This window comes from Pseudomonas sp. GW821-FHT07F01 (genome assembly GCF_059418825.1).
Window position 1 is genome coordinate 55,647 of the sequence record NZ_JBWKQO010000010.1, and the last position, 114,889, is coordinate 170,535.

Annotated in this window: 95 protein-coding genes, 1 tRNA gene, 1 other RNA gene and 1 pseudogene (2 of these 98 only partly in view); 62 read left to right on the top strand and 36 right to left on the bottom strand. The window is 61.5% G+C overall.

Annotated features, from left to right (window positions below):
* The 12 genes from AC07R1_RS30260 to AC07R1_RS30315 form a co-directional block, all read left to right on the top strand.
* On the top strand, positions 1–804 hold the 3' portion of the coding sequence (locus AC07R1_RS30260; protein ID WP_011060142.1) for a substrate-binding periplasmic protein. Its footprint begins 21 nt before the window's first position; the window shows 804 of its 825 coding nt (coding positions 22–825); its start codon lies beyond the left edge, outside the window; the stop codon is at positions 802–804.
* Positions 805–813: 9 nt separating this feature from the next.
* Positions 814–1,170 carry a DUF4398 domain-containing protein gene (locus AC07R1_RS30265; protein ID WP_011060143.1) on the top strand — a complete coding sequence of 119 codons (357 nt, stop codon included), beginning with the start codon at positions 814–816 and terminating at the stop codon, positions 1,168–1,170.
* Entirely contained in the window at positions 1,167–1,979 is an 813-nt protein-coding gene (locus AC07R1_RS30270) for an OmpA family protein (RefSeq protein WP_011060144.1), read from the top strand. The genes AC07R1_RS30265 and AC07R1_RS30270 overlap by 4 nt, the downstream gene beginning before the upstream one ends.
* A gap of 205 nt (positions 1,980–2,184) precedes the next feature.
* A complete protein-coding gene (locus tag AC07R1_RS30275) occupies positions 2,185–3,624 on the top strand; it encodes an aminotransferase-like domain-containing protein (protein WP_011060145.1) in 1,440 nt (479 codons plus the stop codon).
* A 77-nt stretch (positions 3,625–3,701) separates the two neighbouring features.
* Positions 3,702–4,202 (top strand): hypothetical protein, encoded by a 501-nt coding sequence (locus tag AC07R1_RS30280; protein ID WP_026020149.1) that lies wholly within the window; start codon positions 3,702–3,704, stop codon positions 4,200–4,202.
* 170 nt (positions 4,203–4,372) lie between these two features.
* The gene (locus tag AC07R1_RS30285; protein WP_011060147.1) at positions 4,373–4,627 is read left to right on the top strand and encodes a YkgJ family cysteine cluster protein; all 255 of its coding nucleotides are present in this window, start codon (positions 4,373–4,375) and stop codon (positions 4,625–4,627) included.
* A gap of 43 nt (positions 4,628–4,670) precedes the next feature.
* The gene (locus AC07R1_RS30290; protein WP_011060148.1) at positions 4,671–5,279 is read left to right on the top strand and encodes an START domain-containing protein; all 609 of its coding nucleotides are present in this window, start codon (positions 4,671–4,673) and stop codon (positions 5,277–5,279) included.
* Between the two features lie 143 nt (positions 5,280–5,422).
* Positions 5,423–5,656 (top strand): hypothetical protein, encoded by a 234-nt coding sequence (locus tag AC07R1_RS30295; RefSeq protein WP_015634724.1) that lies wholly within the window; start codon positions 5,423–5,425, stop codon positions 5,654–5,656.
* Between the two features lie 212 nt (positions 5,657–5,868).
* Complete coding sequence (locus AC07R1_RS30300) at positions 5,869–6,210, top strand: ribonuclease E inhibitor RraB (protein WP_011060150.1); 342 nt, start codon at positions 5,869–5,871, stop codon at positions 6,208–6,210.
* A 440-nt stretch (positions 6,211–6,650) separates the two neighbouring features.
* Positions 6,651–8,060, top strand: coding sequence for a circularly permuted type 2 ATP-grasp protein (locus AC07R1_RS30305; RefSeq protein WP_065363427.1), 1,410 nt, complete (start codon positions 6,651–6,653; stop codon positions 8,058–8,060).
* A gap of 11 nt (positions 8,061–8,071) precedes the next feature.
* Positions 8,072–9,022 (top strand): alpha-E domain-containing protein, encoded by a 951-nt coding sequence (locus AC07R1_RS30310; protein WP_011060152.1) that lies wholly within the window; start codon positions 8,072–8,074, stop codon positions 9,020–9,022.
* Positions 9,019–9,792 carry a transglutaminase family protein gene (locus AC07R1_RS30315; RefSeq protein ID WP_019093261.1) on the top strand — a complete coding sequence of 258 codons (774 nt, stop codon included), beginning with the start codon at positions 9,019–9,021 and terminating at the stop codon, positions 9,790–9,792. Before AC07R1_RS30310 ends, AC07R1_RS30315 begins: the two co-directional genes overlap by 4 nt.
* 68 nt (positions 9,793–9,860) lie before the next feature.
* Here the strand turns inward: AC07R1_RS30315 and AC07R1_RS30320 are convergent, their stop codons facing one another.
* Together AC07R1_RS30320 and AC07R1_RS30325 are read right to left on the bottom strand one after the other, a co-directional pair.
* A complete protein-coding gene (locus AC07R1_RS30320) occupies positions 9,861–10,667 on the bottom strand; it encodes a c-type cytochrome (protein WP_495111240.1) in 807 nt (268 codons plus the stop codon).
* Positions 10,664–11,113 carry a rhodanese-like domain-containing protein gene (locus AC07R1_RS30325; protein WP_011060155.1) on the bottom strand — a complete coding sequence of 150 codons (450 nt, stop codon included), beginning with the start codon at positions 11,111–11,113 and terminating at the stop codon, positions 10,664–10,666. Before AC07R1_RS30325 ends, AC07R1_RS30320 begins: the two co-directional genes overlap by 4 nt.
* A 609-nt stretch (positions 11,114–11,722) precedes the next feature.
* Between AC07R1_RS30325 and AC07R1_RS30330 the strand changes: the two genes are divergently transcribed.
* From AC07R1_RS30330 to AC07R1_RS30340, 3 genes are all read left to right on the top strand, one after another.
* Positions 11,723–12,928: an acetyl-CoA C-acetyltransferase gene (locus AC07R1_RS30330; protein ID WP_011060156.1), complete on the top strand. Its 1,206-nt coding sequence runs from the start codon at positions 11,723–11,725 to the stop codon at positions 12,926–12,928.
* 25 nt (positions 12,929–12,953) lie between these two features.
* On the top strand, positions 12,954–15,098 hold the full coding sequence (locus AC07R1_RS30335) for a 3-hydroxyacyl-CoA dehydrogenase NAD-binding domain-containing protein (RefSeq protein ID WP_493170766.1): 2,145 nt from the start codon (positions 12,954–12,956) through the stop codon (positions 15,096–15,098).
* 105 nt (positions 15,099–15,203) lie between these two features.
* Complete coding sequence (locus tag AC07R1_RS30340) at positions 15,204–15,926, top strand: amidotransferase (protein WP_015634730.1); 723 nt, start codon at positions 15,204–15,206, stop codon at positions 15,924–15,926.
* 43 nt (positions 15,927–15,969) lie between these two features.
* Here AC07R1_RS30340 and AC07R1_RS30345 read toward each other — a convergent pair whose 3' ends face one another.
* The 3 genes from AC07R1_RS30345 to AC07R1_RS30355 form a co-directional block, all read right to left on the bottom strand.
* Positions 15,970–16,941, bottom strand: coding sequence for a magnesium and cobalt transport protein CorA (locus tag AC07R1_RS30345; protein WP_011060159.1), 972 nt, complete (start codon positions 16,939–16,941; stop codon positions 15,970–15,972).
* Positions 16,942–17,087: 146 nt separating this feature from the next.
* On the bottom strand, positions 17,088–17,810 hold the full coding sequence (locus AC07R1_RS30350) for a lysophospholipid acyltransferase family protein (RefSeq protein WP_011060160.1): 723 nt from the start codon (positions 17,808–17,810) through the stop codon (positions 17,088–17,090).
* A 218-nt stretch (positions 17,811–18,028) separates the two neighbouring features.
* Complete coding sequence (locus tag AC07R1_RS30355) at positions 18,029–18,718, bottom strand: crotonase/enoyl-CoA hydratase family protein (RefSeq protein WP_495111241.1); 690 nt, start codon at positions 18,716–18,718, stop codon at positions 18,029–18,031.
* 318 nt (positions 18,719–19,036) lie between these two features.
* Here AC07R1_RS30355 and AC07R1_RS30360 point away from each other — a divergent pair.
* A tRNA-Ser gene (locus AC07R1_RS30360) sits at positions 19,037–19,126 on the top strand.
* A gap of 438 nt (positions 19,127–19,564) precedes the next feature.
* Positions 19,565–21,127 (top strand): hypothetical protein, encoded by a 1,563-nt coding sequence (locus tag AC07R1_RS30365; RefSeq protein WP_342403347.1) that lies wholly within the window; start codon positions 19,565–19,567, stop codon positions 21,125–21,127.
* A gap of 140 nt (positions 21,128–21,267) precedes the next feature.
* Here the strand turns inward: AC07R1_RS30365 and AC07R1_RS30370 are convergent, their stop codons facing one another.
* Positions 21,268–22,431 (bottom strand): Arm DNA-binding domain-containing protein, encoded by a 1,164-nt coding sequence (locus tag AC07R1_RS30370; protein ID WP_495111242.1) that lies wholly within the window; start codon positions 22,429–22,431, stop codon positions 21,268–21,270.
* Between the two features lie 539 nt (positions 22,432–22,970).
* Between AC07R1_RS30370 and AC07R1_RS30375 the strand changes: the two genes are divergently transcribed.
* Both AC07R1_RS30375 and AC07R1_RS30380 read left to right on the top strand, forming a co-directional pair.
* The gene (locus AC07R1_RS30375; RefSeq protein WP_495111243.1) at positions 22,971–23,954 is read left to right on the top strand and encodes a hypothetical protein; all 984 of its coding nucleotides are present in this window, start codon (positions 22,971–22,973) and stop codon (positions 23,952–23,954) included.
* 684 nt (positions 23,955–24,638) lie between these two features.
* Positions 24,639–25,418: pseudogene (locus AC07R1_RS30380) on the top strand (hypothetical protein); the annotation flags it as partial.
* Between the two features lie 262 nt (positions 25,419–25,680).
* Here the strand turns inward: AC07R1_RS30380 and AC07R1_RS30385 are convergent.
* Positions 25,681–27,483 carry a DEAD/DEAH box helicase gene (locus tag AC07R1_RS30385; RefSeq protein ID WP_495111244.1) on the bottom strand — a complete coding sequence of 601 codons (1,803 nt, stop codon included), beginning with the start codon at positions 27,481–27,483 and terminating at the stop codon, positions 25,681–25,683.
* A 1,269-nt stretch (positions 27,484–28,752) separates the two neighbouring features.
* The gene (locus AC07R1_RS30390; RefSeq protein WP_019093267.1) at positions 28,753–29,022 is read right to left on the bottom strand and encodes a hypothetical protein; all 270 of its coding nucleotides are present in this window, start codon (positions 29,020–29,022) and stop codon (positions 28,753–28,755) included.
* A 917-nt stretch (positions 29,023–29,939) separates the two neighbouring features.
* On the opposite strand from AC07R1_RS30390, the gene AC07R1_RS30395 reads away from it, so the two are divergent.
* The 3 genes from AC07R1_RS30395 (at position 29,940) to AC07R1_RS30405 (ending at position 32,263) form a co-directional block, all read left to right on the top strand.
* The gene (locus tag AC07R1_RS30395) at positions 29,940–30,380 is read left to right on the top strand and encodes a hypothetical protein (protein WP_342403339.1); all 441 of its coding nucleotides are present in this window, start codon (positions 29,940–29,942) and stop codon (positions 30,378–30,380) included.
* A gap of 399 nt (positions 30,381–30,779) precedes the next feature.
* Positions 30,780–31,145, top strand: a complete 366-nt coding sequence (locus AC07R1_RS30400) for a glycine zipper domain-containing protein (protein ID WP_015634733.1) — start codon at positions 30,780–30,782, stop codon at positions 31,143–31,145.
* Positions 31,146–31,567: 422 nt separating this feature from the next.
* Positions 31,568–32,263 (top strand): HAD-IA family hydrolase, encoded by a 696-nt coding sequence (locus AC07R1_RS30405; RefSeq protein ID WP_011060169.1) that lies wholly within the window; start codon positions 31,568–31,570, stop codon positions 32,261–32,263.
* A gap of 83 nt (positions 32,264–32,346) precedes the next feature.
* Here AC07R1_RS30405 and AC07R1_RS30410 read toward each other — a convergent pair whose 3' ends face one another.
* Positions 32,347–33,093 carry a 3-oxoacyl-ACP reductase family protein gene (locus AC07R1_RS30410; protein WP_019093270.1) on the bottom strand — a complete coding sequence of 249 codons (747 nt, stop codon included), beginning with the start codon at positions 33,091–33,093 and terminating at the stop codon, positions 32,347–32,349.
* Positions 33,094–33,216: 123 nt separating this feature from the next.
* Here AC07R1_RS30410 and AC07R1_RS30415 point away from each other — a divergent pair, with 123 nt between their 5' ends.
* Positions 33,217–34,140, top strand: coding sequence for a LysR family transcriptional regulator (locus AC07R1_RS30415; protein WP_495111245.1), 924 nt, complete (start codon positions 33,217–33,219; stop codon positions 34,138–34,140).
* 36 nt (positions 34,141–34,176) lie between these two features.
* Here the strand turns inward: AC07R1_RS30415 and AC07R1_RS30420 are convergent, their stop codons facing one another.
* From AC07R1_RS30420 to AC07R1_RS30430, 3 genes are all read right to left on the bottom strand, one after another.
* Positions 34,177–34,905, bottom strand: coding sequence for an aspartate/glutamate racemase family protein (locus tag AC07R1_RS30420; RefSeq protein WP_015634735.1), 729 nt, complete (start codon positions 34,903–34,905; stop codon positions 34,177–34,179).
* Between the two features lie 54 nt (positions 34,906–34,959).
* A complete protein-coding gene (locus tag AC07R1_RS30425; RefSeq protein WP_019093272.1) occupies positions 34,960–36,501 on the bottom strand; it encodes an NCS1 family nucleobase:cation symporter-1 in 1,542 nt (513 codons plus the stop codon).
* Between the two features lie 488 nt (positions 36,502–36,989).
* Positions 36,990–37,724 (bottom strand): phosphoadenylyl-sulfate reductase, encoded by a 735-nt coding sequence (locus AC07R1_RS30430; RefSeq protein WP_011060174.1) that lies wholly within the window; start codon positions 37,722–37,724, stop codon positions 36,990–36,992.
* Positions 37,725–37,899: 175 nt separating this feature from the next.
* Here AC07R1_RS30430 and thrH point away from each other — a divergent pair, with 175 nt between their 5' ends.
* Complete coding sequence (gene thrH, locus AC07R1_RS30435; protein WP_011060175.1) at positions 37,900–38,517, top strand: bifunctional phosphoserine phosphatase/homoserine phosphotransferase ThrH; 618 nt, start codon at positions 37,900–37,902, stop codon at positions 38,515–38,517.
* A gap of 337 nt (positions 38,518–38,854) precedes the next feature.
* Here the strand turns inward: thrH and pabB are convergent, their stop codons facing one another.
* From pabB to rloA, 4 genes are all read right to left on the bottom strand, one after another.
* Positions 38,855–40,198: an aminodeoxychorismate synthase component I gene (pabB, locus tag AC07R1_RS30440; protein ID WP_262213529.1), complete on the bottom strand. Its 1,344-nt coding sequence runs from the start codon at positions 40,196–40,198 to the stop codon at positions 38,855–38,857.
* A gap of 176 nt (positions 40,199–40,374) precedes the next feature.
* Positions 40,375–41,361, bottom strand: coding sequence for an alpha-L-glutamate ligase-like protein (locus AC07R1_RS30445; protein ID WP_015634740.1), 987 nt, complete (start codon positions 41,359–41,361; stop codon positions 40,375–40,377).
* The gene (rloB, locus tag AC07R1_RS30450; protein WP_495111246.1) at positions 41,361–42,893 is read right to left on the bottom strand and encodes an osmotic stress tolerance membrane protein RloB; all 1,533 of its coding nucleotides are present in this window, start codon (positions 42,891–42,893) and stop codon (positions 41,361–41,363) included. The genes AC07R1_RS30445 and rloB overlap by 1 nt, the downstream gene beginning before the upstream one ends.
* Positions 42,894–42,898: 5 nt before the next feature.
* Entirely contained in the window at positions 42,899–43,435 is a 537-nt protein-coding gene (gene rloA / locus AC07R1_RS30455; protein ID WP_011060179.1) for a retropepsin-like aspartic peptidase RloA, read from the bottom strand.
* 267 nt (positions 43,436–43,702) lie between these two features.
* Between rloA and AC07R1_RS30460 the strand changes: the two genes are divergently transcribed.
* From AC07R1_RS30460 to prpD, 6 genes are all read left to right on the top strand, one after another.
* Entirely contained in the window at positions 43,703–44,425 is a 723-nt protein-coding gene (locus AC07R1_RS30460) for a GntR family transcriptional regulator (protein WP_495111247.1), read from the top strand.
* Entirely contained in the window at positions 44,422–45,315 is an 894-nt protein-coding gene (gene prpB / locus AC07R1_RS30465; RefSeq protein ID WP_011060181.1) for a methylisocitrate lyase, read from the top strand. The genes AC07R1_RS30460 and prpB overlap by 4 nt, the downstream gene beginning before the upstream one ends.
* A 174-nt stretch (positions 45,316–45,489) precedes the next feature.
* Positions 45,490–46,617: a bifunctional 2-methylcitrate synthase/citrate synthase gene (gene prpC / locus AC07R1_RS30470; protein WP_011060182.1), complete on the top strand. Its 1,128-nt coding sequence runs from the start codon at positions 45,490–45,492 to the stop codon at positions 46,615–46,617.
* Between the two features lie 201 nt (positions 46,618–46,818).
* The gene (gene acnD / locus AC07R1_RS30475) at positions 46,819–49,413 is read left to right on the top strand and encodes a Fe/S-dependent 2-methylisocitrate dehydratase AcnD (protein WP_011060183.1); all 2,595 of its coding nucleotides are present in this window, start codon (positions 46,819–46,821) and stop codon (positions 49,411–49,413) included.
* Positions 49,414–49,474: 61 nt separating this feature from the next.
* Complete coding sequence (prpF, locus tag AC07R1_RS30480) at positions 49,475–50,665, top strand: 2-methylaconitate cis-trans isomerase PrpF (RefSeq protein ID WP_015634743.1); 1,191 nt, start codon at positions 49,475–49,477, stop codon at positions 50,663–50,665.
* A 177-nt stretch (positions 50,666–50,842) separates the two neighbouring features.
* A complete protein-coding gene (prpD, locus tag AC07R1_RS30485; protein WP_011060185.1) occupies positions 50,843–52,327 on the top strand; it encodes a 2-methylcitrate dehydratase in 1,485 nt (494 codons plus the stop codon).
* A gap of 118 nt (positions 52,328–52,445) precedes the next feature.
* On the opposite strand, the gene AC07R1_RS30490 is transcribed toward prpD, so the two are convergent.
* Positions 52,446–53,399 carry a DMT family transporter gene (locus tag AC07R1_RS30490; protein WP_011060186.1) on the bottom strand — a complete coding sequence of 318 codons (954 nt, stop codon included), beginning with the start codon at positions 53,397–53,399 and terminating at the stop codon, positions 52,446–52,448.
* A gap of 93 nt (positions 53,400–53,492) precedes the next feature.
* Between AC07R1_RS30490 and AC07R1_RS30495 the strand changes: the two genes are divergently transcribed.
* Positions 53,493–54,917, top strand: coding sequence for an aminotransferase-like domain-containing protein (locus tag AC07R1_RS30495; RefSeq protein ID WP_194237341.1), 1,425 nt, complete (start codon positions 53,493–53,495; stop codon positions 54,915–54,917).
* A 48-nt stretch (positions 54,918–54,965) separates the two neighbouring features.
* Here AC07R1_RS30495 and ppsR read toward each other — a convergent pair whose 3' ends face one another.
* Entirely contained in the window at positions 54,966–55,784 is an 819-nt protein-coding gene (gene ppsR, locus AC07R1_RS30500) for a posphoenolpyruvate synthetase regulatory kinase/phosphorylase PpsR (protein WP_011060188.1), read from the bottom strand.
* 174 nt (positions 55,785–55,958) lie between these two features.
* Between ppsR and ppsA the strand changes: the two genes are divergently transcribed.
* The 9 genes from ppsA to AC07R1_RS30545 all read left to right on the top strand — a co-directional run bounded on the left by ppsA (position 55,959) and on the right by AC07R1_RS30545 (position 65,529).
* Positions 55,959–58,334, top strand: a complete 2,376-nt coding sequence (gene ppsA / locus AC07R1_RS30505; protein WP_041116859.1) for a phosphoenolpyruvate synthase — start codon at positions 55,959–55,961, stop codon at positions 58,332–58,334.
* A 102-nt stretch (positions 58,335–58,436) separates the two neighbouring features.
* Positions 58,437–59,426 (top strand): alpha/beta fold hydrolase, encoded by a 990-nt coding sequence (locus AC07R1_RS30510; protein ID WP_011060190.1) that lies wholly within the window; start codon positions 58,437–58,439, stop codon positions 59,424–59,426.
* Between the two features lie 247 nt (positions 59,427–59,673).
* Positions 59,674–60,165, top strand: a complete 492-nt coding sequence (gene rraA, locus AC07R1_RS30515) for a ribonuclease E activity regulator RraA (RefSeq protein WP_011060191.1) — start codon at positions 59,674–59,676, stop codon at positions 60,163–60,165.
* A gap of 25 nt (positions 60,166–60,190) precedes the next feature.
* The gene (locus AC07R1_RS30520) at positions 60,191–61,186 is read left to right on the top strand and encodes a zinc transporter ZntB (protein WP_015634750.1); all 996 of its coding nucleotides are present in this window, start codon (positions 60,191–60,193) and stop codon (positions 61,184–61,186) included.
* 63 nt (positions 61,187–61,249) lie between these two features.
* Positions 61,250–61,495, top strand: coding sequence for a hypothetical protein (locus AC07R1_RS30525; protein ID WP_011060193.1), 246 nt, complete (start codon positions 61,250–61,252; stop codon positions 61,493–61,495).
* Between the two features lie 2 nt (positions 61,496–61,497).
* The gene (locus AC07R1_RS30530) at positions 61,498–62,322 is read left to right on the top strand and encodes a mechanosensitive ion channel family protein (protein WP_008048604.1); all 825 of its coding nucleotides are present in this window, start codon (positions 61,498–61,500) and stop codon (positions 62,320–62,322) included.
* 88 nt (positions 62,323–62,410) lie between these two features.
* Entirely contained in the window at positions 62,411–63,001 is a 591-nt protein-coding gene (gene sigX, locus AC07R1_RS30535; protein ID WP_011060195.1) for an RNA polymerase sigma factor SigX, read from the top strand.
* Positions 63,002–63,108: 107 nt separating this feature from the next.
* Complete coding sequence (locus AC07R1_RS30540; protein WP_011060196.1) at positions 63,109–64,086, top strand: OmpA family protein; 978 nt, start codon at positions 63,109–63,111, stop codon at positions 64,084–64,086.
* Positions 64,087–64,509: 423 nt separating this feature from the next.
* Positions 64,510–65,529, top strand: coding sequence for a quinone-dependent dihydroorotate dehydrogenase (locus AC07R1_RS30545; RefSeq protein ID WP_011060197.1), 1,020 nt, complete (start codon positions 64,510–64,512; stop codon positions 65,527–65,529).
* Between the two features lie 133 nt (positions 65,530–65,662).
* Here the strand turns inward: AC07R1_RS30545 and rmf are convergent, their stop codons facing one another.
* The gene (gene rmf / locus AC07R1_RS30550; RefSeq protein ID WP_015634760.1) at positions 65,663–65,878 is read right to left on the bottom strand and encodes a ribosome modulation factor; all 216 of its coding nucleotides are present in this window, start codon (positions 65,876–65,878) and stop codon (positions 65,663–65,665) included.
* A 544-nt stretch (positions 65,879–66,422) separates the two neighbouring features.
* Between rmf and rlmKL the strand changes: the two genes are divergently transcribed.
* Together rlmKL and AC07R1_RS30560 are read left to right on the top strand one after the other, a co-directional pair.
* Positions 66,423–68,687 carry a bifunctional 23S rRNA (guanine(2069)-N(7))-methyltransferase RlmK/23S rRNA (guanine(2445)-N(2))-methyltransferase RlmL gene (gene rlmKL, locus AC07R1_RS30555; protein WP_019093276.1) on the top strand — a complete coding sequence of 755 codons (2,265 nt, stop codon included), beginning with the start codon at positions 66,423–66,425 and terminating at the stop codon, positions 68,685–68,687.
* Positions 68,688–68,823: 136 nt separating this feature from the next.
* Positions 68,824–71,223, top strand: a complete 2,400-nt coding sequence (locus AC07R1_RS30560; protein ID WP_495111248.1) for a sensor domain-containing diguanylate cyclase — start codon at positions 68,824–68,826, stop codon at positions 71,221–71,223.
* Positions 71,224–71,265: 42 nt separating this feature from the next.
* Here the strand turns inward: AC07R1_RS30560 and dacB are convergent, their stop codons facing one another.
* The gene (dacB, locus tag AC07R1_RS30565; RefSeq protein ID WP_495111249.1) at positions 71,266–72,726 is read right to left on the bottom strand and encodes a D-alanyl-D-alanine carboxypeptidase/D-alanyl-D-alanine endopeptidase; all 1,461 of its coding nucleotides are present in this window, start codon (positions 72,724–72,726) and stop codon (positions 71,266–71,268) included.
* Positions 72,727–72,960: 234 nt separating this feature from the next.
* Here dacB and AC07R1_RS30570 point away from each other — a divergent pair, with 234 nt between their 5' ends.
* A complete protein-coding gene (locus AC07R1_RS30570; RefSeq protein ID WP_011060201.1) occupies positions 72,961–73,305 on the top strand; it encodes a YggL family protein in 345 nt (114 codons plus the stop codon).
* A gap of 190 nt (positions 73,306–73,495) precedes the next feature.
* On the opposite strand, the gene AC07R1_RS30575 is transcribed toward AC07R1_RS30570, so the two are convergent.
* Positions 73,496–74,686: a benzoate/H(+) symporter BenE family transporter gene (locus AC07R1_RS30575; RefSeq protein ID WP_015634764.1), complete on the bottom strand. Its 1,191-nt coding sequence runs from the start codon at positions 74,684–74,686 to the stop codon at positions 73,496–73,498.
* Positions 74,687–75,005: 319 nt separating this feature from the next.
* Between AC07R1_RS30575 and AC07R1_RS30580 the strand changes: the two genes are divergently transcribed.
* From AC07R1_RS30580 to AC07R1_RS30590, 3 genes are all read left to right on the top strand, one after another.
* The gene (locus AC07R1_RS30580; RefSeq protein ID WP_011060203.1) at positions 75,006–75,770 is read left to right on the top strand and encodes a GntR family transcriptional regulator; all 765 of its coding nucleotides are present in this window, start codon (positions 75,006–75,008) and stop codon (positions 75,768–75,770) included.
* 208 nt (positions 75,771–75,978) lie between these two features.
* Entirely contained in the window at positions 75,979–76,929 is a 951-nt protein-coding gene (locus AC07R1_RS30585) for a LysR family transcriptional regulator (RefSeq protein WP_495111250.1), read from the top strand.
* 148 nt (positions 76,930–77,077) lie between these two features.
* Positions 77,078–77,911 (top strand): hypothetical protein, encoded by an 834-nt coding sequence (locus tag AC07R1_RS30590; RefSeq protein ID WP_015634766.1) that lies wholly within the window; start codon positions 77,078–77,080, stop codon positions 77,909–77,911.
* Between the two features lie 83 nt (positions 77,912–77,994).
* Here AC07R1_RS30590 and guaD read toward each other — a convergent pair whose 3' ends face one another.
* The 4 genes from guaD to xdhA form a co-directional block, all read right to left on the bottom strand.
* The gene (gene guaD, locus AC07R1_RS30595) at positions 77,995–79,299 is read right to left on the bottom strand and encodes a guanine deaminase (RefSeq protein ID WP_041116876.1); all 1,305 of its coding nucleotides are present in this window, start codon (positions 79,297–79,299) and stop codon (positions 77,995–77,997) included.
* 24 nt (positions 79,300–79,323) lie between these two features.
* Positions 79,324–80,166, bottom strand: a complete 843-nt coding sequence (gene xdhC / locus AC07R1_RS30600; RefSeq protein ID WP_011060207.1) for a xanthine dehydrogenase accessory protein XdhC — start codon at positions 80,164–80,166, stop codon at positions 79,324–79,326.
* Between the two features lie 85 nt (positions 80,167–80,251).
* On the bottom strand, positions 80,252–82,651 hold the full coding sequence (xdhB, locus tag AC07R1_RS30605; RefSeq protein ID WP_495111251.1) for a xanthine dehydrogenase molybdopterin binding subunit: 2,400 nt from the start codon (positions 82,649–82,651) through the stop codon (positions 80,252–80,254).
* Positions 82,644–84,098 carry a xanthine dehydrogenase small subunit gene (gene xdhA, locus AC07R1_RS30610; protein WP_015634768.1) on the bottom strand — a complete coding sequence of 485 codons (1,455 nt, stop codon included), beginning with the start codon at positions 84,096–84,098 and terminating at the stop codon, positions 82,644–82,646. The genes xdhB and xdhA overlap by 8 nt, the downstream gene beginning before the upstream one ends.
* A 266-nt stretch (positions 84,099–84,364) precedes the next feature.
* Between xdhA and AC07R1_RS30615 the strand changes: the two genes are divergently transcribed.
* The 7 genes from AC07R1_RS30615 (at position 84,365) to AC07R1_RS30645 (ending at position 94,424) form a co-directional block, all read left to right on the top strand.
* Entirely contained in the window at positions 84,365–85,024 is a 660-nt protein-coding gene (locus AC07R1_RS30615; protein WP_011060210.1) for a GntR family transcriptional regulator, read from the top strand.
* Between the two features lie 2 nt (positions 85,025–85,026).
* The gene (smc, locus tag AC07R1_RS30620) at positions 85,027–88,515 is read left to right on the top strand and encodes a chromosome segregation protein SMC (RefSeq protein WP_053157085.1); all 3,489 of its coding nucleotides are present in this window, start codon (positions 85,027–85,029) and stop codon (positions 88,513–88,515) included.
* A 257-nt stretch (positions 88,516–88,772) separates the two neighbouring features.
* Positions 88,773–89,627 carry a cell division protein ZipA gene (zipA, locus tag AC07R1_RS30625; RefSeq protein WP_047284900.1) on the top strand — a complete coding sequence of 285 codons (855 nt, stop codon included), beginning with the start codon at positions 88,773–88,775 and terminating at the stop codon, positions 89,625–89,627.
* Between the two features lie 125 nt (positions 89,628–89,752).
* Positions 89,753–92,119, top strand: a complete 2,367-nt coding sequence (gene ligA / locus AC07R1_RS30630) for an NAD-dependent DNA ligase LigA (RefSeq protein ID WP_077933648.1) — start codon at positions 89,753–89,755, stop codon at positions 92,117–92,119.
* 120 nt (positions 92,120–92,239) lie between these two features.
* Complete coding sequence (locus AC07R1_RS30635) at positions 92,240–93,406, top strand: zinc-binding metallopeptidase family protein (protein WP_011060214.1); 1,167 nt, start codon at positions 92,240–92,242, stop codon at positions 93,404–93,406.
* Between the two features lie 225 nt (positions 93,407–93,631).
* An RNA gene (gene ffs, locus AC07R1_RS30640) (signal recognition particle sRNA small type) lies at positions 93,632–93,728 on the top strand.
* 192 nt (positions 93,729–93,920) lie between these two features.
* Complete coding sequence (locus tag AC07R1_RS30645; protein ID WP_065363447.1) at positions 93,921–94,424, top strand: GrpB family protein; 504 nt, start codon at positions 93,921–93,923, stop codon at positions 94,422–94,424.
* Between the two features lie 55 nt (positions 94,425–94,479).
* On the opposite strand, the gene AC07R1_RS30650 is transcribed toward AC07R1_RS30645, so the two are convergent.
* Positions 94,480–95,346 carry a LysR family transcriptional regulator gene (locus AC07R1_RS30650; protein WP_011060216.1) on the bottom strand — a complete coding sequence of 289 codons (867 nt, stop codon included), beginning with the start codon at positions 95,344–95,346 and terminating at the stop codon, positions 94,480–94,482.
* 105 nt (positions 95,347–95,451) lie between these two features.
* Between AC07R1_RS30650 and AC07R1_RS30655 the strand changes: the two genes are divergently transcribed.
* A complete protein-coding gene (locus AC07R1_RS30655; protein WP_495111270.1) occupies positions 95,452–96,375 on the top strand; it encodes a DMT family transporter in 924 nt (307 codons plus the stop codon).
* 55 nt (positions 96,376–96,430) lie between these two features.
* Here AC07R1_RS30655 and AC07R1_RS30660 read toward each other — a convergent pair whose 3' ends face one another.
* From AC07R1_RS30660 to AC07R1_RS30670, 3 genes are all read right to left on the bottom strand, one after another.
* Entirely contained in the window at positions 96,431–97,324 is an 894-nt protein-coding gene (locus AC07R1_RS30660) for a DUF2167 domain-containing protein (RefSeq protein WP_065363450.1), read from the bottom strand.
* 131 nt (positions 97,325–97,455) lie between these two features.
* Complete coding sequence (locus AC07R1_RS30665; protein WP_011060219.1) at positions 97,456–97,827, bottom strand: VOC family protein; 372 nt, start codon at positions 97,825–97,827, stop codon at positions 97,456–97,458.
* A 146-nt stretch (positions 97,828–97,973) separates the two neighbouring features.
* The gene (locus AC07R1_RS30670; RefSeq protein ID WP_011060220.1) at positions 97,974–98,288 is read right to left on the bottom strand and encodes a helix-turn-helix domain-containing protein; all 315 of its coding nucleotides are present in this window, start codon (positions 98,286–98,288) and stop codon (positions 97,974–97,976) included.
* A 444-nt stretch (positions 98,289–98,732) separates the two neighbouring features.
* Here AC07R1_RS30670 and AC07R1_RS30675 point away from each other — a divergent pair, with 444 nt between their 5' ends.
* Positions 98,733–100,298, top strand: coding sequence for a methyl-accepting chemotaxis protein (locus AC07R1_RS30675; protein ID WP_011060221.1), 1,566 nt, complete (start codon positions 98,733–98,735; stop codon positions 100,296–100,298).
* An 18-nt stretch (positions 100,299–100,316) separates the two neighbouring features.
* The gene (locus AC07R1_RS30680; protein WP_011060222.1) at positions 100,317–102,035 is read left to right on the top strand and encodes a putative bifunctional diguanylate cyclase/phosphodiesterase; all 1,719 of its coding nucleotides are present in this window, start codon (positions 100,317–100,319) and stop codon (positions 102,033–102,035) included.
* Here AC07R1_RS30680 and AC07R1_RS30685 read toward each other — a convergent pair.
* Positions 102,008–102,778 (bottom strand): substrate-binding periplasmic protein, encoded by a 771-nt coding sequence (locus AC07R1_RS30685; protein WP_011060223.1) that lies wholly within the window; start codon positions 102,776–102,778, stop codon positions 102,008–102,010. The genes AC07R1_RS30680 and AC07R1_RS30685 overlap by 28 nt on opposite strands.
* 139 nt (positions 102,779–102,917) lie before the next feature.
* Between AC07R1_RS30685 and dnaX the strand changes: the two genes are divergently transcribed.
* From dnaX to AC07R1_RS30710, 5 genes are all read left to right on the top strand, one after another.
* The gene (gene dnaX / locus AC07R1_RS30690; RefSeq protein WP_401262229.1) at positions 102,918–104,996 is read left to right on the top strand and encodes a DNA polymerase III subunit gamma/tau; all 2,079 of its coding nucleotides are present in this window, start codon (positions 102,918–102,920) and stop codon (positions 104,994–104,996) included.
* 66 nt (positions 104,997–105,062) lie between these two features.
* Positions 105,063–105,401 carry a YbaB/EbfC family nucleoid-associated protein gene (locus tag AC07R1_RS30695; RefSeq protein WP_015634779.1) on the top strand — a complete coding sequence of 113 codons (339 nt, stop codon included), beginning with the start codon at positions 105,063–105,065 and terminating at the stop codon, positions 105,399–105,401.
* Positions 105,402–105,611: 210 nt separating this feature from the next.
* Positions 105,612–106,655, top strand: a complete 1,044-nt coding sequence (gene curA, locus AC07R1_RS30700) for an NADPH-dependent curcumin/dihydrocurcumin reductase (protein WP_011060226.1) — start codon at positions 105,612–105,614, stop codon at positions 106,653–106,655.
* A 58-nt stretch (positions 106,656–106,713) separates the two neighbouring features.
* Entirely contained in the window at positions 106,714–107,316 is a 603-nt protein-coding gene (gene recR, locus AC07R1_RS30705; RefSeq protein ID WP_011060227.1) for a recombination mediator RecR, read from the top strand.
* Positions 107,317–107,418: 102 nt separating this feature from the next.
* Positions 107,419–108,567 carry an acyl-CoA dehydrogenase family protein gene (locus AC07R1_RS30710; protein WP_495111252.1) on the top strand — a complete coding sequence of 383 codons (1,149 nt, stop codon included), beginning with the start codon at positions 107,419–107,421 and terminating at the stop codon, positions 108,565–108,567.
* A gap of 7 nt (positions 108,568–108,574) precedes the next feature.
* On the opposite strand, the gene AC07R1_RS30715 is transcribed toward AC07R1_RS30710, so the two are convergent.
* Positions 108,575–109,123: an adenine phosphoribosyltransferase gene (locus AC07R1_RS30715; RefSeq protein ID WP_011060229.1), complete on the bottom strand. Its 549-nt coding sequence runs from the start codon at positions 109,121–109,123 to the stop codon at positions 108,575–108,577.
* Positions 109,124–109,204: 81 nt separating this feature from the next.
* Positions 109,205–109,939: a Crp/Fnr family transcriptional regulator FnrA gene (gene fnrA, locus AC07R1_RS30720; protein WP_011060230.1), complete on the bottom strand. Its 735-nt coding sequence runs from the start codon at positions 109,937–109,939 to the stop codon at positions 109,205–109,207.
* Positions 109,940–110,092: 153 nt separating this feature from the next.
* On the opposite strand from fnrA, the gene AC07R1_RS30725 reads away from it, so the two are divergent.
* Positions 110,093–110,572: a hypothetical protein gene (locus AC07R1_RS30725; RefSeq protein WP_194237332.1), complete on the top strand. Its 480-nt coding sequence runs from the start codon at positions 110,093–110,095 to the stop codon at positions 110,570–110,572.
* On the opposite strand, the gene hemN is transcribed toward AC07R1_RS30725, so the two are convergent.
* From hemN to AC07R1_RS30745, 4 genes are all read right to left on the bottom strand, one after another.
* On the bottom strand, positions 110,569–111,951 hold the full coding sequence (hemN, locus tag AC07R1_RS30730) for an oxygen-independent coproporphyrinogen III oxidase (RefSeq protein WP_011060232.1): 1,383 nt from the start codon (positions 111,949–111,951) through the stop codon (positions 110,569–110,571). The two genes, AC07R1_RS30725 and hemN, sit on opposite strands and share 4 nt — an antisense overlap.
* Positions 111,952–112,099: 148 nt before the next feature.
* Positions 112,100–112,783, bottom strand: coding sequence for a sulfite exporter TauE/SafE family protein (locus tag AC07R1_RS30735; protein ID WP_011060233.1), 684 nt, complete (start codon positions 112,781–112,783; stop codon positions 112,100–112,102).
* Entirely contained in the window at positions 112,776–113,006 is a 231-nt protein-coding gene (ccoS, locus tag AC07R1_RS30740) for a cbb3-type cytochrome oxidase assembly protein CcoS (RefSeq protein WP_011060234.1), read from the bottom strand. Before ccoS ends, AC07R1_RS30735 begins: the two co-directional genes overlap by 8 nt.
* 21 nt (positions 113,007–113,027) lie before the next feature.
* On the bottom strand, positions 113,028–114,889 hold the 3' portion of the coding sequence (locus AC07R1_RS30745) for a heavy metal translocating P-type ATPase (RefSeq protein WP_011060235.1). It continues 589 nt past the right edge of the window; the window shows 1,862 of its 2,451 coding nt (coding positions 590–2,451); its start codon lies off the right edge, out of view — the gene reads right to left on this strand; it ends in the stop codon at positions 113,028–113,030.

Consider the following 114,889-nt stretch of genomic DNA (forward strand, 5'->3'; position numbering starts at 1 on the left):
GGCTGGCCAGTGCTGTTGGGCCTGACGTTGTTGCCATCGTTGTCGATGGCGGCGGGCAAGTGCGAGCGTCTGGTGGTCACTGGCAGCCCCGATGCACCGCCTTACCTGTGGCGTGACCCTCAGGACCCCAAGCACCTGATGGGTGCCAGCGCCGACCTGCTGCAGCAGGTGGCCGGGGAACTGGGGCTGAAGGTCGAGGTGCTGTATGCCGGCAAGCGCTCCGAGGCGCTGGACGAGGTACGCACCGGGCGCATGGACCTGCTCGCCGATGCACCGCTGACCCTCAATGAGCTGGAATCGCTGGACTACATCCACCCGGCGCTGGTGCAGAACGACTATCTGGTCTGGACCCGCAAGGATTCGACCCTCAGCTACACCCAGCCGGGAGACCTGGCAGGCCATCCGGGCGCCGTGTCGGAAAAGGCCCGACTGACTCAGCCCTTTGTCGCCATGGCCAAGGAGCATCTGCAACTCAAGCGCCTGCCGAATCTGACCCAGGTCTTCCAGACCTTGCTCCTGGGGGAGGTGGACTATGTGCTGGCGCCTCGCTACGCAGGCATGGCCATGGCCCAGACCCTGGGCATGACGGCGGATCTGGCAGCGTTTCCCCAGCCCATCGACAAACCGGGGCTGTTCCTTGCGCTGTCCCATAACTCCGCCTGCAATGACCCATGGTTGCGCGGACAGTTGGCCAAAAAGATGACAGAATTGCCCGCGTCCGGTCTGACGGAGACCTTGCTGCAGCGCAATCTGGAGCGCTGGAAGGCCCAGTTGCAGCAACCCGTCAGCAGCCCAAAACAGTAGGAATCTTGTGTGACTATTCGACCTCTTTTCGCCGCCATGGCTGTTCTCGCCCTGGCGGGTTGTGCAACCGATCCGGCGCCCATCGAGCAGATGCGCCTCACCGCGCAGACGCTGGAGCAGGCCAAGGCCGTGGGGGCTTCTGCCGAGGACATGCCCGAGTTGAAACTGGCCGAAGACAAGTTCTCCCGGGCACAGGGCAACATGCAGGATGAGTCCTACAAGAAAGCGCGGATGCGCGCCGAACAGGCCGAACTGGATGCGCGCCTGGCCGAAGCCAAGGTCCTGACCCGCAAGAGCCAGGAACAGGTGAATGCACTCAATACCCGCATCACTCGCCTGCGCAAGCAACTGGGAGATGCCCAATGAATCTGTCTACCCGGATCATCGGCAGTGCAGTGCTCCTGGCATGCGCCGGACTCTATGGCTGCGCTGGCCAGCACAGCGAAGAAGCCCTGCAGCAGGCCAGTAACGACTTCCAGAAGGTCAAGGAAGACTCCAACGTGCTGCGTATCGCGCCCAAGGACGTGATCCGTGCCGGGGAGTCCCTGGCACGTGCCGATCGCCTCTCCACCTATTGGGGCAGCGGTGGCGATGTGGAGCATTACGCCTACCTGAGTCGGCGCTACAGCGAAATCGCCCGTGAGCATACCGAACAGGCACTCAACAACGAGCGTGCGGCCAAGCTCGAGCTGGAGCGCCAGCGCCTGCAACTGGCCCTGCGCGAAGCCAAGTTGCTCAGCGTGCAGCAGCAGGGCAAATGGCTGGAAGAACAGATCATCAGCCTGGCCACCACCCAGACCGATCGCGGTCTGGTGATGACTCTGGGGGATGTGCTGTTCGATACCGGCGAAGCGGAACTGAAGAACTCGGCGAACCGCACTGTGCTCAAGGTGGTGCAGTTCCTCCAGTTGAACCCCAAGCGCGTGGTGCGCATCGAGGGTTACACCGACAACACCGGCGAGCGCCAGAGCAATCTGCAGCTGTCCAAGGACCGCGCCCAAGCCGTGGCGGATGTGCTGGTGGACCTGGGTATCGATGAAAAACGCATCCAGGTCGAAGGCTATGGCGACGACTATCCGGTGGAGGCCAATGCTTCCGAGCGGGGAAGGGCGCAGAACCGTCGGGTAGAGATCGTGTTCTCCGACGAAAAAGGCCAGTTGGGCGCTTCTCGCTGAAGCTGCGCCAGTGCCACGGAAAAACCCGACGCCTTGCCCGCGTCGGGTTTTTTTATGCCTGCCAAGAGGTTCACAAAAACCCTACAGTTATGCTTTTCACTGCCCCGTGTCCTCGACTATTGTAGAAACTGTCCCAGTACACTTCTAAACTGTGCCGGTATTGTTTCACACAAGAATAAAACGCCGTGAAATCGAGTGCTGCGCCATGACCAATCTCTTGCTCTATCAACGTATCGCTCAGCAACTGGCTGAGGATATTCGCCGTGGTGTCTACCAGCCGGGGGAGCGCGTACCGTCGGTACGCAAGATGAGCTCGCAGCTCAATGTCAGCCACGCCACGGTACTCCAGGCCTACGCCAACCTCGAAGACCAGGGGCTGATTCGCGCGCGCCCGCAGTCGGGCTACTACGTGCACCAGACGCCGGCGCTGACCGCGCCCACGCCGGATATCGCCCGGGTCGAGCGCCCAGGGCTGGTGACCCGCAGCAGCATCATTCAGCAGGTGCTGGTGGAGTCCCGTCGCGAAGGTGTGTTTCCGTTGGGGGCCGCAGTGCCCAGCGTTGACTATCTGCCAGTGCGGGCGCTGCACCAGCAGTTGGCCAAGGTCACCCGGTTTCACAGCCCCCGGGCATTCAGTTACATGTTCAGCCCGGGCTTCGAGCCACTGCGGCGTCAGGTGGCCATTCGCATGCGCGATGCCGGGGTGGTGGTCGACCCGTCGGAAGTGGTGATCACCCACGGCTGCGTCGATGCCCTGCAGATGTCATTGCGGGTGCTGACCCGGCCCGGGGACCTGATTGCTGCGGAGTCGCCGACCTACTACGGCCTGCTGCAACTGGCGGACTTGCTGGGGCTCAAGGTCATCGAGATTCCCAGTGATCCGTCCACCGGCATGAGCCTGGAAGCCCTGCAACTGGCGGCCAACCAATGGTCGATCAAGGCCCTGGTGCTGACCACACGCCTGAGCAATCCCCTGGGCGGCACCATGCCCGAGGAGCGGCAGAAGCAGTTGCTGCGCCTGGCATCGGATTTCGATATCCAGGTGGTCGAGGACGATATCTATGGCGAGTTGATGTTCGAGGTGGGGCGTACCAAGGCCCTCAAGGCCTATGACCGCCTGGATCGGGTGATCTACTGTTCGAGCTTCTCCAAGACCTTGTCTCCCGGCGTGCGCATCGGCTGGATGATTGCCGGCAAGTACCAGCAGGAGATCCAGCGCCTGCAGACCTTCAGCACCCATTCTGCGTGCAGCGTGACCCAGATGGGGGTTGCGGCCTACCTGGAAAACGGCGGTTATGACCGGCATTTACGGTACATCCGCCAGGAATACCGGAAGAATCTCAGCGCCTTTCAACTGGCGGTGCAGCAGTACTTCCCTGAGGGCACGCAGATCACCCGGCCCAACGGGGGCTTCATTCTCTGGGTCAGCCTGCCGGGGCGGGTCAACACCCAGGAGCTTCATGTGCGAGCCTTGCAGCAGGGCATCAGCATCGCCCCGGGGCTGATCTTCAGCAACACCGAGCAGTTCAACCACTGTGTGCGGCTCAACTGCGGTACGCCCTGGAATCGCGAGGCCGAGCGGGCCCTGATGACTTTGGGAATGCTTGCCAGCCAGTTGTGCCAGGAGGCGGCGGGCGGATTTTAATCAGTGTGGCCCTGTGCTTGTCATGGGGCCTGCAACAAGCGAGCATAGAGGACCTTTTGTCGATCTACCTGTCTTTCATGAAAGCCTTTCTACCTGCCCTCTGGTTAAGTGTCTGTCTGTTGGGAACCACCTTCGTGGCTCCTGCCCAGGCGGCTTCCTCCCAGGACAAGCCGGCTGCGGGGGCGGCCCACGCCACTAAGGCGGCCCCTGCCAAGAAGGCTCCGGCCAGCAAGGCCAAGCCTTCGGCCAGTGCCAGCAAGAGCAAGTCCGCGGCCAAGAAGGCGCCCGCCAAGCCCAAGTCCAAATGGGCCTATCAGGACATCAAGAAGCCGTTGCCCAGCGCCAAGGTGGACTTGAGCCTGCCGCCGGAAATGGTCAAGCACCTGCAGCCGGTGGGCAGTGTGCCGCTACCCAAGCGCGAGCCGCTGCTGCCGCAGATGTTTGGCGAGAAGCCCAAGGAAAGCAGCCCGTTCCAGCTCAACGGCCGCTTGCTCAGCAATGAAATGCAATTGCAGCTGCGCAACGAGGAACGTCGGGATATCGAAGGCGCGGCCCTGGATTTCGAGTTCAAGCAGTAAATTCTTCATCCTCTTCTGTGACGGGTTGGCTCGACACTTTGTCGGAGACTGATCAGTCACGCACGGTTGTGCGTCAAATCCGTTCTTTGAGTAATTTTAAACGGCTGTTTTAGCGGTTACTCTTGGCGGGCGTCATTCAACACTCTGCTTGTCGCAAGGAGCTTTTCCTCATGAACTGCCGTGAAGGTTGTGGCGCCTGCTGCATCGCCCCTTCCATCAGCACCCCGATTCCCGGAATGCCCCAGGGCAAGCCGGCGGGAGAACGTTGCCTGCATCTTTCTGTCGAACACCTGTGCGGGCTGTTCGGCCTGCCGGAGCGGCCGGCGGTGTGTGGGGCGTTCCTGGCGGATCCCGAGGTGTGTGGCGAAAGCCGCGAAGAAGCCATCCGCCTGATTGGCTGGTGGGAACAAGTGACCGCGGCATAGAGTGTTCTCAATGAACGGAACTTCAACAATAAGGAATAAGACAATGGGTTCGCTGCAACGAATGGCTGTGCTCTGTGGTTTAACCGTGCTCTTGTCGGCAACGGCCCACGCCGAAGACTGGCAAACCGCCAAGGATGAAGACGGCATCAAGGTCTCCTTGAGTGAAGTGGCCGGCTCCAAATACAAGGCCTACCGTGGTGTGACCACCATGAAGACCTCCATCGCCAAGCTCCGCGCGCTGCAGGAAGACGTGGCGGGCGCCTGCTCCTGGATCCACGAGTGCAAGACCCAGAAGCTGCTCAAGCACGAGGGCGATCAAAGCTGGACCTACACCCAGTTCAACACCCCGTGGCCAGTCACTGCCCGTGATTCGGTATTGCACATCACTACCAGCGAAGCGGCCGACGGCAGCCTGACCCGCAAACTGGAGGGCGTGCCCACCTACATCCCTGAAGAGAAAGGCTTCGTGCGGGTGGCCCAGGTCGAGGGCTACTGGAAGTTCGTACCCAAAGGCGCCGACCAGGTGGAAGTGACCTACCAGGTGCACACCGAGCCGGGTGGCAGCGTGCCGTCCTGGCTGGCCAACAAGTTCGTGGTGGATGCGCCGTTCAACACCCTGAAGGCACTCAAGGCTCGCGCCGAAAAGCCTTGATCGGCTGAGTTTTGCCAGCATTACCAGGGCCGCCTTCGGGCGGCCTTGTCATTGCTGTGTTCCGGCAGCGCGGTGGAACGATTGCCCGTTGCTCAGGGTCGAGATGTTGTCAGCCCACTCATGGGGCTATCGAGGAGGCACTGATGCAAAAGTGGCAAGTCACTTTCGTTGACGATCATGGTGTCCAGTCCGTCGAGCATTTCGACTGCGACCAGCAACCGACGATGGAACGCGCCGCACAACTGGTGCGGGCCAAGTTGTTGCCAGTGAGTGCCGAACTGGACCTGAACGATCTGGACGGGCGCACCGAGGATCCCACCCTCAAGAGCCTGAAAGAGCAGAACAGCATTCAGATTCTCAGTATCACGCCGATCTAGAGAGGGTAGAGCGCGCTTCGCAGCAATTTCTGGCGACGTCCAGAGCAAGGCGCTAATCTGCAAACGAGATCAGCGAATTCTTCGCTAGGCTCTGATCTTGTCAGCTCCATGCTTGTTTCCTGACGACCCGCCCCGGGTCGTGATGCCGGTCCCTTTGGCCGGTGGTTCGGGAAACACGGAAAGTCTATCCATCGGTTTGAGGAGGACGTTTCATGAGCACAGCCGTTCAAGAAGACATCAGCAGCAGTGTGCTGCGCCGCATGAAAGAAGGCGGTTTCGACTTTTCACGATTCCATCCCATCGAGTTCTACGCCATTTTTCCGGATGAGGAGCGGGCACGCAGGGCGGCAGGACATTTTCGCGGTGAATCCTTGAATGCCCAGGTCAGCGTGCGTGACGACGGCGCCTGGTACCTGGAACTGAGCAAGGTGATGTACGCCACCTATGGCGGCATCGGGGATTTTGAACAGGACTTCGAGGCGGTGGTCGAGCCCCTGGGCGGCATCATTGAGGGCTGGGGAGTGAAACAGGAGATCCGTGGACGGCTGGTATAGCCTGCGCTAGATATATCGAGACAGACAATTGGCTGGCCCCTGGGCCGGCCAATTGTGTTTTCGGGGCCCGCACAAGGTAAAAAAAAGCCACCCGAGAGGGTGGCTAAAAGGGAAGACCGGTCAGGAGAGGGAACCGGTCGGGAGAGCCCGGACCCGGTTGTCATCGGCGTCATCAAGGTTGCAGCAGCGACTTCATCAGGCTTGGCGAAGTGTTTGCTCGATGGACGCGATTATCCCCAGCGGCCAGCGGGCAGTGAAATCAACTCTGACTATGCTGGTGATAGCCAAGACCGATGCCAGCCATGGCCCGGGCAGGGGCGGTCCGCATGCATCGGTTATGCGGGCATCGGCCTTGGGCTGCAACGGACTGATTTTGGGGCGCTTGTGCCGAAGGCACAGGGCTGGCGAAGCCCGGGTGTGCAGGTGACAGGGAGTACGGCATGAACCACAGCGCTGTTGATGAAATGCATGGGGCCGACGGCCAGGTTCGCGAGCATTACCGCGAGTTCGCCCGCTGGTTGGCCAATACCCCCGACGAACTCCTGGCCCGCCGCCGTCGCGAGGCCGACCTGCTGTTCCACCGTGCCGGCATCACCTTCACCCTGTATGGCGACGAGCAGGGCACCGAGCGGCTGATTCCCTTCGACACCATTCCCCGCATCATCCCGGCACGGGAATGGCGGATCATCGAACAAGGGTGCATTCAGCGGGTACGGGCGCTGAACCTGTTTCTGGCCGATCTCTACCACCAGCAACGAATCATCCGCGCCGGGATCATTCCCGCCGAGCAGGTCCTGGCCAATCAGCAGTACCAGCTGGCCATGCAGGGCCTGGACCTGCACGGTGATGTCTATGCCCATGTCTGCGGAGTTGATCTGGTACGCGACGGCGACGGCCGCTACTGCGTGCTCGAGGACAACCTGCGCACCCCCAGCGGCGTCAGCTACATGCTCGAAGACCGCAAGATGATGATGCGCCTGTTTCCCGAGCTGTTCGCCGCCCAGCGCATCGCCCCCATCGACCATTACCCGAACCTGTTGCTCGATACCCTGAAAAGCTCCAGCCCCCTGGACAATCCGACGGTGGTGGTACTGACCCCGGGGCGCTTCAACAGCGCATTTTTCGAGCATGCGTTCCTGGCGCGGGAGATGGGAGTGGAGCTGGTGGAAGGTGCCGACCTGTTCGTGCGTGACGACCGGGTGTTCATGCGCACCACCGCCGGCCCGCAGGCGGTGGATGTGATCTACCGTCGCCTCGACGATGCCTTCCTCGACCCCCTGGCGTTCAACCCCGATTCCCTGCTCGGCGTGCCCGGCCTGTTGGCAGCCTACCGCTCGGGCACTGTGGTACTGGCCAACGCCATCGGCACCGGGGTGGCCGATGACAAGTCGGTGTACCCCTATGTCATCGAGATGATCCGTTTCTACCTGGACGAAGAGCCGATTCTGCAGAACGTGCCGACCTGGCAGTGCCGCCGGCCCGCCGAGCTGTCCCATGTGCTGGCCAACCTGGCGCAACTGGTGGTCAAGGAAACCCAGGGTTCCGGCGGCTACGGCATGCTGGTGGGGCCGGCGGCCACGGCGGCGCAGATCGAGGAGTTCCGCGTACGGATCAAGGCCCGGCCCGAGGCGTACATCGCCCAACCAACCCTGGCGCTGTCCACCTGCCCGACCTTTGTCGAAAGCGGCATCGCCCCGCGGCATATCGATCTGCGGCCCTTTGTCCTTTCTGGTGGTGAAACCCGTGTGGTGCCCGGTGGTCTTACCCGTGTGGCCCTGCGTGAAGGTTCGTTGGTGGTGAATTCCTCACAGGGCGGCGGGACCAAGGACACTTGGGTGGTCGAGGATTAAGGAAGCCTGCCATGTTGAGTCGAACCGCGTCGGACCTGTACTGGATGTCACGCTACCTGGAGCGCGCGGAAAACCTGGCGCGGATGCTCGATGTCAGCTATTCCCTGTCGCTGATGCCCCAGGACGGGCGCGGCGATGGCCTGCACGAGCTGGCCATGCCACTGCTGATCACCGGCACCCTGGAGGATTACCACGCCCGCCACCAGGCCTTGCACGCCGAGCAGCTATTGCAGTTCTTCGCCCTGGACCCGGCCAACCCCGCCAGTATCTACAGTTGCCTGGGATCGGCCCGGGCCTGCGCCCATGCCGTGCGCGGGCGGATCACCGCCGACATGTGGGAAAACGTCAATGCCACCTGGCTGGACATCCACCAGATCGCCAGCCAGGGCCTCAGTGCCTATGGCATGAACCGCTTCTGCGAATGGATCAAGGAGCGCTCCCATCTGTTTCGTGGCGCTTCCTACGGCACCATCATGCGCAACGACGCCTTTCGCTTTATCCGCCTGGGAACCTTCATCGAGCGCGCCGACAACACCCTGCGCCTGCTGGACGCACGCTACGAGATGGCCGGCGACCAGGCCGATGCGGTGTGCGACGGCACCGCCCATGCCTATTACCAGTGGAGTGCGTTGCTGCGGGCCTTGTCTTCCTTCGAGGCCTACACCGAGGTCTATCGCGAGGCACCCGGTGCCCGGCATGTGGCCGAGCTGCTGTTGTTGCGCGCCGACGTGCCGCGCTCGCTGCGGGCCTGTACCGAGGAGATCGACCAGATCCTCGCCAGCCTGCCCGGCGACAACGGGCGCCCGGCCCAGCGTCTGGCGGCGCAGATGGATGCACGCCTGCGCTACATCGGTATCGATCAGATTCTCGACGAAGGCCTGCACGCCTGGCTGACCGACTTCATCCCCCTGGTGCGCCAGTTGGGCAACGCGATTCACCGCTCTTATCTGGAGGCGGCATGAGACTGTCCGTGAGCCATGAAACCACCTATCGCTACGCCGATCCGGTAGGCGCCAGCATCCAGTACCTGCGCCTGACACCCCACGACAGCGAGCGCCAGCAAGTGCTCTGCTGGCAGCTGGATCTGCCACGACCGGTGCGTGCGCAGCGGGACCCCTTCGGCAACATCCTGCACGTACTGACCCTGGACGAGCCCCACGAAGCAGTGATCATCGGCGCCCGTGGCCAAGTGGATATCGATGAGCTGCGCGAGGCCGAGCATGAATGCCAGTCGCCCTTGCCGTTCCTGCGTTTCACCAGCCTGACCGAGGCGGATGCTCAACTGCGCGAGTTCGCCGGCCGGCAATGCGCAAGGCGGCGTGATCGCACAGGGTTGATCGACCTGATGCATGGGCTGCACCAGCTCATGGCCTACACGCCTGGGGCAACGGACGTGGCCACCAGCGCGGCGCAGGCTTTCGCCGGGCGCGCCGGGGTCTGCCAGGACCACACCCACGCCTTCCTTGCCTGTGCCCGTAGCCTTGGCGTTCCGGCACGTTTTGTTTCCGGTTATCTGTACCGCGAGGACAGCGGGCAATTACTTGGCCACGCCTGGGCCGAAGCCTGGCTGGAAGGCGCCTGGTACAGCTTCGATGTGACCCACCAACTGGCGCGGCCCGAGCGCCACCTCAAGCTGGCGGTGGGCCTGGACTACCTGGATGCCTGCCCGGTGCGCGGTATGCGCCGGGGCGCCGCCGGTGAGCAGATGCACGCCAGGGTGCTCCAGCAGTAACACGCGTTTTCGCTAGGAGCCGGCTGCCGGCGAAGGCGCCAGAGGTGGCAAAGGCGATGTCGCAAGGCTCAGGGAACCTGCTTGCGCCCCGCCATGTGCCTGAGATACCCCAGCAGCAGGTCCAGCTCCTGATCCGGCAGCACGTTGTTGTTGAACCCGGGCATCTTCGCCTGGGGCCAGCGCCTCATGCTTTGCGGATCGCGGATATAGCGCTTGAGGAAATCGCCGCTGAAATACTCGGTGGGGCTGTAGGGGATATTCAGGTCCGGACCGAACTGTGAATCGCCGGCACCGTTGAGCCGGTGGCAGGCCAGGCAGTTTTTTTGGAACAGGGCAAAGCCCTGGTTGATTGGATCAGTGGCCGCCAACTGCGGATCCGGAAGCAGGGTCGGGAAGCGCTGCGCCACTGGCTCCAGGCGCTGGATGCGCGCCACCTGGAACGGCCATTGCTCCGGGCTGATATGCCCGGCGGCAGGGTCGGTCCACACCAGATAGAAAGGCCCGGCGCTGGGTTTGTCGGCAGCCAGCGCAGGCCATGGCCGGCTCGGGTCCTCCACGGCCAGCCAGGCCTGGGCGCCCTGGCGTTCAAGCAGCGGCGCGGCGCTGAGCTCCGCGGCAAAGCCGTCCAGGGCCACGGCTTGAAGGTGGTCTTCGGCCTTCAGGCCCTTGAGCAGGGTCGCCATGGGCACGGCGCGGTACTGCATGTCGCGCTTGTAGGACACATCGTCCTTGATGGATATGGTCCGGGCCTGGGGGTGCCTTAGCAGTTCTTCGGTCTGCCAGGTGTGGCTGGCGGAGCCCAGGTCGATCAGCAGTTGCGCGGCGTGCAGCGGGCTGCTCAGCAGCAGGGCAGCGCCAAGGAGGAATACTTTCAATTGATGGCCGTCGGGTCGTCGTCAGTGGGTTCGTCGCCGGGAAGCACGTCGTCCGGTCGCGACACATGGTCGAACAGGGCGTCCCGGAGCTCTTCGTAGTTGCCGCCGTTCACGATACCGAAATAGCCGTGCTTGACCAGCGTGTCTTCGGCTTCAAGGGCGTGCTGGTTGGTGTCGCTGTAGATCACCACGGTGGCGTTGGGGTCCAGCACCACTTTGCGCAACTGGTAGGCCAGGCCCTCGGCGCTGATGCCGGTGCCGTCCTCCAGTTCGAGATTGACCTGCAGCGAGTTGTGCACATTGCCGGCGGCAAAGTCGCTCTCGTTGCGCAGATCGAGGATCAACGCCCCATCATTGATTTCGTCCACCGCGCGGTTGACGTCGATGATTCCGGCGTGAGCGTGAAAGGCGCTCAGGAGTGTGGCGAGTGCAATCCAATGGCGCATGAGTCTTCCCCTTGGTGTTCCTCAGGAAGACTGGCACACAAGTCCGGGCCCCGGTAGGAACCGGGGACAATTTTCCGTCTCGTTGATCGAGCAGCCACAGATCAGCCGATCACTTTGGTGAGATTCGGCAAGATCAACAGCAGTGTGGTTGCGAAAAGAATGAGCCCCGCCTGACGTACTTTCGAATGCTTGAACATGGCTGAATGCCTTTTGTTGTTATTCCTGAGCGTCAATGCATGCCGGTGGGTGAACTCCATTACGAGTCACTATGAACCGGCTATGTGTCCTTTTTCTTACTTGCCCCAGTGCAGAATCCGTCTGGAACTTCCTACAGTTTCTACCTTAGGGGCCTTGAATCCTCTGGCTTAGATCCAATTCATATGAATTTATATTTCTGATTTATTAAAAGGCTATATATCGGCCCGGGCGTGCCTTGGCCGCCCTCTGGCTAGACAGCTCGCGACCCTTCATCGGCAGAGCCCTTAGCTGCCTACCGTTCGTCTGAGCGTCGGCGTCAAGGCGGCTGAGCGCATCGGTCATTGAATCCGACGCTGCCGCGCCTAAGGTGGGAGCTCGACATTTTCCCCTGCACAGCGGTTCGAGGACGTCATGACCCAAGCTTTGATATTCGATGCGTTACGCACGCCCCGCGGCAAAGGCAAGGCCGATGGCGCCTTGCACAGCGTGAAACCGGTGAACCTGGCCGCGGGCCTGTTGCGCGCCCTGCAGCAGCGCTGCGAACTGGACACCAGCCAGGTGGACGACGTGGTCCTGGGCTGTGTGACGCCGATCGGTGATCAGGGCGCCGATATCGCCAAGACCGCGGTCCAGGCTGCGGATTGGGACGTAAGCGTGGCCGGGGTGCAGATCAATCGCTTCTGCGCTTCCGGGTTGGAGGCAGTCAACCTGGGGGCGATGAAGGTGCGTTCCGGGTTCGAGGAACTGGTGGTGGTTGGCGGCGTCGAGTCCATGTCGCGGGTGCCCATGGGCAGCGACGGCGGGGCCTGGGTGCTGGACCCGGAGACCAACCTGCACAGCCATTTCACCCCCCAGGGGATTGGCGCCGACCTGATCGCGACCCTGGAAGGCTTCTCCCGGGAGGACGTCGACCGCTTTGCCCTGCACTCCCAGCAGAAGGCCGCCCGCGCCCGGGCTGGCGGGGCCTTTGCCAAATCCCTGGTGCCGGTGCAGGACCAGAACGGCATCGTGCTGCTGGACCATGACGAGTTCATTCGCGCCGATTCGACCCTGGAGGGCCTGGGCAAGCTCAAGCCGAGTTTCGAGATGATGGGGCAGATGGGCTTCGATGCCACGGCGCTACGGGTCTACAGCCATGTGGAGCGGATCGACCATGTGCACACCCCCGGCAACAGCTCGGGCATCGTCGACGGCGCGGCGCTGATGCTGATCGGCTCCGAAGCCAAGGGCCGCGAGCTGGGGCTCAAGCCCCGGGCGCGGATCGTGGCCACGGCGGTCACCAGCACCGACCCCACCATCATGCTCACCGGCCCGGCGCCGGCCACCCGCAAGGCCCTGGCCAAGGCCGGGCTGCGGGTCGAGGACATCGACCTGTTCGAAGTCAATGAAGCCTTCGCCTCGGTGGTGCTCAAGTTCATCAAGGACATGGCCATCGACCCGGCCAAGGTCAATGTCAACGGCGGCTCCATCGCCATGGGCCACCCGCTGGGGGCCACCGGCTGCGCGATCCTCGGCACCTTGCTCGATGAGCTGGAAACCCGGCGCCAGCGCTATGGCCTGGCGACCCTCTGTGTCGGCGGCGGCATGGGTATCGCCACCATCATCGAACGCCTCTGAGCCCCGACTTCAAGGAATCCCTTTCATGACCGATGCCATCCGTTACGAAAAAGGCCAGGACCAGATCGTCGTCCTGACCATCGATATGCCGGGCCAGAGCGCCAACACCATGAATGCCCTGTACCGCGACGCCATGGCCGGTGCCGTGGCGCGCTTGCAGGCCGAGCAGGAATCGATTGCCGGGGTGATCATCACCTCGGCGAAAAAGACCTTCTTCGCCGGCGGTGACCTCAATGAGCTGATCAAGGTCGGCAGGCCTGAGGCCAAGGCTTTCTACGACATGGTGCTGGCCCTCAAGGGCCAGCTGCGAGCCCTGGAAACCCTGGGCAAGCCGGTGGTCGCTGCAATCAATGGCGCGGCCCTGGGCGGCGGCTGGGAAATCTGCCTGGCCTGCCATCATCGCGTTGCCCTGGACGATAAATCGGTACAGGTCGGCCTGCCGGAAGTCACCCTGGGCCTGTTGCCCGGCGGCGGCGGGGTAGTGCGCATGGTGCGCATGCTGGGCCTGGAAAAGGCTCTGCCCTATCTGCTGGAAGGCAAGAAAGTGCGCCCGCAGCAGGCGTTGCAAGCTGGCCTGATCGATGCCCTGGCGACGGACCGCGACGACCTGCTGGCCAAGGCTCGGGCCTGGATCCTCGCCAACCCGGGCGCGCAGCAGCCCTGGGATGTGCGCGGCTACCAGATCCCTGGTGGCACGCCGTCGAACCCCAAGGTTGCGCAGATGCTGGCCATCGCCCCATCGATTCTGCGGACCAAGACCCAGGGTTGCTTCCCCGCGCCGGAAAAGATCCTCTGCGCTGCCGTCGAAGGCGCCCAGGTGGATTTCGACACCGCGCAACTGATCGAGACCCGTTACTTCACCGAGCTGACCACAGGCCAGGTGGCGAAGAACATGATCGGCACCTTCTGGTTCCAGCTCAACCAGATCAATGCCGGCAGCTCACGGCCACAGGGCGTGCCGCCGCAGGTCACGAAAAAACTCGGGGTGCTTGGCGCCGGCATGATGGGCGCGGGCATTGCCTATGTCAGTGCGGTGGCGGGTATCGAGGTGGTGCTCAAGGACATCAGCTCCGAGGCGGCCGAGAAGGGCAAGGCCCACTCGGCGGCGCTGCTGGAGAAAAAGGTGGCTCGCGGGCAGTTGAGCCGCGAGCAGCGGGACGCCACCCTGGCGCGGATCCGCACCACCGCCGAGGATGCCGACCTGGCCGGTTGCGACCTGATCATCGAGGCGGTGTTCGAGGATCGCGAGCTCAAGGCCAAGGTCTCCCGGGCTGCGCAGCAGGTGGTCGGCGGTGACGCGGTGATCGCCTCCAACACTTCGACCCTGCCCATCACGGGCCTGGCTACGGCAGTGCCGAACCCGGACAAGTTCATCGGCCTGCATTTCTTCAGCCCGGTGGAAAAAATGCCCCTGGTGGAAATCATCAAGGGGGCGAAAACCAGCGATGAAACCCTGGCCCGCGGCTTCGACTTTGTCTTGCAGATCAAGAAGACCCCGATCGTGGTCAATGACAGCCGTGGCTTCTTCACCTCCCGGGTGTTCGGCACTTTCACCAACGAAGGTATCGCCATGCTCGGCGAGGGCATCGCGGCGCCGATGATCGAGACCGAAGCGCGCAAGGCCGGGATGCCGGTGGGGCCGCTGGCGATTTCCGACGAGGTTTCCCTGAGCCTGATGAGCCATATCCGCCAGCAGACCGCCAAGGACCTGCAGGCCGAGGGCAAGCCGGCCATCGAACATCCGGCATTTGCCGTGATCGACCTGCTGCTCAACGAATACAAGCGCCCGGGCAAGGCGGCCGGTGGCGGTTTCTACGATTATCCGGCCGGTGCCCAGAAGCATTTGTGGCCGCAGTTGCGCACGCGCTTCTACAAGGCCGACGGGCAGATCTCGCCCCAGGATGTGCGGGATCGCCTGCTGTTCGTCCAGGCCATCGAGACCGTGCGTTGTGTGGAGGAGGGAGTGTTGCACTCCACGGCGGACGCCAACATCGGCTCGATCTTCGGCATCGGCTTTGCCGCCTGGAGCGGGGGCGCCCTGCAGTTCATCAATCAGTACGGGGTGCAGGATTTCGTCGCCCGTGCGCAGTACCTGGCCGAGCAATATGGCGAACGTTTCCGGCCGCCGACGCTGCTTCTGGAAAAGGCTCGCCTGGGCCAGTTGTTCTGACGCCGACAGGCGCTCAATGAGCTGATCCGGGGCTTGCCTTGCCGTGGTATTTCAAGGCAGGCTCTGGACTGTTCATTATTGCCATCGCCTTGTCAGGAATTTTTTATGTCGCTACGCATCTGCATTCTTGAAACCGATATCCTGCGTCCCGAACTGGTCGATCAATATCAGGGTTACGGGCAGATGTTCCAGCGCCTGTTTTCCCAGCAGCCCATCGCTGCCCAATTCAGCGTCTACAACGTGGTCCAGGGGGAGTACCCCAGCGATGACCTGGAATTCGACGCCTATCTGGTGACAGGCAGCAAGGCCGATTCGTTCGGCACCGATCCCTGGATCCAGACCCTCAAGACCTACCTGCTGGGGCGCTACGAGCGTGGCGACAAGCTGTTGGGCATCTGCTTCGGCCATCAGTTGCTGGCATTGCTGCTGGGGGGCAAGAGCGAGCGCGCGAGCCAGGGCTGGGGTGTCGGTACCCACAGCTACAAGCTGGCGGCCAAGGCGCCGTGGATGAGCCCGGTGGTGGAGGAGCTGACGCTACTGATCAGCCATCAGGACCAGGTTACCGCCTTGCCGGAGAACGCCACGGTGATCGCCTCCAGCGATTTCTGCCCGTTCGCGGCCTACCATATCAATGATCAGGTGCTGTGCTTCCAGGGCCACCCCGAGTTCATCCACGACTATTCCCGCGCCTTGCTGGACCTGCGCCAGGAGTTTCTCGGCGAGCAGATCTACCAGAAGGGCGTGGCCAGCCTTGAGCACGACCATCACGGCACCACTGTGGCGGAGTGGATGATGCGTTTCGTCGCTCACAAGCCCGAGGCTGCCTGAACCCGGCCATGGCCCTGCCGCAAGGCGCAGGGCCGTCGCTCCTTCAGAGCCAGCCGGAACGCTTGAAGCTGGCCCAGAGGCCGACACAACCCACGCTGATAAAACCCAGGACGCCAAAGTAGCCGTAGTGCCAACTCAGCTCCGGCATGTTCTGGAAGTTCATCCCGTAGATCCCCGCCACCGCCGTCGGAAACGCCAGGATCGCGGCCCAGGCGGCGAACTTGCGTTGCACGATGCTTTGCCGTGAAGCCTCCAGCAGTACGCCGATCTCGATGGTCTGGCTGGCGATATCGCGCAGGGTCGAGAGGTCTTCCATCTGCCGGGTGACGTGAATCTGCACATCCCGGAAGTACGGCCGCATGTTCTTGTCGATAAAGGGAAAGCTGAGCTTCTGCAGTTCTTCGCTGATCTCCACCATGGGCGCTACATGCCGGCGCAGGCGCAGCACGTCGCGGCGCAGGCCGTGCAGGTGCTGGATGTCCCGTTCGTTCAGCGAGTCGCAGAGGACGTTGCGCTCCAGCTCGTCGATTTCCGCATGGATGGCTTCGCTGACCGGCTGGTAGTTCTCGGTAACGAAGTCCAGCAGGGCATAGAGCACGAAGTCTTCACCGTGCTCCAGCAGCAGCGGGCGCGCCTCGCAGCGCTGGCGCACGTAGCCATAGGAGGCCGAGTGGCCGTTGCGCGCGGTGATGATGTAGCCGTTGCCGGCAAAGATGTGGGTTTCGATGAACTCCAGCTTGCCCTGATCGCGCACCGGCGAATAGGTGACGATGAACAGCGCATCGCCGAAGGTTTCCAGCTTCGGCCGGCTGTGCTTTTCCAGGGCATCCTCGATGGCCAGTTCATGCAGGTTGAACTGGCGCTGCAGGTTGGCCAGCTCGTGGGCGTTGGGTTCCTCCAGGCCGATCCAGACGAAGTGGCCGGGCTTGGCGGCCCAGGCGGCCCCTTCGTCGAGGCTGATATCCGTGACTTTCTTTCCGCCGCTGTAGACGGCGGCAGCAACAACTCTACCCATGGTTCCGGTTCACTTCTTCTTATCAAGGGGGCGGTGACAGATCAGGTGCAGCTTAGCCTGCAATGCTCCATCAGAGTCACTGGCCGCGAGGGAGTTCGCGGACAAATAAAAGCCCGCGCAAGGCGGGCTTTTTGTGGCGTCGGGGTTCAGGCGGCCTGCAGTTGGCGGTCCATGCTGGCGATGCATTCGCGCATCTGTTCGCGGCACTGGGCGATCAGCAGGGGCATGTCGTCCAGGGTCAGCCCGGCCGTGGGGATGGCGGGCAGCGAGCGGATCAGGATTTTGCCGCTGTTCCAGCGATCCAGGCGCATGTGCTTGATGTAGCTGCTGACGCACACCGGGACTATGGGCACGCCTGCGGCGATGGCCATCTGGAATGCACCTTTCTTGAAGGGCAGCAGCTCTTCCCCGAGGTTGCGGGTGCCTTCCGGGAAGACCCAGATCGAGGTGTCCTTGTGCTGCAAGGTGTGGGTGGTGGTGAGCATCGAGCGCCGGGCCTTGTGCGGGTTGCCACGGTCGATCAGCACGTTGCCTGCCAGCCAGAACAGCTGGCCGAACAGCGGCACCCATTTCAGGCTCTTCTTGCCGATGCACACGGTCCTTCGCGGCACCACGTTGCCGAATACGAACAGGTCGTAGTTGGACTGGTGGTTGGCGATGATCACGCAGCCCTGGGGTTTGTCCATCAGCGGGCCGACCTCGGCCTTGACCCGCAAGCGCAGGATGCACATCGCCGGCCAGGCGTAGAGACGGGCGCACAGTCGGCTGTTGTCCGGGTTGAATGGGCGGCACAGGCCGAGCAGCAGGCCCAGGCTGCCTGCCAGGATAAAGTGCAAGCCCATCAACGACATACGAAGCAGATACAGCATCTAAACGGCCCACCCGGGGACAAAAGGTGGCGCAGTGTACGGATGTGCACTGTTTTCGGCAATTGCCGTTCTCAGCCGGGAGATGGGCGATGTTTAAGTACATGTTTCCAGCAATGGCTGGCGATGGTGATCTAGAGCGGTCGCGGCTTGTTGGCAAGGCATGCAGTAAAAAGCCCGGCGCGAAGGCCGGGCTGGTTCAGGTAGCAAATCCGCGGGTTTCAGCCCAGGTGCTCCTGGTCCTGGATGATCGCGTTGTCCAGGGCATCCAGCAGTGCCTTGCGCACCTTCAGCTTGGTGTTCTTGTGCGCCACCATGTTGATCTTCTTCAACTGGCGTGCAGCGGCCAGGGCGGCGCCTTGCAGTTCATCGGGCGCTACCACCTTGTCGAGGAAGCCGGCATCTACCGCGCTTTGCGGGTCGAACATCTCGCCATTGATTACCGAACGATGCAAAGCCGAGCGACGCAGGCGGTCACGGGCCAGCTCGATACCCGCGTGGTGCATGGTCATGCCGATCTGCACTTCATTGAGGCCGATGCTGAAGGGGCCTTCGACACCGATGCGATAGTCCGCCGACAGCAGCAGGAACGCGCCCTTGGCCACCGCGTGCCCCGGGCAAGCGACGATCACCGGGTAGGGGTGGGAAAGCAGGCGGCGGGCCAGGGTCGAACCCAGGGTTACCAGAGCCACGGCCTCCTTGGGGCCGGCTGTCATGACCTTGAGGTCGTAGCCGCCAGAGAGCATCCCCGGCTGGCCGGTGATGATCACCACCGCGCGATCGGCGGTAGCCTGATCCAGCGCCGCATTAAAGGCGGCAATCACGTCCGGGGAGATGGCATTGACCTTGCCATTGCTCAAGGTCAGGGTCGCGATACCGTCTTCGAGATGGTAGGAAATCAACTCACTCATGACGCAATTCCTTGTATTGAAGTGCTGCAGAAGTTACCCACCACGGTAGCTGCGGTAAAGCGCCATGACTGACTGGTGAGTCAGCCCCGAGGCCGCCAAGGGCCCTGCATCACACAGCGGGTAACGCATGGTTTCTTCTATAGGGTTGTGGGCAAGGCTGAAGAATGGCCGGTTTGCCTTATTGCATGGGGGGCTGCATTGCCCTTGGCCGGGGATCGAGCTTAAGCGCATGAAAATTCTGAAAAAAAAGTTTGCCATCTGAAAAGCGATCGACTACATTAGCGCGCCTCGACAGACTGAATCGGTTTGAAGAGATACGGTGAAGTGTCCGAGTGGCTTAAGGAGCACGCCTGGAAAGTGTGTATACAGGAAACTGTATCGAGAGTTCGAATCTCTCCTTCACCGCCACATTCTACAAACACAAACCCCTGACTTTCCTAAAGAAAGTCGGGGGTTTGTGGTTTTTGGCGTCTGAAAAATAGCCATATGGGACTGGTATAGGACTGGAGGGCAGTTTGTTGGCCTCCCTAGCCTAAAAAGAGGGCGAGACGCCGACTGGCGGCAATCCGCCAGGGCCGGATTTTTGATTGGCCTCTGTTTTGCGGTAATGGAGTAACTTAGGGACGCGTGCGCGCCCTTATGAGGCAGAGCCTAAAAAATTCACCATTTTGTCGGAGATATGCGACGTTGATTTTTCCGCGCACACCTTAAGTTGATCAGGCCCTGCCGGGGAAGTAACTTGTTAACTGCACCTAAAAGCTCGCCTGTAATTAGAGTTTATGAAAGAATTATTTAAAATTCTGAGATGCTTTCAGATTACAATTTTTGTCAAAAATGAGATGAGACATGGATGCCAATGGGCTTTTAACTGTTTTCACTATATTGATTGCCGCATACGCTCTAATGACAGAAGAGCGTAGAGCAGACTTCGTACTAAGGTTTGCATGGTGGGATTGGGTGATTTTGATATTACCAACTGTTGGTATATTGCTCATAATTTACTCTGATGTAATTTTGCGTGTGACTTCGATTGCGCCAGTGAGGTGGTATTTTGGGTTTACAAAAGAGACAGCAATTTTTACGCTTTTGATTATTTTGCTTTGCTGTTTTTGTATGAAGTTCATCGGGAAAAGAATTCCGAAATGTAATCATGGTAAGCTTTCCGAGTTAATGGTGGCTCTATTAAAAGAAAAAAAATTTCCTATGCTGGCCTACTTAATTAATAGGCATCATGTATCGTTGCTGGCAGCCATAGAAAATGAACGCTGGTACGATGTAATTCGAAGGGGAGTTAGGCATCCAGTTAATTTCTCGATAGACCTGGAACCAGCCCCTAAGAAAGTCGTTGAAAAAATTTCCGAAATATTTTCACGTGCAATAATTAAATTTACCCCTGAGAGCAATAAAAGCAAAGAGTCTTTGGAAGCTTCTATAAAGTTGTGTTTTAAGTCGAAGGCATTTCTAAGATATCTTGCAGGTACTCATGCATTAGTTGTAGCAAAATTTATATCTACAGGCCTGCTTTTACGCAGCGTGGATGTTTCTAATAATTTTTTTAATTATCTGATTTCTACACCAGGCTCAGCTCTTTTTAGAGAGTTAAGAGACAATCAAAACAGTAGTTATACTGGGGAGGTTTACATAGATGAGAGTAACGAACTACTCCAGTATTATTTTTCAGATGTGAAGGTGGCTGTAACAAATCAAATTTGGGAACCTATAGCTAGTTATGTCATCAGCCATATAAAAAGCCAGCAAGATAAAAGCAGTTTTTATAATGCGCCAAATGATAATTTCTCAACGTCAGATCAACGCTGGGAATGCCCGATATTCTGTGGGGTTTTTTTCTTTCATATCATGGTTTCTGCGGCGATTTTTCAGAGAGGAAGTGATCATATGTCCTTGACATATTACGTTGCTTTTTTAAAGGAGATCCTTAATAGCACTGCGCGTCATGATAGCGTTAATCTAGATTCAGAGTTTCCGACTAAATTTGACTACTTGATTTTCGAGATTTTTTCAAATACATGTAGTTGGGTCTCATCTAGTGTAAATGTCACCAAGATGGCAGAAGGCCTAATTTCTCCAGAGTGGTGGGCTGCGAAAAGCTTAGGGGAACAATTCAGGAATATATTTGACGCTGGAGAAATAACGACTACTCAAAAGATTTATTACTTTGAAATGCTCTTGAGCACAACTGAGCAGCTTGATTTGCACCATCGCAATGATCTTTCCGATTTAATCTTTGATTCGGCTACTTGTCGATATGAAAAAGGGCCTTTAGATCATCTGCGAGTGAGTCGACTTTACTGGATTTTCGAGCGTGTCGACTCAAAATATAACAATGAAAACTCGTCGTTTCGATCAAAATTATTCCAGAAATTCAAAAGGATACATGAAAGGGGCTAGTTCCCATTCGTCGGATTTCGACTGACGACGCCTCTGTAAAAAAGGCTCCCACACTTAAGCCCAGCGTGGGGGCCTTTTTATTGGTCCGCGAGCACCAGACTCTTTTGGGCAGGTATACCGGAACAAGGGCGTCTGATCGGCTAAAGCCTTAATGCTAACTGCAGCATCCCAACAACATCTGGACCATCCTCGTTAATCCATGTCCCATAGTGCTGACGGATCATGTTCCCGTTGGTATGTCCCATCTGTTCAGCTATCCAGTCGATCGAGGCCACGCCGGTTGTCAGCAACTGACTGGCGTAGGTGTGCCGGCACTGGCCGGGGCCGCGATAGCGAACCCCGGCCGCTAACAAATGTGCCTTGAAGAACCTGTCTCGTACCACAAAGTCATTGGCGTGGGGCTGGCCGCTTTTGGTGTTCAGAAATACAAAGTGCAGTTTGTGTTTCCTGACCGTCTTGTTGTCCCGTTCAACGACTTCGACTGTTTCCGCCTTCTTCTTTCTATTGAGTGCATCGATCTTGCGCAGTGCATCCCATGCGGGTGCGAGCAGGCGCACCTTGCGTGTCGATCGGCGGGTTTTCGTCACTCGGTAGGCTCCGCGGACCTTTGATCTGCGGAAGGTCACGGTGCCTTGCTCCAGGTCTACGTCCTCCCAGGCCAGGGCTATGGTTTCGGATACTCGGGGGCCAGCCCATATCATGAACTGAATCATCAGCAGCTCTCGCGTGCGGCTGGTCGGGGTTTCGAGGATCTGTCGGATCTCCGCCCTGGTGAATGGGTCGGGTGCCTCGGGATCCGGCAAGCGAACCATCAGGCCCTCGGTGGGGTCGTGCGCAACTTTCATCCTGGTGCGGTACAGCCTGAACACCTGTCGCACGTTGCTGATGATGTCGCGGATGGTCTTGTTCTTGAGTGTCTTCGACAGGGTGCCCTGGATCCACTCCTGCAGGTCCAAGTGATCAATCGCGTTGATCTGCACCTTCCCCCAGCGTGGCCGTACGTGAACCTCCGCCTTGTTTGCGTAGCCTCGATAGCTCGATGCTGCCACGCTGTTGGCTTTGATCTTCAACCATAGATCCAGGTAATGGCCGAAAGTGTTTTCGACCAGCTTGGACGAATTGGGGAAGTGCCTTGCGTAATCAAAGGTGCCGGCCTGGATCTCGTATTCGATGATGTCGATCAGGCGTTTTGCCTGGGCAATCGTTGTTGGCTTGTTGCCTCCTGGGATTGATTCCCTGCACTTTTCCCCGTTGTACTGAAAATAGATTCTCACGGAATTTCCGCGAGCTTCGACCCCGCTCATGTAAACCCCTAACGCTGTACTGGTGTATCGACAGTCTGATGATCGAAAACAAAAAGGCCCGTTTCCGGGCCAAGTATCTAAGTGCGCATCTTCTGCTGGACGCGGCCTATGGCTTGGGCTTGTGTTGGCGTAAGTGGGCATTCAGCAACTGGCGTCGCCGACTGCATTTTTTATGATTGCCCTGGGCGCGCCACTTGCCGCACTGGTCGCAAACGCTGGTGTAGTCAATGTTCCAGGGAAACCGCCGTTCGGGCGTTGTCGCGGTGTTGTTAGGCATGGCCTGACTTGCCCCCATCGGTGGGGTGGGCGAGCAGTTGGGCGACTACAGCAGCGTCCGCGTCGCTTAGTTCTCCCAAGGTGCTGGCCATCCGGCTCAAGCTTTCGAGTCGTGTTCGTGATTCAGGGGTTTTATGCACCTGGTACCAGGGCAATCAGAGCGCCTTGATCGCGGTTCTTCCACGACTGCGCCCGGGCGCCACCTTCAACCAGGGCGAGCGGGTCACCAACGTGACGCTTGCCGGCAATCAGATGGCCATCAAATGGAAGACGCAATCCGTCGCAGCGTAGAGCGGCAATTCCCCGAACTCACCGGTGGCTATCACCTACCACGCTTCGGCCGTGTGGTCGCGGTACCGGATGCGCCGGCGGCGCCCGGGCTGTGCGACGACTTCCGGCCGCGCTATGGCGTGGACGTCCAGGTACTGCTACCCGATGGCGAACCCGACCCGGATTTGCCAATCCTGGCGGGCCTGCCGTTGCCGGCACCCATGGGCGGCCAAGAGGCCGGCCTGTTCGGCTTCCCCGAGGAAAACACCACGGTGGTGGTGTGCTTCGCCTACGGGCTGCCGCACAAGCCGTTTATCCAGCAGATCCTGCCGCACGGCCTGAGCCTACCCCGGGTGCCGAAAGGTGATCAGGTATGGCAGCACAGCGAGGCCTGCCAGCAACGGGTCGATGCCGACGGCAACTGGCTGCGCCAGACCGATGGAAAGATCCAGGACAAGGCGATCGAGCGCGAAGTGGAAGCCCTGGACAACGCCGAGCGCTTCCAGAATCACACCAGGACCGTGGACGACCATTCGACCGAGTCAGTGGGTGGGATCAAGAAGATCGAGGCCATGGGCGCGTTCAAGCTGCTTTCAGGCGGGTTCGCCAGTCTTGCGGCCGTTGACGATCTGCACCAGGCCACCGGCCGCGACTTGAACCTGGTGGTGGGGCAGAAGCTGAACGCCACGGTGGGCGGTGACCTGCAGGAGCAGATCCAGGGGCTGCGCAAGAGCGTGAGCGGGATCAGTCAGCGCCTGCAGGCGCCCAAGACCTGGCTTGGGTCAGAGTCGGTCAACGTGCTGCAGGTGTTGTGCGAGCTGCTGGACCTGGTGCAGGAGATGAACATTCAACTGGCTGGCCATACTCACGGCCCGACACCACCACCGAGTAATGCCGCCGCATTCACCGCCGCATCCATGGCCGCAAAACAGCAAGCGAATGGCTTAAACCGATTACTAAGTAAAGTGAGTATTTAAAGTTAAGCGAGTAAAGTAGTCCTTTACCTGTTTGACCGGATATACGAGATATACCGTATGACCTAGGTCACAATAAAATTGTGTATTGCACAATACAGATCAATTCACGAATGACCGTCTGTCGGAAAGGTTCGCAATCAATAGTGTTGTAAAGTGTTGTCGTTTATTTCTTCTAACGGTAATGCGGGTTTAGTCACGCTTGAGGACAAACCCTTATGTTCTAGGCGTTAGACCGAAGCGCATCATTTTTGCCTCTCTCTAAAACGAGGAAGCCCGGGCGTGGACTGGCCCCGCCCGGGCTGCTCGTGCTGAAAATCTGTGGTTGCTCCGGTTCAAAAAAAACCAGATCATTCCCTCAACCACCGCTTCAGCCATTTCTCTTTGTATCCGCAAATCGAAGGTTATGGTCTAGCAGCCTCTCAGTCAATCGGGTGAACCTTGAACTGCTTACGTAAGTATGTATGTAAGTTGCTCTAATTATAGGGTTGCTGGTTTCAGAGAGTGTTAGGCGGTGGGAGGCAAGTTCTATTTAATAGAACTTTTCCTTTCACGTCCTGGAGATTTTAAACGGTGAAGTTCAACCTCCGTTTTATCCCTGAAGAACTGATCCGTGCGTTGCAAGCTGCGTACTGGTCAATCCGTTTGGTTCGTATTTTGTTGCAGCCGTAACGGAAACAGGCAGGGGCTTCGGCCCCTGTTTTCACTTCTGTCTTCCGCAATCATCACAACACTTTCGGCTTTCCCGAAGAAAACCCTGCGGTGGTGGCGTGCTTCGCTTACGGGTTGTCGCACAAGCCGTTTATCCAGCATATCCTGCCGCACGGCCTGAGCCTGCCCCGGGTGCCGAAAGGTGACCAGGTGTGGCAGCACAGCGAGGCCTGCCAGTAGCGCGTCGATGCCGACGGCAACTGGCTGCGCCAGACCGATGGCAAGATCCAGGACAAGGCGATCGAGCGCGAAGTAGAGGCCCTGGACAACGCCGAGCGCTTCCAGAATCACACCAGGACGGTGGACGACCATTCGACCGAGTCAGTGGGAGGGGGCAAAAAGATCAAGGCCATGGACGCGTTCAAGCCGCTTTCCGGCGGGTCCGCCAGTCTGGCGGCCGTGGGCGACCTACTTCAAGCCACCGGCCGTGACTTGAACCTGGTGGTGGGGCAGAAGGTCAACGCCACGGTGGGCGGGGACCTGCAGGAGCACATCGAAGGGATGCGCAAGAGCATCACGGCGGGTAGTCAGCGCCTCCAGGCGTCGAAGACGTGGCTGGGGTCAGAAGGGGTAAATGTGCTTCAGGTGCAATGTAACCTGTTGGATCTGGTTGAACAGATGAACCTGCAGCTCGCGGGTCATGTTCACGGCCTCAGCCCGACACCTAACAACGCCAGCGTATTCACTGCCGCCAGCACGGCCACGAAAGGACTAGGAAAAAAACTGAGGCCTATTACTGCAGGAGAGACGGTCTGAAAAGATCCTCCCAAAAGGAAAGGCTGGGAGCACTAACGCCCCCAGCCGAGCAGACTATTCTGGCTCCAAATTACGCAGACTATTAAGCTTCGCAATGTCCCTATCAATAATTTTCAAAGCACAATCTTTACAATAGTTCGCCCACCCCATGCCAACTCTTACCTTGAGCCGAACATCGCCCTTATTAACCCGATGCGCCTTATTAGCTTGACAGTTATGAGAATGGAGAGCCACGTCAACTCGCACAGTCTCTAATAATGACTTAGTTGCCACCGTAGACCTCCTTCCACGCAGAATTCACAATCTCATCGAAGTTCGCATCAATAGTATCAAGCTCCGCCTGGGAAAATTCGCTTCGATTACCAGAGTCCTTTCCAATTGACGAGTTTACCGCTTTATCAATAGCTGCCTTTAAGATAATTAGGTTCTGCCTGCCCAAGCGCTTCTTGTCCAGTTCACGCCCGCCGGGATTGATACCGTGACGGCTTAAAATTCTGGCAGACTCTGTGCGGATCCGCATATCCAGGCTGGCACGCATAGCTTGTCGACGTGCAACTTTTGTCGTAGCGACTGGCTGCAGCACCTCCGAAGCTGGATTGAACGAATCAGGAATTATTCCACGCTCTTTCAAAAGCCTGATTGCTGCACCTTCATCGTCGGCAAGAAGCTGCAATTCTTCGAGATGAACCTCTGATTGAGCTTTCACCTCTAGGATTTCACCGTCATCTATAACTGGCGTATATTCTCTGTTGCCTCCGCCTTTACCAGGGTCTATATATTCCAACGGAAGTAGTTGATCAAAGTATTCCTGATCGGCAGAGCTATACTGCTGGAAGTCCGACCATTGCCTCGCAATATTTGCTCCGGCATGAAAGACAACAGTACCCTGATTGAGTGGCGATGCTGGAGCATTTTGCTCGATTACTCGCATCACCCGCCCAACGAACTGCACAAAGGGCGACAAATTTGAAAAAATACTAAATACTGCGGCCACCGACAAATATGGATGATCAAAACCCTCACCCAACTTACGCACTTGAACAATCACATCCAGTTCGTGATTCTCAAGGCGCGCCATCACTCGATTGTTTGCAGGTGCTTCTTGGCGAGAATGCACATAATCTGCATTTAGACCACGCTCTCGATAAGCCTCAACCACTTGCCTACAATGCTCAAAATTCAATGCCGAAGCGATTATTTTCAATCTCTTGTCACCGGTTTCAGAGCGAAGCCTATAAAGTTCATGAATAGACGCATCTGCAATAGTCGCAAGGGTTTCTGCAGAAGTTACGATACTCCGCCGAAAATCAGCTTCTTCTTCACCGAGCCTCTTAACTTCCTCCAGGGAAACTTCTATTTCCTCTGTTTCTCCACGGCGAACGTAGCGAAGCGATTGTGGATTCAACTGAACAGCTTTTAAGCGTTTTACAAAGCCTGACTGGATGGCTTTAGAGATTGGGAATGAATAAAGGATTCTTCCGGCCATCATTTGGCCGTCCGCCCTTAACGGTGTTGCACTAAAATTCACGATCTTTGCATCAGGAAACTTAGTCTTGAGTGTTTCCCAAGTAGCAGCAACGCTATGATGCCCTTCATCGAAAATTATCAAATCGAAAAAATTATTCGGCAGCGTCTGAAGCCATCGATTATGCTCGCGTTGTAACTGTTGAATATTAGTTATTACAACATCAGCTTCTTCGAGGTCCGATCGATTGGTAGTTGTACCTCTAATTTCTACCGGTTCTGGATAAGGCGGCCGCGTTAATACTTTGCACTTCTGGTAAAACATCCTTGGGTTGCTGGGATTGAAATCCTGTTCAAGCTGGTCCGCAATCGAGAGCCCCGGAGCTACCACCAATGTACGTTTCGACTTGAAAGCAAATGGTGTTAGTGTAATTGTTCCAGACTTTCCACATCCAACTGGAAGGACAATTCCCACCTCCCTTTCGCCCTCCGTAGCGTCTTCAGAATAAGCAAGCAGTGCTTCATAGGACTCCCGTTGTGGCACCCGGATTAAATTATTTCCGGTAATGCTGGGGGTCAAAGTTTGGAACATGCTAGTCATATTTCTAATCCCTGAATGGCGTTTATAGAAACTTCAAATTTACCAAGAAGAACCTCGATAGTAGCGAATGGCTACTCATTTTCCAATTGGGGGGCTTTGTTCGCTCAAAATTGCACAGATCTGAAAATTGGCGCCTGAAAAACACTTATCCCCCTCCCGCCGACGGGCTCTGCATTCCTTTTTTGTGCAATGCCAGGTGGTAGTGCAAACCATGCCCCCGCCCAGGCCCGCTGCGGGGTCTGTCGGGTGTTTGGTGATTGCACGGTGTGCAAGGCTTTGTGAAGAAGTGCAGCGGCCTTGCGCGGTGGTATGCGGCTCTGGCGAATTGGGCGGGGAGGGGAGACGCCCGGTTTACAAGGTCGGCAGTTGCGAAAAGCTGCGGAAGGTTGGGTTTTCGTTTTTGGTTTCGTTCGCGCCAGATGCGCATGAGTCACCGGCCAGCTTGTTATCAAAACAGCTGTGAGGCCCAGCCGGCGGGGCTATCTGATGTTCTGCGGCATTGCACAGCATCTCCATGAGCGTGCTGATTTTCAGGGCTGATATAGACGACGTGAAAAAGTACCTGGACTGATGATTCAGGAGCGTTTTTCAGATGAGGGCTGGGAAAAAGGTAATTTTGGTAATCGATGGGTCAAAACGGGCTGGAGCCCTTATAAAACGTGGCTTTCAGACATTACCTTGGAGGGTAATTTTAGGTAATAAGAAAGGTAATATTCTGTTCAAGCCCTTATTTTGCTGGGGTTTTGGGCTGTTAGGTATTACTCGGACTGAAGGTAATTTTCTAACCTTTTACTTACCTTTTTATTACCTATTGAAAGGTCATCCAAGTGCCTGATTTCATTTGGGTTTCTCTGGTTTCTGGCGCCGCATTACCAAAATTACCTTTTTCCCAGGGCTCAACATAAATCGGGGGGAATGGCATTTTTGGCCTCTCGCAGCATCCTGGCTTACAAACCCATGGGACTGCCATGGGACTGGCGAGCCTCGATTTTCACGAAAGCAATCGGACTGCAGCCCTTGTAAACCGGGCACTTGCATAATAGAAGTAACTTTGCGGGTAGTTTCGAATCTCTCCTTCATCGCCACATTCTACAAACACAAACCCCTGACTTTCCTAAAGAAAGTCGGGGGTTTGTGGTTTTTGGCGTCTGAAAAATGGCCCGATGGAGCGGGTAGGGGGAAGTTGTGTTGGGTTGACCCCGGGGCAGCCTGTAGCAGGCTCTGGTGCGCGCTCATTCGGCAAGCCACGCACCAGCTACGCCTGAAGAGTTACCACTGGCCACTTATGAGGCAGCCGACGATTTCCCAACCGCTGTATTCCCACCAGGAATATCGGCTATCGGAGCAGCTTCTGGCCAGGCTGGCCATCTGGATTTCGCCCGCTGCTTTTTGGGTTCCGAAAGGGGTGTCAGTAGAAGCTGTCACCTGATTGACGGTCTGCGGAGCCTTGATCGGGGTCGGATGTACGGAAGCGTTCGCGACAGTTGCGGTGAAAGCGATCGTCGCGGATACGGCCAGAGCAGTTATGGACTTTTTCATGTTCGAATCCTTTCAGTCATCTGACAAGCGGCTTATACCTGAGCCTGACCTGCCTTTATCACTAGCCTGAACAGATCGGGCGCGCGCATGGTGTGACGCCAGGAAAGCCTAGCACCGCGTTATTTCCCGCACAGTCGCTCAACGGCACTATTGACAAAGATATAAAAAACTGGGTTTTTCAGATGGTGGCGGCAGGTGAAGTAATGAAGAGCTTGAGCACATGCTTCCTGGCTGGTCTTTAAAGCTTTAATGCCAACTGTAGTAACCCGACGACAACCGGCCCATTTTCAGCCTTTACGTGCGTTCGGGAGGTGGAGCGATCCATCGTCGCCCATGGCGTGCAGCCACTCGTCGGCGCCTGTCTGTTTTGAACGGCGGGTCGGCAAATGACTGTCTAGTCTGAATTGCCGTGACGAGCAGTATTTTCCAGGCAATCAGGAGCTTGCCGGTACTGGTCGGTTGTTGGAGGGAGCTGGGTATGAGGAGTCTTGCTTATATTGAAGACAACGGGGATGAGTTCCCAATCAACAACTTGGTGCGTTGCGGTCAGGCTGCATTCGAAGCAGAGGCTGAATCTTCTGGCACAGTTGTCAGCAAGAGAAAGGCGGCGGTGCCTGTGGCCAGCAACAAGATGTTTTTCCCCAGGGCGTTGCCGAAGAGAAGGTAACGCAGGGTGCAGACAGCCTCGCTTTATGCGGGGCTTTTTATTGCCTGGAGGTTTTTCAGGGGAAAGATTGGCGAGGTCCCATTGTTCGCCAGGGAGCTTTTTGGGCTATTTATTAAGATGTTTTCTGTGTGTTTCGGAATTTTCTTATCTCAATTTGTTATAAGTAGCGATATGTTCCTTATCCCGACTCAAACGGGGCTGCGCATCCAGCGATGATGCTTTTTATATGTAGCGTGATAAGGAAATAAACGTGAAAGCCATTTTCAAACTCCTCGCACTGTCCGCTCTTGTTGCCACCGCTGCAGGTTGCACCAGCTACAACATCAGCCAGCCATCTTCGCCAATCGACAGTCAGGTCAAGGCTGACCTGAAGGCGGATGTAGTAGTGGGCGAAGCGATTTCCGGTCAGTCGTCGGTCAACATCCTGTTTGGTTTCCTGAAGTTCGGTGGCGATAGCCAGTTTGCCGACGGTGTGGCTTACGGTGGTGACGGCAGTGGTGCACTGGGCGGCCTGGGCTTTGATCCGGTTAGTGCGGTCAAGTCCGCCGCGGCGTTCAAGGCAGTCAAATCTTCGGGCGCTGACCTGATCGTTGCTCCGCGTTATGAAGTGAGTGAAGAAAACTACTTTGTCTTCAAGAAAGTCTCGGTCACGGTCAAAGGCAATAAAGGCAGCATCCGCAGCATTCGTTGAGTGCAACTGCGTTCGAGCCTCTGTGGCGGGGATCGGGGCGTTGCACTGGTAACGCTCCAAGGCGTTGCCTGCCAGCGGCCCGGTCTGAACATTTTCGGTAAGGTGAGCTGAAGATGCCTCGGGATGGGTGAAGCTCAAGGTCTGTTGGTGTTGCTCCCACTGACAGGCTCTTTTCACATAATCTTCACATCTGCCTGAGTAGGCTCGAACCATCCGTTAAAAGCAGCATCCCTAGCCCGTTCCCCAGCGGGCTTTTTTTTGCGCGGGGATAAAACTCTTTTAAAATCAGCTGTCCAAGGCACCTGGGAGCAACCCGGGTGCGGCCGCGATAGCTCGAATTGGCCAGCGTGGCACTGGGCTTTCTTGTCAGTCCGACAGTCTTTCTTTGAGGTTCAAGTCATGCGTTTAACTCTACCTGCCCTGGTTGTGGGACTTCTGCTGGCTCAAGGCGCTATGGCCGGCGATGGCACTGCGGCCATTGGTGGCGGGCTTGGCGGCGCGTTGGGCAATGTGGTCGGGCAGAAGCTCGGTGGCAGTACCGGTGCGGCAATCGGCGCGGGTGTCGCCGGTGCGGCAGGCAGTGCGGCCGGGGCGCGCAAAGGCAGCCGGGCCAAGGCGGCCATCGGTGGTGGCCTGGGTTCGGCCGGTGGCTCGCTGATCGGTAATCGCCTGGGCGGTAGCACCGGCTCGACCGTCGGTGCCGGTATCGGCGGCGCGGCCGGTGGCGCCCTGGGTAGCAGCATGGGTCACAAGAAGCGTCACTGATTCTGCCTTGCCTGAAGAAAACCCGGCCCTGCGCCGGGTTTTTTGTGTGGCTTGCCCCAGGCTTCGCCATACTCAAGGCTCTGAGTCCCGATGTTCAAGGAGACGATCATGCCCCGCGAGACGCCAGGCCAGGCACAGCCCGCTTCCGACGAGCCGGAGGTGATCAACGACCCCGGGAATGAAGACCCCGGTTCATTGCAGGACGATGCACGCGTACCTCTGCAAGAGGCGCCGGAAGGCGACAAGAGCCCGCCTGGTGCAGCCGACCAAGGTCCGCAGCAACCGCCGTCCAGCCCCCTCGGTTGCTTCCGACCCAAGCCCGCCGCTATGCTGCTGAATCCTTTAATTGGTGAATTGCCAAGAAGAACTGGCCGTACCTGAGCCGCTCCCTGGAATGTACTTTTGCTAACGGATCAGATGCGATGAATGCACAGTTGAATGATTTGGGGCCGATCAAGGCCGTCATTTTCGACATGGACGGCTTGCTCCTGGACACCGAGGGCATCTACACCGAGATCACCCAGTTGATCGCCGAGCGTTATGGCCGCACCTACGATTGGACCATCAAGCAGAACATCATCGGCCGGGGAGCCGGCGACCTGGCGCGCTATGTGGTCCAGGCCCTGGACCTGCCCATCAGCGCCGAAGAGTTCCTGGTGATGCGCGAACCGTTGATGCGTGAGCGCTTTCCCCGCGCCCAGGCCATGCCCGGGGCCCAAGAGCTGGTGCGGCACTTGAAGGAACACCGGATCCCCATTGCCGTGGGCACCAGTTCGTCGCAGATGTCGTTCGGCGAGAAAACCACCCGCCATGGCGACTGGTTCGCGCTGTTCGACACCATCGTCACCGCCGACGATCCGGAAGTGACGGCGGCCAAGCCGGCGCCGGATATCTTCCTCACGGCTGCCCGTCGCCTGGGGGTGGCCCCGGCCGAGTGTCTGGTGTTCGAGGATTCGCCGTTTGGCGTGACCGCGGCCAGGGCCGCTGGCATGAGCGTGATCGCAGTGCCCGATCCGGCCATGGCCGATAGCAAGTTTGCCCATGCCCACGGGATCATCCGTTCCCTCAAAGGCTTTCAGCCGGCTGCCTGCGGCTTGCCCCACCTGCACTGGGACTGATGGCTGAGCGGCAGCAAACCGCCGTTTTAAAGGCACTGAAAAACGGGCCGCCGGTCGCCGGCGGCCCGTTTTTTTGTGGGGTATCAGGCGCCGAAGCCACCGTCGATGGTCAGGCTGGCGCCGGTGATATAGCCCGCTTCGGCGCTGGCCAGGTAGGCGACGAAACCGGCGACCTCTTCGGCATGGCCATAGCGACGGATAGCCATCAGGTCCATCAGGCTCGCGGCGAAGTCACTGTCCGCCGGGTTCATGTCGGTGTCCACCGGGCCGGGCTGGACGTTGTTGATGGTGATGCCCCGTGGGCCAAGGTCCCGGGCCAGGCCCTTGGTCAGGCCCACCAGTGCGGCCTTGCTCATGGCGTAGGGGCCGCCACCGGCGAAGGGCATGCGGTCGGCGTTGGTGCTGCCGATGTTGATGATGCGGCCACCTTCGCCCATGTGTCGTGCGGCTTCCTGGGTGGCGATGAATACGCTGCGCACGTTGATGGCCAGGGTCCGGTCGAAGTCCTCCAGCTTGAACTCGTCCAATGGCGCAATGGCCAGCACCCCGGCGTTGTTGACCAGGATATCGAGTCGACCAAAGGCCTTGACGCTGTCGTTCACTGCGCGGCGGATGGCCTCGGCGTCGGCGCTGTCGGCGTGGATCGCCAGGGCCTTGCCACCCTTGGCGATGATGCTGTCCTGCAGGGCCTGGGCCTTGCTCGCCGAACTGACGTAGGTAAAGGCGACGCTGGCGCCTTCTGCCGCCAAGCGCTCGACAATGGCTGCGCCAATGCCACGGGAACCGCCTTGGATCAAGGCTACTTTGCCGCTGAGGTCAAATGTGCTCATGTGCTTCTCCAGAGATTCAAGGCCGGGTGCCTTGTGCTTGGAGCGAGTATCGGCCGCGGATTAGCCTCTGTGTAGCCGGTAATTTCTATACTCTGTGTAAACCAGAAGTTTAGAGTGGCCTCTATGGAAGCCTTTAGCAGTATCGAATGTTTTGTCCGCAGCGCTGAAGTCGGCAGCTTTGCCGAGGCGGCGCGGCGGCTCGGCCTGACCCCGGCGGCGGTGGGCAAGAGCGTGGCCAAGCTGGAAACCCGGGTTGGTGTGCGCCTGTTCCAGCGCAGCACCCGACGCCTGACCCTGACCGAGGCCGGCCGCCTGTTTCTCGCGGAAGTCGCCGACAGCCTGCAGACCATCCAGAACGCGGTCAGCACCCTGGCCGATGCCCAGGGGCGCCCGGCGGGGACGCTCAAGGTCAGCATGGGCACGGTGTTCGGCGGGCTGTACATAGTGCCGATGCTCGGCGCCTTTTTGCGCCGCTACCCGGATATTCATCCCGACTGGCATTTCGACAACCGCCAGGTGGACCTGATCGGCCAAGGTTTCGATGCGGCCATTGGCGGCGGTTTCGAATTGCCCCAGGGAGTGGTCGCCCGGCGGCTGTCGCCGGCTCACCGGGTGCTGGTGGCAAGCGCCGATTACCTGCGGGGGCGGGCACCGATCAACGGGCCCGAAGACCTGCGGCATTGCCGGGGGATTCTTATCCGCTCCCCCCAGACCGGGCGCATCCGCACCTGGCAGATGACCGGTCGGGGAGGGCTGATGTGCCCGCTGGAGCTCAAGGCCAGCATGACCATGAGCGATTCCGAGGCCGCCTGCATCGCCGCGGCCCAAGGGCTGGGCCTGGCCTTGGTGAGCATGCCGTTTGCCGTCAATTACCTGCGTTCCGGGGCCTTGCAGCGGGTGTTGCAGGACTGGTACGTGGACGATGGCTTTACCTCGATCTACTACGCCGAGCACAAGATGCTCCCGGGCAAGACGCGGGCCTTCGTCGACTTCGTCATCGAGCAGTTCGCCGAGCAAGGCCTGGCTCAGGCCTTCAGCGCCTTGTAGGAGCCGGCCTGGCGACGACTCTATGTACCGCCGGCCTCAGCGCCCCGCCCGCAAGGGCCAGCCCAGCACTCGCTTGGGCCGGGGCGTGGCATAGGTGCGTACCTTGGAGGTGGATAGCCCCAGACGCACCAAGGACTCGGCAATGGTCACTGCTGCCGTTACTCCGTCCACCACCGGCACCCCGGTGCGCAAGCGAATCTGTTCATCCAGGCCGGCCATGCCCCCGCAGCCCAGGCAGATGACTTCGGCCTTGTCCTCGGTCACCGCCCGTTCGGCCTGGCGCACGATGGCTTCCACGGCGCGCAGCGGGTCTTCCTCCAGCTCCAGTACCGCCAGGCCGCTGGCCCGCACCGAGGCGCAGCGGTCATAAAGGCCGGAGAGCTTGAGCCGGTCTTCGATCAGCGGCACGGTGCGGTCCAGGGTGGTGACCACCGAGTAGGCGTGGCCAAGGAACATGGCAGTGCTGGCGGCGGCGTCGGTGATGTCCACCACTGGCACGTTCAGCAGTTCCTGCAAGCCTTCGCGGCCGTGCTCGCCGTAGCCGGCCTGGATCACCGCGTCATAGGGCTGGTCGTAGGCCAGCACCCGGTCCATTACGGCGATGGCCGCCAGGTAGCTTTCGAAGTTGCCTTCCACCGATTCGGCACCGAAGTAGGGAGTCAGGCCGATGATCTCGGTACCCGGCGCTGCCACGCTTTGTGCCTGGTGGGCGATGGCCTGGGTGATGGAGTCGGTGGTGTTGACGTTGACCACGAGAATTCGCATGAGGGTTCCTTGCAGGTTGGGCAGTTCAGGCCCGGCGCGCCGGGCCGGGCAGGTTCAATGGCTGACGTTGTCCACGGCGATGCTTTCGCCGCTGACGTCCGCGTAGCCGGGCTGGCGCTTGGCGATGATCAGGTAGAGCATCCCGGCGATGCCGGCTCCGATCAGCCAGGAGAATGGCGAGACGCTGGCAAAACCCGGCACCAGGGCCAGCACGATGGCGATCAGCGCCGCGGGAATAAAGGCCGCCACTGCCCGCAGGTTGACCCCGCGGCTGTAGAAATAGGCGCCTTGCGGGTCTTCGCTATAGAGCTGCGGCACGTTGACCTGGGCTTTGCGCAGGATCCAGTAGTCCACCATGATCACCCCGTACAGCGGGCCGAGCAGGGCGCCCAGGCCGGAGAGGAAATACACGATCACCAGCGGGCTGTTGTACAGGTTCCACGGCAGGATCAGCACCGCCAGCGCCGCGCTGATCAGCCCGGCGCGGCGGAAGGTCAGGTACTTGGGCGCCAGGTTGCTGAGGACGAAGGCCGGGGCGACGAAGTTGGCCATGATGTTCACCGCCACGGTCACGATCAGAAAGGCCAGGCAGCCCAGGACCAGGAACAGTGTGTTGGGGATCGAGGCGATGATCTCCGTGGGGCTTTCGATGACCCGGCCATTGATCTGGAACTGCGCGCCGCACAGCAGCACGGTGATGGTGGCGAACACCAGGATGTTCACCGGCAGGCCCCAGAAGTTGCCGACCTTGATGGTCTTGCGGCACGGCGAGGAGCGGGCAAAGTCGCAGAAGTTGAGGATCAGGGTGCCGTAGATTGCCAGCCACAGGGCGCCGCCGGCGAAGATCTGCCGCCACATTTCGCTGCCGGTCAGAGGTTCGCGGATCGACCAGGCGATCTGCCCGTCGGCCTGGGTGTACATCCAGGCGGCCAGGCAGGCCACGGTCAGCAGGATGATCGGCCCGGCGAAGGCTTCGTAGCGCCGGATCATTTCCATGCCATAGGCGAGGATCGCCAGTTGCACCAGCCAGATCACCAGGAAGCAGGCCCAGCCCAGGGTCGAGAGGCCGAGGATCGAGTTGTGGTCGTAATCGGCGAAGCCCGGATGGATGGCCGTGAGCAGCACGCGAAACACCACCGAGGCCAGGTAGGTCTGGATGCCGAACCAGGCGATGGCGATCACCGCCCGGATGAGTGCCGGAATCTGCGCGCCATGGATGCCGAAGCTGATGCGGCTGATCACCGGGAACGGCACCCCGGTCTTCTGCCCCATGTAGCCGGACAGGTTCATGAAGAAATACACCAGCGCCGCGCCTATCCCCAGGGACAGCAGAATCTGCCAGCCGCCCAGGCCCAGGGCGTAGAGGCCGATGGCGAAGGAGTAGTTGGCGATGTTGTGCACATCGTTGGTCCACAAGGCGAAGATGCTGTAGCCACCCCAGCGCCGGCCTTCGACCTTGGTCGGTGCCAGGTCGCGGTTGTGCAGGCGTGGGCTGAGCGCGATGGGGGCCGCATCGGCGACCGGTTGTTGGACGTTGTGCGAATGCAGCGAGGAGGGCAGATCCAGTGCGATGTTGTTGGAAGGGCTGGTACGCATTCCGGCATGCTCCTGACTCCGGCCCTGGATGACTGTGCTTGAGCGAGGGGGCTCGACAATCTTCGTCACAGGGTAAGGAATCACTGGGTTCGGGGCATCTGCAGCTTGAGTCGTGGGTCAGGCGTGCGGACGGTTAGTGTATGTATGTTTTGGTTTTTTTGTATACAAAACATAAATCAACTAAAGCCACTTCTGTGCCAATTTCACGACTATGAAATTGGCTGCTGATTTCGTTTTGTTATGGGTTATTCCTAACCTTCTGAAAAGACGAGATTAAAAATTGACCGTTTGAACAGGTATTTATTTTTCGCCAGGCACGGCTTGGCGCCCAATGGATATCGGCGCAGGAAAGGCTTGTAACCTTTTGGGGCGGGGAATCTTTGAAGTGCACACAAAAATGGCACCGACGGTGACATTCTTGTGTACAGGTTTTGCTGCGGGTTGGCTTTCAGTGCGGGCGTCCTTCAGGCGCGCCCGCAGGGAAGGTGTCAGGCTTTGCTGATAATGTTGCCGGCGTGCAAGCCACATTCTTTCTGGGTAGCTTCCTCCCACCACCAGCGGCCTTCGCGCTCGTGCTGGTTGGGCAGTACCGGGCGGGTGCAGGGCTCGCAGCCGATGCTGATGAAGCCGCGTTCATGCAGGCTGTTGTAGGGCAGTTCGAGCATGCGGATGTAACCCCAGATCTCCTCGCTGCTCATTTGTGCCAGTGGGTTGAACTTGTACAGGGTGCGCTCCGGCGTGGAGAAGGCTGTGTCGACTTCCAGCACTGCCACCTGGCTGCGGGTACCCGGGCTCTGATCACGGCGCTGGCCGGTGGCCCAGGCGCTGACGGTGGACAGCTTGCGCCGCAGCGGTTCGATCTTGCGGATACCGCAGCACTCGCCATGGCCGTCCTTATAGAAGCTGAACAGGCCCTTTTCCTTGACGAAGGGTTCGAGCTTGCTGTGGTCCGGCGAGATCAGCTCGATCTGGATCTTGTAGTGTTCACGCACCTGATCGATGAAACGGTAGGTTTCCGGGTGCAGGCGGCCGGTATCCAGGCTGAACACCTTGACGTTCTTGTTCAGCTTCCAGGCCATGTCCACCAGCACCACATCCTCGGCACCGCTGAAGGAAATCCACAGGTCATCGCCGAACTGGGCAAAGGCCAGTTTGAGAATGTCCTGGGCGGATTTGTTGGCATAGGTCGCGGCGAGTTCAGCGACGTCGAACGATGGGGTCATCAGGGCGGTTTCCTACAGGTCGGTGGCGCTGTGCGCTCTATAGGGGGGCGATCTTAACAAAATCCACACCGCCCTGGCGCGCTCCTCTGCGTTGCGCCTGTGCAGGCGAATCGCTAGAGTTCGGCAGTCCTTTTGCTCGCTCAATTTAAATAATCAGAACCAATGGGAGTGTCTTGTGGAAATTGCCTGTCTCGATCTGGAAGGTGTACTGGTCCCGGAAATCTGGATCGCCTTTGCCGAAAAAACCGGGATTGAATCCCTCAAGGCAACCACCCGGGATATTCCCGACTACGACGTGCTAATGAAACAGCGCCTGCGGATTCTCGACGAACACGGCCTGAAGCTTTCGGATATCCAGGAAGTGATCGCCACCCTCAAGCCACTGGACGGCGCGGTGGAATTCGTCAACTGGCTGCGCGAGCGCTTCCAAGTGGTGATCCTTTCCGACACCTTCTATGAATTTTCCCAGCCCCTGATGCGCCAGCTGGGCTTTCCGACCCTGCTTTGCCACCGCCTGATCACCGATGACGGCGGCCGGGTGACCGGCTATCAGTTGCGCCAGAAAGACCCCAAGCGCCAGTCGGTGCTGGCCTTCAAGAGCCTGTACTACCGGGTGATTGCGGCGGGGGATTCCTACAACGACACGACGATGCTCGGTGAGGCGGATGCCGGCATCCTGTTCCACGCCCCGGACAACGTGATCCGCGAGTTCCCGCAGTTCCCGGCGGTGCACAGCTTTGCCGAGCTGAAGCAGGAGTTCATCAAGGCTTCCAATCGTCCCCTGAGCCTGTAAACCGGTTCGCCGGCGAAGAGACCCTTGGATTTTTCACAAATCCTGCCGACGCCTTCGCTGGCAAGCCAGCCCCTACGGGTGGGAGAACGACGCGCTCTTGTAGGAGCCGGCTTGCCGGCGAAGGGGCCCCTGGATTTTGCGCAAATCCTGCAGACGCCTTCGCTGGCAAGCCAGCTCCTACGGGTGGGAGAACGGCGCGCGCTTGTAGGAGCCGGCTTGCCGGCGAAGAGGCCTTTGGATTTTGCGCAAATCCTGCCGACGCCTTCGCTGGCAAGCCAGCTCTTACGGGGGGAGAACGACGCGCTCTTGTAGGAGCCGGCTTGCCGGCGAAGAGGCCCTAAAGCCCCTGCAATGTCTCCAGCAGCACCCGCACCTTGGTGATGGATTCCTGGTATTCCTCCTGCCAGTCGGAATCCGCGACTATTCCGCCGCCGCCCCAGCAACAGATCTGCCCATCCTTGGCCAGCAGGCTGCGGATGGCGATCGAACTGTCCATTTCTCCGCGCACGTCCAGGTACAGCAGCGAACCGCAGTACAGCGCACGCCGCGTGGGTTCCAGCTCATCGATGATCTGCATCGAGCGGATCTTCGGCGCGCCGGTGATCGAGCCACCGGGAAAGCTGCCGGCGATCAGGTCCAGGGCGTCCTTGCCGTCCGCCAGCTCGCCAGTGACGCTGCTCACCAGGTGGTGCACGTTGGGGTAGCTTTCCAGGCTGAACAGCTCCGGTACCCGTACCGAGCCTATGCGGCAGGTGCGCCCCAGGTCGTTGCGCAGCAGGTCGACGATCATCAGGTTTTCCGCCCGGTCCTTGGGGCTGGCCAGCAGCTCGGCGGCATTGGCCGCGTCTTGCGCGGCATCCCGGCCGCGGGGGCGTGTGCCTTTGATCGGGCGGGTTTCCACCCGGCCCTGGGTGACGTGGACAAAGCGCTCCGGCGACAGGCTCAGCACCGCACCGCCTTCCGGCAGCCGCTGGAAACCCGAGAACGGGGTCGGGCAGGCGGCGCGCAGGGCGCAATAGGCCGCCCAGGGATCCCCCTGGTACTGGCCGCGAAAGCGTTGGGCGAAGTTCACCTGGTAGCAGTCGCCGGCCTGGATGTAGTGCTGGATGCGCTGGAACGCCTGGCGGTAGTCCTCGGCGCTCAGATCAGCCAGCATGGCGCCGGTCAGCTTGAATGCCGGCTGCGACGCGGGCAGCGGCTGGCTGAACAGTTGAATCAGGCGCTGGCGCTCGGTGGCATCCAGGCTGGGGTGGAACACCAGCTGGCTGGTGCCTGCCTGGTGGTCGTTGATCAGCGCCCAGGCATACAGGCCAAAGCGTGCGTCGGGCAGTTGCAGGTCATCCCGGGCCTGGCTTGGCAGGCGCTCCAGATGGCGGCCGAAGTCATAGCTGAGGTAGCCGATCAGGCCGCCGGCGAAGGGCAGTTCATAAGGAGCGGGTAGTTGCGCCGGGCCCAGTTGCCCCAGGTTGTCCCGCAGGCGCTGGAGAAAGCCCCTGCCGCTTTCTGCGGCTGCCACGGTCAACTGCGCCAGGGGCCAGGCGCTGAGCAGGTCATAGCGCCCGCGCTCGGCGCTGGGCCGGCCGCTGTCCAGCAGCACGGCGCCGGGGGCGTGCTCGATTGCCGCGAAATACTCGGCGGGGTTGGTGCGGTAGGGGAGCGGGTGTACGGAACAGGTCAACATGCGGGGCAAATCAGCCATCGGAGCGCGGTTGGCGATTGTATGCCTCTGCAGGAGTTGCTCCTAGAGGGGATGTCGGTGTTTGCCCGGTTCGTGGCGTATTCACCGACCTGTAGCTGCTGCCGCAGGCTGCGAAAAGGTCCGCAGGACCTTCCGTTCGCACCCTGCGGCAGGCGCTATCAGCCTTCCACGGCAGGTATATGGCCAAACAGTTCCTGGGCGAAGCGTACCCGCTCCTCGACGCTTTCCTCGATGCCCTGGGCCTTGAGCTCCTCAAGGTGGGCTTCGATGGCGTGGGTGCGCTGGGTCAGGCCGCAGTCGTTGGCGATCTGGATGTTCAGCCCCGGCCGCGCGTTGAGTTCGAGAATCAGCGGGCCCTTGTCCTGGTCCAGCACCATGTCCACGCCGATGTAGCCCAGGCCGCAGAGTTCGTAGCAGCCGGCCGCCAGCTTCATGAAACCGTCCCAGTAGGGCAGTTGCACGCCGTCCACCGCGTTGGTGGTGTCCGGGTGCTTGGTGATGATGTTGTTCAGCCAGGTACCGCGCAGGGTCAGGCCGGTGGCCAGGTCGACCCCGACGCCGATGGCGCCCTGGTGCAGGTTGGCCTTGCCCCCGGACTGGCGGGTCGGCAGGCGCAGCATGGCCATCACCGGGTAGCCCATGAGCACGATGATGCGGATGTCCGGCACGCCTTCATAGCTGATGCTCTTGAAGATCTGGTCCGGGGTCACCCGGTACTCGATCAGCGCCCGGTCGCGGTGGCCGCCCAGAGAATACAGGCCGGTGAGGATGCTGGAGATATGGTGCTCGATCTCTTCGTGGCTGATGATCTTGCCGGACACCGTGCGATAGCGGCCCTCGAAGCGGTCGGCGATCACAATGATCCCGTCACCTCCGGCGCCCTGGGCCGGCTTGATCACGAAGTCGTTGCGCCCTTTGAGGATCTCGCCGAGCTTGTCGATTTCCTTCTCGGTGGAGATCACCCCGTACAGTTCCGGCACATGGATACCGGCCTTGATCGCCCGTTCCTTGGTGATGATCTTGTCATCGACGATGGGGTACAGGCTGCGCTTGTTGTACTTGAGCACGTAGTCGGCATTACGCCGGTTGATGCCCATGATTCCCCGCGCTTCGAGGGCTTTCCAGGTCTTCCACAGGCCGAACATCAGGAGTCGGCCCTGACGAAGGCTTTGAAACGCACCAGCTCCGTCAGGCGGTAGCCGCGGTAGCGACCCATCGCCAGCATGAAGCCCACCAGGATCAGCAGCATCGCCGGGAAGGTAAAGACGAAGTAGGTGAGTTCCGGCACGCTCATGATCAGGTGCGCCAGGGAGGCGGCGAACAGGGTGCCGATGGCGACTTTCATCGCATGGCCGCCGCCGCGCTCTTCCCAGGTGATGGACAGGCGTTCGATGGTCATGGTCAGGATCACCATCGGGAACAACGCCACCGACAGGCCGCGTTCCAGGCCCAGCTTGTGGCTGAACAGGCTGATGGCGGCGATCAGCACCACGACGAAGGTCAGTACCACCGAGAGTCGCGGCAGCATCTGCAACTTCAAGTGTTCGAGGTAGGAGCGCAAGGACAGCCCGAGCGCGGTGATCACCGTGAACAGCGCGATGCCAAAGCCCAACTGGGTCTCGCGGAAGGCCAGGGCGATCAGCACCGGGGTGAAGGTGCCGAGGGTCTGCAGGCCGATCAGGTTGCGCAGCACCAGGATCACCAGCACGCCGATGGGGATCATCACCATGATCATGAAGGTCTGCTGGGTCTGCAGCGGCAGGCCGTACAGCGAGTATTCGAGGAAGTTGGCGTCGGTGTTCTCGTCGGTCAGCTTGGCCAGGCGAATGGCGTTCATTTCGCTGTTGTTGAGGCTGAAGGTGACGTTGGCTTTCTTGCCGCCATCGACGGTGATCAGGTTGTCGTCGCCGGTCCACCACAGCAGGCGGTCGCTGGGCATGCCCTGCTCACCGGTTTCCGGGTTGAAGTACAGCCAGTCGGTGCCGTTGAAGCTGCGCAGCCAAAGCTCCGGGGTCTGCGGCTGGTCGGCCACCAGGCGGATGGTGTGGACCTTTTCCACCGGCACGTGGGCGATGGACAGCAGCAGCTCGACAATCTTCGCCTTGTTGGTGCTGGACGGATCGCCGGCCAGCAGCAGCTTGGCGTTGTCGTCATTGGCGTTGTTGACCCGCTTGATGGCTTCGCTGATGAAGGTCTCGACGTCCGCCGAATGCTGGCGGATCGGCGCCAGCAGGGCGTCGGCGGCGATCTTTTCCGGGCCTTCCACGGCCATGCTGTCACGGAAGGTCGGGCCCTTGACCTTGGCTTTCTCGGCGCTGTAGCGCTTGGTCAGCACCAGGCGGTAGTACAGGGTCTGGTTGCCCTTGGCCCGGCGCGCCGACCAGGTGACCTTGCGGTTGCCGTCGACGCGGTTAACCGCCACCCCGTAGTTGTTGGAAATGAAGCTCTCGTTGAGGCTCACGTAATCGCGGCTCAGGGGCGGCACGAACATCTGGATCTTGATCGGGTCCTTGCCGTTGGCGACGAACTCGACCTTGGCATCGATGTTCCACAGATCGTCGGTAGCGTCTTCGGTCACCGGAATGCCGAGCACGAAGATCTGATAGGCCGTGATCGAAATGCCCAGCACCACCAGGATGGCGATCAGGACTTTCAGATGAAGGGTAAGAGAGCGCATTGGAATTACTCTGCGGTATGAGCGTCGGTGGCGCAGGCGGGTTTGCCAGCAGCGTATTTAAGACTGGGGTCGACCAGCGCATCGAAGCGTTTCAGGGCTTCGGAGCCGATCAGGAGCGGGTATTGGAATGCGCTGCGGTCGGTCAAGTTCACTTCGATGCTGCGCAAGGCGCTGCCCATGCAGACATCCAGGGCGATGACCGGCCGTGCGGTGTAGTTCTTGTCCTCATCGGGGTCGTAGTCGCCGGCACGGCGCTTGATCTTGCTGACCCGGGCCAGAGGCCGTTCGATGGGATGGGAATGGGCGGCGTCGATCGCCAGGTAGAAACGCACCCAGGACTCGCCATTGCGCTTGAAGCGCTTGATGTCGCGGGCACTCAGGGAAGCGGTCTTGGCCCCGGTGTCGAGCTTGGCCGCGACCTCCAGGTCGATGCCGGACAGCCGAGCGTATTCATTCAAGCCGTAGACAGTCTTGCCGGCGGCGGCGCTGATGCCGGGCAGGGCAAGCAGGCAGAGCAGTAGGGGAAGGGCCTTGAGTCTCATAGATCCTGATGGGCATGGGTTCTTCAGTTCAAGGCGACCGGCATTGCTGCGCAAGCTCCCTCGTATGCGTGCCATAAAAAGATGACAGGCCAATGCGGGCGGCATTCTAGCATGCTGGTTTTATGGCGCCAGCGCCGGGGGCGGGCCTTTTGTCTTGCCCTGGCGCTTAGGGTTATTAGACGATTGTCGACAATCTCTATTTTTCCTTTGACTGTTTTCGGTGTATTGGCTAATTTTTGCCTCATTGATTTTAAAGGTGTCGACAATATGCTGGATCAACTCGAACACCCGATGCAGGCACAGGAAGATTCTGAAACCCTGTCCGAAAACGTCTTCCGGCGGATCCAGGCGGCCATCGTCAAGGGCGAGATCGCCCCGGGCAGCAAGATCTCCGAGCCTGAGCTGGCGCGCACCTACGGCATCAGTCGCGGCCCGCTGCGCGAGGCCATCCACCGCCTGGAAGGTCAGCGCCTGCTGGTGCGGGTGCCCCATGTCGGCGCCCGGGTGGTGTCCCTGAGCCATGCCGAGCTGATCGAACTCTACGAAATCCGTGAGTCCCTGGAAGGCATGGCCTGTCGCTTGGCGGCCGAGCGCATGACCACCGAGGAAATCGACGAACTGCGCCGGGTGCTCGATACCCACGAACGCGATGCGGCGTTCCAGGCCGGCGTCGGCTACTACCAGCAGGAAGGGGACTTCGACTTCCACTACCGGATCATCCAGGGCGCCGGCAACCGCACCCTCACGCAGATGCTCTGCGGCGAGCTGTATCAACTGGTGCGCATGTACCGCATCCAGTTTTCCGCGACCCCCAACCGCCCGCACCAGGCCTTTGCCGAACACCACCGGATTCTCGATGCCATTGCCGATCGCGACGGCGAACTGGCCGAGTTGTTGATGCGCCGCCACATCGGCGCCTCGAAACGCAATATCGCGCGTCACTACCAGGACAGCGCCCATCAGACAGCCACTCCACGAGGTGAGTCATGAGTTCCAACAAGAGCACTCCAGGCCAGCGTTTCCGCGATGCGGTCGCCAGCGAACAGCCGTTGCAAGTGGTCGGCGCGATCAACGCCAACCATGCCCTGCTGGCCAAGCGCGCCGGTTTCAAGGCCATCTACCTGTCGGGCGGCGGGGTCGCTGCCGGCTCCCTCGGCGTGCCTGACCTGGGCATTACCGGTCTGGACGACGTTCTCACTGATGTGCGTCGTATCACCGACGTCTGCGACCTGCCGCTGCTGGTGGACGTGGACACCGGTTTCGGTTCGTCGGCCTTCAACGTGGCGCGCACCGTCAAGTCGATGATCAAGTTTGGCGCCGCGGCGATCCATATCGAAGACCAGGTCGGCGCCAAGCGCTGCGGTCACCGCCCTAACAAGGAGATCGTTTCCCAGCAGGAAATGGTCGACCGCATCAAGGCCGCGGTGGATGCCCGTACCGACGACAGCTTCGTGATCATGGCGCGCACCGACGCCCTGGCGGTGGAAGGCCTGGAGTCGGCCCTCGAACGCGCCGCGGCGTGCATCGAGGCCGGCGCCGACATGGTGTTCCCGGAAGCCATCACCGAGCTCGAGATGTACAAGATCTTCGCCGATCGGGTGAAAGCCCCGATCCTGGCCAACATCACCGAATTCGGCGCCACACCGCTGTACACCACCGAACAGTTGAAATCCGTGGATGTTTCCCTGGTGCTGTACCCGCTGTCGGCGTTCCGTGCCATGAACAAGGCCGCAGAAAACGTCTACACCGCGATCCGTCGCGACGGTACCCAGCAAAATGTGATCGACACCATGCAGACCCGCATGGAACTGTACGAGCGCATCGATTACCACAGCTTCGAGCAGAAGCTCGATGCGCTGTTCGCGCAGAAGAAAGGCTGAATCAATCCCTGTGGGAACGAGCTAGCTCGCGATGGCCGTCAGCGATAACGCACAGCCCCTGATTCGCTGGGGCGCGCGGGCCCGGATCGCGAGCAAGCTCGCTCCTGCACTGTCGGGGGAGCCCCGACCCGTGAAGTTGCCAAGTCCCTAACAAATTCAAGATTGGAGAGAGCAATGGCCGAAGCAAAAGTATTGAGTGGTGCAGGTCTGCGCGGCCAGGTGGCCGGGCAAACCGCGCTGTCCACCGTGGGCCAGGCCGGTGCCGGGTTGACCTACCGCGGCTATGACGTGCGCGAACTGGCGGCCGATGCGCAGTTCGAGGAAGTCGCCTACCTGTTGCTGTACGGCGACCTGCCGACCCAGGAACAACTGGCCGCCTACAGCGCCAAGCTGAGCAAGCTGCGCGACCTGCCACAGGCGCTGAAGGAAGTGCTGGAGCGCATACCGGCCCAGGCCCATCCGATGGATGTGATGCGTACCGGTTGCTCGTTCCTGGGCAATATCGAGCCGGAGAAGGATTTCTCCCAGCAGCACGACGTCACCGACCGCCTGCTGGCGGCCTTCCCGGCGATCATGTGCTACTGGTACCGCTTCAGCCACGAAGGCGTGCGCATCAATTGCGTCAGCGACGAGCAGACCATCGGTGGCCACTTCCTGCACCTGCTGCATGGCAAGAAGCCCAGTGACTTGCACGTCAAGGTGATGAACGTCTCGCTGATCCTCTATGCCGAGCACGAATTCAATGCCTCCACCTTCACCGCCCGGGTCTGTGCCTCGACCCTGTCGGACCTCTATTCCTGTGTCACCGCGGCCATCGGTTCGCTGCGCGGCCCGCTGCACGGCGGCGCCAACGAAGCGGCCATGGAGCTGATCGAGCGCTTCCAGAGCCCCGAGGAGGCGACTGCCGAGTTGCTGCGGATGCTCGAGCGCAAGGACAAGATCATGGGCTTTGGCCATGCGATCTACAAAGACAGCGACCCGCGCAACGAGGTGATCAAGGGCTGGTCGCAGAAGCTGGCTGACGAAGTCGGTGACAAGGTGCTGTTCCCGGTGTCCGAAGCCATCGACAAGACCATGTGGGAGCAGAAGAAACTCTTCCCCAATGCCGATTTCTACCACGCCTCGGCGTACCACTTCATGGGCATCCCGACCAAGCTGTTCACACCGATCTTCGTCTGCTCGCGCCTGACCGGCTGGGCCGCCCACGTGTTCGAGCAGCGTGCCAACAACCGCATCATTCGTCCAAGCGCCGAGTACATCGGCGTTGAACAGCGCAAGTTCGTGCCAATCGAGCGCCGCTGACCGGGAGGGCGCCGGTACTGTTGATTGAATGCACCGCAGCACCTGCAGGAGCGAGCTTGCTCGCGATAGCGATGGACCAGCCGACAGCGATGTCGGACCTGATTCAGTCATCGCGAGCAAGCTCGCTCCTACAGGGGATAGATGCCCATTCAACACGGTGCCAGGCGCTCCCTTTGAAACTACCGTGACCGAGCCCTGACCATGAACAGTGAATTTCGCAAGACGCTGCCCGGCAGCCAACTGGACTATTTCGACGCCCGGGCGGCGGTCGATGCGCTTAAGCCAGGCGCCTACGACAGCCTGCCCTACACCTCCCGCGTACTGGCGGAAAACCTGGTGCGCCGTTGTGATCCGGCAACCCTCAACGCTTCCCTCGGCCAACTGATCGAACGCCGAGACGACCTGGACTTCCCCTGGTTCCCGGCCCGCGTGGTGTGCCACGACATTCTTGGCCAGACCGCACTGGTGGACCTGGCCGGCCTGCGCGACGCCATCGCCGACCAGGGCGGTGACCCGGCGCTGGTCAACCCGGTGGTGCCGACCCAGTTGATCGTCGACCACTCCCTGGCGGTGGAGTGCGGCGGTTTCGACCCGGACGCCTTCGACAAGAACCGCGCCATCGAAGACCGGCGCAACGAAGACCGGTTCCACTTCATCAACTGGACCAAGAAGGCCTTCAAGAACGTCGACGTGATCCCGCCCGGCAACGGCATCATGCACCAGATCAACCTGGAGAAAATGTCCCCGGTGATCCAGGTGCTCGACGGTGTGGCCTTTCCTGATACCTGCGTCGGCACCGACAGCCACACCCCCCACGTGGATGCGCTGGGGGTGATCGCCATCGGCGTGGGCGGCCTGGAAGCCGAGAGTGTCATGCTCGGCCGCGCCTCGTGGATGCGCCTGCCGGACATCATCGGCGTCGAGCTCACCGGCAAGCTGCAACCGGGCATCACCGCCACCGACATGGTGCTGGCGCTGACCGAGTTCCTGCGCAAGCAGAAAGTGGTGGGGGCCTGGCTGGAATTCTTTGGCGAAGGTGCCGCGGCGCTGACCCTGGGCGACCGCGCCACCATCTCCAACATGGCTCCGGAATACGGCGCCACGGCGGCGATGTTCTACATCGACCAGCAGACCATCGACTACCTCAAGCTCACCGGCCGTGAAGATGAGCAGGTGCGCCTGGTAGAGAGCTACGCCAGGCACACTGGGCTGTGGGCCGACAGCCTGAAGAGCGCACGCTACGAGCGCGGCCTGCAGTTCGACCTGTCGTCGGTGGTGCGCAACATGGCCGGGCCGAGCAACCCGCACGCCCGGGTCGCCACCAGCGACCTGGCGGCCAAGGGCATCGCCGGGCAGTGGTCCGAAACCCCGGGGCAGATGCCGGACGGCGCGGTGATCATCGCCGCCATCACCAGTTGCACCAACACCAGCAACCCGCGCAACGTGATCGCCGCCGGCCTGCTGGCGCGCAACGCCAACAAGCTGGGGCTGACCCGCAAGCCGTGGGTCAAGTCGTCCCTGGCCCCGGGTTCGAAAACCGTGGCCATGTACCTGGAGGAGGCCGGCCTGGGCCATGAGCTGGAGCAACTGGGCTTTGGCGTGGTGGCTTTTGCCTGCACCACCTGCAACGGCATGTCCGGTGCCCTCGACCCGGTGATCCAGAAGGAAATCATCGACCGCGACCTGTACGCCACCGCCGTGCTCTCGGGCAACCGCAACTTCGATGGGCGCATCCACCCTTACGCCAAGCAGGCGTTCCTGGCTTCGCCGCCGCTGGTGGTGGCCTACGCCATTGCCGGCACCATCCGTTTCGATATCGAAAAGGACGTTCTGGGCCTGGACGCCAATGGCCGGGAAATCCGCCTCAAGGACATCTGGCCGAGCGATGAAGAGATCGACGCGGTGGTCAAGGCGGCGGTCAAGCCGGAGCAGTTCCGCAAGGTCTACATCCCGATGTTCGCCATCCACGAAGACACCGGCCCGAAAGTCGAGCCGCTGTATGAATGGCGCCCTCAGAGCACCTACATCCGCCGTCCGCCGTACTGGGAAGGGGCCCTGGCCGGTGAGCGCAGCCTGACCGGGATGCGCCCGCTGGCGGTGTTGCCGGACAACATCACCACCGACCACCTGTCGCCGTCCAACGCCATCATGGCGGGTAGCGCGGCCGGCGAGTACCTGGCGAAAATGGGCCTGCCGGAAGAGGACTTCAACTCCTACGCGACCCACCGTGGCGACCACTTGACCGCTCAGCGCGCGACCTTCGCCAACCCGAAGCTGTTCAACGAAATGGTCCAGGAAAACGGCAAGGTCAAGCAGGGCTCCCTGGCGCGGATCGAGCCGGAAGGCAAAGTGACGCGGATGTGGGAAGCCATCGAAACCTACATGCAGCGCAAGCAGCCGCTGATCATCGTTGCCGGTGCCGACTACGGCCAGGGCTCGTCCCGCGACTGGGCAGCCAAGGGCGTGCGCCTGGCGGGGGTGGAAGCCATCGTCGCCGAAGGCTTCGAGCGCATCCACCGTACCAACCTGGTGGGCATGGGCGTGCTGCCGCTGGAGTTCCTCGCGGGCACCGACCGCAAGACCCTGGGTATCGACGGCACTGAAACCTACGACGTGATCGGCGCGCGCACGCCTCGGGCGCAACTGACCCTGGTGATCAACCGCAAGAACGGCGAGCGGCTCGAGGTGCCGGTGACCTGCCGCCTCGACACCGCCGAAGAGGTATCGATCTACGAGGCGGGCGGGGTGCTGCAACGCTTCGCCCAGGACTTCCTGGAATCGGCAGTAGCCAGCTAAGCAACGTACCGGGGGCGGGCCGCAAGGCGCCGCCCCCGGTCATTATCGGGACCTGAAATTCATGGCATTCGTAGCGCAGATCAAGATTCCCGCCACCTATATGCGTGGCGGCACCAGCAAGGGCGTGTTCTTCAACCTGCAGGACCTGCCCGAGGCGGCCCAACTGCCGGGCGCAGCTCGTGATGCCCTGCTGTTGCGGGTGATCGGCAGCCCCGATCCCTATGACAAGCAGATCGACGGCATGGGCGGCGCCACGTCCAGCACCAGCAAGACGGTGATCCTGTCCAGGAGCATCAAGGCCGACCACGACGTCGACTACCTGTTCGGCCAGGTGGCCATCGACAAGGCCTTTGTCGACTGGAGCGGCAACTGCGGCAACCTCTCGGCGGCAGTGGGCTCCTTCGCCATCAGCAGCGGCCTGGTGGACCCGGCGCGCATTCCGCAGAACGGCGTGGCGGTGGTGCGCATCTGGCAGGCCAATATCGGCAAGAGCATCATCGCCCACGTGCCGATCACCAACGGCGAGGTCCAGGAAACCGGCGACTTCGAGCTGGACGGCGTGACTTTCCCGGCGGCCGAAGTGCAGCTGGAGTTCCTTGACCCTGCAGCCGAGGAAGAGGGTGCGGGCGGTTCGATGTTCCCCACCGGCAACCTGGTGGACGACCTGGAAGTGCCCGGTGTCGGCACCTTCAAGGCGACCCTGATCAATGCCGGGATTCCGACGATCTTCGTCAACGCGGCAGACATCGGCTATCGCGGTACCGAGCTGCAGGGCGATATCAATGGCGACCCCAAGGCCCTGGCGATGTTCGAGACCATCCGCGCCCATGGCGCCCTGCGCATGGGCCTGATCAAACACCTGGATGAAGCCGCCCAGCGCCAGCACACGCCGAAAGTGGCCTTTGTCGCCGCGCCTGCGGACTACCAGGCCTCCAGCGGCAAGGCGATCAAGGCCGGGGACGTTGACCTGCTGGTGCGGGCCATGTCCATGGGCAAGCTGCACCACGCGATGATGGGCACCGCGGCGGTGGCCATAGGTACCGCGGCGGCGATCCCCGGGACCCTGGTCAACCTGGCGGCCGGTGGTGGCGCGCGCAGCGCGGTACGTTTCGGCCATCCCTCGGGCACCTTGCGCGTCGGCGCCGAAGCCACCCGAAGCGGCGGTGACTGGACGGTGGTCAAGGCCATCATGAGCCGCAGCGCGCGGGTGCTGATGGAAGGCTGGGTGCGAGTGCCCGGCGACAGTTTCTAGGAAGAGAAGCGCTTGCTGTGGAGGGGCTTGCTGTCCAGCGGGAGCAAGCTCCCTCGCCACAGCCGCTGGTTGTGATTGAATCGCTGAGCAGGCGCAGACCTGCGATGCCGTTATTGACCTGAACCTGTCACTGAGGAATCGACACCACCTACCATCCTGTACTGGAGTGAAGCGCACATGAGCAGCAACGTTGACCTGAACAACCGTCCCGATTACGACCAGGTCCTGCAGGACATTGCCGATTACGTCCTGGATTATTCCATCGACTCCCGAGAAGCCCTCGATACCGCACGCAATTGCCTGATGGACACCCTGGGCTGCGGCCTGCTGGCCCTGCGTTTTCCCGAATGCACCAAGCACCTGGGGCCGATCGTCGAAGGCACCGTGGTGCCTTTCGGTGCCCGGGTGCCCGGCACCAGCTATCGCCTCGACCCGGTGAAGGCGGCCTGGGACATCGGCTGCATCGTGCGCTGGCTGGACTACAACGACACCTGGCTCGCGGCCGAATGGGGCCACCCCTCGGACAACCTCGGGGGAATTCTCGCGGTGGCCGATCACCTGTCACAAAAGCGCGTGGCCAATGGCGAAGCACCGCTGACCATGAATGATGTGCTCAAGGCCATGATCATGGCTCATGAGATTCAAGGCGTGATTGCCCTGGAAAACTCCTTCAACCGTGTCGGCCTCGATCATGTGCTGCTGGTGAAAGTGGCTTCCACCGCGGTGTGCGCCAAGCTGATGGGGGCCAATCGCGAGCAGTTGCTGGCGGCACTGTCCCAGGCCTTTGTCGATGGCCAGGCGCTGCGCACCTATCGCCATGCACCCAATGCCGGTTCGCGCAAATCCTGGGCGGCGGGGGATGCCTCCAGCCGTGGAGTGCGCCTGGCGGATATCGCCCTGCGTGGCGAGATGGGCATTCCCGGCGTCCTGACGGCGCCGCAGTGGGGCTTCTATGACGTGCTGTTCAGCCATACCAACAAGGACCTGGCGCTCAAACCCGAGGGCCAGCGGCAGTTCAGCCTGACGCAGAAATACGCCAGCTACGTGATGGAAAACGTGCTGTTCAAGATCAGTTTCCCGGCAGAATTCCATGCGCAAACGGCCTGCGAAGCGGCGGTGACCTTGCATCCTCTGGTGCGCAACCGCCTGCACGAAATCGACCGCATCGTCATCACCACCCATGAGTCGGCGATCCGCATCATTTCCAAGGTCGGGCCGCTGGCCAATGCCGCCGACCGCGACCACTGCCTGCAATACATGACCGCCGTGCCCCTGGCCTTCGGCACCCTGGTGGCCGAGCATTACGAGGACGATTTCCATGCCGCGCACCCGATCATCGATCAGTTGCGCGAGAAGATGCACATCGTCGAAGAGCCTCGCTACACCCGTGAATACCTGGAGGCCGACAAGCGCTCCATTGCCAATGCGATCCAGGTGTTCTTCAAGGACGGCTCCAGCACCGAGCAGGTCGCGGTGGAATACCCCATTGGCCACCGGCGCCGCCGCGCCGAAGGCATCCCGCTGCTGGAAGACAAGTTCAAGGCCAACCTGGCCACGCGTTTCACGGCCCAGCGTTCGACGCAGATTTTCCAGCTGTGCAAGGATCAGGCGCGGCTTGAGGCGACGCCGGTGCACCGGTTCGTCGACCTGCTGGTGATCTGAAACCCACCCTTGTAGGGGCGAGCTTGCTCGCGATGAACGTCAATGATGACGCGGGCTCGCTGGGCGGACGCGGTGTCCTCAAAGCCTTCGCGAGCAAGCTCGCTCCTACAGAATCTCTTTAGCGTCGGGCGGGCTTTCCGGACAGCCATTTGTCCAGGGGCAGTTTGGTGATGGCGAAACCGCCGAGCAAGGTCGAGGAATACAGCAGCAGGTCCCGGGACAGGCTCTGGCCTTCGTACCAGGCGCCGATGATCACCGCGAACACCGGAAAAATGATGAACACGAAGGACAGGATCACCGGGTTCAGTCGTTTCAGCAGGAAAAAATAGACAATGAACCCACCCACCGAAGCCGCCAGCCCCAGATACAGCAGGGCGCCCCAGGAACGCGGGCTGATGGCGGAAAAGTCCGGGTGCTCGATCCCCAACCCCGCCAGGCACAGCAGTAGACCGGCGATGCCGATCGGCAAGGTGTTGTAGGTGATGACGCTGATGGCGCTGCCGTGTTTCTTGGTGACCACGTAACACAGTGCATGCAGCAGCGCCGCGCCGAGAATTGCCAGTACTCCCGAGAGTTCATTGTGGTCGCTGAGCAGGCCCTGGCCGCGAATGATCTGGAACAGGCTGGCAAAGCCGATGGCGATGCCGAGCAGTTGCGCTAGGTGAATCTTCTCCCGCAGCAGCAGGGCGGAAAAAATCAGGATGAACACCGGCATGCAACTGAACAGCAGCGCGGTCAGGCCGGAGGAAACGTGTACCTCGCCGTAGTTGAGCAGGGTGTAGGGCAGGCTGAAGTAGCACAGGGTGACGAATGCCAGGAAGCCCCGGCTGCCCTTGGGAAACATCAGCGGCTCGCGGCGCAGCCAGGCAAAACAGGCGAACAGCGGAAAGGCAATCAGAAAGCGCAGGCCGGCGGCGGTCAGTGGCGGCACGCTTTGCACCGCAATCTTGATGCCCAGCCAGGTGGTGCCCCAACTCAGGCAGACAATCAGGAACAGGGTGCAGGTCACCAGGGTGGCAAGCCAGGGGCGGGGCAGGGCCCGGGTGTCGGATATGACGGTGCTGGTATTCACGCTGGCATTCCTTTCGTGATGGGCAATTGACCTCTATATTGGGCGAGTCATTTGCGGTAATTGAGCCCTTGAGCAACGCTATTGGTGAAAATGATGGCTGTCAAAGTAAGTATTGACACGGTGTCAATGATGCGTTCCGCATTGCAGGAAGGGGTGGGCGCCAAGTACAAGCGACTGGCCGAGACCCTGGAAAAGGCCATTGCCGACGGTACGCTGGCCCCCGGTAGCAAGCTGCCGCCCCATCGCCTGCTGGCGGACAAGCTGGGCGTGACCATTGGCACCATCAGCCGCGCGTACGCCGAGCTGGAACGCCTGGGACAGGTGGTGGCACGGGTCGGCGATGGTACTTATGTGCGCCAGGACGGTTTGCAGCGCCAGCGCGACAGCGGCTTTCGCAACGTCGCCGAGGAGCCGGAGGCGCTGTTCGACATGAGCCGCAACACCCATATTCCCGGCCAGGAAAACCATTTCATCGCTCAGGGCTTGCGGGCCTTGGCAGAAGATCCTTTGGGGCTGCAGCAAATCGCCCGTTACAGCGCCGAGGCCGGTCTGGCGCGGTATCGCGCCGCGGGTGCGCGCTGGCTGACCCAGGATGGCCTGCAGGCGGATCCCGAGCAGGTGATTTGCGTCAACGGCGCCCAGCACGGCTTGCATGTCGCCTTGCTGGCACTGCTCAAGCCCGGCGATACCCTGGCCACTGAACACCTGACCTATCCGGGCCTGATCAGCACGGCGCGAATGTTGGGCATCAAGCTCCTGGGGTTGCCGATGGACGCACAGGGGCTGTTGCCGGAGGCCCTGGACGAAGCGTGCCGGCAGCACCGCATTTCAGCGCTGTATTGCACCCCGACCCTGCAAAACCCCACGGCTTCGGTGCAGTCCGCTGCGCGGCGCGAGGCCGTGGCGGAGCTCTGTCGCCGGCATAACCTGTTGATTCTGGAGGATGAAACCCACGCCGTGCTGATGGAGCGGCGCCCGGCGCCCCTGGCCCATTTCGCAGCGGAGCGCACGGTGCTGATCAGCAGTCTGAGCAAGGCCGTGGCGTCAGGGCTGCGGGTCGGTTTTCTGCATGCGCCGTCGCCCCTGGTGGGACGTTTGGCCGCAGCGGTACGCGCCACCTGCTGGATGGCCACGCCTTTGCCGCTGGAGCTGGTAGCGGGCTGGATCGACACGGGAGTTGCCGAGCGCCTGCGTCAGCAGCAGATGGCCGAAATCGCCCGGCGCAAGGAGCTGGTCACGGAGGTGTTGCAGGGGCTGGAGTGGCGCAGTCCGGAGGGTTGCCCGCATTTCTGGATCAGGGTTCCGGAGCCGTGGCGTGCCTCTGAAATCGAGGCGGATCTCAAGCATCAGGGATACCTGGTGGCCACTGCCGAAGCCTTTGCCGTGGGCCAGGCGGCGGTGCCGCAATTCGTCCGGGCCAGTGTCTGCAATACCTCCGCGGATGATCGTCGGCTACAGGACGGCTTTGCCGCGTTGGCCGCGGCCTTGAAGCAGGAGAGCGGGCTGTCCCGCTGGTAGGGCGGCAGGCGAGGGGCAGTGCGGGCCTCGCCTTCGGTCGCGCAGAGGTTACTTGAAGCGCCGTTCCACGCCTTTTTCCACGAGGATCTTGGCCGAGATCTCTTCCACCGAGAAATGGGTGGAATTGATGTGGGGGATGTTTTCGCGGCGGAACAGGTTTTCCACTTCGCGCACTTCGAATTCGCACTGGGCGTAGCTGGAATAGCGGCTGTTGGGCTTGCGCTCGTTGCGGATCGCGGTGAGGCGGTCGGGGTCGATGGTCAGGCCGAACAGCTTGTGCTTGTGGGCGCGCAGGGCATTGGGCAGCTGCAGGCGCTCCATGTCTTCCTCGGTCAGCGGGTAGTTGGCCGCGCGGATGCCGAATTGCATGGCCATGTACAGGCAGGTCGGGGTCTTGCCGCAACGCGACACGCCCACCAGGATCAGGTCGGCCTTGTCGTAGTAGTGGGTGCGGGCGCCGTCGTCGTTGTCCAGGGCGAAGTTCACCGCCTCGATCCGCTCCATGTAGTTGGAGTTGTGGCCAATGGAGTGGGATTTGCCGACGGAGTAGGAGGAGTGTTCGCTCAGCTCCTGTTCCAGGGGCGCGAGGAAGGTCGAGAAGATGTCGATCATGAAACCATTGGAGGTCGCGAGGATCTCACGAATGTCCTGATTGACGATGGTGTCGAAGATAATCGGGCGATGGCCGTCTTTTTCGGCGGCTATATTGATTTGTTGTACCATGGCCCGCGCTTTTTCCATGCTGTCGATATACGGCCGCGTGAATTTGCTGAAGGTAACGTTTTCGAACTGCGCCAACAGGCTCTGGCCGAGGGTTTCCGCTGTGATGCCGGTACCGTCGGAGATAAAGAAAGCAGATCGTTTCATTTGCGGCTTGGGCCTTAAGCTAGTGACGATTCTTGGATATGATAGGCGCGATTTGTCGGCCGGGAATGGCCCGCATTCTCACTTATTTTCCAGGTCCAGGCCATATAGCGGGCAAACGCTCCCTGGAGCAGCCGGCTTCTGAGCTTTTCCAACACAGTTAGTGGAGAGATCACCTTGGTAGAGTACGTAGTTTCCCTCGATAAGCTCGGCAAACACGATGTTGAGCATGTGGGGGGCAAGAACGCATCCCTGGGCGAGATGATCAGCAACCTCGCAGGTGCGGGCGTATCGGTCCCTGGTGGCTTCGCCACGACAGCTCAGGCTTATCGTGATTTTCTTGAGTTGAGTGGTCTGAACGACCAGATCCATGCAGCGCTCGATGCGCTGGATGTCGATGACGTCAACGCCCTGGCCAAGACCGGCGCGCAGATCCGTCAGTGGATCATGGAGGCCGAGTTCCCCGAGCGCCTCAACACCGAGATCCGTACCGCCTTCGCCGCACTGTCGGCGGGCAATCCCGACATCGCCGTGGCCGTGCGTTCCTCGGCCACCGCCGAAGACTTGCCGGACGCCTCCTTTGCCGGCCAGCAGGAAACCTTCCTCAATATCCGTGGCGTGGACAATGTGATTCGCGCTGCCAAGGAAGTGTTCGCCTCGCTCTTCAACGACCGCGCCATTTCCTACCGCGTGCACCAGGGGTTCGACCACAAGCTGGTGGCCCTGTCTGCCGGTGTGCAGCGCATGGTGCGTTCGGAAACCGGCACCGCCGGCGTGATGTTCACCCTCGACACCGAATCGGGCTTCCGTGACGTGGTCTTCATCACCGGCGCCTATGGCCTGGGTGAAACCGTGGTCCAGGGCGCGGTCAACCCGGACGAATTCTACGTCCACAAGAACACCCTTGAAGCCGGTCGTCCGGCCATCCTGCGCCGCAACCTGGGCAGCAAGGCGATCAAGATGATCTACGGCGACGAAGCCAAGGCTGGTCGCTCGGTGAAAACCGTGGACGTGGACGCCGCCGATCGCGCGCGTTTCTGCCTGACCGATGCTGAAGTCAGCGAGCTGGCCAAGCAGGCGATGATCATCGAGAAGCACTATCAGTGCCCGATGGACATCGAATGGGCCAAGGACGGCGACGACGGCAAGCTGTACATCGTCCAGGCCCGTCCGGAAACCGTGAAGAGCCGTACCCAGGCCAATGTCATGGAGCGCTACCTGCTCAAGGAAACCGGCACCGTGCTGGTGGAAGGCCGTGCCATCGGCCAGCGCATTGGCGCCGGCAAGGTGCGGATCATCAAGGACGTGTCCGAGATGGACAAGGTCCAGGCCGGCGACGTGCTGGTCTCCGACATGACCGACCCGGACTGGGAGCCGGTGATGAAGCGCGCCAGCGCCATCGTCACCAACCGCGGTGGCCGGACCTGCCACGCAGCAATCATCGCTCGCGAGCTGGGCATTCCGGCAGTAGTGGGTTGCGGCAACGCCACCGAGCTGCTGAAAGATGGCCAGGGCGTGACCGTTTCCTGCGCTGAAGGCGACACCGGTTTCATCTTCGAAGGCGAACTGGGCTTCGACATCAAGCAGAACTCGGTGGATGCCATGCCGGAGCTGCCGTTCAAGATCATGATGAACGTCGGCAACCCGGACCGTGCCTTCGACTTCGCCCAGCTGCCGAACGCCGGCGTGGGCCTGGCCCGCCTGGAGTTCATCATCAACCGCATGATCGGCGTGCACCCCAAGGCACTGCTGAACTACGCCGGGCTGCCACAAGAGATCAAGGACAGCGTCGACAAGCGTATTGCCGGCTACCACGATCCTGTGGACTTCTACGTCGACAAGCTGGTTGAAGGCATCAGCACCCTGGCTGCGGCGTTCACACCGAAGAAGGTCATCGTGCGTCTGTCGGACTTCAAGTCCAACGAATACGCCAACCTGATCGGTGGCAAGCTCTACGAGCCGGAAGAAGAGAACCCGATGCTGGGCTTCCGCGGTGCTTCGCGTTACATCAGCGAATCCTTCCGTGACTGCTTCGAACTCGAATGCCGCGCCCTGAAGCGCGTGCGCAACGAGATGGGCCTGACCAACGTCGAAATCATGGTGCCGTTCGTGCGCACCCTGGGCGAGGCCAGCCAAGTAGTTGATCTGCTGGCTGAAAACGGCCTCAAGCGCGGCGAGAACGGCCTGCGCGTGATCATGATGTGCGAACTGCCGTCCAACGCCATTCTGGCTGACGAGTTCCTCGAGTACTTCGATGGTTTCTCCATCGGCTCCAACGACCTGACCCAACTGACCCTGGGCCTGGACCGTGACTCGGGGATCATCGCCCACCTGTTCGACGAGCGTAATCCTGCGGTCAAGAAGCTGCTGGCCAATGCCATTGCCGCCTGCAACAAGGCTGGCAAGTACATCGGCATCTGCGGCCAGGGGCCTTCGGACCACCCGGACCTGGCCAAGTGGCTGATGGAGCAGGGCATTGAAAGCGTTTCGCTGAACCCGGACTCGGTACTGGAAACCTGGTTCTTCCTGGCTGAAGGTCAGGGCGCGGCGTAATCGGTGAGTGCAGAGTCGGTCGGTCGCAAGGCTGGCTGGCTCTTGAAGATTCAAGCAGGGCGTGCTTCTTCTGGATGCCGCCCTTTTTTGTGCAAGAAGAATATGCAAAGCAGCAGCAACCTATTTCCGGTCGCCTTGATCAGTGCCGAGCGTCGAGGCGACCTCAGCGAAGATGTCTATCGCTTGAAGCCCGGCAACAGTCCCGACCCTTCCGTGGAGTTGGCCGTCACCCGCCTGGGGCTGGCCGATGAGCCTGAAGCCCGGGGGATCCCCGTGGTCCTGCTGCATGGCAGCTTTTCCAATCGACGTTTCTGGTATTCGCCCAAGGGCATCGGGCTGGGGGCCTATCTGGCCCGCGCGGGATTCGATGTGTGGATTCCTGAAATGCGCGGTCACGGTTTGTCGCGCCGCAATGCCGACTACCGCAAGAACCGTGTCGCCGACTACGCTCGGTACGATTTGCCGGCAATTGCCGCCTTCGTCCGTGAGCAAAGTGTGCAGGTTCCCCATTGGATCGGTCATTCCCTGGGCGGCACTACCCTGGCGGCGGCCTTGGGCGGGCAGTACCTGGGTGATGCGGGCGTGGCTTCGGCGGCGTTTTTCGGTACCCAGATCAGCCGTACCTACTGGCCTTTGAAGATCCCGATGGTGGAGTGGGGTGGGCGCCTGGTGATCAAGCGCTTTGCCCAGTTGTCCGGCTCGCGGCTCAAGCGCGGCCCCGAGGACGAGCCCATCGGCCTGGCTCTGGAGAGCATGCGCTGGCATGGATTGTTTGGTCGTTTCGGCGATGCCGACAAGGATTGGTGGGCGGGCCTGGCGCAGGTTACGGTGCCGGCACTGGCAGTCAGTGCCGCAGGGGATCATCAGGATCCGACCTGGGCCTGTCGCAAGTTGTTCGAGCAGTTGGGCAGCGAGCAGAAACAATTTGTCTGCCTGGGGCGCGAGCAGGGATTCAGCGGTAATTTCGGTCACGTCGAGATGCTGGTGAGCAAACCGGCGCAGACTGAGGTCTGGCCGCTGGTCGCGTGCTGGCTCAAGGATCAGCAGGCTCCATTGCTGGTTTCTGTTGCCGAACCCGTGGCTGCGGTTTGAGGCGAAGGCTCTGACAAGGGCATTTCGCTCGATAGCGCTTGCGGCTAAGATATGACGCATTGAGCTGTTCTGGTCACATTCAGTTATTGAGTCGGCTTTCCGTTCCGCTGGCCTGGCTGCGAAAATACGGGGCAGGCGGGTTCGCTCATCAGGCCTTGCAGGTTAAACATCTGCGGTCTGGGCGCGTATCTATATAAGGCAGCACCGACACCTTCGATCGTGTTCTTTCTGTTACAGGAGTTTCTCGATGAACCATTACCTCACTCCCGACCTGTGCGACGCCTACCCGGACCTGGTGCAGGTGGTAGAGCCGATGTTCAGCAATTTCGGTGGTCGCGATTCCTTTGGTGGTGAAATCGTCACCATCAAGTGCTTCGAGGACAACTCGCTGGTCAAGGAACAAGTGGAACTCAAGGGGCAGGGCAAGGTGTTGGTGGTGGATGGTGGCGGCTCGCTGCGCCGCGCCCTGCTGGGCGACATGCTGGCCGAGAAAGCCGCAAAAAACGGTTGGGAAGGGTTGGTGATCTACGGTTGCATCCGTGATGTGGATGTCATCGCCCAGACCGATCTTGGCGTCCAGGCCCTGGCCAGCCACCCGATGAAGACTGACAAGCGCGGCATCGGCGACCTCAATGTGGCGGTGACCTTTGCCGGTGTGACTTTCCGCCCTGGCGAGTATGTCTACGCCGACAACAATGGCGTGATCGTTTCGCCAAGCCCGCTGAAAATGCCTGAATAAACAATCGACCTGACAAGGGATGCGGATGTTCGAGGAAGAAAACGCGCAATGGGGGCTGGTACATGCCCTGGTGCTGGATGGTGAAGGCGGTGCGCGTTCGATTGCCCGGACTGAGCTCGACGACCTGCAACTGCAGGCCCATGAAAGCCTGTGGCTGCATTGGGATCGCAGCCATCCGCAGACCCAGACCTGGTTGCGTCGCTCCAGCGGCCTGAGCGAGTTCAGCTGTGACCTGCTGCTGGAGGAAAACACCCGGCCACGCTTGCTGGCGCTCCCGGACTCGGAGTTGCTGCTGTTTCTGCGGGGTATCAACCTGAACCCGGGGGCCGAGCCGGAAGACATGGTCTCGGTGCGGATCTTTGCCTCTGCCCAGCGGGTGATTTCATTGCGCCTGCGTCAGTTGCGCGCCACCGATGAGCTGCTGGTGCAGCTTGCCGAGGGCCGAGGGCCGAAGACGTCTGCCGAACTCCTCCTTTATATGGCCGAGTACCTGACCCACAAGGTGCAGAATCTGGTCAGCGACCTCTCGGAAGTGGTCGATGGCGAGGAAGAAAAACTGGATGCCGACGAACGGTATACCCCCGAGCACGGCAGCATTTTGCAGATCCGTCGGCGGGCTGCCGGGCTCAAGCGCTTCCTGGCTCCGCAGCGGGATATCTTCGCCCAGTTGAGCCGGATAAAACTGCCCTGGTTCGCCGTGGATGATGGTGATTACTGGAACGAGTTGCACAACAGTCTGACCCGTTACCTGGAAGAGCTGGAATTGACCCGAGAGCGCGTGGGGCTTGTGCTGGAGGCCGAAGACCGGCGTTTGAGCGTGCGCATGAATCGCACCATGTACCGCTTCGGGATCATTACCGGGATCTTTCTGCCGATGAGTTTTCTCACCGGCCTTTTGGGGATCAACGTGGGCGGCATTCCGTTCTCGGCCAGCCCTTATGGCTTCATCATCGCCTGCCTTTTATTGGTGGCGGTGGCCGTGGGGCAATGGTGGTTGTTTCGTCGTTTGCGCTGGGTGTGATGATGCTTCATGTGACCCGAATAAATCTGATCGCGTCTTTTTCAGACATCACCAGAGGTGCGTATGCACGATCCGTTTGAACAGTCTTTGCGTGACATGCTCAAAGCCTCGCCATCGAGCCGCGATGACGATGCCTGCCTGGGCCGCGTACTGAAAACCGCCAACCGTCAGGTGGGGGCGGGGGATCTGTTCAGCCTTCTGGGCCGCTGGCTGCCGGCGCTGATGATCGCATTGAATAACGGATCGGCTCATATTGCGCCGGTTTCTCGTCGTAAATCTTCTGCTCGCACTGCTGATAAGGCTGATTGAATATGGAACTGGATCTCTGGACGCAGAGCCTCGTCACGGCGATGACCGCCTTGTGGACCAAGGTGGCGAACTTCATTCCGAACCTGTTCGGCGCGTTGGTGGTGCTGTTGCTGGGCTTCGTGGTGGCCAAGCTGCTCGATACCCTGCTCTCGAAATTGCTGGCCAAGCTGGGCCTGGATCGCCTCATGGGCGGCACCGGCCTGACCAAGTTGCTGTCTCGTGCGGGTTTGCAGGTACCCATCTCGACCCTGATCGGCAAGATCGTCTATTGGTTCGTTTTGCTGATTTTTCTGGTTTCTGCTGCTGAATCCCTTGGCCTTGAGCGAGTTTCGGCTACGCTCGATATGCTTGCGCTGTATTTACCGAAGGTTTTCGGTGCTGCGCTGGTGTTGCTGGTGGGGGTTTTGCTGGCGCAACTGGCCAATGGCCTGGTGCGCGGCGCCGCAGAAGGCGTAGGCCTGGATTACGCCAGCGGCCTGGGGCGAATTGCTCAGGGGCTGGTGATCATCATCAGTATTTCCGTGGCGATCAGTCAGTTGGAGGTCAAAACCGACCTGCTCAACCATGTGATCGTCATTGTATTGATTACCGTTGGTCTGGCTGTTGCACTGGCCATGGGGTTGGGAAGCCGGGAAATTGCCGGGCAGATTCTTGCGGGAATCTATGTGCGTGAGTTGTATCAGGTTGGGCAACAAGTACGCGTTGGTGAGGTCGAAGGCCAGATCGAAGAGATTGGCACGGTTAAAACTACATTGCTGACCGATGAGGGTGAGCTAGTCTCTCTCTCCAATCGGATCCTGCTGGAGCAGCATGTAAGTAGCCGCTAACCCGGCAAACCCTGCTAATGTATGCCGCCGCAAAATGCTCGTCATCGGGCTGCGGCGGACATTGACCTGACTGTCGGCACGACTCGTTTTGAATAAAACCCAATCGCTATCCACGCGCTATGACCCCCGTGAGCTCTCTGATGAGGAGTTGGTTGCGCGCTCACATACGGAGCTGTTTCACGTAACACGCGCCTATGAAGAGTTGATGCGGCGCTATCAGAGGACCCTATTTAATGTTTGTGCACGTTATCTGGGGAACGATCGGGATGCGGATGATGTCTGTCAGGAAGTGATGTTGAAGGTGCTGTATGGCCTTAAGAACTTTGAGGGTAAATCGAAGTTCAAGACATGGCTATATAGCATCACGTACAACGAATGCATCACGCAGTATCGCAAGGAGCGGCGCAAGCGTCGGTTGATGGACGCTTTAAGTCTTGACCCCCTCGAGGAGGCGTCTGAAGAGAAGGCGCCGAAACCTGAGGAAAAGGGTGGACTTGATCGCTGGTTGGTGCATGTGAACCCGATTGATCGGGAAATTCTGGTGCTACGATTTGTCGCAGAGCTGGAATTTCAAGAGATCGCGGACATCATGCATATGGGGTTGAGTGCTACAAAGATGCGTTACAAACGTGCTCTTGATAAATTGCGTGAGAAATTTGCAGGTATTGCTGAAACTTAGTTCGGCGCAAATATCTCTTACGTCTAGGTGAGTTCTGATAGACTTACCGCCGAGTTGTCCCCCGGTATGTGGGACTGCTTTACAATCACCAGATGGGGATTTAACGGATGAAACTGAAAAACACCTTGGGCATTGCCATTGGTTCTATTGTTGCCGTGACTTCGTTCGGCGTTCTGGCGCAAGGCCAAGGCGCGGTCGAGGGTGAACTGTTTTACAAAAAACAGTACAACGACAGCGTTAATCACGTTGAAGACGGCTTCAACCCAGGCGCATCGATCGGCTACTTCCTGACCGACGATCTGTCGTTGAACGCCACCTACGACAAGACCAACCACACCCGTTCCAACGACGGTACTGGTAACCAGAAAATCAAAGGCGACAACTTCGGCCTGAACGCTCAGTACCACTTTGGTACCGTGGGTGACGCTCTGCGTCCATACGTTTCCGGCGGTGTTGCTCACAAGAGCATGACCAACGTTGAGGCCGACGGCCACAGCGGTCGCGACCAGTCGACTTTCCTGACTGCAGGCGCTGGTGTTAAGTGGTACATCACCGACAACCTGTTCGCCCGTGCTGGCGTTGAAGCTGACTACAAGCTGGACAACGGCAAGTGGGACTACGCTCCTACCATCGGTCTGGGTGTGAACTTCGGTGGCAGCGGCGGCAAAGTCGCTCCAGCTCCAGTAGCACCAGCTCCAGCTCCAGAGCCAGCTCCAGAAGCTCCAGTTGCTGAAGTGGTTCGTGTTGAGCTGGACGTGAAGTTCGACTTCGACAAGTCGGTCGTCAAGCCTAACAGCTACGCTGACATCAAGAACCTCGCTGACTTCATGAAGCAGTACCCACAGACCACCACCGTTGTTGAAGGTCACACTGACTCCGTCGGTCCTGACGCTTACAACCAGAAGCTGTCTGAGCGTCGTGCAAACGCCGTTAAACAAGTTCTGGTTAACCAGTACGGCGTTGGCGCTAACCGCGTTCAATCCGTTGGTTACGGTGAGTCCCGCCCAGTTGCCGACAACGCAACTGAAGCTGGTCGCGCAGTTAACCGTCGCGTAGAAGCCTCGGTAGAAGCTCAAGCTAAGTAATTAGCCTTGTAGCTTGGAAAAACCCGGCCTAGGCCGGGTTTTTCTTTGCCTGCGATTTGTCTTCCCGGTGCGGGTCATCGTAGGCCAGTAACCGGTCTATGGTGCGCCGCGAAGCCCAGGTCGATGGCGGACTTTTCCGGGGCATCGCTGCCGTTGACCCAGGCCGGCGGGGTGTTGGGAAGATCGGTCATGGCGTGGCACCTTGCATCAAAAAGCGTCGTACCCGCTGACCGGGTGAAGCCGGGACGGGTGACGACGCCATTGTCCTCGCACCTCAGCCGCCCTTGGCCGAGGTCTGCATGCACATGAGAGTGCAAGGCATATGCCAGCCCGGCGGGGATTTCACTTCGCGCCTCGCCTGCAAGCCCCGGGGCCGGCTATAATCGGCGCCCTATTTCGCCGCCAACCGAGTTCATCCCGCCCATGTATACCCTGGCCCGCCAGCTGTTGTTCAAACTCTCCCCGGAAACCTCCCACGATCTGTCCCTGGACCTGATCGGCGCGGGCGGGCGTTTGGGCCTTAACGGGCTGTTGTGCAAGGCCCCGGCGCAGATGCCGGTCAAGGTCATGGGCCTGGAGTTTGCGAACCCGGTAGGGCTGGCTGCGGGCCTGGACAAGAACGGCGCAGCCATCGACGGCTTCGCCCAATTGGGGTTTGGTTTTGTCGAGATCGGCACCGTCACCCCACGCCCGCAACCGGGCAACCCCAAGCCGCGGATCTTCCGCCTGCCCCAGGCCGAGGCCATCATCAACCGCATGGGCTTCAACAACCTGGGGGTCGACAACCTGCTGGCACGGGTCGCGGCCTCGCAATACAAAGGCGTGCTGGGGATCAATATCGGCAAGAACTTCGACACCCCGGTGGAGAGGGCGGTGGATGATTACCTGATCTGCCTGGACAAGGTCTATGCCCACGCCAGCTATGTCACGGTCAACGTCAGCTCGCCCAATACCCCGGGCCTGCGCAGCCTGCAATTTGGCGAGTCGCTCAAGCAACTGCTGGCGGCCTTGAGCCAGCGCCAACAGGAACTGACTGCGATCCACGGCAAGCGTGTACCGCTGGCCATCAAGATCGCTCCGGACATGAGCGACGAGGAAACCGTGGAAGTGGCCCGCGCCCTGCTTGAAACCGGCATGGACGCAGTGATCGCCACCAACACCACTTTGAGCCGTGAAGGTGTCGAAGGCCTAGAGCACGGCGCCGAGGCCGGCGGCCTGTCCGGCGCACCGGTACGGGAAAAGAGCACCCACACGGTCAAGGTACTGGCTGCTGAACTGGCCGGCCGTTTGCCGATCATCGCCGTGGGCGGCATCACCGAAGGCAAGCACGCGGCTGAGAAGATCGCTGCGGGCGCCAGCCTGGTGCAGCTGTATTCGGGGTTCATCTACAAGGGGCCGGCGCTGATTCGCGAGTCGGTGGATGCCATCGCGGCCATGGGTTGAGAGGGAAGGACGGCACGCGGGCATAAAAAAGGGCTCCTCGAAGGAGCCCCTGGGCCGAAGCCCGCCGCCCGGATGGGGCGTGCGTGGTTAAGTCGTCATCTATTCAAGTTTTAGGTGTCGGAATGTGCCCTGATCAGCCGACAGCGCGAAGTTCGTTGAGTCTGTGGATGCCCGCAGTGCCTGTCATACCGTCCCAGTTGTCGCCGCGTCCTTCTCGCCAGCCGTTAATCCAGGCTTGGCGCACCGACGGTAGAGTAAATGGGCAAAGCTCACGGGACTTGCCATTAACGCCATACTGATATCCGCGTAAAAACGCTTTTTCCAACGGATCACGCTTTAGTCTTCTCATAGGGTGTTTCCCTCACTTGTTGACTGCTTTATGTCCCGTCGACCTTCGTTGAGGTCGGGCAGATTGCTTCTGCCGTTGGTGCTCGCTGCCGGCGTCGCGAGCCTTGATGTTGACGCCGTTGCGGCGCCAACCTGTGTTGAGTTCTAACCAATAGGTCACAGCAAGTGAATGATCGTTTTGTCATAAGGACGTAACGATAATGCTGTCCAGGCCATAAGCCTGGGGCGGTTTTGTATCGTGCCTGTCACGCAAAGCCCCCTGTGATCAGCCTCTCACTAGATGATGAGGTTAATGCTTTAGTGAGAATGTCGAACGGTTGCACTCAACTACTATTCGACGAAGGGTCGACTTATGTCATTTTGTTGCCCTGACTTTTTATCTGTCCCGGCCTCTAAGCTCTTTTGCCCTGCAAGAAAGCCAGCCTGCCGGGGTGGGACGGCGCAGTTTCGCGCCACACGAGCGCTCTTGAAGAAAAGCGCTTGATTGAAAACCGAACGGGCGATGCGTTGCCCGTTCACTTATTGCTAAAGGCCCTGGTATTCCCATGTCGGATCGTTACGAACTCTTCCTCACCTGTCCCAAAGGCCTTGAAGGCCTGCTGATCGAGGAAGCCGTCGGGCTTGGCCTTGAGCAAGCGCGTGAGCACACTTCTGCCGTGCGCGGCATGGCCGACATGGAGACAGCCTATCGCCTGTGCTTGTGGTCGCGCCTGGCCAACCGGGTGCTGCTGGTGCTCAAGCGCTTCCCGATGAAGGACGCCGAGGATCTCTACCACGGCGTGCTGGATGTCGACTGGCAGGACCACATGCTGGCCGACGGCACCCTGGCCGTGGAGTTCAGCGGCCATGGCTCGGGCATCGACAACACCCACTTCGGCGCCCTGAAGGTCAAGGACGCCATTGTCGACAAGCTGCGCACTCCGACCGGCGAGCGCCCTTCGGTGGACAAGCTCAACCCCGACCTGCGCATCCACCTGCGCCTGGACCGCGGCGAAGCCATCCTCTCCCTGGACCTCTCCGGCCACAGCCTGCACCAGCGCGGCTACCGCCTGCAGCAAGGCGCCGCGCCGCTCAAGGAAAACCTGGCGGCGGCGATCCTGATCCGTTCCGGCTGGCCGCGCATCGCTGCCGAAGGCGGCGCCCTGGCCGACCCGATGTGTGGCGTGGGTACCTTCCTGGTGGAGGCGGCGATGATCGCCGCGGACATCGCCCCCAATCTCAAGCGTGAACAATGGGGCTTCACTGCCTGGCTCGGCCACGTGCCGGCGCTGTGGCGCAAGCTGCACGACGAAGCGCTGGCCCGGGCCCAGGCCGGCCTGGCCAAGCCACCGCTGTGGATCCGCGGCTACGAAGCCGACCCGCGTCTGATCCAGCCCGGCCGCAACAACGTAGAGCGCGCCGGCCTGAGCGAGTGGATCAAGATCTACCAGGGCGAAGTGGGCACCTTCGAGCCGCGCCCGGACCAGAACCAGAAAGGCCTGGTGATCTGCAACCCACCCTACGGCGAGCGCCTGGGTGACGAAGCCAGCCTGCTGTACCTCTATCAGAACCTCGGCGAGCGCCTGCGCCAGGCCTGCCTGAACTGGGAGGCGGCGGTGTTCACCGGCGCCCCGGACCTGGGCAAGCGCATGGGCATCCGCAGCCACAAACAGTACTCGTTCTGGAACGGCGCCTTGCCCTGCAAGCTGCTGCTGATCAAGGTCCTGCCGGATCAGTTCGTCACCGGCGAGCGCCGCACCGCCGAGCAGCGCCAGGTGGAACGCGAGCAGGCCCAGGCCGCCGCGGACGAAGCCCCCGTGCGCCAGTACAACAAGAATGGCAACCCGATCAAGCCGGCCCCGGCTCCTGCTCCCGTGGTCGAGCAGGCGCGCCTGAGCGAGGGTGGGCAGATGTTCGCCAACCGCCTGCAAAAGAACCTCAAGCAACTGGGCAAGTGGGCCAAGCGCGAGGGCATCGAGTGCTACCGTGTCTACGATGCCGACATGCCGGAATACTCCCTGGCCATCGACCTCTACCAGGATTGGGTGCACGTGCAGGAATACGCGGCGCCCAAATCGGTGGACCCGGAAAAGGCCCAGGCACGTCTGTTCGATGCCCTGGCGGCGATTCCCCAGGCGTTGAATGTCGACAAGAGCCGGGTGGTGATCAAGCGTCGCGAGCGCCAGAGCGGCACCAAGCAGTACGAGCGCCAGAGTGCCCAGGGCCAGTTCACCGAAGTTCGTGAAGGCGGGATCAAGCTACTGGTGAACCTTACCGACTACCTGGATACCGGGCTGTTTCTCGATCACCGGCCGATGCGCATGCGTATTCAGCAAGAGGCGGCGGGCAAGCGTTTCCTCAACCTGTTCTGCTACACCGCCACCGCCAGTGTGCACGCGGCCAAGGGCGGCGCGCGCAGCACCACCAGCGTCGACCTGTCGAAAACCTATCTGGACTGGGCACGCCGCAATTTCTCGCTCAACGGTTTCTCCGACAAGAACCGCCTGGAGCAGGGCGATGTGATGGCCTGGCTGGACAGCTGCCGTGACGAGTTCGACTTGATCTTCATCGACCCGCCGACCTTCTCCAACTCCAAGCGCATGGAAGGGGTGTTCGACGTGCAGCGTGACCAGGTGCAGTTGCTGGACCTGGCCATGGCGCGCCTGGCGCCGGGGGGCGTGTTGTATTTCTCCAACAACTTCCGCAAGTTCCAGCTGGATGAAAACCTCGCCGCGCGCTACCAGATCGAGGAGATCACGGCGAAAACCATCGACCCGGATTTCGCCCGTAACGGCAAAATCCATCGTGCCTGGAAAGTCACCGCGCGCTGATGGCCGGATATGTCCCCGAGGCCTGTTTTTTCAGGTTTCGGGGGCTGTTTAGCGCTGGTCAAATTAGTGGCTAATAGCTATAACTCACACTTGGTCCGGATGATGCCCAAACTCGCTGGCGTGATGAGTTCTGCTTATGCCTCTGCATGTTGTACGCCCGAAAATCCTGGGTTTCATAAGTGAAGAGGTATCTGCCTGGCTGGTGGCGGTGCTGGTCCTGGTTGCGGGCGGCATCCTCACCGGGCTCTTGGCCTGGTCCACCTACAGCCTGAACAAGCAGCAGGTGCGCCAGCGCTTCCAGTTGCTGGCCGGCGAACGCTACAGCCGCATCGAAGAACGCTTTCAAGACCAGGAGCAACGCCTGGACGGCTTGCGGCGCTTCTTTGTCAATTCCGACCTGGTGACCCGCCAGGATTTCGATGGCTACGCCAAACCCTTGTTACGCCGCACCCAGGCCTATGCCTGGGCGCCTCTGGTGAGCCGCGCCCAGCGCCCGGAGTTCGAGCAGTCGATTCGCGATCAGGGGCTGCCGGGTTTTTCCATTTTGCAGTTGAATGCCACGGGCCAGATGGAGCCGGCCGGCGAGCACGATGACTACGCGCCGGTGCTGTACAGCCAGACCCAGAGCCCCCTGGGGTCGCCCCTGGGTTACGACCTCCTGGCTCAACCCCTGCGCCGAGCCACCCTGGAACGTGCTCGGGAACTCAATGGCCTGGCGGTCTCTCCGCCTTTGCAACTGGTGGCCGTGGACCAGGCCTATGCGCGAGGGGTGCTGCTGGCGGCGCCGGTCAGGCGCGCGCAGGATGCTTCCGCCCCCCAGGACCGGCCCTACGGTTATGTTCTGGCGATCATCAGCCTGCGGCAACTGGTGGCGGACGGCCTGCCGGTTCCTGCCAGCGATAACCTGTCGGTGCGGATTCTCGACCTGTCCACCGAGGGCCAGCACGAGGTGCTCTACGAGTCGAACAACCCGCCCATCAGCAGCAGCCTGACCGCCAGCCGCCTGCTGCGCCTGGCGGACCGGGACTATCAAGTGGACATCCGCCCCAGCGCGGCCTTCCTGCACGCCAACCATTCAGCCCTGGGTAGCCTGGTGATTCTTGGCGGCATGCTCAGCCTGCTGCTCAGCGCCTTGCTCTACGTCCTGGTCAGCCAGCGTCAACGGGCTCTGGCCCTGGTGGAGCAGCGCACCGAGGAGCTGCGTAGCAGCGAGCAGGCGTTGCGCGGCACCCACAGCCAGTTGCGCTGCGTGCTCAATGCCGCCACTCAGGTAGCAATCATTGCCACCGACCTGCGCGGAGTGATCAGCACTTTCAATGCCGGGGCCGAGCAGATGCTCGGCTACAGCAGCAGTGAGGCGGTGGGGCACCTGACCCTGGAAAGCCTGCACCTGCCCGAAGAGCTGGAAAGCTGGGCCCAGAGCCTCACCCAGCGTTACGGCAAAGCCATCCCGGTGTCCCAGGCGATGCTGGTGGAAGAGGGCATGGCCGGCGGGCATGAGGCCCGGGAATGGACCCTGGTGCGGCGTGACGGCAGCCATCTGCAAGTCAACATGCTGGCTACCCCGGTGCTCGACGACCAGGGGTTGTGGATCGGCCATCTGGCCATCTGCATCGATATCACCGAACGCAAGCGCGTGCATGAAGCCCTGGCCGCCCGTGACCGCTTGCTGCAACGGCTCAGCGCCCACGTGCCCGGCGGGATCTATCAGTTCAAGCTGGACGCCGACGGGCATACCAGTTTTCCCTATGCCAGCGATGGCCTGCGCGAGATCTACGAGATCGAGCCGCAACTGCTGCAGCAGGATGCCGAGGCGGCATTCGAGCGCATCCATCCTGAGGATGTGGAGCGGGTGCGTGAGTCGATCCGGGTTTCGGCGCAGCAGCTCAGTCCCTGGCGCGAGGAGTACCGGGTCTGCCTGCCGCAGCGGGGGGTGCGCTGGATGCGCGGTGCAGCGAGCCCGGAAAGCCTGCGGGGCGGCGGTGTGCTCTGGCACGGCTATATATCGGATATCTCCGATCTCAAGCGGGTCGAGGAGGAACTGCGGGCATTGTCGGTCACCGACTCCCTGACCGGTATCCACAACCGGCGCTATTTCCAGGAGCGGCTACAGGCCGAGATGCACCGCCTGGAGCGAGGTGGTGGCGTCATGGCGGTGATCATGCTGGACATCGACCATTTCAAGCGGATCAACGATCAGTACGGTCACGGTGTGGGGGATCAGGTGCTGCGCGGGTTGTGCGAGCGCATCGGCCGGCGCCTGCGGCGCATCGACGTCTTCTGCCGTCTGGGGGGAGAGGAGTTCATGGTCCTGTGCCCGGACACCAGCGGCCAGCAAGCGCTGATTCTGGCGCAGGAGCTGTGGCACGGTGTGCGCAGTTCGCCGATCGGGCCGGTGGAGAGTGTCACCGCCAGTTTCGGTATCGCCAGTTGGCGTGCGGGGGAGGGTGCAGATGAGCTGCTGCTGCGGGCCGACTCTGCGGTCTATGCCGCCAAGCAGGCGGGGCGGGACCGGGTCCTGATGGAACAGCCGTGAACACTGGCGGCGCGCAAGGCTTGCCGCCGCCAGCATCGCCGCTTACAGCACCGAAGCGCTGGTCGCCAGTTTCGGCTGGCGGTACAGGTCCAGCAGGACCTGGTCGAGCACCGAAGAGGCGCCGAATGGCCGTGGATCGTTGAGGATTGCCACCACCGCCCAGGTATTGCCGTTGTCGTCGCGGCTGTAGCCGGCGATGGCGCGTACGGTGTTCAGGGTGCCGGTCTTGATGTGCGCCTCACCGGACATGGCGGTGCGCTTGAGGCGCTTGCGCATGGTGCCGTCCATGCCGGCGATCGGCATCGAGCTGATGAACTCGGCGGCGTAGGGGCTTTTCCACGCCGCTTGCAACAGGCCGGCCATTTCCCGGGCACTGACCCGCTCGGCACGCGACAGGCCGGAACCGTTCTCCATCACCAGGTGCGGCGAGGTGATGCCTTTCTTCGCCAGCCATTGGCGCACCACACGCTGGGCCGCCTTGGCGTCGTCGCCATCGGCTTCGTTGCGGTACTTGGCCCCCAGGCTCAGGAACAACTGCTGGGCCATGGTGTTGTTACTGTATTTGTTGATGTCGCGGATGATTTCCGCGAGGTCCGGGGAGAAGGCGCGGGCCAGGACCTTGGCATCCTTGGGTACCACGGCCAGGCGATCCTGGCCCTGGATGCTGCCGCCCAGCTCGCTCCAGATCGCCCGCACCGCGCCGGCGGTGTAGGTGGCGTGGTCCAGCAGCGACAGGTAAGTCTGGGAACTGCAGCCATCACCCAACTGCCCGCCGACGGTCACGATCACGCTGCCATCGGCCTGGGTGACTGGGTTGTAGCGCACGTCTCCGGTGCACTGCTTGGTGTTGACCGCCTTGACCTGGTTGTCGATGCGGATCTTGGCGATCGGCGGCTCCACCGAAACCAGGACCCGCCCTGAGTCATTGCGGGCAACGAAGCGCAGGGCCTTGAGGTTGACCATCAGGGCGTCCGGCTTGACCAGGAACGGCTTGTTCTCGTCGTTGCCATCGTCATTGAATTCCGGCAGTTGCGGCTGCACGAAGAAGTTGCGGTCCAGCACCAGATCGCCAGTGACTTGCTGTACGCCATTGGCCCGCAGGTCACGCATCAGCAGCCAGAGCTTCTCCATGTTCAGCTTGGGGTCGCCGCCGCCCTTGAGGTACAGGTTGCCATTGAGGATGCCGCCGCTTAGGGTGCCGTCGGTGTAGAACTCGGTTTTCCACTGGTGGGTCGGGCCGAGCATTTCCAGGGCTGCGTAGGTGGTCACCAGTTTCATGGTGGAGGCCGGGTTCACCGATACATCGGCGTTGAAGATGGTCGGGGTGCCGGGGCCGTTCAGGGGAATCATCACCAGGGACAGGGCGTTATCCGGAAGTTTGCTGGCTTTGAGGGCTTGCTGGACCTTGGGGGGCAGGGTGGTGTTGACCGGAGCCGCGGAAACGGGAAAGGCCAGGGGGAGAAAAACACTGGCCAGCAACAGAGGACGCAACGATTTGATCATATGAAATGGAACCCTGCAGTCGAGGGGAAAAAAGGCGAGGGCATGCAGATAAAATCCCTCAGTGGTCATGAAAGTGTCGGCATTATGCCCCAAGGTATAGCGGCTTGTGCCGTGCCACGGGCCGCTGGGGCGGTATTTTTTTTACCAATGGCAGGGTTGCATCCTCATAGAGTCAGGCAATCGCCTGCCTAAACTGGTAAAGTGCCGCCCGTTATTACTTATGAGGATTGTTCCATGGCCACTAACCGTTCCCGCCGTCTGCGCAAAAAACTCTGCGTAGATGAATTTCAGGAGCTGGGTTTTGAGCTGAACCTGGATTTCAAAGAAGGTCTGGCTGACGAAGCTATCGACGCTTTCCTCGACGCATTCCTCAAAGAAGCGATGGAAGCCAACGGCCTGGGCTATGTAGGCGGCGACGACTTCGGTCTGGTTTGCCTGAGCAAGCGCGGTTCCGTCAGCGAAGAGCAACGTGCCACCGTTGAAGCCTGGCTCAAGGCGCGCACCGAGCTGACCACCGTTGAAGTCAGTCCGCTGCTGGACGTGTGGTACCCGGACAACGCGATCAACCCAGTCGCGTGATGTCATGCATGAGCGACCCGTCCGGGTCGCTCATGCGTTGTTGCCCGAGGGCAACCTGTCGATTTTCCCCTTTGTATCCTTGCCTCTGCCACGGGCCAGCCCCGGGCGTTGTCGTGGGCGCCGTTCGCCGGCAAGCCGGCGCGTGAGCGAGCGCCGGTCGGTGTAGAAGCCGGCTTGCCAGCGAAGCCCTTCAGGCGCTGCGCCAGTTCAGGATCATCAGGGTCACCACCCCGGCAACAATTCCCCAGAACGCCGAGCCGATGGAGAACAGCGTCAGCCCCGACGCCGTGACCATGAAGGTGATCAGCGCCGCTTCCCGTTCCTTCACTTCGCTCATGGCGATGCTCAGACCGTTGATAATCGAACCGAACAGCGCCAGGGCCGCGATGGACAGCACCAGCTCCTTGGGCAGGGCGGCGAATAGCGCCGCCAGGGTGGCGCCGAAGACCCCGGCGATGCCGTAGAAAATCCCGCACCACACCGCCGCGGTGTAGCGCTTGCTGTGATCCTCATGGGCATGGGGGCCGGTGCAGATGGCGGCACTGATGGCCGCCAGGTTGATGCCATGGGAGCCGAAGGGCGCCAGCAGCAGCGAGGCCAACCCGGTGGCGGTGATCAGCGGCGAAGCCGGGACGTTGTAGCCGTCGGCCCGCAGCACGGCGATCCCCGGCATGTTCTGCGAGGTCATGGCCACCACGAACAGCGGAATGCCGATGCTGATGGTGGCGGCCAGGGAGAAGTGCGGCGTGGTCCATACCGGGGTCGCCACTTCCAGGTGAAAGCCGCTGAAGTCCAGCAGGCCCATGGCCCCGGACAAGGCCGTACCGATCAGCAGCGCAGCCAGTACCGCATAGCGCGGCGACAGGCGCTTGACCACCAGGTAGGTGAGGAACATGCCCAGCACCAGGCCGGTGCGGTGCTGGGCGGCGACGAAGATTTCACTGCCGATCTTGAACAGGATCCCCGCCAGCAGGGCCGCCGCCAGGGACGCCGGGATCTTTTTCATCAGCCGCTCGAAGCTGCCTGTCAGGCCGCACAGGGTCACCAGCACGGCGCAGGTGATATAGGCGCCGATGGCTTCGCCGTAGGTCACTCCGGACAGGCTGGTGATCAGCAGGGCGGCGCCGGGGGTCGACCAGGCGATGGTGATGGGGGTGCGATAGCGCAGGGAGAGGCCGATGCTGCACACCGCCATGCCGATGGAAATGGCCCAGATCCATGAGGAAATCTGACCGCTGGTCAGCCCGGCGGCCTGCCCGGCCTGGAACATCAGCACCAGGGAACTGGTATAGCCGGTCATCATGGCGATGAAGCCGGCCACTATGGCAGACGGCGAAGTGTCGGCCAGAGGGCGTAGCTGCGCGGGAGTGGCATCGGACATTACTGCTGTTCCTTGTTCTTGAAAGACGCAAAAAACCACATCCGGCGCGCATTGATCGAGGCGGGCTCGAGCAATGGGCCAGTAATGGGGTTCAAGGTCCAAGCCTAAACTTAAAAGTAACTTTGCATTGCAATACAGCCGTGACTACAAATAGCCGTACAGTCGTTGAACAAGTCGCGGGCCCGACAACACTTTTTGCTAGTGATGGCCATGGGTTGTGTACAATGTGCCCCTGTTTTAACGCGATACTTGCCAGCGACCCACCGTGGCGTATTAAAGTCACGCTGAAATCGCCGCAGTCCTCCCGACCCGAGTGCCCATGAACGAACAGTTGCAACCTCTCAAGAAACAACCGCGAGCAGGCAAAGCCGGTCGCAGCGGAACCCAGGACGATATTGTCTACGCGCACATCTTTGAGGCCATCCTCGAGCAGCGCCTGGCGCCGGGCACCAAATTGAGCGAAGAGGCGCTGGGGGAGATTTTCGGAGTCAGTCGGACCATCATCCGTCGCGCGCTGTCGCGCCTGGCCCATGAAGGCGTGGTCCTGCTGCGGCCCAACCGTGGCGCGGTCGTCGCCAGCCCGAGCGTCGAGGAAGCCCGCCAGGTATTTCTCGCCCGGCGCCTGGTGGAGCGGGCCATTACCGAACTGGCCGTGCAGCATGCCACTGCCGAGCAGTTGCTGGAGTTGCGGCAGATGGTCAACGAGGAACGCGACAGCTTTTCCCGCGGCGATCGTGGTGCCGGTATCCGCCTTTCCGGGGAGTTTCACCTGAAGCTGGCGGAAGCGGCGAAGAATGCCCCGCTGATCAGCTTCCAGCGCAGCCTGGTGTCCCAGACCTCGCTGATCATTGCCCAGTACGAAAGCGGCAACCGTTCGCACTGCTCCTACGATGAGCACACCCAACTGATCGATGCCATCGAAGCCCGGGACGGCGAGCTGGCGGTGAACCTGATGATGCACCACATGGACCACATCGACAGCAAGCTCAACCTCGACGAGGAAAGTGCCTCGGACGACCTGCATGCGGTGTTCTCGCACTTGCTGCAGACCAAGAAACCGGGGCGGCCAAGCGCCAAGCTCTAAGCTGCAAGCCTTGCGTTTCAAGCAATCCCTCGCTTCGTGTGCTGCACGGAGCGAGGGATTCTTGTTTCTGCGGCCCCTTGCCGGGCCTTGGCTTGGGCATTTTGTTGCGGTTTTTGTTTCAGATTGTATACATTGTCTGCTTCGAGGCGCATGGCCCGGCAGCAGTCGGCCAAGGCTCGCCTCTCGCCCTGCGAAAGGAGCCCGCGGCATGAGCGGCAGAACGCTACGTATTCATTCCTCCGCGATCCACTATTTCGACATGGTCCGGCGCTGCCGCTCGATCCGCGAGGCTGCCCGGCGCTTGAATGTCGCGTCCTCGGCAGTGAACCGGCAGATTCTCAAGATCGAGGACGAGATCGGCGCGCCGCTGTTCGAGCGCTTGCCCGGCGGCCTGCGCCTGACCATGGCCGGGGAGATTCTCAGCCGTCACGCCAACCTGGTGTTGCAGGACCTGGAGCGGGTGCGCCTGGAGTTCGACGCCTTGCGCGGCCTGAAAAGCGGCCACGTCGAGATCGCCACCGCCGAAGGTGCCACGGTGGATCTGCTGCCCTCGGTGCTCAAGCGCATGCGTGATCACTACCCGCAAGTGACCATCGGTGTGACCGCGCAGGGTTCGCAATCCATTCCCCAGGCCCTGATCAACAGCCGCGCCGACCTGGGCCTGGCCTTTGCTGTGCCACGGGCCGCGGAAATACGCCAGTTGAGTGTCGGGCATTTCCGCCTCGGGGCGCTGGTCAGCCCGGACCACCCGCTGGCCGAGCGCGGCAGCGTCAATTTCGCCACCTGTGCCGAGCACGGGCTGATCCTGGCCAAGAGCGAGCTGTCGATCCATCACCTGCTGGCGCCGCTGCACAAGCGTCTGGGCCTGCTGGACAAACCGCCGCTGCAGAGCAACTCCATGGAGCTGGCGCGGCAGATGGCCCGGCACAACATGGGGGTGGCGTTCCAGACCCGGGTCGGGGTCGAGGCGGATCTGCAAAAGGGCGAGCTGTTGCATATTCCCCTGAGCGACCAGGGCGGCATCTACAGCGACCTGGGGCTCTACGCCCGCAGCGGGCGCGACCTGCCCAGCGCGGTGGAGGCGCTGGCGCATTTGCTCAGTGAGGAGATCGCTCTTCGCGAACGGGCCGAGCGCGCCTTCGGCCAGCCGGTGCTCTGAGTCCGGCCTCCTGGGCCTGTGTTGCCATTTCGGCAGCGCCCTGGTCGATATTCTGTGCTTTGGGCGCTGTAGCGCTTGTGTCGATACTGCGTGCGGTCGGCAGCCAGCGAAGCTGCCTAAAGCCACACCGCCACAGGACATAATAAAAATGAAAAAGGCACTACAAGGCGCAACCCTGCTGATGAGCATGATCGGAGCAGGGGAAGCGGCCGCCCTCGAGTGGATGAACAACAGCGTCGGCTTTCGATACGGCAAGGAGTTCACCAACCCGAACAACCCGCACTACATCAGCAAGCGCATCTACAGCTTCACCCACGCCAGCGGTTACCAGTACGGCAGCAACTACCTGCACTTGGATGTGCTGCTCTCCGACAACGACGACCCGCGCAAGGGCACCAACAAGGGCAGCAGCGAGGTCTACGGGGTCTATCGCCACCAGCTCTATTCCTCCCGGGTATTGGATACGCCGCTGGGCACCGGCCTGATCAAGGACTACGCGCTGACCATGGGTTTTGACGCCAGCCGCAACAACAACCTGGGGTCGGCGAAAAAGCGTGCCCTGGTCTTCGGCCCGACCCTGAAGTTCAACACCGTCGGGGTGCTGGACCTGAGCCTGCTGTACTACAAGGAAAACAACCATTCCGGGATCCCCGGGGCCAAGGACCCGGATCACACCTTCGACGACACCTACCTGCTCAACCTGGCCTGGATGCGACCTTTCGAAGTCGGCACCCACGCTGCCAAGTTCCAGGGTTTCGTCAACTACACCGGGGAGAAGGGCCACGACTACAACTACCGCGACACTGCCCCCGAAACCCTGATGCGTACCTCGTTGATGGTGGCGGTGCTGCCGGGCAAGAACGTCAAGCCCAACCTGTATCTGGGTGTCGGCTACGAGTACTGGCACAACAAGTTCGGGGTGGACGGCGGCCGTGGCAGCCGCACCTCGACACCGACCCTGAACATGGAAGTGACCTTCTAGGCTCGCTCGCAGTCCGGGCCTGAATGCAGGCAAAAAAATCCCCCGTACGCGTCTGGCGAACGGGGGATTTTCATTTTCCGGGGTTAGCGCTGGTGGACCTGCTGGCCGGCGGCAAAGGTCTGCAGCACGGTGCGATCGTCGCCCAGGGTCATCAGCACGAACAGGGTTTCGGCAATGCTGTTGGCTTGCTTGAGGCGGTAGCTGAGCAGCGGAGTGGCGTGGTAGTCGAGGACCAGGAAGTCGGCGTCGGTGCCCGGATGCAGGGTGCCGATCTTGTCTTCCAGGCGCAGGGCCCGGGCGCCGCCGAGGGTGGCCAGATACAGCGACTTGAACGGGCTCAGGCGCGCGCCTTGCAGTTGCATGACCTTGTAGGCCTCGTTGAGGGTCTGCAGCAGCGAGAAGCTGGTGCCGCCACCGACGTCGGTGCCCAGGCCGACATTGAGCTTGTGCTTTTCCGCCATCGGCAGGTTGAACAGGCCGCTGCCGAGGAAGAAGTTCGAGGTGGGGCAGAAGGCTACGGCCGAACCGGTTTCAGCCAGGCGTGCGCATTCGTCGTCGCACAGGTGCACGCCGTGGGCGAACACCGAACGCTCGCCGAGCAACTGGTAGTGGTCGTACACGTCCAGGTAACCCTTGCGCTCCGGGAACAGCTCCTTGACCCATTGGATTTCCTGCAGGTTCTCACTGATGTGGGTCTGCATGTAGAGGTCGGGGTATTCGGTCAGCAACTGGCCGGCCAGGGTCAGTTGCTCCGGGGTGCTGGTGGGGGCGAAGCGCGGGGTGACTGCGTAGTGCAGGCGGCCTTTGCCGTGCCAGCGCTCGATCAGCGCCTTGCTTTCCTGGTAGCCGGATTCGGCGGTGTCGGTCAGGTAGTCCGGGGCGTTGCGGTCCATCATCACCTTGCCGGCGATCATCCGCAGGTCGAGCTTCTCGGCGGCGGCGAAGAAGGCATTGACCGACTGCGGATGCACGCTGCCGAACACCAGGGCGGTGGTGGTGCCGTTGCGCAGCAGTTCCTTGATGAAGATGTCCGCCACTTCATTGGCGTGATCCGGGTCGGCGAACTGGCTTTCGCAGGGGAAGGTGTAGGTGTTGAGCCAGTCCAGCAACTGCTCGCCATAGGCGCCCACCATGCCGGTCTGCGGCAGGTGGATATGGGTGTCGATGAAGCCCGGCGTGATCAGGGCATCGGGATAGTGCTCGACCTGCACCCCGGCGGGCAGCCCGGGCAGCAGCTCGCTGGCGTGGCCGAGGGCACTGATCCGGCCGTTTTCTACTACCAGCAGGCCGTCTTCGAAGTACTCATAGGAGGCTTCGATGCCGACTTCGGCCGGGTCGGCGATGCTGTGCAGGATGGCGGCACGGTAGGCTTTGCGAGTCAAAGGCATGGGGGATTCTCAGTGTGTGGCGTGTCAGTTTGCAGCCTGGCTGCGGCGTGATACCGGCAGCAGTTTGGCAATGGGTTCGGCACTGGCGCTGGGCTGGCCGAAATGGGCGTTATAGGTGGCGATGATCTCGCCGGCAATGGAGATGGCGATTTCCACAGGCAACTTGCCTTTGACTTCGCCGAGCCCCATCGGGCAGCGCATGCGCTGCAAGGTTTCGGCGTCGAAACCGCGGTCACGCAGGCGGTGTTCGAACTTGACCCGTTTGGTCTTCGAGCCGATCAGGCCGAAATAGGTGAAATCGTTGCGCTTGAGCAGGGCCGCGGTCAACTCCAGGTCCAGCTGGTGATTATGGGTCATGACGATGCAATAGCTGCCGGCGGGCAGGTTGTCGATTTCGTCCACCGGTTCTTCGCTGACGATCTTGCGTACTCCAGGGGGGATCTGCTCGGGAAACTCCTGCTCCCGGGAATCGATCCAGCGTACCCGGCAGGGCAGGCTGGCAAGCAGTGGCACCAGCGCGCGGCCGACATGCCCGGCACCGAACACGGCGATCTGCGCCTGCACCTGGCCCATGGGTTCGAACAGCAGCACCGTGGCACCGCCGCAGCACTGACCGAGGCTGGCGCCGAGGCTGAAGCGCTGCAGATGGGTCGCCTGCTTGCCGGCAGCGAGCATGTCCCGGGCGATCTGCATGGCCTTGTATTCCAGGTGCCCGCCGCCAATGGTGTCGAAGGCCTGGGTGGCGCTGACCACCATTTTCGAGCCGGCATTGCGCGGCGTCGAGCCGAGCTCCTCGATGATGGTCACCAGCACGCAGGGTTCACCCTGGGTCTGCAGGTCGGCGAGGGCGCTGATCCAGTTGTACATGTTCACCTCGACATCTTGGTTGTCTGTGTGGGCCTCTTCCTCGGCAAGCCGGCTCCTGCAGGAGCCGGCTTGCCGACGCGGGCCGTTACAGCGGCGCCAGCTCGGCTTGTGGGTCCGCGGCCCTGGTCACCTGCAAGCGACGCATCTGCTCGCAGCCCCACAACACTCGCTCCGGTGTCGCCGGCGCATCGATCTGCGGTTGATGGCGGTAGTCGCCGAGGCTCGCCACCGCATCCTTGATCGCGCACCAGGCGGCGATACCCAGCATGAACGGCGGTTCGCCCACGGCCTTGGAATGGAACACCGTGTCTTCCGGGTTCTTGCGGTTTTCCACCAGCTTGACTCGCAGGTCCAGGGGCATGTCGGCCACTGCCGGGATCTTGTAGCTGGCCGGGCCGCAGGTCATCAGCTTGCCCTTGGTGTTCCACACCAGTTCCTCGGTGGTCAGCCAGCCCATGCCCTGGATGTAGCCGCCCTCGACCTGGCCGATGTCGATGGCCGGGTTCAGCGAGGCGCCGACGTCATGCAGGATGTCGGTGCGCAGCATCTTGTACTCGCCGGTCAGGGTGTCGACTATCACCTCGGCGCAGGCCGCGCCGAAGGCGAAGTAGTAGAACGGCCGGCCCCGGGCCTGGGCACGGTCGTAGTAGATTTTCGGGGTCTTGTAGAAGCCGGTGCTGGAGAGCGACACCTGGGCAAAATAGGCCTGCTGGATCAGTTCCTCGAAGGTCAGAATATGCTCGCGGACCCGCACGTGGCCGTTGTGGAATTCCACATCTTCTTCGCTGACCTGATACTTGCGCGCGGCAAATTCCACCAGGCGGTTCTTGATGGTCTGCGCCGCGTTCTGCGCGGCCTTGCCGTTCAGGTCGGCACCACTGGAAGCGGCGGTGGGCGAGGTATTGGGCACCTTGTCGGTATTGGTGGCGGTGATCTGCACCCGGTCGATGTTCACCTGGAACACCTCGGCCACCACTTGCGCCACCTTGATGTTCAGGCCCTGGCCCATTTCGGTGCCGCCGTGGTTCAGGTGGATGCTGCCGTCGGTGTAGACATGGATCAGCGCGCCGGCCTGGTTGAGGAAGCTGGCGGTGAAGGAAATGCCGAATTTCACCGGGGTCAGTGCCAGGCCCTTTTTCAGGATCGGGCTGTTGGCGTTGTACAGGCGGATGGCTTCGCGGCGCTCGGCGTACTGGCTGCTGGCTTCCAGTTCGGCGGTCATTTCCTCGAGCATGTTGTGCTCGACGGTCTGGTAGTAGTGGGTGACGTTGCGCTCGGTCTTGCCGTAGTAGTTGGCCTTGCGTACCGCCAGAGGGTCCAGGTGCAGATGGCGGGCGATGGCGTCCATCACCTCCTCGATGGCGACCATGCCCTGCGGGCCACCGAAGCCGCGATAGGCAGTGTTCGACGCAGTGTTGGTCTTGCAGCGGTGGCCGTTGATGGTGGCATCGCCCAGGTAGTACGAGTTGTCGGAGTGGAACATGGCACGGTCGACGATGGATGCCGAGAGGTCCGGTGAACAGCCGCAGTTGCCCGCCAGTTCCAGCTGGATGCCGTGCAGGCGCCCGCTGCTGTCGAAGCCCACGTCGTATTCGACGTAGAAAGGGTGGCGCTTGCCGGTCATCAGCATGTCTTCGACCCGTGGCAGGCGCATCTTGGTCGGCTGGCCGGTCAGGCGTGCCACCACCGCGCACAGGCAGGCGGGGCTGGCGGCCTGGGTTTCCTTGCCGCCGAAGCCGCCGCCCATGCGCCGCATGTCCACCACTATCTTGTTCATCGAGACGTCCAGCACTTCCGCCACCAGCTTCTGCACTTCGGTGGGGTTCTGGGTCGAGCAGTAGACGATCATGCCGCCGTCTTCGGTGGGCATCACCGAGGAGATCTGGGTTTCCAGGTAGAAGTGTTCCTGGCCGCCGATGTGCAGCGTGCCCTGGATGCGGTGCTCGGCACTGGCCAGGGCGCTGGCCGAGTCGCCGCGCTGGTGGGTGTGGCTGCCCAGCACGAAGTGGCGCTTGCGCAGGGCCTCGACCACGTCCAGCACCGGCTCCAGGTCTTCGTATTCGATGATCGCGGCCATGGCCGCCTTGCGCGCGGTTTCCAGGTCCCTGGCGGCCACCGCCAGCACCGGCTGGCCGACGAACTCCACGGTGTCGATGGCCAGCAGCGGGTCGCCGGGCAGCAGCGGGCCGATATCCTTGAGGCCGGGAATGTCCTCGTGGGTAATGGCGATGCGCACGCCTTCGAAGGCGTAGCAGGGGGCGGTGTCGATGCTGATGACCTTGGCGTGGGCCCGATCCGACAGTCGCGCGTAGACGTGCAACTGGTTGGGGAATTCCAGGCGGTCGTCGATGTACACCGCTTCGCCGGACACATGTTTGTCGGCGCTGTCGTGCTTGACGCTGCGGCCGACGCCGCTGGTCAGGTCCTGGTGAAACAGGGCCGTGAGTTCGGCCTGGGTCTTCTCGACCTTGTGATGATTAGACATAAGCGGTCACCCGGGTCTCGATGTGCGGTGCATGCAGTTCGATGAAGTATTTGCGCAGCAGGTTCTGCGCGCTCAGCAGGCGGTATTCCTTGCTGGCTCGAAAATCCGAGAGCGGGGTGAAGTCTTCTGCCAGGGCGGCGCAGGCCCGCTCGATGCTCGATTGATTCCAGGGCGCGCCGATCAGTGCGGCTTCGCAGTTCTTGGCGCGCTTGGGGATCGCCGCCATGCCGCCGAAGGCGATGCGCGCATCGCTGACCACGCCGTTGTCGATGCGCAGGTTGAAAGCCGCGCAGACCGCGGAAATGTCGTCGTCCAGGCGCTTGGAGACCTTGTAGGCGCGGAACAGCCGTTCGGCGCTGGCCCGGGGCACGATGATCTTCTCGATGAACTCGCTTTCCTGGCGGGCGGTGACCCGGTAATCGATGAAATAGTCTTCCAGGGCCAGGGTGCGGCGCACTTCGCCCTTGCACAGGACGATCTGCGCGCCCAGGGCAATCAGCAGCGGCGGCGAGTCGCCGATGGGCGAGGCGTTGCCGATGTTGCCGCCCAGGGTGCCCTGGTTGCGGATCTGCAGCGAGGCGAAGCGCTGCAGCAGTTCGCCGAAGTCCGGGTACTCGGCGCGCAGGGCGTCGTAGCAGTCGGTGAGGGCGGTGGCGGCGCCGATTTCCAGGCGATCGTCGAAGTGCTCGATGCGCTTCATCTGGGCAATGTTGCCGACGTAGATCATCACCGGCAGGGTGCGGTGGAACTGGGTCACTTCCAGGGCCAGGTCGGTGCCGCCGGCCAGCAGCCGGGCTTGCGGGTAGGCGTCATAAAGGTCGGCCAGATCAGCCACTGTCAGCGGCACCAGGCAGCGCTTGTCGCCACTGTTGAGCTCACCGGTGTCCTTGGGTGCAATGGCCTTGAGGCGGCTGATGGTCTCGGCCTGGCGCGCATCGAACTGATCGCTCTGCCCACCACAGCAGGCCTGCTCGGCGGCGGCGAGGATCGGCCGGTAGCCAGTGCAGCGGCACAGGTTGCCGGCCAGGGCTTCATGGGCCTTGTGGGCGTCGGGCTGGCTGCTGTTTTTCTGCAGGGCGAACAGCGACATGACGAAGCCCGGGGTGCAGAAGCCGCACTGCGAGCCGTGGCAGTCGACCATGGCCTGCTGCACGCTGTGCAGTTGCCCCTGGTGCTTGAGGCCTTCGACGCTGATCAGGTGCTTGCCGTGCAGGGAGGAAACGAAGGTCAGGCACGAATTGAGGCTGCGATAGCGAATGCTTTCGCCGCCTTGCGCATCCGTCTGCAACTCGCCCACCACCACGGTGCAGGCGCCGCAGTCGCCGCTGGCGCAGCCTTCCTTGGTGCCGGGCTTGCCCAGGTGCTCGCGCAGATAGTTGAGCACGGTCAGGTTGGGGTCCAGGGCATGCTCGCTACGGAGTTCCTGGTTGAGTAAAAACTGGATCACGGAAGGCCTCGCAGACTCATTATTGTTGTTAACCGACGTCAGCCGAATTTAGTCATGTCTGACTTTTCGGTCAATGATTTTCTGACTTCAAGGTCAGGAAATTTTCGACTCCAACAATTCAAGTATGAACGGCTATGGAAAATTGCTCGGATCACGGTCAATTTGCTTATTTCGTGCCAAATTCCGCCCCTTGGGCACTCCGCGATGAAGTGGCAATTGCGCTACACTGCGCGGCTTGTGCCGATTAAAGATTTTGAAGGAAAACCATGACGTTCAAGGCGCCGGACAGCCTCGCCGAGCAAATTGCTCACCACCTCGCCGAACGTATCATTCGCGGGGATCTCAAGCCTGGGGAGCGCATTCAGGAACAGAAGGTCACCTTGGCCCTCAATGTCAGCCGTGGTTCGGTCCGCGAGGCCTTGCTGATCCTCGAGCGCCGCCATCTGATCGCCATCTTGCCGCGCCGTGGTGCCCATGTGACCGAGCTCACCGAGCACAAGGTCCGCAGCCTGTGCACGCTGATGAGCGAGCTGTACATCCTGCTGGGGAACTCGGTGGCCAGCGGCTGGACACAGCAGAGCGACATGACGCCATTCCTGCAGATCCAGCAGCGCCTGGAGAGTGCCTACGAACGCCAGGACATCCGTGCCTTCGTCGAAGACAGCTTCAGCGTGATGCGCGCGGCCTATCCGTTCGCCAACAACCCCTACCTGCAGGAGACTGTCGAGAACCTGCAGCCGGCCATGAGCCGCGCCTATTACCTGGCGCTGGACCAGCGCAAGGCGTCCATGAGCGAGTACCTGGCGTTGTTCGAGCAATTGCTGGCCGCGGTATTGGCCCGTGACCTGGTGCAGATCCGCCAGGTGCTGACGGCCTACGCCGAGCGCAGCAGCGATCTGGTGGTATCTGCGTTGGCGGATGCGTAAACGTGCGACTCAAGTGCATCAAGCTGGCGGGGTTCAAGTCCTTCGTCGATCCGACCACGGTGAACTTCCCCAGTAACATGGCGGCGGTGGTCGGGCCCAATGGCTGCGGCAAGTCGAACATCATCGACGCCGTGCGCTGGGTCATGGGCGAAAGTTCGGCGAAGAACCTGCGCGGCGAGTCGATGACCGACGTCATCTTCAACGGCTCCACCAGCCGCAAGCCGGTGAGCCAGGCCAGCATCGAACTGGTGTTCGACAACTCCGATGGCACCCTGGTGGGCGAGTACGCCGCCTATGCGGAAATCTCCATTCGCCGCAAGGTGACCCGCGACAGCCAGAACAGTTATTTCCTCAACGGCGCCAAATGTCGCCGTCGGGATATCACCGACATCTTCCTCGGCACCGGCCTGGGGCCACGCAGCTACTCGATCATCGAGCAGGGGATGATCTCCAAGCTGATCGAAGCCAAGCCCGAGGATTTGCGCAACTTCATCGAGGAAGCCGCGGGCATCTCCAAGTACAAGGAGCGCCGGCGCGAGACGGAAAACCGCATCCGCCGCACCCACGAGAATCTCGCCCGCCTGACCGACCTGCGCGAAGAGCTGGAGCGTCAGCTCGAACGCTTGCATCGCCAGGCCCAGGCCGCCGAGAAGTATCAGGAGTACAAGGCCGAGGAGCGCCAGCTCAAGGCGCAACTGTCGGCTCTGCGCTGGCAGGCATTGAATGAACAGGTGGGCCAGCGCGAGTCGGTGATCGGTAGCCAGGAAGTCAGCTTCGAGGCCCTGGTGGCCGAGCAGCGCAATGCAGATGCTGCTATCGAACGCTTTCGTGACGGGCACCACGAGCTCTCCGAACGCTTCAATCTGGTGCAGGGGCGCTTCTATTCGGTGGGCGGTGACATCGCCCGGGTCGAGCAGAGCATCCAGCATGGCCAGCAGCGCCTGCGGCAGTTGCAGGACGACCTCAAGGAAGCCGAGCGCGCGCGCCTGGAAACCGAGTCGCACCTGGGGCACGACCGCACTTTGCTGGCGACCCTGGGGGAAGAGCTGGCCATGCTCGAACCCGAGCAGGAAGTCACCGCCGCTGCGGCCGAAGAAGCCGCCGCAACCCTGGAAGAAGCCGAAACCACCATGCACGGCTGGCAGGAGCAGTGGGACGCCTTCAACCTGAGCTCCGCCGAGCCGCGGCGCCAGGCGGAAGTGCAGCAGTCGCGCATCCAGCAGCTCGAAGGCAGCATGGAGCGGCTGTCCGAGCGCCAGCGGCGCCTGGGCGAGGAGCGCGAGTTGCTTTCGGCCGACCCGGAAGACGCGGCGATCCTCGAACTCAACGAACAACTGGCCGCCAGTGAGGCGACCCTGGAAGACCTGCAAGCCAGCGAGGAGTCCCAGGTCGAGCGCCTGGAACAACTGCGCCAGCAATTGCAGCAGGCGACCCAGGCACAGCAGCAGGCCCAGGGTGAATTGCAGCGCCTCAATGGCCGGCTGGCCTCCCTGGAAGCCTTGCAGCAGGCCGCGCTGGACCCCGCCACTGGCACTGCCGAATGGTTGCGTGAGCAGCAGTTGGCCGAGCGTCCGCGCCTGGCCGATGGCATGCATGTGGAAGCAGGTTGGGAGCTGGCGGTGGAAACCGTGCTTGGCGCGGATCTGCAGGCGGTGCTGGTGGACGATTTTACCGGTCTTGACCTCGCGGGTTTCCAGCAAGGCGATCTGCGCCTGCTGAGCCAGCAAGGCGATGCAATGCGCATCCCCGGCAGCCTGCTGGACAAGGTGGAATCCACGGTGGATCTGTCGCCTTGGCTGGGTCAGGTCAAACCGGTGGAAAACCTCGAACAGGCCCTGGCCTTGCGTGGGCAACTGGCTGCCGGACAGAGCCTGATCAGCCGCGATGGCTACTGGGTCGGCCGGCATTTTTTGCGGGTGCGCCGCGCCAGCGAAGCGGAAAGCGGCGTGCTGGCCCGGGGCCAGGAAATCCAGCAATTGACCCAGGAGCGCGATGAGCGCGAAGCCAGTGTCGAGGCCCTGGAAAGCCAGTTGCTCAACCTGCGGGCCCAGCAGCGCCAGCAGGAGAACGGTCGCGAGCATCTGCGCCGCCTGCTACAGGACGAAGCCCGCCAGCAAGGTGAGCTGAAGGCCAAGCTGTCTGCCGGCAAGGCCAAGGCCGAACAACTGACCTTGCGGCGTACCCGTCTCGATGAAGAGCTGGTGGAGCTTGGCGAACAGCGCGAGCTGGAACACGAACAGATTGGGGAGGCGCGCCTGCAATTGCAGGACGCTCTCGACAGCATGGCCCTGGACACCGAGCAGCGTGAGCTGCTGCTGGCCCAGCGCGACAGCCTGCGCGAGCGTCTTGACCGGGTGCGCCAGGAAGCGCGCCAGCACAAGGATCACGCCCACCAGTTGGCAGTGCGCATGGGCTCGCTCAAGGCCCAGCACGATTCCACCCGGCAGGCTCTGGAACGTCTGGAGCTGCAATCCGAGCGTCTGACCGAGAAGCGCGAACAACTCAGCCTCAACCTGGAAGAAGGCGAGGCGCCATTGGAAGAGTTGCGCCTGAAGCTCGAAGAACTGCTGGAAAAGCGCATGACCGTGGATGTGGAGCTCAAGACCGCGCAGATCGCCCTGGAAGATGCCGACCGCGAACTGCGCGATGCCGAGAAGCGCCGCAACCAGGCCGAGCAGCAGTCGCAGTTGATTCGTGGCCAGTTGGAGCAGCAGCGCATGGAATGGCAAGCCCTGACCGTGCGCCGCAAGACCTTGCAGGAGCAACTGCTGGCCGACGGCTACGACCTGGACGGCGTGCTGGCGACCCTGACCGCAGAAGCCAGCGAGCAGGCCGCCGAAGAAGAGCTGGAACGGATTGCCGCACGGATCCAGCGCCTGGGCGCAATCAACCTGGCGGCCATCGACGAGTATCAGCAGCAGTCCGAGCGCAAGCGCTATCTGGATGCCCAGGATGCCGACCTGGTGGAGGCCCTGGAAACCCTGGAGAACGTGATCCGCAAGATCGACAAGGAAACCCGTAATCGATTCAAAGATACCTTTGATCAGATCAACGGCGGTTTGCAGGCACTCTTTCCAAAAGTTTTCGGTGGCGGCAGCGCTTATTTGGAACTGACGGGCGAAGATCTACTCGATACAGGGGTAACGATCATGGCGCGTCCTCCGGGCAAGAAGAACAGCACCATTCATTTGCTCTCCGGTGGCGAAAAGGCATTGACCGCATTGGCCCTGGTATTTGCCATCTTCAAGTTGAACCCGGCGCCGTTCTGCATGCTCGACGAAGTTGACGCACCGCTGGATGACGCTAACGTTGGACGCTACGCGAGATTGGTTAAAGAGATGTCGCAGACCGTGCAGTTCATCTATATCACCCACAACAAGATCGCCATGGAAATGGCTGATCAGTTGATGGGGGTAACGATGCACGAACCCGGTTGTTCGCGCCTGGTAGCCGTGGATGTCGAGGAGGCGATGGCGATGGTGGACGCTTGAGTCCGGGCGACTGAGGCGACTGTAGGGGGCAAGTAGGGGGGATTTTTCCCATTACCCAGCTGGCCAATCGATATATTGGCCCTAGCCGTTGCGACAGACGGTGTAAAGTTGCCTTTGGTCGTGCTAGTTTAATGTCAATTTTTCCTATGCGTGGGCAAAACGCCATTCAGAACATAGAGTTGGCGCCACGTTTTAAAGCGGTTTGCAGATTGTAAACCCCTTATTTTTCAGCATTTTTTATAGAGGCACGGGATTACATGGAAATCGGTCTGCGCGAGTGGCTGATCGTCATCGGCATTATTGTTATCGCCGGTATTCTTTTTGATGGCTGGCGGCGTATGCGCGGCGGCAAGGGGAAGTTGAAGTTCCGTCTTGATCGAAGTCTTTCCAATCTGCCAGACGATGAAGGCAGTGCCGAGCTGCTGGGCCCGCCCCGCGTTCTGGATACCCATAAAGAGCCGCAGTTGGACGAGCATGACCTGCCGTCGGTCAGCATGCCTGCCCGCGAACCGCGGGAAAGCTCTTCGTCCAAGCGCGGCAAGCGCGGTGGCGAGCCGCATCAGGGCGACCTCAACCTGGACCTGGATCTGGACAGTGGCCCGAGCTTCAGCAGCCGCGACGATGATTTCCCGGCTGAGGAAAGCAAGTCCGCGAGCCACAGCGACAAGGACCAGCCGCAAGCCGAAGAAGTGCTGGTGATCAGCGTGATCTGCCGCGACGCTGCCGGCTTCAAGGGGCCGGCCCTGTTGCAGAACATCCTGGAAAGCGGCCTGCGTTTTGGCGAGATGGATATTTTCCACCGCCACGAAAGCATGGCTGGCAACGGCGAGGTGCTGTTCTCCATGGCCAACGCGGTCAAGCCGGGCGTGTTCGACCTGGACGATATCGACCACTTCAGCACCCCGGCTGTCAGCTTCTTCCTCGGCCTGCCGGGCCCGCGTCACCCCAAGCAAGCCTTCGACGTGATGGTGGCGGCGGCGCGCAAGTTGTCTCAGGAGCTCAATGGCGAGCTCAAGGACGATCAACGCAGCGTCCTGACTGCCCAGACCATCGAACACTACCGCCAGCGCATCGTCGAATTCGAACGCCGCGCCCTGACCCAAAAGCGCTAAGCTCCTGAAGCCAGCCCCTCCATGTAGGGGCTGGCTTGTACAGGAACTGGCTTGCCAGCGAAGCCCTTGCCCCAATCTTCAGATCGAGCAGCCTAGGCTGCTCTTTTGCTTTGTGAGAGAACCCCATGACCGCCGCCGAAACCCGCATTCTTGAGCTGCGCGCTGAGCTGGACCAGCACAACTACCGCTACCACGTACTGGATGAACCCAGCATCCCGGATGCGGAATACGACCGGCTGTTCCGTGAGCTCAAGGCCCTGGAAGCCGAGCACCCTGAACTGGTGACCAGCGATTCGCCAACCCAGCGTGTCGGCAGCGCAGCGCTTTCGGCCTTCACCCAGGTGCGTCATGAAATCCCCATGCTCAGCCTCGGCAACGCTTTCGAGGAAGTCGACATGCGCGAGTTCGATCGCCGGGTCAACGAAGGCCTGGACCTGCCGGCCGGTGATCTGTTCGGTGGCGGCGCGGCGGTGGAGTACAGCTGCGAGCCCAAGCTCGATGGCCTGGCAGTCAGCCTGCTGTACCAGGATGGCGTACTGGTACGCGGCGCCACCCGTGGCGATGGCACCACCGGTGAAGACATCAGCGTCAATGTGCGTACCGTGCGCAACATTCCCCTCAAGCTGCAAGGCAGTGGCTGGCCGGCAACCCTGGAAGTGCGCGGTGAAGTGTTCATGTCCAAGGCCGGCTTCGAGCGCCTGAACGCTGCGCAACTGGAAGCGGGCGGCAAGACTTTCGCCAACCCGCGCAACGCAGCGGCGGGCAGCCTGCGCCAGCTGGATTCGAAGATCACCGCCAGTCGGCCCCTGGAGTTCTGCTGCTATGGCCTGGGCCAGGTCAGCGCGGACATCGCCGACACCCATATCGGCAACCTTGAACGGTTGAAGCAGTGGGGCATGCCCATCAGTCGTGAGCTGCGGCTGGCCAAGGGCATCGACGAATGCCTGGACTACTACCGCGAGATCGGCGAGCGGCGCAATGCGTTGCCTTATGAGATCGACGGCGTGGTGTTCAAGGTCAACAGCATCGCCTCCCAGCGGGAACTGGGTTTCCGTGCCCGGGAACCGCGCTGGGCCATCGCCCACAAGTTCCCGGCCATGGAAGAGCTCACCGAGCTGCTGGACGTGGAGTTCCAGGTTGGTCGTACCGGCGCCGTGACGCCGGTGGCGCGCTTGCAGCCGGTCAAGGTGGCCGGGGTCACTGTATCCAACGCTACTTTGCACAACATGGATGAAGTGGCGCGCCTGGGCTTGATGATCGGTGACACGGTGATCATCCGCCGTGCCGGCGACGTGATTCCGCAAGTGGTGCAAGTGGTGACCGAGCGTCGTCCGGAGAACGCCCGCCCGGTGCAGATCCCCGAGAGCTGCCCGGTCTGTGGTTCCCACGTAGAGCGCACGCAACTGGTCAAGCGCAGCAAGGGCCGGGAAACCGTCAGCGAAGGTGCGGTGTATCGCTGCGTTGGCCGGCTGGCCTGCGGGGCCCAGCTCAAGCAGGCGATCATCCATTTTGTGTCCCGTCGTGCCATGGATATCGAAGGCCTGGGGGACAAGACCATCGAACAGTTGGTGGACGAGAACCTTATTGCCTCGCCGGCTGATCTCTACAGGCTCAGATACGAGCAGATCATCGACCTGGAAGGCTTTGCCGAGGTGTCCAGCAACAAACTGCTCAAGGCTATCGAAGACAGCAAGCGTCCGGCCCTGGCGCGCTTCATCTATGCCCTGGGTATCCCGGATGTCGGCGAGGAAACCGCCAAGGTCCTGGCGCGCTCCCTGGGCAGCCTGGAACGGGTTCAGCAGGCACTGCCGCAAGTGCTGACCTATCTGCCGGATGTCGGTCTGGAAGTGGCTCACGAAATCCACAGCTTCTTTGAGGACAGTCATAACCAGGAAGTCATCGGTTCCCTGCTGGCGGCAGATCAATGCGGCCTGGTGCTGCAGGATCAGGGCGAACTGGGCGCCGAATTCGCCGCCAGCACCACCCTGGGCGGCATGCTCGACAAGCTCAACATCCCTTCAGTAGGCCCGGGCGCCGCGCAGAAACTGGCCGACAAGTTCGGCTCACTGCAAGGCGTGATCGAGGCCGACTGGCTGGACATGCGCCAGGCGCTGCCGGAGAAGCAGGCCAAGGCGGTGCGTGAATTCTTCGACAACCCGGCCAATGCACAACTGGCCCAGGCCATCGAGCAGCAGCTGCAGGCCTTTGGCATGCATTGGCAGAGCGAGAAGAAGGTGGTTGCGGGCCTGCCGCTGGCGGGGCAGACCTGGGTGCTTACGGGCTCCCTGGAACTGATGAGCCGCGACGTGGCCAAGGACAAGCTGGAAAGCCTTGGTGCCAAGGTGGCGGGTTCGGTCTCGGCGAAGACTCACTGCGTGGTGGCCGGCCCCGGCGCCGGCTCCAAACTGGCCAAGGCCAACGAACTGGGGCTCAAGGTGCTGGACGAAGAAGCCTTCGTTGCTTTCCTGACCGAGCACGGCGTCCCGACCTGACCTGTAGCCGCTGCCGTGCCTTCGGGTGCGCCTCGTCGCCAGTGGCGCAGTGGTACGAATCTTGGAACCCCACAGGCTTGCCCATGATCTAGTCTTGGCAAGCCCCAGGGAGGATTCGCCATGTACCGCTTCTTCGAGCAGCTCAGTTCCCGGATCGCCGCACCCTTCGTCGGCGACCGTTCACGTAACAGCAAACTCTGGTCCTGCCGCTGCGGGCAATCGCTGTTCTTTCGCAACAGCCAGTGCCTGGCCTGTTCGGCAATGCTTGGCTATGCACCACACCTGGGTCTGCTGTCTTCCCTGCAGCCCGGGCCGGCGGGCGATACCTGGGTGCTGGATGCCAAGCCCGAAGCCGGCGCCTTCAGGCGTTGCGCCAACCTCGATACCCCGGCAGCCTGCAACTGGCTGCTGCCGGCGCATCTGACCGACAGCCTGTGCGTGGCCTGCAAGCTCAATCGCACCATTCCCGACCTGTCCATAGCCGAGAACCCGGAGCGCTGGCGCAAGGTGGAAATTGCCAAGCGGCGGCTGGTAGCACAATTGCTTGACCTGGGGCTGCAGGTGATCCCCAAGGGCGAGGATGAGCAGGCCGGGCTGGCCTTCGATTTCATCGGTGTTGATCTGGAGGGCAGGGCGCCGGTTACCGGGCATGCCAACGGCCTCATTACGCTGGATATCAAGGAAGCCGACGACGCCCACCGGGAAAAGATCCGTGCCCAGATGCATGAGCCTTACCGCACCCTGCTCGGGCATTTCCGTCACGAAGTGGGGCATTACTACTGGGACCGGTTGATAGCCAACAGCCCCTGGCTGGAAGCCTTTCGCAGCCTCTTCGGCGATGAACGCTACAGCTACGCGCAAGCTCTGGAGCGGCACTATCAGAAGGGCGCGCCGGCTGGCTGGCAGCAAAGCCATGTCAGCGCCTACGCCACCATGCACCCCTGGGAAGACTGGGCGGAGACCTGGGCTCACTACCTGCACATGGTGGACGCAGTGGACACCGCCCTGGGTTTCGGCATGAGCGCCCGGGACGTCGACCTCGACTACCAGCCGTTTCCCTTGAGCAGCCTCTATGATCCGCAGCATCCAGGCGGGCCGGCGTTCCTGGCTTTCGTCAACGCCTGGATCGAACTGGCGGGCATGCTCAACGAACTGTCCCGCAGCATGGGCCAACCGGATTTCTACCCCTTCATCCTGCCGCCTGCGGTGATTGCCAAATTGCATTTCATCCACCTGGTGATCCAGCAGGAAGGCGGCCGCGCCGACGAAGTCCTGTCCCTGGACTGATCCTCGCCGTCCTGTAGGGGCGAGCTTGCTCGCGAAGGCCCCAGCGCGATTTCCCTGGTGCACCGCGATGCCTGTTTCGCCAGCAAGTTCGCCCCCACGGCAGGTGGGCCACGGCCAAGTGCTTGAAGCCCATCGAATTTTAATCTGCAGCCAGCGGTTGTAAGTTCGACTCAGATAGGTACAATGGCGCGGCTCGCCGTCAGGCGAGCGTCGTTATGGTGACCCCATCGGTCCCCCCGCAACGATTACCCGTGAACCTGGTCAGAGCCGGAAGGCAGCAGCCACAGCGGGAACATTGTGTGCCGGGGTGTGGCTGGTGGGGTTGCCTCCATAACGCTCCTCGTTGGTCCTCAACGAGATGAATCAAAACTCCTGCCAACCTTCGAGCTCGTGCAGCATTTCTGTTGACGTGCCGTTGTCGTGTGCCTTGTTTGTGGTTCGCCAATCCCTGTGTCCTGTTGGCTCGGGCGGCGGGCTCCTGGAATATCCAACGCCTTTGCATCAAGGAGTGGTCATGGCGCTAACCAGTAAGATCTCCCTCTATGACGATCGTTGGCCTGCGGCATTTGCAGGGGAGAAGGCGCGCATAGCCAAAGGCTTCGGCTGCGAGCTGATGGATATTCATCACGTGGGGAGCACTGCTGTTCCAGGATTGGCGGCCAAGCCGGAAATCGATCTGCTGGTGGTGGTCTCGGAGCAGGTGGATGAAGCCGCGCGCAATGCCTTCATGGCGACCCTGGGGTATGTCCGGGGTAGCAATCTGTCCCCCGGGCATCATTTTTACCGTCGCGATGTAGAGGGTATACGCACCCACAAGGTGCATGTCTGTGTCGCCGGTCATGAGCAGGTGGGGCGCATGCTGCGCTTTCGCGATCTGTTGCGTCAGGACAGCGGCATCCGCCAACAGTATCAGGATCTGAAGTTTCGGCTTGAGGCCAGCAATCGCGAGGGCATTGGCGAGTACCTTGCACAGAAGGCCCCCTTTATCGACGCCCTGATGGGGGCTCAGTCATCGTGACTGCCTCGTTGTGCCCAAATGCTCGGTGTTGCCTGCAAGGTTGCTGGGGGGGCTGTCAGGCCCCCAGCTGCTCCCGCAGCAACTGGGCAAAGGCGTCCCTGGCGCCATGGTGTTGTACATCCTTGTGCCAGACAAAACGGTTATCCACCGGTAGCAGGTCGTCGAAGCGCTGCACGCTCAGGTTGGCCGATTGCGAATAGCGCTCCAGCACCCCTTCCGGTATCAGCGAGACCCCGGCCCCCACGCTGACGCAGCCGATGATGGTGCCCCAGCTGGCATAGCCGGTGATGGGCAGGTTCAGACCGTGCCTGCCCAACCAGTTTTCCAGGGCGCGGCGATAGGGGCAGCCCGGCGGCCACATGAACAGGTTGTGGTGCTGCAAGTCGCTGGCGCTGCGGATAGGGGCGCTGTTTCCGCTGGAGATCAGCACCAGGGGTTCGTGGTAGAGCACGGTCTGTTGCAGTTTGGCCGGCAGGCTGTCGATGGCCACCAGGGCGCCGTCGATGCGTTGGTGCAGCAGCTCTTCAAAGAGTTGCGACCAGGTTCCGGTCACCAGCTCCACGCTCACCTTCGGATAGCGCTTGTGGTATTGCGCCAGCAGGGGAGGCAGGCGCCCACCGGCGCATGACTCGATCGAGCCCAGGCGCAACAGGCCGCTGGGTTCGGCCTGGTTGTCCACCGCACGTTTGGCTTCATCCACCAGGGCCAGGATGCGTTCACTGTAGCCGAGGAAGATTTCCCCGGCGGGGCTGATCCGCAGGCCGCGTCCGACCCGGGTAAACAGCTCGGTGCCCAGCTCGCCTTCCAGCTGCTTGAGGCGGTTGGTGATATTGGACGGCACGCAATGCAGTTGCTCGGCCGCTCGGGCAATGCTGCCGGTGCGGGCCACAGCCTTCACCATTTTCAGTTGGGTCAGTTCCATTGCTCATTTCCAGTGAGGAATAACCTCAGTATCGGTTAATTGTGGTGAGTTGTGCAGGGCGGGACACTGCAGGTCCTCTTCTTGCCTCTGGATATCTGTGTCGTGATGCTCTCGCCCCTGTTCAAGCTGGTGCTGGCCACCGCTGCGGTGATTCTGTGTTGGGCCTATTCGCCGGTGGGCATCCATATCGGCCTGGAGGGCTACAGCCCCGGGCACCTGGCCTTGCTGCGGTTCCTGATTGCCTCGCTGTTCATGGCCGCAATGGCGCTGGTGCTGAAGATCTCCCTGCCGCGCTGGCGCGACCTGCCCTGGTTGCTGGTACTGGGTTTCTTCGCCATCGCTTTTCATCACGTCAGCCTCAACTACGGCCAGCAAGGGCTGAGCGCCGGAGCATCCAGCGTGCTGGCGCAGTCCGCGCCGATCTTCAGCACGCTGATCGCGTTTTTCTGGCTCAGGGAGCCGGTCAGTGGCTGGCGTTGGCTTTGTGTGGTGATCGGGCTGTTGGGGGCGGTGCTGGTGGTGGCCGGTGACAAGGGCCTGGGGGCGATCGAGCCGCGAGGGCTGCTGGTGCTTCTGGCGGCGTTTTCCTGGGGGCTGTACTTCGTCTTGCAGCGGCGCTTTTCCGGGCGCTATGGGGTGTTGACCACTGTCTGCTACATGGTCTGGGGCGGTACGCTACTGCTCTTGGTGTATGCCCCCGGGCTGACGCAGGCGGTGGCCCAGGCATCACTACGGGTGAACCTGGCGGTGCTGTTGCTGGGGCTGTTTCCCAGTGCACTGGCTTACCTGGCCTGGGCCTATGTGCTGGCACGGGTCGAGGTCAGCCGCGCGTCGATCGCCATGTACCTGATTCCGCCGGTGGCGATGCTGCTGGCCGCGACGGTGCTGGGCGAAACTCTGCAGTCCAGCATGGTGCTGGGGGCGGCAGTGGTGCTGGGTAGCGTGATGGCGATGCAATTGGACGGGCGTTGGCGTCGGCGCTTGTCGGCGACACCTGCCAATGAGGTGCCTGCCGGGCAAGGCCGCTAGTACCGGCCTTGCAAGTGACAGCGCCGCGCAATGGCGGGGCGCTGCCGGGCGGGATTCAGCTCTTTTTCTTGAACAGGCGGCCGATGAAGGCGGCAAGGCCCAATACCCCCAGGACGATGAATTTCTTGCCGGCCAGGAGCAGTACGCCGAGCTTGGCGAAGAGCCCGGCCTTGCTGGCGAGGCCGCCGGCCACCAGGGCGGCGAGGCCGTAGGAAGCCAGTTTGTCGGTGCTCGGGTTGTAGTCGGCGTAGCGGTTGCCGTCGGTGAAGTTGGTAAAGGCCAGCACCTTGGGAATCTCGCGCTTGATGGTGTCCAGGTCGTCCATTGAAGCCACGGCATTGAGTTCCAGCACGCCTTCGCGGCCCAGCACGCGGATGCTGTAGTTCAGGGTGTGGCTCTGGGCGCCTTCGGCCTTGAGTTCACGGGCCCAGTACATCTTGTGCGACTGTGCGTCATAGCTTGGCTGCTCGGCCCAGCCCAACAGGTGAATGGCGCCGTAGCCCTGTTCCTGGCGCTGCTTGTTGTCTTCCTCGTCCGCTTCCTGCATCTGCTTGAGCAGGTCCTGGTAGTCGATCTTCGCGGCGTCGTCGTCGGAGATGTGCCCATCGTTCTTGTAGCTGATGATCACACCCCAGCCTTCGGCGGACAGCGGGCTGACGGCGCTGGGCACGATCATGCCCAGGGTGGTGAAGCCAGGTGGATTGCCCCAGCCCTCGGTGAGCAGCTTCTCGGTGTCCTTGGGGTTGAGGTAGTAGAACTCCTTGCTCAGATCGAGGCTGGCGATATCCCCGGGCAGCTTGACGTTGCCGTGGCGTGGGGAGAGCGAGGCGAGAAACTGTTCGGCTGTCTGGGGTTCGGCGTCCTTGCTCTCGGGCGCGGTGGCGGCGCTGGCAAGAAAGGGCATGGCGCAGAGGGCGGCCATGGCCATGAGGAGGCGCAGGTACTTCATCGTATTCCCTTACATTTTGTGACAAGTTGGCGGGGAGGATAACGATGAGTGCCGGGCGGCTCAATGTGGCGGCCGGTTTTATTTTGCTGCAGGGTCGGGCGCCGATACGGCGCCGTTTCAGGGCTGGCGACTCAGTCGATGGTCAGGTACAGCACCCGCAGGCGGTGGCCGTCCGGGTCGAGGGCCACCAGGGTGTAGCCGAAATCCATCTGGGTCGGCGGCTGGGCGATGGTCATGCCCAGGGCTTGCCAGTGCCGATGCAGTTCATCCACCGCTTCGCGGCTGTCCACGGCCCAGCCCAGTTCGCCGCCACCGCCGGCGGCCTGAGCGCTCGGCTGCACAGTGTGTCGGGACCAGAGGCCAAGCTTGATCCCCGAGTCGAGGATGAACAAGGCGAAAGTCGGGCCGGATTCCACCGGCGGTTTATCCAGCAAGCGGCTATAGAACTCTGCGCTGAGGGCAGGGCTGTCCACGTAGAGCAGGAAATAGGTGTTGGTGATCATGGCGACTCCAGAGGCCTTTGGATGGTGCATTGGGCGCAAGCTTAGGGGGCTGGCCTGTCAGTTCCTGTCAGGAGTCGTCGATTGAAAAAGAGGCCGGCTTATCGGTGTCGATAAACCTGCCTCTTGGAGTTGATTTGTTGCGGGGCTCAAGGCTTGGACAAGGCCTGGTCTACCGCTGCTATCAGCTTTCCCAGATCCTTCGGGGTGGCTTTGTGAATGACACCGAACAAATAAGCCCGCTGTTCCTCTTCGTCGCCCAGATCGGCGAAGAAGGCTTTCAGCTTCACTCCCAGTACTTCGGCTAGCAGAAATAGAGCTTCAACGCTGGGGGTGTAGGTGCCGGTTTCGAAGCGGCTGATGGTTTTTGGGTCAAAACCGGTTTTTTCACCTAGTTCAGCCTGAGTAAGCCCCGCTACCTTTCGATAGCGCTTGATGGCTGCACCCAAACTTGAAATTTGCATCGCTCAATTCCCATTTAGAATCAAGAACTTAACGATAAATATTGGCATTAGACAACACCATGGTTCATCACCTTGCTTTGCAAAATGTGATGCATTTCGTAGAATCGGCGCTTCGGACAGGTATTTGGTGATCTAGTTTCAGAAGGCTGGTTTATGAAACAAGAAATCATTGCATTTCCCTTGTTCACCTAAACCAAGGACTTGGCAGAGGCTCGAACGTCTCGTAAATCCCGCCAACGCTCCGTCCGCCGTCCCCACCTGACGCCTCATCTGATCCTAGTTGATCTCCGTCGAATCGATGGTCAACTGCCGCGCAAACCGCTGTACGGCTGCAATCAGGGCGAACCTTCCGATTGAGCCGTACCGCCAGGAAAGTACATCGCGAATCAGCCTCTTGCCGGGTGCCGGTAACTGTTGATCGCAGGCTGTCTATGGAGTTCTAAAGTGCGTCTCAATTTGCCGGTCACCTCTGTTGAGCAGACCTTTCCCGACCAGCAGCGGCTCATATCCGCCACCGACATAAACAGTCACATCACGTACTGCAACGCCGAGTTCGCAGCGATGAGCGGTTTCAGCCAGGCCGAACTGATCGGCAGCACCCATAACCTGGTTCGCCACCCGGACATGCCGGCGGCGGTGTTCGAGTCGATGTGGGGTTACCTGAAGGCCGGCCAGAGCTGGATGGGTGTGGTGAAGAACCGTTGCAAGAACGGCAATTTCTATTGGGTCAGCGCCTATGTCACGCCGATCCTGGAGGACGGAAAACTGGTGGGCTACGAGTCGGTGCGGGTCAAGCCAAGCCGAGAGCAGGTCAGCCGCGCCGAAACCTTGTATGCGCGCCTGCGGGCCGACAAGGCGCCGGTTTGCGCCTGGCGCCGCATCGAGGCCGCAGCCCGGCCCTTGCTGCTGCCGGTGGCGGTGGCGGTAGGCTGCCTGGCCGCCTTCCACTGGCTACCGACGCTGGCCGCCCAGGGCCTGACCGTCGCGGGTTTCGTGGCTGTCGGGCTGCTGGCCCAGCGCCGCCTGGGGCAGCAGCTCAAGCAGATTGTCAGTAGCACACCGAATACCTTTGCCGATCCGATCTGCGCCCTGGCCTACAGCGAAGCACTGGGGCCGGCGGCGCAGTTGCAGATGATCCTGATCAGTGAGGAGGCGCGCCTAAAGACCGCCCTGACCCGCCTCAGCGATCTGGCCCGGCAGATGGCTACCGCAGCGGCCGATTCCAGCCAATTGTCCAGCCGCACCGAGTCGGCGCTGCTGGAGCAGCGGGCGGAAACCGACATGACCGCGGCCGCCATGACCCAGATGGCTGCTTCAATCACCGAGGTCGCTGAACACGTCCAGCACACCGCCAGCGAAGCCCACACCGCCAACCTGCTGGCCCGACAGGGCAGCGAGGTGGCCGGCACCTCGCGGGATGCCATCCAATTGCTGGCGCGCACCGTGACCCAGATCAACCAGGCCGTGGGCGATCTGGCCGGGCAGACCCAGGAGATCATGGTGGCGGCGAGCATGATCCAGGCGATTGCCGACCAGACCAACCTGCTGGCCCTGAATGCGGCCATCGAGGCAGCCCGAGCTGGTGAGCAGGGCCGTGGTTTTGCCGTGGTCGCCGATGAGGTGCGGGCCCTGGCCGGCAAGACCCGCGAGTCGACCCAGCAGATCCAGGGCATCATCCAGAGCCTGCGCGCCGGGGCCGACGAAGCCGTGCAGATCGCCAGCCTGGGCATCGAGGAGGCGGAGCAGGGCGTGCAGCAGGTGGTCCAGGCCCAGCAGGCGCTGCAAGGCATCGGCGCGGCAGTGGAGCGCATTACCGATATGAGCCAGCAAATGGCCGCGGCATCCCAGGAGCAGTCCCATGTAGCCGAATCGGTCTCCGAACAGATCAACAGTGTCGCCGTCACTGTGCAGCGCACTGCCGAGAATGCCAGCGCCGGAGTGGTTCGCGGCGCCGAGCTGGAAAACATCTCTTCCGGGCTGCGTGCCCTGGTCGAGCGGTTCAACCGCTAGCGACAGTGAGTTCGACTCATGGATGAGAAATACCGCAGGGCCGTCGATGCCGCCGCCATCTTCTCCGAGACGGACCTGGGCGGCAGCATCACTTATGTCAACGATCTGTTCTGCCAGGTCTCGGGCTACAGCCGTGAAGAACTGATCGGCGCCAACCACCGCATGCTCAGTTCCGGGCTGCATCCGCCGGAGTTCTTTGCCGAGTTGTGGCAGACCATTACCCAGGGCCGGGTGTGGAAGGGCGAGATCTGCAACCGCGCCAAGGACGGCAGCCTGTACTGGGTCGACAGCACCATGGTGCCGCTGGTGGATCAGCGCTCCGGGCAGGTGGTGCGTTATGTGTCGATCCGCTTCGATGTCAGCGAAAAGCGTCAGCTGTTGCATTCGTTGCAATGGCGGGTCGGCCACGACGTGCTGACCGGGCTGCCCAACCGGGCCTTTCTCTCGGACCTGCTGCACCAGGCTCTGGATTTCTCCCGGGCGCAGGATATTCCCCTGGCGGTGTGCATGCTCGACCTGGATGGCTTCAAGGCGGTCAATGACGGCTATGGCCACGCCTGTGGCGACCTGCTGCTGGTGGAGGTGGCTGCGCGGCTGCGCTCGATCATCCGCGGCGAGGACGTGGTGGCTCGCCTGGCCGGCGACGAGTTCGTGCTGATTTTGCGTTACGTGCGCGACATGCTGGAGCTGCGCGCGGCGTTGCAAAGGGTATTGGCGACCATTTCCCAGCCGTACTCGATCCAGGGCAAGGACATCAACGTCTTCGCCAGCATCGGCGTAACCCTGTACCCCACCGACAACCACGACGCCGACACCTTGTTGCGCCACGCCGACCAGGCCATGTACGTGGCCAAGCAGAGCGGACGCAACCGCTTCCACCTGTTCGATGTACTGCGCGACCGTGAAGTGATGGTCACCTATCAGACCGTCGAGCAGGTGCGCCAGGCCTTGCTCGCAGGCGAGTTGCGCCTGTACTTCCAGCCCAAGGTGAACATGCGCACCGGTGAGGTGGTGGGCTTCGAGGCGATGCTGCGCTGGCAGCACCCGCAGCGCGGCATGCTGGGGGCCCAGGAGTTTCTGCAGCAGGTGGAGGAGACCGACCTGATCGTCGAGATCGGCGAATGGGTCATGGACCAGGTGATGACCCGCCTGCAAGGCTGGCAGCAGGCGGGGCTGGGCTGGCCGGTGAGCCTGAACGTGGCGGCGCGGCATTTCCAGCGCCCGGACTTCGTCGAGCGGCTCAAGGACATGCTCGATCGCTATCCGGATGTGTTGCCGGCGTTGCTGGACCTGGAAATCGTCGAGTCGGTGGCCATCGACAATATCCAGCGGGTCAGCGATTGCCTCGATGCCTGCCAGGGATTTGGCGTGCAGTTCTCCCTGGGGGACTTCGGCACTGGCCATTCGTCCCTCAGCTACCTCAAGCGCCTGCGCACCCAGACCATCAAGATCGACCGGCTGTTCGTGCGCGACATGCTGCACGACGCGGACGATCAGGCGCTGATCCAGGCGTTGGTGGGGCTGGCCCAGGCCTTTGGCCGGCGCGTGGTGGCCGAGGGGCTGGAAAGCCTGGCGCATGGCGAGCGCTTGATGGCCCTTGGCTGCGACGTCGCCCAGGGGGATTTCATTGCGCCGCCAATGCCCGCCGAGGCGGTGCTGGATTGGGTGCGCAGCTTTGAGCCACCGCGGGCATGGCGAAGCGACGAGCTTCAGGGCGAGGCGATGTCGGGAGGCTGAGCGTCGTCCTGAGGGCCGACGTAACGCTGGATGATGGCGTCGATCTCGCCGGACATCTTCATTCGCAACAGGGTGCGCAGGATGCGCTGGGCCGGCACTCTCGGATCGTTGCGTACATAGCAGCCGACGGCCTGCTCCTGCAGCACCGCGACGCTGTACAGCGGGTTGCCGGTGGCCTGGGTCTTGTTGAACCAGTCCAGGGTCCATTGGCTGGCGATGGCGTAGCGGTAACGCCCGACCACCAGTTTCTGCAGCACCTGCTCCTCGTTGCGGGCGTCGTCGCGTATCAGCTGGTTGGTGTCGAACAGCGGCTGCAAGGGGGTGTAGGTATAGCTGAGGACGGTGCCGATATGCTGGCGCGACAGTTGCTGCAGGTTGACCGCCGAGGGCTCCGGATGGGTGCTCACCAGCAGGTTGCGCTGGATGAACAGCGGCACGCTCCACAGGTAATCCCCGGAGAGGTTCGGCAGCCAGGCCTGGGCCGCGTAGCAGCGCACGTCGACTTCGCCCTGGGCCATGGCGTTCTGCACCCGGGCCCGGGCCAGGACATGAAACTGCGCCGGGGTACCCAGGTGCCGGGCCAGGCTGTTCATGGTGTCGAAAAGGATGCCATCGGTGGGCTGGTCGCCTTCGACCTCGATGGCCGGCATGGTCCAACTGTCGGCGATGGCAAAGCGCAGGGGCGGCTCTGCGGCTTCCAGGCTGGCGCTGAAGAGAAACAGGGCGCACCAGGTCAAACGCATACAGTCTCCAGGGTGTCGGCGGGCGAGCAATCCTTTGCAAAATGCAAGCTTAGACAGATTAGACGAGCGCGCCGGATGCAATTTCGCCCTTGCTCCGCTAGCATTACCGGCTTCCGCTTTCCAGTTGCGACGGTTTTCGATGAGTTATCAGGTTCTTGCACGTAAATGGCGTCCGCGCTCGTTCCGCGAAATGGTCGGCCAGACCCATGTGCTCAAGGCTCTGATCAATGCCTTGGACAGCCAGCGGCTGCACCACGCCTACCTGTTTACCGGCACTCGCGGGGTGGGCAAGACCACCATCGCGCGAATCATTGCCAAATGCCTGAACTGTGAAACAGGCATCACTTCCACGCCCTGTGGCACCTGTTCGGTGTGCTGCGAGATCGATGAGGGGCGCTTTGTCGACCTGATCGAGATCGACGCCGCGAGCCGGACCAAGGTCGAGGATACCCGTGAATTGCTGGATAACGTGCAATACGCACCGAGCCGCGGGCGCTTCAAGGTCTACCTGATCGACGAAGTGCACATGCTCTCCAGCCACTCGTTCAACGCCCTGCTCAAGACCCTCGAAGAGCCGCCGCCCTACGTCAAGTTCATCCTGGCGACCACTGATCCGCAGAAGCTGCCGGCGACCATCCTCTCGCGCTGCCTGCAGTTCTCTCTCAAGAACATGACCCCGGAACGGGTGGTGGAGCACTTGAGCCACGTCCTGGGCGTGGAGAACGTGCCGTTCGAGGATGACGCCCTGTGGCTGCTGGGCCGTGCCGCCGATGGCTCGATGCGCGATGCCATGAGCCTCACCGACCAGGCGATTGCCTTCGGTGAAGGCAAGGTCATGGCGGCCGATGTGCGGGCCATGCTCGGCACCCTCGATCACGGCCAGGTCTATGACGTGCTGCATGCGCTGATCAACGGCGACGCCAAGGCGTTGCTGGAGGCGGTGCGGCACCTGGCGGAGCAGGGGCCGGACTGGAATGGTGTGCTTTCGGAAATTCTCAACGTGCTGCACCGGGTGGCGATTGCCCAGGCATTGCCGGAAGGGGTCGACAACGGGCACGGCGATCGTGACCGGGTGCTGGCCCTGGCCCAGGCCCTGCCTGCCGAAGACGTGCAGTTCTATTACCAGATGGGCCTGATCGGTCGGCGCGACCTGCCGTTGGCGCCGGACCCCCGCGGCGGCTTTGAAATGGTCCTGCTGCGAATGCTGGCCTTCCGCCCAGCCGATACCGCGGATGCACCGAGACAGCCGCTAAAGCCAGTGGGGATCAGCCAGGCCACAGTTGATTCCGCCCAAGCCGTGGCGGCGCCGGCACCTGCCGTGCCTGTAGCGACCGTTGCCCCGGCTCCGGTTGTGAGTGCTCCAGTGGCGCCAGCACCTGTTGCCGCGCCCGAACCTGTCGCGCCCCCTGTGGCCGAAGCGGTCGCCGTCGAACCCGAGCCGGTGGTTGCCGAAGCGGTGGTCGACCTGCCCTGGAACGATCCGGTGGAGCCACAGATCGAACAGCAGCCAGCGGTCGAGCCGGTGCTGGAGGTGGCCGCCGAGCAGCCTGAGCTGAGGCCGATGCCGACCCCGACGCCGGACAGCGTGGTGCCGGACGCGCCGGAGTGGGTCAGCGCCCCGGTGCCGGAACCCACGGTGGCGGAAGTCGACGCCGCCACTCCGGGTATCGACCTGGACGACGAGCCGCCGCTGGACGAGGACTATATCGAGCCGGACATGGATTCGGCCTACAGCTACCTGGACGAACTGGCCAGTGAGCACGCAGCCGATCCGGCGCCGGAACCCGAGCCCGAACCTGCTGCCAAGCCGGCCACTGGCCTGGCCCTGGAATGGCTGCAGCTGTTCCCGAAACTGCCGATCTCGGGCATGACCGGCAGCATCGCCGCCAACTGCACCCTGATGGCCGTGGACGGCGACCATTGGCTGCTGCACCTGGACCCGGCCCACAGCGCACTGTTCAACGCCACCCAGCAGCGTCGCCTCAACGACGCCCTGAACCAGTACCACGGGCGTACCCTGACCCTGGCGATCGAGCTGATCAAGCCCGAGCAGGAAACCCCGGCCCAGGCTGCATCACGGCGCCGTGCCGATCGTCAGCGCGAGGCCGAGGAGTCGATCCATGGTGATCCGTTCATCCAGCGGATGGTCCAGGAGTTCGGTGCAGTGGTGCGCCACGATACTATTGAACCTGTCGAGGCCCTGGCGGCTCAGGGTTGATCATTCAAAGGGCGCCGGGCCAGGGGCCGGGCGCCGTTTCCATCCCCGTACTTTGAGGTAATTCCCATGATGAAAGGTGGCATGGCCGGCCTGATGAAGCAGGCACAGCAGATGCAGGAAAAAATGGCCAAGATGCAGGAAGAACTGGCCAATGCCGAAGTCACCGGCAAGGCTGGTGGCGACATGGTCACCGTAGTCATGACCGGCCGTCATGACATCAAGCGCGTGAGCATCGACCCGAGCCTGCTGGAAGGCGTCAGCGAAGATGACCGTGAAGTGCTCGAAGACCTGTTTGCCGCTGCGGTGAACGACGCCGTGCGCAAGATCGAGTCCAACAGCCAGGAAAAGATGTCCGGCATGACCGCCGGCATGCAACTGCCCCCAGGCATGAAATTGCCGTTCTGATTCGCGCAAGCGCATCGGATGGACTACATAAAGCCAGGCCTTGAGCCTGGCTTTTTTTTGCCCTGGCGATCAGCACTGCGCTGTGGGTAGCAGCCGGCTGGCCGGCGAAGGCCACAGCAGATCCATCTGCAGAAACATCGAACGTGATGCTATTCACAGGGTCTGCAACCTATACCTTTTCATTCAACCTTCCCTAAAGGAGTGTCCATGATGCCGCAAACATTGACCCTCAATCAGCGCGTGGTACTGGTCTCTCGGCCCGAAGGCGCGCCGGTCCCGGAGAATTTCCGCCTGGAGCGGGTGGCCTTGCCGGAACTGGCTGATGGCCAGGTGCTGTTGAAGACCCTCTACCTGTCCCTGGACCCCTACATGCGCGGGCGCATGAGTGATGCCCCGTCCTATGCGGCGCCGGTGGAAATAGACGAGGTCATGACCGGCGGTGCAGTGAGCCGGGTCGAGCGTTCGCTCAACCCCAAGTTCCAGGAGGGCGACCTGGTGGTGGGCGCCACTGGTTGGCAGAGCCACTGCATTTGCGATGGCCGCAACCTGATCCCGGTGCCCTCTGGCCTGCCCAGCCCTTCCATGGCCCTGGGTGTGCTCGGCATGCCCGGAATGACCGCCTACATGGGGCTGATGGACATCGGCCAGCCCAAGGCCGGGGAAACCCTGGTGGTGGGTGCGGCCTCCGGCGCCGTGGGGTCGGTGGTGGGGCAGGTGGCGAAGCTCAAGGGGCTGCGGGTGGTGGGCGTGGCCGGTGGCGCCGACAAATGCCGCTATGTGGTCGAGGAGCTGGGTTTTGATGCCTGCATCGATCACAAGAGCCCCGACTTTGCCGACGAACTGGCCCAGGCCTGCTTCAAGGGCGTGGACATCTATTTTGAAAACGTCGGTGGCAAGGTCTTCGACGGGGTACTGCCCCTGCTCAACCCCAGGGCGCGTATTCCCCTGTGCGGGCTGATCGCCCAGTACAACGCCCAGGCGCTGCCGCCGGGGCCGGATCGCCTGCCACTGCTGCAGCGCACCTTGCTCACCAAGCGGGTACGCATCCAGGGCTTTATTGTCTTCGACGACTATGGCGACCGCCATCCGGAGTTCATCAAGGCCATGGCGCCCTGGGTGCGCGAAGGCAAGGTCAAGTTCAAGGAGGACGTGGTCGAGGGACTGGAGCAGGCACCAGAAGCCTTCATTGGCCTGCTGGAGGGGCGCAACTTCGGCAAGCTGGTGGTCAAGGTCGCCCCGGACGCGAGCATTTGACGCTACCCCGAGGCGCGGGTATAAACCGCGTCTCGTTGTTTTTGTCGGACCTTTGCCCATGAGCTTCAGCCCCCTGATTCGCCAACTGATCGATGCCCTGCGCACCTTGCCGGGCGTGGGTCAGAAAACCGCCCAGCGCATGGCCCTGCAACTGCTCGAGCGTGATCGCAGTGGCGGCTTGCGCCTGGCGCAGGCCTTGAGCCAGGCCATGGAAGGCGTGGGGCATTGCCGCCAGTGCCGGACACTGACCGAAGACGAGCTGTGCCCGCAGTGTGCCGACCCGCGTCGCGACGACACCCTGCTGTGCGTGGTGGAAGGGCCGATGGATGTGTACGCGGTGGAGCAGACCGGCTATCGCGGGCGCTACTTCGTGCTCAAAGGCCACCTGTCGCCTCTGGATGGCCTGGGCCCGGAGGCCATCGGCATTCCGCAGTTGCTGGCGCGTATCGAGGAGCAGGGCAGCTTCAGCGAAGTGATCCTGGCCACCAACCCGACGGTGGAAGGCGAAGCCACTGCGCACTACATCGCCCAACTGCTGACCAACAAGGGCCTGATCACCTCGCGCATCGCCCACGGCGTGCCTCTGGGCGGCGAGCTGGAACTGGTGGATGGCGGCACCCTGGCTCACTCCTTTGCCGGGCGCAAACCCATAGCGTTGTAAGGCTGCGGAAGCCGGCTGACTGGCGAAGGATGCGCCACGCATTCTCTTGAAAACCAAGCAAGCGCTTGGTAAGTTCCTTCGACCCTTCAGAGGAGCTTGCCGATGTCTGCCTGCCAGGAATACTTCGACCCCAGCCACCAGTTGGTCCGCGACAGCGTGCGACGTTTCGTCGAGCGTGAAATCCTTCCCCAGATCGACGAGTGGGAGGAGGCCGGCAGTTTCCCCCGTGAGCTGTACCTCAAGGCCGGGGCCGCCGGGCTTCTGGGCATCGGTTACCCCGAGGCCCTGGGCGGCAGCCATGAGGGTGATCTGTTCGCCAAGATCGCCGCCAGCGAGGAGTTGATGCGCAGTGGCTCCGGCGGCCTGGTGGCGGGCCTCGGCTCCCTGGATATCGGCCTGCCGCCCATCGTCAAATGGGCCCGCCCCGAATTGCGCGAGCGAGTCGCACCGCTGGTGTTGTCCGGGGAGAAGATCAGCGCCCTGGCGGTCACCGAGCCCGGCGGCGGCTCGGACGTGGCCAACCTGCAGACCAGCGCCGTGCGCGATGGCGATCATTACCGGCTCAGTGGCAGCAAGACCTTCATCACCAGTGGCGTGCGCGCCGACTTCTACACCGTTGCGGTGCGCACCGGCGAACCTGGCTACGGCGGTATCAGCCTGTTGCTGGTCGAAAAGGGTACGCCGGGCTTCACTGTGGGTCGGCAGTTGAAAAAGATGGGCTGGTGGGCCTCGGATACTGCCGAGCTGTTCTTCGACGATTGCCGGGTGCCGGTGGGTAACCTGATCGGCGCCGAGAACATGGGCTTTGCCTGCATCATGGGCAACTTCCAGAGCGAACGCCTGGCCCTGGCCCTGATGGCCAACATGACCTCACAGATGGCCCTGGAGGAAAGCCTGAAGTGGGCGCGCGAGCGGGAGGCGTTCGGCAAGCCCATCGCCAAGTTCCAGGTGCTCAAGCACCGTCTGGCGGAGATGGCCACGGCCCTGGAGGTTTCCCGGGAGTTCACCTATCGCCAGGCGGCGAAGATGGCCGCCGGCAAGAGCGTGATCAAGGAAATTTCCATGGCCAAGAACTTCGCCACCGATACCGCCGACCGTATTACCCACGATGCGGTGCAGATCCTCGGTGGCATGGGCTACATGCGCGAAAGCCTGGTGGAGCGCCTGTACCGCGACAACCGCATTCTGTCGATCGGCGGCGGCACTCGCGAGGTGATGAACGAAATCATCAGCAAGCAGATGGGGCTGTAGGTGCAGGCTAGCGTTCGGTCAGGGAAAACTGGGTCAGGCAGAAGGTCGGGATCCCCATGTCCTGCAGCTTCTGCGAGCCGCCCAGTTCCGGCAGGTCGATGATCGCCGCGGCTTCATAGACCTTCGCCCCCATGCGCCGTACCAGATTGGCGGCTGCGATCAGGGTACCACCGGTGGCGATCAGGTCATCGATCAACAGCACCGAGTCGCCTTCACACAAGCTGTCGGCGTGGACTTCAATGAAGGCTTCGCCGTACTCGGTCCGGTAGCCCTCGGCCAGGATGTCGGCCGGCAGCTTGCCCTGTTTGCGGAACAGGATCAGCGGCTTGTTCAACTGGTAGGCGATGATCGAGCCGATCAGAAAACCCCGTGCGTCCATGGCGCCGATGTGGCTGAAGTCTTCTTCGACATAACGCTGGGCGAAGCTGTCCGCCACCAGGCGCAGGGCCCGGGGAGACTGGAACAGGGGGGTGATGTCGCGGAAGATCACGCCCGGTTTCGGGAAGTCGATGACGGGGCGGATCAGGGATTTGATGTCGAAGGAATCGAAAGCCATCTTCAGGTGTCCTGGCGGGCAAATAGGCCGCGCCAGTATACCCGCGACCGAGCCGCCTGGCTCAGCCGCACAGGCTGTGGATCAGCCCTCCACCGAGCCGCCGGCGAGGGCGCAGAGCTGGATCGGATCGAGGATGTGCACTTCCTTGCCTTCGGCGGCAATCAGTTCGTTCTGCTGGAAACGGGTGAACACCCGGGACACGGTTTCCACGGCCAGGCCCAGGTAGTTGCCGATTTCGTTGCGCGACATGCTCAGGCGGAACTGGTTGGCCGAGAAGCCCCGGGCGCGGAAGCGCGCGGACAGGTTGACCAGGAACGTGGCGATACGCTCGTCAGCGGTCTTTTTCGACAGCAGCAGCATCATTTGCTGGTCATCGCGGATTTCCCGGCTCATGACCCGCATCAGCTGGCGACGCAGCTGTGGCAGTTGCAGTGCCAGCTCATCGAGGCGCTCGAAGGGGATTTCACACACCGAGGTGGTTTCCAGCGCCTGGGCCGAGACGGGATGGCTTTCGGTGTCCATGCCTGACAGGCCTACCAGCTCGCTGGGGAGATGGAAGCCGGTGATCTGTTCTTCGCCGCTGTCGCTCAGGCTGAAGGTTTTCAGGGCGCCCGAACGCACGGCGTACACCGAGTCGAAGCCGTCACCCTGACGGAACAGGAATTCGCCTTTTTTCAATGGGCGGCCACGTTTGACGATTTCGTCCAGCGCGTCCATGTCTTCCAAATTCAGCGAAAGTGGCAGGCAGAGGGGTGCCAGGCTGCAATCCTTGCAATGGGCCTGGTTGTGAGCGCGCAGTTTAACTGGCTCGGACATTCTAGAATCCTTGTGGGAAAACACACATAAGCCGTAAGGGTAACTCACGGGAGGAGGTTCCGGCCAGTCCGTGCCGAATTGACTGTTAGTCGTAAAGCTATCCTTTTATGGGTCGATAACCTGTTAACGAAAGTAACTTGGAAGGCTGAAATTATGTCGTCCGTTGGCGCTATTACTAATGGCAGCAATAACTTGCAGTCACTTCAAGAGCCCTCGACAAGTCAGGTTGACGAGCAACTAAGAGTTTCTCCATTAGTTGCAGAGCCAGTGATCGGGGAGGGCGTCAAAGTGTCGCTGTCTGGCGCCGGCCTGAACAAATCCGCCGCCGCCAAAGGGCGTGACAGTGATATCGAGGAAAGCGGCCTGCCGGAAAACATTCAGCAGATCCTCAAGATGATCAGAAAATTGCAACAACAGATTGCCGAGACCCTCGCCCAGCTCCAGGCGGTCATGGCCGACAAGCACCTGAGCCCAGAAGAAACCAAGGTCCGGATCGGCAGCCTGCAATCTGCCCTGGCAATACTCAACGGCGGTTTGCTGACCGCCAATGCCTCCCTGGCCAAGGCAATGAAAGAAGCGGGCTTGAGCTCAGAGCAGGTGATGAAGGCTGCATCCTTGATCATGAAATCCTAGATCACCCGGGAAAACCGCTGGCGGTTCTGCTGGCCCAGGTATGCATCGAACACCATGCACACCGAGCGCACCAGCAGCCGACCGGCTGGCAGCACGATGATTGCTTCGCTGCCAAGTTCAATCAGGCCGTCGTCGGCCATCTCTTCCAGTTCCGGCCAGAGTTCATTGAAGTAGCCGCGAAAGTCGATATTGAAAGCCTGTTCGATCTCTTCGAACTTAAGACTAAAGTTGCAGATCAGTTGCTGAATAACTTCCCGGCGCAGACGGTCATCGGCGTTGCATACCAAGCCGCGACTGGTGGCCAGTTGTGCGCCAGCCAAGGCATTTTGATAGTGCGTCAGGTCGCTGCTGTTCTGGCAGTAGAGATCGCCGATCTGGCTGATGGCTGAAACACCGAGCCCAATAAGGTCGCAATGACCATGAGTGGTGTAGCCCTGGAAGTTGCGTTGCAGGGTGGACTCTTCCTGGGCAATGGCCAGTTCATCATCGGGCAGGGCGAAATGATCCATGCCGATGTAGCGATAGCCGGCGGCCGTCAGCTGTTCGATGGTGCGTTGCAGCATCTGCAGCTTTTCCGCCGGGGCAGGCAGTTCGCTGCCGTTGATCCGCCGCTGGGGCATGAAACGCTCCGGCAGGTGGGCGTAATTGAACACCGAGAGCCGGTCCGGTTGCAGGCTGATGACTTCTTCCACGGTGCGGGCGAAGTTTTCCGGGGTCTGCTTGGGCAGGCCGTAGATCAGGTCGATGTTGATGGAACGGAACTGCAGGGTGCGGGCCGCTTCGATCACCGCCCGGGTTTCGTCCAGGCTTTGCAAGCGATTGACCGCGCGTTGCACTGCCGGGTCCAGGTCCTGCAGGCCGATGCTGACCCGATTGAAACCCAGCTCCCGCAATAGGCCCATGGTCGACCAGTCGGCTTCCCGGGGATCGATCTCGATGCCGTAGTCGCCGGAGTCGTCGTCCAGCAGGTTGAAGTGCTTGCGCAGCAGGGCCATCAGTTGGCGCAGTTCATCGTGGTTGAGAAAGGTCGGGGTGCCGCCGCCGAAATGCAGTTGTTCCACCCGCTGGTTGGGGGCCAGGTGGCAGGCGATCAGTTGCATCTCCTGTTCCAGGCGCTGCAGGTAGGGCAGGGCGCGGCTGCGATCCTTGGTGATGACCTTGTTGCAGGCGCAGTAGTAGCAGATGTTGGCGCAGAACGGGATGTGCACGTACAGCGACAGCGGGCGCTGCGCCTTGCGGCTGTCGCGCAGGGCGTGCAGCAGGTCGAAGGCGCCGACCTGGCTGTTGAACTGTACTGCGGTCGGGTATGAGGTGTAGCGCGGTCCCGCCAGGTCGTAGCGGCGGATCAGATCTGTGTCCCAACGAATGGCGTCGAGCATGCGGGAATTCCCCCGGATAGGCTGGCAGTGTTCGCGAGTCTAGGAGGTTCAGGCCAGGGCCATCTTGACTTGTATCAAGGGTGTTCGGGAGCCGCCGGAGCAGTGCCGACGAGGCGTGCAGGCCCGGCTGCCGGGCGCCTCCCCGGGGTCAGTGGCCCATCAGCCAGTGCTGGTGAGGACCGGGCAGGGTCCAGATGCCGAAGAGAATGACCAGCACGCCGCCAGCCATGCGTACGCTGCGCCGACGCAGCAAGGCGGTGATCCGTTCGGCTGCCAGCCCGGTGGCCAGCAGCACGGGCCAGGTGCCCAGGCCGAAGGCCAGCATCAACAGCGCGCTGTCCAGGGCGCTGCCCTGGCTCGCCGACCACAGCAGGGTGCTGTACACCAGGCCGCACGGCAGCCAGCCCCACAGCGCCCCCAGGAGCAATGCACGGGGCAGGCTGGAAACCGGCAACAGGCGGCTGGCCAGCGGCTGGATATGCCGCCACAAGCCCTTGCCAAGGCCTTCGATGCGGGTCAGGCCACTCCACCAGCCGGCCAGGTACAGGCCCATGGCAATCAACAGCAACCCGGCCAGCACTCGCATGAATAGCGCCAGTGGACTGTTGGCTACAGCCCAGCCCGCCAGGCCCAGCAGCAGGCCGGCCAGGGCGTAGCTGAGGATGCGGCCCAGGTTGTAGGCCAGCAGCAGGCGCAGGCGTCGGCTGCGCTGTTCCGGGGGGATGGCCAGCGTCAGGGCGCCCATCAGGCCGCCGCACATGCCCAGGCAGTGGCCGCCACCCAGCAGGCCGAGGATCAGCGCAGAGACCAGCAGAGGGGCCAGTTCAAGCATGGGGCGGTTCCGATTTTCTGGCGGGGTCGGCTTCGCTGCTCGGTTGGCCCTTGGCCTCATCCACCGCGGCGGTGTGGCTTGGGTCCTGGTCGTCGAACAGGATGCTGTGGGCCGGGCCGTCGAGATCGTCGTACTGGCCGCTGTCCACCGCCCAGAAGAAGATGTAGATGGCGATGGCCACGATCAGCAGGGCGGCCGGGATCATCACGTAAAGAGCTGGCATCTGGACTCCAGGCCCGGCGGCTCAGGCCGGCAACGGGCGGGTTTCGGGGGCGTCGGCGCTGTCGGCCGGCCGCGGCATGCGGGTCAGGCGCAGGGCGTTGAGCACCACGGTCAGGGAACTGATGGACATGCCGACCGCCGCCCACACCGGAGTGATCCAGCCGAGGGCGGCGAACGGCAGCATCAGGCCATTGTACAGCCCGGCCCAGAGCAGGTTCTCGATGATCACCCGGCGCGTGCGGCGGGCCAGGCTGAAGGCCTGCACCAGGGCATCCAGGCGATTGGACAGAAGTACCGCATCGGCGCTGGTCTTGGCCAGGTCAGTGGCCGAGCCCATGGCGACGCTGATGTCGGCGGCGGCCAGCACTGGCACATCGTTGACCCCATCGCCGAGCATCAGCACCTTGCGGCCCTGCTGGTGCAGCTGTTGCAGCACCTGCAGCTTGTCATCGGGGCGCAGGCCGCCCCGGGCTTCATCGATCTGCAGTTCGGCAGCGACACTGGCGACCATCGGCGAGCTGTCCCCGGACAGCAGCAGGGTGTGCCAGCCACGGGCCTTGCAGGCCGCCAGCAGGGCCGGAGCATCACTGCGCAGGCGGTCGTCCAGCACCAGCCAGGCGAGAGCCCCCTGGCTGTCACCGAGCAATAGCCATTGGCCGGCTTCATCGGGCATGGGCGGAACGGTACAGCCACTGAGCTGGCAAACGTAGGCTGGTTGTCCGATGCGCAGACGCTGATCGCCCACCAGGCCTTCCAGGCCCAGGCCGGGGCTGCTGGTAACTTCCTCGGCGGCCACTGGGGCACGGCCGAAAGCCCGGGCGATCGGGTGCTCGGAACGGTTTTCCAGGGCTGCGGCCAGGCTCAGGCAGTCATCGCTGGACAGGGCCCCCAATGGCCGGATGGAACGCAGCGCCAGCCGCCCTTCGGTGAGGGTGCCGGTCTTGTCGAAAATCACTGTGTCGATCTGGTTCAGGCCTTCCAGTACATGGCCGCGGGTCAGCAGCAGGCCGAGCTTGTGCAAGGTGCCGGTGGCGGCGGTGAGGGCTGTGGGCGTGGCCAGGGACAGCGCACAAGGGCAGGTCGCCACCAACATGGCCAGGACGATCCAGAACGCCCGTGAGGCGTCTAATTGCCACCACAGCAGCCCGATGGCGGCCGCGGCGATCAGCGAGAACAGCAGGAACCACTGGGCTGCACGATCGGCAACCTCCGCCAGCCGCGGTTTCTCTGCCTGGGCCCGGTCCAGCAGGCGCACGATGGCCGATAGCCGGGTGTCCTGGCCCAGGGCCTGGACCTGCACTGTCAACGCACCTTCGACGTTCAAGGTACCGGCGGTCACCCTATCGCCCAGGCCACGGGGCTGCGGCAGGTATTCACCGGTGAGCAGGGATTCGTCGATGCTCGATTGGCCGTCGAGGATCTTGCCGTCTGCCGGCAGTACTGCGCCGGGATGCACTAGCACCCGGTCGCCCAGGCGCAATTCGCTGAGCAGGATGCGTTCACTCTGGCCGTCTTCATCCAGGCGCAGGCAGGAAGCTGGCAGCAGATTGACCAGTTGCGCGGTAGCCGCCGCGGTGCGCTCCCGGGCCCGGCGTTCCAGGTAGCGGCCGGCGAGCAGGAACAGGGCGAACATGCCGACGGCATCGAAATACAACTCGCCAATGCCGCTGATGGAGGTCCAGATGCCGGCCAGGTAGGCCCCTCCGATGGCCAGGGACACCGAGACGTCCATGGTCAGGTGGCGGGTGCGCAAATCGCGCATGGCGCCCTTGAAGAACGGTGCGCAGCTGTAGAAGACGATGGGCGTGGTGAGAAACAGCGCGACCCAGCGCAGGATCGTATGCAGCTCGGGGCTCAGGTCGATGTTGAATTCCGGCCAGGTGG

What these genes read in the sequence shown, in the direction of transcription:
- AC07R1_RS30270 (WP_011060144.1), top strand. Translation starts at nt 1,167, where the DNA reads ATGAATCTGTCTACCCGGATCATCGGCAGTGCAGTGCTCCTGGCATGC.
- AC07R1_RS30275 (WP_011060145.1), top strand. Translation starts at nt 2,185, where the DNA reads ATGACCAATCTCTTGCTCTATCAACGTATCGCTCAGCAACTGGCTGAG.
- AC07R1_RS30280 (WP_026020149.1), top strand. Translation starts at nt 3,702, where the DNA reads ATGAAAGCCTTTCTACCTGCCCTCTGGTTAAGTGTCTGTCTGTTGGGA.
- AC07R1_RS30285 (WP_011060147.1), top strand. Translation starts at nt 4,373, where the DNA reads ATGAACTGCCGTGAAGGTTGTGGCGCCTGCTGCATCGCCCCTTCCATC.
- AC07R1_RS30290 (WP_011060148.1), top strand. Translation starts at nt 4,671, where the DNA reads ATGGGTTCGCTGCAACGAATGGCTGTGCTCTGTGGTTTAACCGTGCTC.
- AC07R1_RS30295 (WP_015634724.1), top strand. Translation starts at nt 5,423, where the DNA reads ATGCAAAAGTGGCAAGTCACTTTCGTTGACGATCATGGTGTCCAGTCC.
- AC07R1_RS30300 (WP_011060150.1), top strand. Translation starts at nt 5,869, where the DNA reads ATGAGCACAGCCGTTCAAGAAGACATCAGCAGCAGTGTGCTGCGCCGC.
- AC07R1_RS30305 (WP_065363427.1), top strand. Translation starts at nt 6,651, where the DNA reads ATGAACCACAGCGCTGTTGATGAAATGCATGGGGCCGACGGCCAGGTT.
- AC07R1_RS30310 (WP_011060152.1), top strand. Translation starts at nt 8,072, where the DNA reads ATGTTGAGTCGAACCGCGTCGGACCTGTACTGGATGTCACGCTACCTG.
- AC07R1_RS30315 (WP_019093261.1), top strand. Translation starts at nt 9,019, where the DNA reads ATGAGACTGTCCGTGAGCCATGAAACCACCTATCGCTACGCCGATCCG.
- AC07R1_RS30325 (WP_011060155.1), bottom strand. Translation starts at nt 11,113, where the DNA reads ATGCGCCATTGGATTGCACTCGCCACACTCCTGAGCGCCTTTCACGCT.
- AC07R1_RS30330 (WP_011060156.1), top strand. Translation starts at nt 11,723, where the DNA reads ATGACCCAAGCTTTGATATTCGATGCGTTACGCACGCCCCGCGGCAAA.
- AC07R1_RS30335 (WP_493170766.1), top strand. Translation starts at nt 12,954, where the DNA reads ATGACCGATGCCATCCGTTACGAAAAAGGCCAGGACCAGATCGTCGTC.
- AC07R1_RS30340 (WP_015634730.1), top strand. Translation starts at nt 15,204, where the DNA reads ATGTCGCTACGCATCTGCATTCTTGAAACCGATATCCTGCGTCCCGAA.
- AC07R1_RS30345 (WP_011060159.1), bottom strand. Translation starts at nt 16,941, where the DNA reads ATGGGTAGAGTTGTTGCTGCCGCCGTCTACAGCGGCGGAAAGAAAGTC.
- AC07R1_RS30350 (WP_011060160.1), bottom strand. Translation starts at nt 17,810, where the DNA reads ATGCTGTATCTGCTTCGTATGTCGTTGATGGGCTTGCACTTTATCCTG.
- AC07R1_RS30355 (WP_495111241.1), bottom strand. Translation starts at nt 18,718, where the DNA reads ATGAGTGAGTTGATTTCCTACCATCTCGAAGACGGTATCGCGACCCTG.
- AC07R1_RS30365 (WP_342403347.1), top strand. Translation starts at nt 19,565, where the DNA reads ATGGATGCCAATGGGCTTTTAACTGTTTTCACTATATTGATTGCCGCA.
- AC07R1_RS30370 (WP_495111242.1), bottom strand. Translation starts at nt 22,431, where the DNA reads ATGAGCGGGGTCGAAGCTCGCGGAAATTCCGTGAGAATCTATTTTCAG.
- AC07R1_RS30375 (WP_495111243.1), top strand. Translation starts at nt 22,971, where the DNA reads ATGGAAGACGCAATCCGTCGCAGCGTAGAGCGGCAATTCCCCGAACTC.
- AC07R1_RS30385 (WP_495111244.1), bottom strand. Translation starts at nt 27,483, where the DNA reads ATGACTAGCATGTTCCAAACTTTGACCCCCAGCATTACCGGAAATAAT.
- AC07R1_RS30390 (WP_019093267.1), bottom strand. Translation starts at nt 29,022, where the DNA reads ATGAAAAAGTCCATAACTGCTCTGGCCGTATCCGCGACGATCGCTTTC.
- AC07R1_RS30400 (WP_015634733.1), top strand. Translation starts at nt 30,780, where the DNA reads ATGCGTTTAACTCTACCTGCCCTGGTTGTGGGACTTCTGCTGGCTCAA.
- AC07R1_RS30405 (WP_011060169.1), top strand. Translation starts at nt 31,568, where the DNA reads ATGAATGCACAGTTGAATGATTTGGGGCCGATCAAGGCCGTCATTTTC.
- AC07R1_RS30410 (WP_019093270.1), bottom strand. Translation starts at nt 33,093, where the DNA reads ATGAGCACATTTGACCTCAGCGGCAAAGTAGCCTTGATCCAAGGCGGT.
- AC07R1_RS30415 (WP_495111245.1), top strand. Translation starts at nt 33,217, where the DNA reads ATGGAAGCCTTTAGCAGTATCGAATGTTTTGTCCGCAGCGCTGAAGTC.
- AC07R1_RS30420 (WP_015634735.1), bottom strand. Translation starts at nt 34,905, where the DNA reads ATGCGAATTCTCGTGGTCAACGTCAACACCACCGACTCCATCACCCAG.
- AC07R1_RS30425 (WP_019093272.1), bottom strand. Translation starts at nt 36,501, where the DNA reads ATGCGTACCAGCCCTTCCAACAACATCGCACTGGATCTGCCCTCCTCG.
- AC07R1_RS30430 (WP_011060174.1), bottom strand. Translation starts at nt 37,724, where the DNA reads ATGACCCCATCGTTCGACGTCGCTGAACTCGCCGCGACCTATGCCAAC.
- pabB (WP_262213529.1), bottom strand. Translation starts at nt 40,198, where the DNA reads ATGTTGACCTGTTCCGTACACCCGCTCCCCTACCGCACCAACCCCGCC.
- AC07R1_RS30445 (WP_015634740.1), bottom strand. Translation starts at nt 41,361, where the DNA reads ATGTTCGGCCTGTGGAAGACCTGGAAAGCCCTCGAAGCGCGGGGAATC.
- rloB (WP_495111246.1), bottom strand. Translation starts at nt 42,893, where the DNA reads ATGCGCTCTCTTACCCTTCATCTGAAAGTCCTGATCGCCATCCTGGTG.
- rloA (WP_011060179.1), bottom strand. Translation starts at nt 43,435, where the DNA reads ATGAGACTCAAGGCCCTTCCCCTACTGCTCTGCCTGCTTGCCCTGCCC.
- AC07R1_RS30460 (WP_495111247.1), top strand. Translation starts at nt 43,703, where the DNA reads ATGCTGGATCAACTCGAACACCCGATGCAGGCACAGGAAGATTCTGAA.
- prpB (WP_011060181.1), top strand. Translation starts at nt 44,422, where the DNA reads ATGAGTTCCAACAAGAGCACTCCAGGCCAGCGTTTCCGCGATGCGGTC.
- prpC (WP_011060182.1), top strand. Translation starts at nt 45,490, where the DNA reads ATGGCCGAAGCAAAAGTATTGAGTGGTGCAGGTCTGCGCGGCCAGGTG.
- acnD (WP_011060183.1), top strand. Translation starts at nt 46,819, where the DNA reads ATGAACAGTGAATTTCGCAAGACGCTGCCCGGCAGCCAACTGGACTAT.
- prpF (WP_015634743.1), top strand. Translation starts at nt 49,475, where the DNA reads ATGGCATTCGTAGCGCAGATCAAGATTCCCGCCACCTATATGCGTGGC.
- prpD (WP_011060185.1), top strand. Translation starts at nt 50,843, where the DNA reads ATGAGCAGCAACGTTGACCTGAACAACCGTCCCGATTACGACCAGGTC.
- AC07R1_RS30495 (WP_194237341.1), top strand. Translation starts at nt 53,493, where the DNA reads ATGGCTGTCAAAGTAAGTATTGACACGGTGTCAATGATGCGTTCCGCA.
- ppsR (WP_011060188.1), bottom strand. Translation starts at nt 55,784, where the DNA reads ATGAAACGATCTGCTTTCTTTATCTCCGACGGTACCGGCATCACAGCG.
- AC07R1_RS30510 (WP_011060190.1), top strand. Translation starts at nt 58,437, where the DNA reads ATGCAAAGCAGCAGCAACCTATTTCCGGTCGCCTTGATCAGTGCCGAG.
- rraA (WP_011060191.1), top strand. Translation starts at nt 59,674, where the DNA reads ATGAACCATTACCTCACTCCCGACCTGTGCGACGCCTACCCGGACCTG.
- AC07R1_RS30520 (WP_015634750.1), top strand. Translation starts at nt 60,191, where the DNA reads ATGTTCGAGGAAGAAAACGCGCAATGGGGGCTGGTACATGCCCTGGTG.
- AC07R1_RS30525 (WP_011060193.1), top strand. Translation starts at nt 61,250, where the DNA reads ATGCACGATCCGTTTGAACAGTCTTTGCGTGACATGCTCAAAGCCTCG.
- AC07R1_RS30530 (WP_008048604.1), top strand. Translation starts at nt 61,498, where the DNA reads ATGGAACTGGATCTCTGGACGCAGAGCCTCGTCACGGCGATGACCGCC.
- AC07R1_RS30540 (WP_011060196.1), top strand. Translation starts at nt 63,109, where the DNA reads ATGAAACTGAAAAACACCTTGGGCATTGCCATTGGTTCTATTGTTGCC.
- AC07R1_RS30545 (WP_011060197.1), top strand. Translation starts at nt 64,510, where the DNA reads ATGTATACCCTGGCCCGCCAGCTGTTGTTCAAACTCTCCCCGGAAACC.
- rmf (WP_015634760.1), bottom strand. Translation starts at nt 65,878, where the DNA reads ATGAGAAGACTAAAGCGTGATCCGTTGGAAAAAGCGTTTTTACGCGGA.
- rlmKL (WP_019093276.1), top strand. Translation starts at nt 66,423, where the DNA reads ATGTCGGATCGTTACGAACTCTTCCTCACCTGTCCCAAAGGCCTTGAA.
- AC07R1_RS30560 (WP_495111248.1), top strand. Translation starts at nt 68,824, where the DNA reads ATGCCTCTGCATGTTGTACGCCCGAAAATCCTGGGTTTCATAAGTGAA.
- dacB (WP_495111249.1), bottom strand. Translation starts at nt 72,726, where the DNA reads ATGATCAAATCGTTGCGTCCTCTGTTGCTGGCCAGTGTTTTTCTCCCC.
- AC07R1_RS30570 (WP_011060201.1), top strand. Translation starts at nt 72,961, where the DNA reads ATGGCCACTAACCGTTCCCGCCGTCTGCGCAAAAAACTCTGCGTAGAT.
- AC07R1_RS30575 (WP_015634764.1), bottom strand. Translation starts at nt 74,686, where the DNA reads ATGTCCGATGCCACTCCCGCGCAGCTACGCCCTCTGGCCGACACTTCG.
- AC07R1_RS30580 (WP_011060203.1), top strand. Translation starts at nt 75,006, where the DNA reads ATGAACGAACAGTTGCAACCTCTCAAGAAACAACCGCGAGCAGGCAAA.
- AC07R1_RS30585 (WP_495111250.1), top strand. Translation starts at nt 75,979, where the DNA reads ATGAGCGGCAGAACGCTACGTATTCATTCCTCCGCGATCCACTATTTC.
- AC07R1_RS30590 (WP_015634766.1), top strand. Translation starts at nt 77,078, where the DNA reads ATGAAAAAGGCACTACAAGGCGCAACCCTGCTGATGAGCATGATCGGA.
- guaD (WP_041116876.1), bottom strand. Translation starts at nt 79,299, where the DNA reads ATGCCTTTGACTCGCAAAGCCTACCGTGCCGCCATCCTGCACAGCATC.
- xdhC (WP_011060207.1), bottom strand. Translation starts at nt 80,166, where the DNA reads ATGTACAACTGGATCAGCGCCCTCGCCGACCTGCAGACCCAGGGTGAA.
- xdhB (WP_495111251.1), bottom strand. Translation starts at nt 82,651, where the DNA reads ATGTCTAATCATCACAAGGTCGAGAAGACCCAGGCCGAACTCACGGCC.
- AC07R1_RS30615 (WP_011060210.1), top strand. Translation starts at nt 84,365, where the DNA reads ATGACGTTCAAGGCGCCGGACAGCCTCGCCGAGCAAATTGCTCACCAC.
- zipA (WP_047284900.1), top strand. Translation starts at nt 88,773, where the DNA reads ATGGAAATCGGTCTGCGCGAGTGGCTGATCGTCATCGGCATTATTGTT.
- ligA (WP_077933648.1), top strand. Translation starts at nt 89,753, where the DNA reads ATGACCGCCGCCGAAACCCGCATTCTTGAGCTGCGCGCTGAGCTGGAC.
- AC07R1_RS30635 (WP_011060214.1), top strand. Translation starts at nt 92,240, where the DNA reads ATGTACCGCTTCTTCGAGCAGCTCAGTTCCCGGATCGCCGCACCCTTC.
- AC07R1_RS30645 (WP_065363447.1), top strand. Translation starts at nt 93,921, where the DNA reads ATGGCGCTAACCAGTAAGATCTCCCTCTATGACGATCGTTGGCCTGCG.
- AC07R1_RS30650 (WP_011060216.1), bottom strand. Translation starts at nt 95,346, where the DNA reads ATGGAACTGACCCAACTGAAAATGGTGAAGGCTGTGGCCCGCACCGGC.
- AC07R1_RS30655 (WP_495111270.1), top strand. Translation starts at nt 95,452, where the DNA reads ATGCTCTCGCCCCTGTTCAAGCTGGTGCTGGCCACCGCTGCGGTGATT.
- AC07R1_RS30660 (WP_065363450.1), bottom strand. Translation starts at nt 97,324, where the DNA reads ATGAAGTACCTGCGCCTCCTCATGGCCATGGCCGCCCTCTGCGCCATG.
- AC07R1_RS30665 (WP_011060219.1), bottom strand. Translation starts at nt 97,827, where the DNA reads ATGATCACCAACACCTATTTCCTGCTCTACGTGGACAGCCCTGCCCTC.
- AC07R1_RS30670 (WP_011060220.1), bottom strand. Translation starts at nt 98,288, where the DNA reads ATGCAAATTTCAAGTTTGGGTGCAGCCATCAAGCGCTATCGAAAGGTA.
- AC07R1_RS30680 (WP_011060222.1), top strand. Translation starts at nt 100,317, where the DNA reads ATGGATGAGAAATACCGCAGGGCCGTCGATGCCGCCGCCATCTTCTCC.
- AC07R1_RS30685 (WP_011060223.1), bottom strand. Translation starts at nt 102,778, where the DNA reads ATGCGTTTGACCTGGTGCGCCCTGTTTCTCTTCAGCGCCAGCCTGGAA.
- dnaX (WP_401262229.1), top strand. Translation starts at nt 102,918, where the DNA reads ATGAGTTATCAGGTTCTTGCACGTAAATGGCGTCCGCGCTCGTTCCGC.
- AC07R1_RS30695 (WP_015634779.1), top strand. Translation starts at nt 105,063, where the DNA reads ATGATGAAAGGTGGCATGGCCGGCCTGATGAAGCAGGCACAGCAGATG.
- curA (WP_011060226.1), top strand. Translation starts at nt 105,612, where the DNA reads ATGCCGCAAACATTGACCCTCAATCAGCGCGTGGTACTGGTCTCTCGG.
- recR (WP_011060227.1), top strand. Translation starts at nt 106,714, where the DNA reads ATGAGCTTCAGCCCCCTGATTCGCCAACTGATCGATGCCCTGCGCACC.
- AC07R1_RS30710 (WP_495111252.1), top strand. Translation starts at nt 107,419, where the DNA reads ATGTCTGCCTGCCAGGAATACTTCGACCCCAGCCACCAGTTGGTCCGC.
- AC07R1_RS30715 (WP_011060229.1), bottom strand. Translation starts at nt 109,123, where the DNA reads ATGGCTTTCGATTCCTTCGACATCAAATCCCTGATCCGCCCCGTCATC.
- fnrA (WP_011060230.1), bottom strand. Translation starts at nt 109,939, where the DNA reads ATGTCCGAGCCAGTTAAACTGCGCGCTCACAACCAGGCCCATTGCAAG.
- AC07R1_RS30725 (WP_194237332.1), top strand. Translation starts at nt 110,093, where the DNA reads ATGTCGTCCGTTGGCGCTATTACTAATGGCAGCAATAACTTGCAGTCA.
- hemN (WP_011060232.1), bottom strand. Translation starts at nt 111,951, where the DNA reads ATGCTCGACGCCATTCGTTGGGACACAGATCTGATCCGCCGCTACGAC.
- AC07R1_RS30735 (WP_011060233.1), bottom strand. Translation starts at nt 112,783, where the DNA reads ATGCTTGAACTGGCCCCTCTGCTGGTCTCTGCGCTGATCCTCGGCCTG.
- ccoS (WP_011060234.1), bottom strand. Translation starts at nt 113,006, where the DNA reads ATGCCAGCTCTTTACGTGATGATCCCGGCCGCCCTGCTGATCGTGGCC.